The sequence below is a fragment of the Parabacteroides faecis genome (assembly GCF_014647375.1).
GTDB lineage: Bacteria > Bacteroidota > Bacteroidia > Bacteroidales > Tannerellaceae > Parabacteroides > Parabacteroides faecis.
The window spans coordinates 1-82,683 of sequence record NZ_BMPB01000019.1 but is presented as its reverse complement, the minus strand read 5'-3'; the positions used below and the strand labels follow the sequence as shown (position 1 = coordinate 82,683).

66 protein-coding genes are annotated in these 82,683 nt (G+C 44.1%); 33 read left to right on the top strand and 33 right to left on the bottom strand.

The window, feature by feature from the left end; all coding sequences use genetic code 11:
- From traN to IEY67_RS25395, 6 genes are all read left to right on the top strand, one after another.
- Positions 1-646: conjugative transposon protein TraN (gene traN / locus IEY67_RS23655; protein WP_229801187.1), on the top strand; the 646-nt coding region annotated here is incomplete at its 5' end.
- 2 nt (positions 647-648) lie between these two features.
- On the top strand, positions 649-1,224 hold the full coding sequence (locus tag IEY67_RS23650; RefSeq protein ID WP_004291523.1) for a conjugal transfer protein TraO: 576 nt from the start codon (positions 649-651) through the stop codon (positions 1,222-1,224).
- Between the two features lie 7 nt (positions 1,225-1,231).
- On the top strand, positions 1,232-2,134 hold the full coding sequence (locus IEY67_RS23645) for a DUF8464 domain-containing protein (RefSeq protein WP_004291524.1): 903 nt from the start codon (positions 1,232-1,234) through the stop codon (positions 2,132-2,134).
- On the top strand, positions 2,131-2,634 hold the full coding sequence (locus IEY67_RS23640) for a DUF3872 domain-containing protein (protein ID WP_004291525.1): 504 nt from the start codon (positions 2,131-2,133) through the stop codon (positions 2,632-2,634). Before IEY67_RS23645 ends, IEY67_RS23640 begins: the two co-directional genes overlap by 4 nt.
- A complete protein-coding gene (locus IEY67_RS23635; RefSeq protein WP_004291526.1) occupies positions 2,631-3,158 on the top strand; it encodes a glycoside hydrolase family protein in 528 nt (175 codons plus the stop codon). Before IEY67_RS23640 ends, IEY67_RS23635 begins: the two co-directional genes overlap by 4 nt.
- Positions 3,159-3,222: 64 nt before the next feature.
- The gene (locus tag IEY67_RS25395) at positions 3,223-3,612 is read left to right on the top strand and encodes a hypothetical protein (RefSeq protein WP_004291527.1); all 390 of its coding nucleotides are present in this window, start codon (positions 3,223-3,225) and stop codon (positions 3,610-3,612) included.
- Positions 3,613-3,645: 33 nt separating this feature from the next.
- Here the strand turns inward: IEY67_RS25395 and IEY67_RS23620 are convergent, their stop codons facing one another.
- The 9 genes from IEY67_RS23620 to IEY67_RS23580 all read right to left on the bottom strand — a co-directional run bounded on the left by IEY67_RS23620 (position 3,646) and on the right by IEY67_RS23580 (position 7,539).
- The gene (locus IEY67_RS23620; protein ID WP_004304290.1) at positions 3,646-3,954 is read right to left on the bottom strand and encodes a hypothetical protein; all 309 of its coding nucleotides are present in this window, start codon (positions 3,952-3,954) and stop codon (positions 3,646-3,648) included.
- A 53-nt stretch (positions 3,955-4,007) separates the two neighbouring features.
- Positions 4,008-4,253, bottom strand: coding sequence for a DUF6956 domain-containing protein (locus IEY67_RS23615; RefSeq protein WP_004291529.1), 246 nt, complete (start codon positions 4,251-4,253; stop codon positions 4,008-4,010).
- Positions 4,250-4,483, bottom strand: coding sequence for a DUF3873 domain-containing protein (locus IEY67_RS23610; RefSeq protein ID WP_004304291.1), 234 nt, complete (start codon positions 4,481-4,483; stop codon positions 4,250-4,252). Before IEY67_RS23610 ends, IEY67_RS23615 begins: the two co-directional genes overlap by 4 nt.
- Positions 4,484-4,502: 19 nt before the next feature.
- Entirely contained in the window at positions 4,503-4,760 is a 258-nt protein-coding gene (locus IEY67_RS23605) for a DUF8466 domain-containing protein (protein WP_004291531.1), read from the bottom strand.
- A gap of 24 nt (positions 4,761-4,784) precedes the next feature.
- The gene (locus IEY67_RS23600) at positions 4,785-6,116 is read right to left on the bottom strand and encodes a PcfJ domain-containing protein (RefSeq protein ID WP_004291532.1); all 1,332 of its coding nucleotides are present in this window, start codon (positions 6,114-6,116) and stop codon (positions 4,785-4,787) included.
- On the bottom strand, positions 6,113-6,529 hold the full coding sequence (locus IEY67_RS23595; RefSeq protein WP_004291533.1) for a PcfK-like family protein: 417 nt from the start codon (positions 6,527-6,529) through the stop codon (positions 6,113-6,115). The genes IEY67_RS23600 and IEY67_RS23595 overlap by 4 nt, the downstream gene beginning before the upstream one ends.
- A 13-nt stretch (positions 6,530-6,542) precedes the next feature.
- Positions 6,543-6,764 (bottom strand): hypothetical protein, encoded by a 222-nt coding sequence (locus tag IEY67_RS23590; RefSeq protein ID WP_004291534.1) that lies wholly within the window; start codon positions 6,762-6,764, stop codon positions 6,543-6,545.
- A gap of 11 nt (positions 6,765-6,775) precedes the next feature.
- Entirely contained in the window at positions 6,776-6,991 is a 216-nt protein-coding gene (locus IEY67_RS23585) for a hypothetical protein (RefSeq protein WP_004291535.1), read from the bottom strand.
- Between the two features lie 161 nt (positions 6,992-7,152).
- The gene (locus IEY67_RS23580) at positions 7,153-7,539 is read right to left on the bottom strand and encodes a hypothetical protein (protein WP_009126113.1); all 387 of its coding nucleotides are present in this window, start codon (positions 7,537-7,539) and stop codon (positions 7,153-7,155) included.
- 575 nt (positions 7,540-8,114) lie between these two features.
- Between IEY67_RS23580 and IEY67_RS23575 the strand changes: the two genes are divergently transcribed.
- From IEY67_RS23575 to IEY67_RS23535, 9 genes are all read left to right on the top strand, one after another.
- On the top strand, positions 8,115-9,488 hold the full coding sequence (locus tag IEY67_RS23575) for a sugar porter family MFS transporter (protein WP_122376263.1): 1,374 nt from the start codon (positions 8,115-8,117) through the stop codon (positions 9,486-9,488).
- Positions 9,489-9,498: 10 nt separating this feature from the next.
- On the top strand, positions 9,499-12,786 hold the full coding sequence (locus tag IEY67_RS23570) for a DUF5107 domain-containing protein (RefSeq protein ID WP_183672044.1): 3,288 nt from the start codon (positions 9,499-9,501) through the stop codon (positions 12,784-12,786).
- Positions 12,787-12,835: 49 nt separating this feature from the next.
- Positions 12,836-15,619 (top strand): glycoside hydrolase family 2 protein, encoded by a 2,784-nt coding sequence (locus tag IEY67_RS23565; RefSeq protein ID WP_183672043.1) that lies wholly within the window; start codon positions 12,836-12,838, stop codon positions 15,617-15,619.
- A gap of 387 nt (positions 15,620-16,006) precedes the next feature.
- Positions 16,007-19,276, top strand: a complete 3,270-nt coding sequence (locus IEY67_RS23560) for a SusC/RagA family TonB-linked outer membrane protein (RefSeq protein WP_122353541.1) — start codon at positions 16,007-16,009, stop codon at positions 19,274-19,276.
- A 10-nt stretch (positions 19,277-19,286) separates the two neighbouring features.
- Positions 19,287-21,299: a RagB/SusD family nutrient uptake outer membrane protein gene (locus IEY67_RS23555; RefSeq protein WP_183672042.1), complete on the top strand. Its 2,013-nt coding sequence runs from the start codon at positions 19,287-19,289 to the stop codon at positions 21,297-21,299.
- Between the two features lie 53 nt (positions 21,300-21,352).
- The gene (locus tag IEY67_RS23550; RefSeq protein ID WP_183672041.1) at positions 21,353-24,157 is read left to right on the top strand and encodes a DUF8487 domain-containing protein; all 2,805 of its coding nucleotides are present in this window, start codon (positions 21,353-21,355) and stop codon (positions 24,155-24,157) included.
- A 55-nt stretch (positions 24,158-24,212) separates the two neighbouring features.
- Entirely contained in the window at positions 24,213-27,029 is a 2,817-nt protein-coding gene (locus IEY67_RS23545; RefSeq protein ID WP_183672040.1) for a DUF8487 domain-containing protein, read from the top strand.
- 153 nt (positions 27,030-27,182) lie between these two features.
- Positions 27,183-29,327, top strand: coding sequence for an alpha-galactosidase (locus IEY67_RS23540; RefSeq protein ID WP_183672039.1), 2,145 nt, complete (start codon positions 27,183-27,185; stop codon positions 29,325-29,327).
- An 18-nt stretch (positions 29,328-29,345) separates the two neighbouring features.
- Positions 29,346-30,443, top strand: a complete 1,098-nt coding sequence (locus tag IEY67_RS23535; protein WP_183672038.1) for an aldose epimerase family protein — start codon at positions 29,346-29,348, stop codon at positions 30,441-30,443.
- 94 nt (positions 30,444-30,537) lie between these two features.
- Here IEY67_RS23535 and IEY67_RS23530 read toward each other — a convergent pair whose 3' ends face one another.
- Both IEY67_RS23530 and IEY67_RS23525 read right to left on the bottom strand, forming a co-directional pair.
- Positions 30,538-31,707: a C1 family peptidase gene (locus IEY67_RS23530; protein ID WP_122376276.1), complete on the bottom strand. Its 1,170-nt coding sequence runs from the start codon at positions 31,705-31,707 to the stop codon at positions 30,538-30,540.
- A gap of 34 nt (positions 31,708-31,741) precedes the next feature.
- Positions 31,742-33,352 (bottom strand): dipeptidase, encoded by a 1,611-nt coding sequence (locus tag IEY67_RS23525; protein ID WP_183672037.1) that lies wholly within the window; start codon positions 33,350-33,352, stop codon positions 31,742-31,744.
- Positions 33,353-33,458: 106 nt separating this feature from the next.
- On the opposite strand from IEY67_RS23525, the gene IEY67_RS23520 reads away from it, so the two are divergent.
- Positions 33,459-35,033 carry a beta-N-acetylhexosaminidase gene (locus IEY67_RS23520; protein ID WP_122353534.1) on the top strand — a complete coding sequence of 525 codons (1,575 nt, stop codon included), beginning with the start codon at positions 33,459-33,461 and terminating at the stop codon, positions 35,031-35,033.
- Between the two features lie 61 nt (positions 35,034-35,094).
- On the opposite strand, the gene IEY67_RS23515 is transcribed toward IEY67_RS23520, so the two are convergent.
- The 5 genes from IEY67_RS23515 to IEY67_RS23495 form a co-directional block, all read right to left on the bottom strand.
- Positions 35,095-36,882 carry a DEAD/DEAH box helicase gene (locus IEY67_RS23515; RefSeq protein WP_122353590.1) on the bottom strand — a complete coding sequence of 596 codons (1,788 nt, stop codon included), beginning with the start codon at positions 36,880-36,882 and terminating at the stop codon, positions 35,095-35,097.
- Between the two features lie 123 nt (positions 36,883-37,005).
- Positions 37,006-38,064 carry a tyrosine-protein phosphatase gene (locus IEY67_RS23510; RefSeq protein WP_122353533.1) on the bottom strand — a complete coding sequence of 353 codons (1,059 nt, stop codon included), beginning with the start codon at positions 38,062-38,064 and terminating at the stop codon, positions 37,006-37,008.
- A 76-nt stretch (positions 38,065-38,140) separates the two neighbouring features.
- A complete protein-coding gene (locus IEY67_RS23505; RefSeq protein ID WP_122376278.1) occupies positions 38,141-39,064 on the bottom strand; it encodes a carbohydrate kinase family protein in 924 nt (307 codons plus the stop codon).
- Between the two features lie 21 nt (positions 39,065-39,085).
- Positions 39,086-39,697: an SIS domain-containing protein gene (locus tag IEY67_RS23500; RefSeq protein ID WP_122353531.1), complete on the bottom strand. Its 612-nt coding sequence runs from the start codon at positions 39,695-39,697 to the stop codon at positions 39,086-39,088.
- Positions 39,698-39,756: 59 nt separating this feature from the next.
- Positions 39,757-40,551: a TerB family tellurite resistance protein gene (locus IEY67_RS23495; protein ID WP_122376279.1), complete on the bottom strand. Its 795-nt coding sequence runs from the start codon at positions 40,549-40,551 to the stop codon at positions 39,757-39,759.
- A 526-nt stretch (positions 40,552-41,077) separates the two neighbouring features.
- Here IEY67_RS23495 and IEY67_RS23490 point away from each other — a divergent pair.
- From IEY67_RS23490 to IEY67_RS23470, 5 genes are all read left to right on the top strand, one after another.
- The gene (locus IEY67_RS23490; protein WP_183672036.1) at positions 41,078-42,799 is read left to right on the top strand and encodes a transcriptional regulator; all 1,722 of its coding nucleotides are present in this window, start codon (positions 41,078-41,080) and stop codon (positions 42,797-42,799) included.
- Positions 42,800-43,010: 211 nt separating this feature from the next.
- Complete coding sequence (locus tag IEY67_RS23485; protein ID WP_183672035.1) at positions 43,011-43,382, top strand: DUF3244 domain-containing protein; 372 nt, start codon at positions 43,011-43,013, stop codon at positions 43,380-43,382.
- Positions 43,383-43,393: 11 nt separating this feature from the next.
- Positions 43,394-43,795, top strand: a complete 402-nt coding sequence (locus IEY67_RS23480) for a hypothetical protein (RefSeq protein ID WP_183672034.1) — start codon at positions 43,394-43,396, stop codon at positions 43,793-43,795.
- Positions 43,796-43,797: 2 nt separating this feature from the next.
- A complete protein-coding gene (locus IEY67_RS23475; protein ID WP_183672033.1) occupies positions 43,798-45,531 on the top strand; it encodes a BSAP5a family pore-forming toxin in 1,734 nt (577 codons plus the stop codon).
- Positions 45,532-45,755: 224 nt separating this feature from the next.
- On the top strand, positions 45,756-46,976 hold the full coding sequence (locus IEY67_RS23470; RefSeq protein WP_183672032.1) for a M16 family metallopeptidase: 1,221 nt from the start codon (positions 45,756-45,758) through the stop codon (positions 46,974-46,976).
- Between the two features lie 5 nt (positions 46,977-46,981).
- On the opposite strand, the gene IEY67_RS23465 is transcribed toward IEY67_RS23470, so the two are convergent.
- Positions 46,982-48,382 carry an alanine/glycine:cation symporter family protein gene (locus IEY67_RS23465; RefSeq protein WP_183672031.1) on the bottom strand — a complete coding sequence of 467 codons (1,401 nt, stop codon included), beginning with the start codon at positions 48,380-48,382 and terminating at the stop codon, positions 46,982-46,984.
- A 140-nt stretch (positions 48,383-48,522) separates the two neighbouring features.
- Here IEY67_RS23465 and IEY67_RS23460 point away from each other — a divergent pair, with 140 nt between their 5' ends.
- Positions 48,523-50,850 (top strand): TonB-dependent receptor, encoded by a 2,328-nt coding sequence (locus tag IEY67_RS23460; RefSeq protein WP_122376227.1) that lies wholly within the window; start codon positions 48,523-48,525, stop codon positions 50,848-50,850.
- Positions 50,851-50,890: 40 nt separating this feature from the next.
- Positions 50,891-51,397 (top strand): flavin reductase family protein, encoded by a 507-nt coding sequence (locus IEY67_RS23455; RefSeq protein ID WP_122376226.1) that lies wholly within the window; start codon positions 50,891-50,893, stop codon positions 51,395-51,397.
- Positions 51,398-51,399: 2 nt separating this feature from the next.
- On the opposite strand, the gene IEY67_RS23450 is transcribed toward IEY67_RS23455, so the two are convergent.
- The 6 genes from IEY67_RS23450 to IEY67_RS23425 form a co-directional block, all read right to left on the bottom strand.
- On the bottom strand, positions 51,400-52,167 hold the full coding sequence (locus IEY67_RS23450) for an AAA family ATPase (protein WP_183672030.1): 768 nt from the start codon (positions 52,165-52,167) through the stop codon (positions 51,400-51,402).
- A 37-nt stretch (positions 52,168-52,204) separates the two neighbouring features.
- Positions 52,205-52,930 carry a helix-hairpin-helix domain-containing protein gene (locus IEY67_RS23445; RefSeq protein ID WP_183672029.1) on the bottom strand — a complete coding sequence of 242 codons (726 nt, stop codon included), beginning with the start codon at positions 52,928-52,930 and terminating at the stop codon, positions 52,205-52,207.
- A gap of 89 nt (positions 52,931-53,019) precedes the next feature.
- Complete coding sequence (locus IEY67_RS23440) at positions 53,020-53,208, bottom strand: hypothetical protein (RefSeq protein WP_229801186.1); 189 nt, start codon at positions 53,206-53,208, stop codon at positions 53,020-53,022.
- 84 nt (positions 53,209-53,292) lie between these two features.
- The gene (locus tag IEY67_RS23435) at positions 53,293-54,663 is read right to left on the bottom strand and encodes a sodium-dependent transporter (protein ID WP_122353589.1); all 1,371 of its coding nucleotides are present in this window, start codon (positions 54,661-54,663) and stop codon (positions 53,293-53,295) included.
- Positions 54,664-54,685: 22 nt separating this feature from the next.
- Complete coding sequence (locus tag IEY67_RS23430) at positions 54,686-55,339, bottom strand: ABC transporter ATP-binding protein (RefSeq protein WP_122353519.1); 654 nt, start codon at positions 55,337-55,339, stop codon at positions 54,686-54,688.
- Between the two features lie 4 nt (positions 55,340-55,343).
- Entirely contained in the window at positions 55,344-56,057 is a 714-nt protein-coding gene (locus IEY67_RS23425; protein ID WP_122353518.1) for a tRNA threonylcarbamoyladenosine dehydratase, read from the bottom strand.
- Positions 56,058-56,195: 138 nt separating this feature from the next.
- On the opposite strand from IEY67_RS23425, the gene IEY67_RS23420 reads away from it, so the two are divergent.
- Positions 56,196-58,160, top strand: coding sequence for a beta-N-acetylhexosaminidase (locus IEY67_RS23420; protein WP_183672028.1), 1,965 nt, complete (start codon positions 56,196-56,198; stop codon positions 58,158-58,160).
- A 63-nt stretch (positions 58,161-58,223) separates the two neighbouring features.
- On the opposite strand, the gene IEY67_RS23415 is transcribed toward IEY67_RS23420, so the two are convergent.
- A complete protein-coding gene (locus IEY67_RS23415) occupies positions 58,224-59,354 on the bottom strand; it encodes an OprO/OprP family phosphate-selective porin (RefSeq protein ID WP_183672027.1) in 1,131 nt (376 codons plus the stop codon).
- A 659-nt stretch (positions 59,355-60,013) separates the two neighbouring features.
- Here IEY67_RS23415 and IEY67_RS23410 point away from each other — a divergent pair.
- Positions 60,014-62,269 carry an inorganic phosphate transporter gene (locus tag IEY67_RS23410; RefSeq protein WP_183672026.1) on the top strand — a complete coding sequence of 752 codons (2,256 nt, stop codon included), beginning with the start codon at positions 60,014-60,016 and terminating at the stop codon, positions 62,267-62,269.
- Between the two features lie 79 nt (positions 62,270-62,348).
- Here the strand turns inward: IEY67_RS23410 and IEY67_RS23405 are convergent, their stop codons facing one another.
- Complete coding sequence (locus IEY67_RS23405) at positions 62,349-63,227, bottom strand: hypothetical protein (RefSeq protein ID WP_183672055.1); 879 nt, start codon at positions 63,225-63,227, stop codon at positions 62,349-62,351.
- A 197-nt stretch (positions 63,228-63,424) separates the two neighbouring features.
- On the opposite strand from IEY67_RS23405, the gene IEY67_RS23400 reads away from it, so the two are divergent.
- The 3 genes from IEY67_RS23400 to phnW are packed head-to-tail and all read left to right on the top strand — an operon-like array spanning position 63,425 to position 66,712.
- Positions 63,425-64,765 carry a DUF5690 family protein gene (locus IEY67_RS23400; protein ID WP_183672025.1) on the top strand — a complete coding sequence of 447 codons (1,341 nt, stop codon included), beginning with the start codon at positions 63,425-63,427 and terminating at the stop codon, positions 64,763-64,765.
- A gap of 46 nt (positions 64,766-64,811) precedes the next feature.
- Positions 64,812-65,594 (top strand): phosphonoacetaldehyde hydrolase, encoded by a 783-nt coding sequence (phnX, locus tag IEY67_RS23395; protein ID WP_122376217.1) that lies wholly within the window; start codon positions 64,812-64,814, stop codon positions 65,592-65,594.
- Positions 65,595-65,620: 26 nt separating this feature from the next.
- On the top strand, positions 65,621-66,712 hold the full coding sequence (phnW, locus tag IEY67_RS23390; RefSeq protein ID WP_183672024.1) for a 2-aminoethylphosphonate--pyruvate transaminase: 1,092 nt from the start codon (positions 65,621-65,623) through the stop codon (positions 66,710-66,712).
- On the opposite strand, the gene IEY67_RS23385 is transcribed toward phnW, so the two are convergent.
- Entirely contained in the window at positions 66,705-68,807 is a 2,103-nt protein-coding gene (locus IEY67_RS23385; RefSeq protein ID WP_183672023.1) for a sensor histidine kinase, read from the bottom strand. The genes phnW and IEY67_RS23385 overlap by 8 nt on opposite strands.
- 11 nt (positions 68,808-68,818) lie before the next feature.
- A complete protein-coding gene (locus IEY67_RS23380; RefSeq protein WP_183672022.1) occupies positions 68,819-70,852 on the bottom strand; it encodes an ATP-binding protein in 2,034 nt (677 codons plus the stop codon).
- A 334-nt stretch (positions 70,853-71,186) separates the two neighbouring features.
- On the opposite strand from IEY67_RS23380, the gene IEY67_RS23375 reads away from it, so the two are divergent.
- Positions 71,187-71,462 (top strand): HU family DNA-binding protein, encoded by a 276-nt coding sequence (locus tag IEY67_RS23375; RefSeq protein ID WP_122353507.1) that lies wholly within the window; start codon positions 71,187-71,189, stop codon positions 71,460-71,462.
- 3 nt (positions 71,463-71,465) lie between these two features.
- Here the strand turns inward: IEY67_RS23375 and IEY67_RS23370 are convergent, their stop codons facing one another.
- From IEY67_RS23370 to dapB, 4 genes are read right to left on the bottom strand one after another with little or no spacing between them, the layout of a single operon-like run.
- The gene (locus IEY67_RS23370) at positions 71,466-72,092 is read right to left on the bottom strand and encodes a WbqC family protein (RefSeq protein WP_183672021.1); all 627 of its coding nucleotides are present in this window, start codon (positions 72,090-72,092) and stop codon (positions 71,466-71,468) included.
- 2 nt (positions 72,093-72,094) lie between these two features.
- Complete coding sequence (gene lepB, locus IEY67_RS23365) at positions 72,095-72,952, bottom strand: signal peptidase I (protein WP_183672020.1); 858 nt, start codon at positions 72,950-72,952, stop codon at positions 72,095-72,097.
- A 19-nt stretch (positions 72,953-72,971) separates the two neighbouring features.
- Positions 72,972-74,369: a S26 family signal peptidase gene (locus IEY67_RS23360; RefSeq protein WP_122353504.1), complete on the bottom strand. Its 1,398-nt coding sequence runs from the start codon at positions 74,367-74,369 to the stop codon at positions 72,972-72,974.
- Between the two features lie 20 nt (positions 74,370-74,389).
- Positions 74,390-75,106: a 4-hydroxy-tetrahydrodipicolinate reductase gene (gene dapB / locus IEY67_RS23355; protein WP_122353503.1), complete on the bottom strand. Its 717-nt coding sequence runs from the start codon at positions 75,104-75,106 to the stop codon at positions 74,390-74,392.
- A 110-nt stretch (positions 75,107-75,216) separates the two neighbouring features.
- Here dapB and IEY67_RS23350 point away from each other — a divergent pair, with 110 nt between their 5' ends.
- From IEY67_RS23350 to IEY67_RS23335, 4 genes are all read left to right on the top strand, one after another.
- Positions 75,217-76,494, top strand: coding sequence for a DUF2851 family protein (locus IEY67_RS23350; protein ID WP_183672019.1), 1,278 nt, complete (start codon positions 75,217-75,219; stop codon positions 76,492-76,494).
- Positions 76,495-77,042: 548 nt separating this feature from the next.
- Entirely contained in the window at positions 77,043-77,195 is a 153-nt protein-coding gene (locus IEY67_RS23345) for a metallophosphoesterase family protein (protein ID WP_189086835.1), read from the top strand.
- A 124-nt stretch (positions 77,196-77,319) separates the two neighbouring features.
- A complete protein-coding gene (locus IEY67_RS23340) occupies positions 77,320-79,233 on the top strand; it encodes an Ig-like domain-containing protein (protein WP_122353500.1) in 1,914 nt (637 codons plus the stop codon).
- Complete coding sequence (locus IEY67_RS23335) at positions 79,172-80,056, top strand: DUF3108 domain-containing protein (protein ID WP_221267824.1); 885 nt, start codon at positions 79,172-79,174, stop codon at positions 80,054-80,056. Before IEY67_RS23340 ends, IEY67_RS23335 begins: the two co-directional genes overlap by 62 nt.
- Here IEY67_RS23335 and IEY67_RS23330 read toward each other — a convergent pair.
- Entirely contained in the window at positions 80,030-81,097 is a 1,068-nt protein-coding gene (locus IEY67_RS23330; RefSeq protein WP_183672053.1) for a sensor histidine kinase, read from the bottom strand. The two genes, IEY67_RS23335 and IEY67_RS23330, sit on opposite strands and share 27 nt — an antisense overlap.
- Positions 81,098-81,102: 5 nt before the next feature.
- A complete protein-coding gene (locus IEY67_RS23325; protein WP_122376210.1) occupies positions 81,103-82,452 on the bottom strand; it encodes a sigma-54-dependent transcriptional regulator in 1,350 nt (449 codons plus the stop codon).
- Positions 82,453-82,683: the final 231 nt, after the last annotated feature.

Genomic DNA, 82,683 nt, shown 5'->3' with positions numbered 1-82,683 from the left:
TGGAGGCGAGTATTTGGAAACCTACTGTAGAAATACAGCAAGGCGCTGGGTGCTTAGCCTACACGTGAAGTACGCCGCCGAACCGCTGTTGCTCAACGTGGAGATGTGCGACTTCATCCATGACGGCAGCACGGTGAACCGCCCGAACAACGCGCAGGAAATCTATCTGAAAGAGCTGGGCAGCGAAAGCCCGATGCTGGTGCGCCTTATCATGAAGTCCATCCACAAACAGAACAAGCGCGAGGTGAAGCATATCGGCTGCAAGCGTTTCGGCATCCAATACCTGTTGAAAGGCATCTACACGCACAACGGCTTGCTTTATTTCCACACGGAGATAAAGAACCAGAGCAACGTGCCTTTCGATGTGGACTACATCACTTGGAAAATCGTGGACAAGAAGGTTGCGAAGCGTACTGCCGTGCAGGAGCAGATTATTCTGCCGCTCCGCGCGCAGAACTACGCCACCCTCGTGCCGGGCAAAAAGAGCGAGCGCACGGTCTTCACGATGGCGAAGTTCACCATCCCCGATGACAAGTGCCTCGTGGTGGAATTGAACGAGAAGAACGGCGGCCGTCACCAGTCCTTCGTGATTGAGAACGAGGATTTGGTACGCGCGGGTACCATCAACGAACTTCAAGTACGCTGACCATGAGAAAGTACATCGCAATAATCATCGCGTCGCTTGCCCTTTTTACAGGGCAGGCGCACGCCCAGCGGTGTCTGCCGAAGATGCAGGGCATCGAGGTGAGGGCGGACATGGCGGACGGCTTCAATCTCGGCGGCAAGGACGGCGGGTACAGCTTCGGGGCGGCTCTCTCCACCTACACGAAGAAGGGGAACAAGTGGGTGTTCGGTGGCGAATACCTGTTGAAGAACAATCCCTACAAGGACACCAAGATACCCGTGGCGCAGTTCACGGCGGAGGGCGGCTATTACTTCAAGATACTGTCGGACGCCCGAAAGATTGTTTTCGTCTATGCCGGGGCTTCGGCTCTCGCCGGATATGAGGCGGTAAATTGGGGGAAGAAGGTGCTGCATGACGGCTCCACGCTGCACGACCGGGACGCCTTCATCTACGGCGGTGCGCTGACGCTCGATGTGGAGTGTTACGTGGCAGACCGTATCGCCCTGCTTGCCAACCTGCGGGAGCGTTGCCTTTGGGGTGGCGACACACGGAAGTTCCACACGCAGTTCGGGGTCGGTATCAAGTTCATCATCAACTGACACGGGCATGGAAAGGACGGAAATAGATGCTGTCAGAAGGATGCCGCTTGCGGATTTTCTCGCACGGCTGGGGCATGAGCCTGTCAGAAGGAGCGGTAACGAGCTGTGGTATCTTGCCCCGTACAGGGGCGAGCGCACATCCTCTTTCCGTGTGAACGTGGCGAAACAGCTCTGGTACGACTTCGGTTTGGGCAAGGGCGGCGACATCTTCACGCTTGCCGGGGAGTTTCTGCAAAGCGATGACTTCATGAAGCAAGCGAAGTTCATAGCGGAAGCCGCCAATATGACGGTTGCCGGATGGGAAAAGCCCGTCTATCTCTCGAAGCCGACCGAATCCGTTTTTGAGGATGTGGAGGTCGCTCCGCTGCTCCGCTCACTGCTGACGGAGTATTTAGAGGAACGGGGCATCCCTTACGCCATCGCATCCCGTCACTGCTGCCGCTTGAACTACGGTGTGCGTGGGAAACGGTATTTTGCCGTTGGCTTTCCGAACATGGCAGGTGGCTATGAAGTCAGAAGCCGATATTTCAAGGGTTGCATACCTCCGAAGTCTGTATCACTGGTAAAGGCGAATGACATCCCGGCTGACGAGTGCCTCGTGTTCGAGGGCTTCATGGACTTTCTCTCTGCCGTGACGCTTGGTGTAACCGGTAACGCTGACTGTCTTGTGCTGAACTCAGTCGCCAACGTGGAGAAGGCGGCGGGATTGCTGGACGGATACGGGCGCATCGGCTGCTTCCTCGACCGTGACGAAGCCGGACGGCGGACGCTTGCCGCACTTACCATGCGATACGGGGAACGTGTCACCGACCGTTCCTCCCTCTATGACGGTTGCAAGGACTTGAACGAGTACCTGCAACTGACAACGAAAAAACAGAAAAACAACCATCTAAAAATCGAAGAACAATGAACATACTGAACAACAGAAACAAGAGAACATCAATATTCAAGGCAGTGGCGTTATGCCTGATAGCCGCCATGTCATTCACCCTCGTGTCATGTGACGATGACATGGACATCCAGCAGTCCTATCCCTTCACGGTGGAGGTCATGCCCGTGCCGAACAAGGTAGTAAAGGGGCAGACAGTGGAAATCCGCTGTGAACTGAAAAAGGAGGGCGACTTTTCGGGTACGCTCTATACCATCCGCTATTTCCAGTTCGAGGGGGAAGGCTCGCTCAAAATGGATAACGGCATCACCTTCCTGCCTAACGACCGCTACCTGCTGGAGAACGAAAAATTCCGCCTGTACTACACGGCGGCGGGTGATGAGGCGCATAATTTCATCGTGGTGGTGGAGGATAACTTTAGCAACTCCTACGAACTGGAATTTGACTTCAACAACAGGAATGTAAAGGACGACGATCTTACCATCGTTCCCATCGGCAACTTCAGCCCCTTGTTGAAATGATGCGTGTATTCATGACAATGCTCTGTTCACTTCTGACGGTCTGTTCTGTGTCCGCGCAGATCAGCCGCCAAGAGGGAACGGACGGGCAGGCGGCAATCTACCGACTGCCGCTTATGGAACGTGCTTTTTTATGCTGCCGCTACTTTGAAGGCTGGCACTCAGAAAAACACTACCCATACGTCGGTTGGGGTCACAAACTTTTGCCAAACGAGAAGTATTCGGCACGAACCATGACAAAACGGGATGCGGATGAACTTTTGCGGAAAGACCTGCGCAAATTTGTCGCCATGTTCCGTAAATTCGGGGTTGATTCGATTTTGCTTGGCACGTTAGCTTACAATGTGGGACCGGCGAAGCTGTTAGGCAGCAAAACAATCCCCAAAAGCACCTTAATCAAGAAGCTGGAAGCTGGTGACAGGAACATCTACCGTGAGTATATAGCCTTCTGCAACTACAAAGGAAAACGCCACGCCATGCTGCTCAAACGGAGAAAGGCGGAGTTTGCGCTGTTGTATATCCCATAAAAGGACTGACAAAACTGGCAAAAGACGTGCCATATTTAACTTGGCACGTCTTTTGCTCTATCACTTGATAGATTATCGTAGGATTTTCTCGTTAATTGACATCGTTGAGCCATTTTTGCCTATCGGTTTCCAAATAACACTTCAAGTTGTAAGTGTTGTGAGAGCAATACAAAACATAGTTATTAACCATAAAAAGTATAGCGAAATTATGAAGAAAGTATTTAGGAAAATTCAGAAAGGAACAACAAAAATGATTGAACGTATCAAATCGTTGGGGGAAATGGAGACGAAGCAGAAATGTGTAGTTCAACGGTTCGAGATTATCATTCCCCTCCACCAAAAAATAACGACCCAATATATAGCCTCCGCAAGTTTTACTTGCGGATTTTTTAGTTATCGCAGATTGGACAAAGGTTTCTTTGCTACTTTCTTTGTCCGCCATCATGCTCACTGAAAGAAAGTAGGGCGGCTCTCGCCGCCCCGCCACTCAAAAGCGTGTGTAAAGTCCCGTCACCATCGTGAACATTTCCTCCAGCATATCAAAATAGATACCCTCGTGTACGGCAATGTCCTTTGTCTTGCACTCAAAGGTCTTTTTGCTGAACGTCCTGCGGTAGAAGCGCATATTGTAGAGGTCTGCCCCTTCGTCATAGATGATGTCAAGGCGGTTGGCACTTGTTTTGTTCCTTGCAAGGCTCATCCGTAAGCCGTTGCCCATATCTATGAAATCACGGCTACCTGTCATGGCGGTGAAGCGTTTTCCGCCTATCTGCTGTAATATCGTCTTGGCTATCATATCTTTTGTTTTTAGGGTTTTAAGTATTGGCGGTGCGGACACCGCCATCCCGTTCAAAATTCTCGCATTTCGGAAATGGGGGTCTGCCGTTGTAGCCACTCTTTCACACATTCCATATTGTACTCGCTCGTGATGACTGCCGTATGGCTGTCGGTGGCGGTGAAACGTGTGCTTTCGTAATCATCTATCCACCCCTTGAGGGTGTCCGTTCCCCACGCTCCGGTATCGTCAAAGATACCGTCCAATGCCGTGATAGGTTCGCTGAACTTGACTATCAGCGTTTGATAGGTCGTGTTCATAGTCTGTCCTCCTTTCCCTTCTTTGCGTTCAGCCACTTGTCCCGTGCGGCTCGGCACTCGTCCAACGTGGGTTTGACACAAGAGAACAATTCTCTGTCTATGGGGTGGCGGTAGTCGTACTGCACAAGTGTCCGCCTGCGTCTTCCGATACCCGATTGGAAACGCTCGTATTTCTCCGTACCTGCTTCCGCGCAGGTGCTTACTCCGTTGATGGTCATTCGTGTTGTCATAATGTTGCTTTTTAGATGGTTAAAAATGTACTGACAGAACTCTGTTCTTCATCACCATTTCGGGGTTGCTTGTGTAGCGTTGGTGCAGGTAGAAATGGTGTGAGCCGAAGCCGTAAAGGAAAAACTTGTCAAGTTCGTGCTTCTCGGCAAACTCCTTTACGCTCTTTCTCAATTCCCCCTCACTCGTTGTGAGAGTGAGGAGGTTCACAAATTCAAGGAACATCGTGGGGATTGCATCATCCCACACACAAATCATACTTTCAATTCTTACTTCCATATCAATGTTGTTTTAGGGGTTATGCTATGCCGCTTTCATCCGCTCACGGATAAGGTTGGCGTTCTTGTTCACAAGGTCTATGATGCGCTCGTGATATTCGGTGTCCTGGTTGTGCTTGCCGTGGCACTGCACCACTTCGAGGGTTCGCAAGTCCACCTCTACGGTTTCAATAATCTCATCGCCAATCCTTGCCGATAGTATGAGGGTGTCGGCTTTCTTGTAGTATCCACTGCCAAACACGCAGATGCCCTGCGTCTTGCCCTCGTTGTAATACTCGTCTATGCTTTCAAGCACCTTGACGATTATTTCCTCGTCCGTGATTACCAAGCCGAAGAATTTGGATTTGTTGGCGATGAAATCCTCCGCATCTTTCTTTCGTTGGAGTTGTCGCTGTTGCTCACGCTCACGCCTTTCAATCTCCCAACGGCGTTGCTCTGCGGCTCTTTCCTTCTCGTGTATGGCTTCAATTTTTCGGGTTGCGTTGTCGTGTGCCGCCATGAAATCTTCGGGACAGATGTTCTTCGGGTTACGGAGGTCTTGACCGAGTTTTTTGAGCATACGCAGATAGTCGCACCACATTGAGAGGTTGTCTATCTGATACTTGTGACGCTTGGCAATCAGATATGATGCCCAACATTCATCGGCAGTACGGGTATTGAAAAGAAAGTGTTTCATGACCTCAATCTCACCGCCTTTCATAAGGGTTTCAATTCTTGGGTCTGAAAGCAAGGCTTTGAAAAGACGCACGGGGGAGATGCCGTGGAAATCGCCCTTGAAGCCGTTACGTCTGAGTTGGGGCAATATCCTCATCTTTGGATATGCACAGCTTCTTGCCACCACATCATCGTATAGGCTGTTGTGCGGTCTTACCTCCATATCGCTGCCTAATGCCCACACATCGCAATAGCAGAAAAGGAAGCCACGGAGCAACGCCATGTCCGTAACCTTGCCGTCGGGTGAAATCCAACGCTGCACGACCTCGTGGCAGTAGAAACGCATCGGTTCGCCTTTCCTGCTCTCGCATCTGACCTGCGCCACGCGGATTACCTGATACCCTTTGCAGGTGGTTATCACGCTGAAATTCTGCGTTTCCTTGTAGATGCGTCTGCGTGTGTCCTGCACTTTGAGTTCGGCATGGCATTTGGGGCAGGTGCAGCCTTCAAGGGTGTCGCATAGTCCGCTGTCGCTGTGCCACTCGTGACCGCAGTCGGAACAGGTGATGTTCCCTTTCTTGGTGCGGTAGCCGATATGCTCAACGCAGTGGCGGTATGCCCAATCTATTTGTGTCGCTGATATGGGGCGAAGGTTGGCGGAAAGTCTTGCCACCTCTTTCTGTATCTTGGTCTTCGGTTTCATAAGCCTAAATCAAATAATGAGGGTTGGGGTTGGTTTTCTTTTCTCGCTGACGGTCTGTGGCGGTTCTGCAACTTGCGGAGTTCCTCCTCTTGGTATTTGCGGACAGCGTTCTGACGTGCCTCCGCCTTTTCCTCTGCCGTGAGTTTCACAACGTGGTTCACAACCACTTGGCAGTCCATCGGTTTGCCCACCTCTATCTCGTTTTCCTCATAGTAGTGGATGGCTTGCCCGAATATCTCTCCGTCCGTGAAACCGTTGCAACCGCTTTTCTGCACATAGTTCAGAATGTGGGTCACGCACTCGTCCATGTTCTTGGCAGGGTTGCGGTACTTCTTTGCAAATAGCGCATCTTCCTCCGCACGCTGTTCCAAGTACATATATATCGTTCTCTTGAAATGGTCTGTTCCTTTCATATCGCTGTCATTTTTAGATTATCTGTTTCAGTATCTCTCTCCAATAGGTCGGCTCTACCTCGCTGAGAAGGAAGTCCATGAAATCCCTCCGTGCGTCCTTGTTCAGTTCGTGGTACAATCTTCGGAAAGTTTCAAAATTGCCGTTGATGTACGTTTCCACCATATACACGAAGATGTTGTCCACCTCGTAATATCTGCACTGCTGCGCTGCCGTCTTGCTGTTTCTTTTTGCCATGTCGGTAAGGGTTAAAGGGTGAATAACCAAAGGATGAAGCCAAAGAAGGCAATGGTGGAAAGGATAGCCACGATTACACCTATCGCCACTCGGAACACTCCGTTTACAATCTCTCTGATGATGCCCCAAAGGATGCCGAACACCCCGAAGGCGGTGCGCATCATCAAGCCGCATATCGCCAACCCGATGTGTTGCGCCATTTGTCTGAAATTTGCCGTTGCCGTCATATCTTCGCTGTTTTTGATTTTTTTGTTTTTAATGCGGATTCAAGAGCTGAGGGAGTTGAGTTTCAAACTATCTTATCTGCCTCTCGTTTATCCGACATTTTTTTTATGCGTCTTTCTGTCGCATCGGTCGTTTTCGTTTCGGGTGCTTGAAAAGGTAGGGATTAGGGAATGCAAGGTTTTTCGGTCAAAATACTACCCGCAGGGCTGGAGATTTTTACCGAAAACAGGAGGCTTGACCTTGCTTTCCCGTCCAATCCCGGAATTACCTTTGCGCCCAGAACGAAAATGACTGACTGATGCGGCTTACTGAAAGGCGCAAAATGGAGGTAAACGAAAACAGAGGCAGATTGTGTAGAAAAAAACTTCAGGGGAAAATCCGTAAAAAAAAGAATCACCAAAAGGAAAAAGACATCACCGGAAGCGTGAAAAGGGCAAACCACAACAAAGGAAGTATGATTGTTTCCGATCCGACGGAACTTGTTCAGCCGGGTGGCAACAATCATTCTTCCCGGTTTGTCCGGCTGTGTGTGGGCGCCTGTTTCATTCATGGGGCAGGCTGACACACTCTGCATTCACTTTCCGCTTCCGGCAAAAGAGACAGCGAAAAAAGAAAAATCATTTGAAAACCCGTAAAAGCACCTCTTGGCATAGGCGCAAAAGAAAGGGGCATTGCTTCATCTGTCTAAACATCGTTTAGGCGTGAGGCAATGCCCTTTTCTCCAGCTATGCGGTAGTCGGCACACGTTTGTTCCAAACTCGTTTTGGGCAATGGTGTGCCGACGGACAATACCGCTTTTACGGAAAATTCTTATGAATGAGGGGATAAAAAACGGGAGTTTATATCAAAATCTCGAATTAAATAGCTACTTTTGCATACGAAGAGTTCTTTGAAGGTTACGCAACGCGCAGAAGGATAATGCAGTAGATAACTAACTAAATCGTAACCTATTACTATCAAGAGCAATTAACCTACGCTCATTTCCAATAAATTACACTCTTTTCGTAACTTCAGAATGCAAAGATATAATTAAATCGTAAAATTGTCCATCTTTAAGTCTGTTTTATCTATTTCACTATTTACGGAAAGACTGTTTCTTTGCACCATAACTTTAATTCTATTGTCATGAAGCGAACAACTGCTTATTTATTACTTATCTGTCTTGTCTCAGCCATGGGAGGATTGCTGTTCGGTTACGACTGGGTGGTAATCGGTGGCGCAAAGATATTCTATGAACCGTTCTTTGGATTGGAAGGCTCTGCTGCTCTTCGTGGGTGGGCTATGAGCAGTGCTTTGATCGGTTGCCTGGTCGGTGCATTACTGTCCGGTGAATGGAGTGATAAGTATGGACGGAAAAAGATGTTGATCATCGCTTCTTTTCTTTTTGTATGGTCTGCTTATGGGACAGGAGCGGTCGATAGTTTTACCTGGTTTATCATTTACCGTATAATAGGCGGGTTCGGTATCGGGATTGCTTCGAATGTTTCGCCGGTATATATTGCAGAGGTCGCTCCGGCTTCTGTTCGGGGAAAATTCGTTTCCCTGAATCAGCTGACAATCGTTTTAGGTATCCTGATGGCGCAGTTGGCAAACTGGCAGATTGGTGAATATTTTACACAGGGCGGTGAAACGTTGACAGATAATAGTATCGAATGGGCATGGCGGTGGATGTTCTGGGCGGAACTGATTCCGGCAGGATTATTCTTTGTCCTTTCGTTTATTATTCCGGAGAGCCCGCGCTGGCTGGCTACCGTACAGAAGACGGCGCAGGCACGAACCATCCTGTCGCGTATCGGTGGTGAGCAATATGCTGATCAGACGCTGAATGAACTGGCTCAACTGACCGGTAAAAAAGAAGAAAAAGCGAACTGGGGTGCCCTGTTGCAACCGGGTGTCCGTAATGTGCTGGTGATCGGGATCGTTCTGGCGATCTTCCAGCAATGGTGTGGTATTAATGTGATCTTTAACTATGCACATGAGATCTTCTCGGAAGCCGGTTATGCCGTTTCCGATGTGCTGATGAATATTGTAGTGACAGGAGTGACCAATGTGATCTTTACTTTCGTAGCCATTTACACTGTGGATAAATGGGGTAGACGTACCCTGATGTTTGTCGGTTCGGCGGGGCTGGCTATCATCTATGCCATATTGGGAACCTGCTACTTCCTGGAAATGAGCGGTTGGCCGATGCTTCTGCTGGTAGTGATGGCGATAGCCTGCTATGCGATGTCGCTGGCGCCGGTTGTTTGGGTGGTTCTTTCCGAAATATTCCCGGTGAGGATACGCGGAATGGCCATGGCGATCTCTACTTTCTTCCTTTGGGTGGCCTGTTTCCTGCTGACATATACCTTCCCGATACTGAATGAGGTGGTGGGTGCTTCGGGTACTTTCTGGTTGTATGGCCTTATCTGTCTGGGCGGATTTCTGTTTATCCGTGCAAAACTTCCTGAAACGAAAGGAAAAACTCTGGAAGAACTGGAAAAAGAATTAACAAAATAAATATACTGAAATGACTGAAAATGTGAAAGTTTGGGAAGAAGATATCCTTCTTCCTACCTACGGTATTGGCAAAGCCGAAAAGAATCCGATGTTCCTGGAGAAGCGTGTCTACCAGGGAAGCAGCGGAGTGGTTTATCCTTATCCGGTAGTGGAAAAGATAGAAGATACCTGTGAGGAGAAAAGTTATCATGCGGTTTATCTGGAGAATGAATATATAAAGGTGATGATCCTGCCTGAGTTGGGAGGACGGGTACAAATGGCATACGACAAGATCAAAAACCGCCATTTCATCTATTATAACCATGTCATCAAACCGGCTTTGGTTGGACTGACCGGACCGTGGATCTCAGGCGGTATCGAGTTCAACTGGCCGCAGCATCACCGGCCGAGTACGTTCCTGCCGATCGACTATACAATTGAACGGTGTGCCGACGGCAGTGCTATTGTTTGGGTGAGCGAGCGTGAACGGATGTTCCATCAGAAAGGAATGGCAGGTTTTACCTTGCGTCCGGGACGTGCAGTGTTGGAAATTCAGGGAAAATTGTACAATCCGACACCCATCCCACAGACTTTTCTCTGGTGGGCGAATCCGGCTGTAGCTGTGAATGATGCCTATCAATCTGTGTTTCCTGCCGATGTGAATGCTGTATTCGATCATGGCAAACGGGATGTTTCCCGTTATCCGATTGCAACGGGCACTTATTATAAGATGGATTATTCCGCAGGTGTGGATATTTCCCGTTATAAGAATATACCTGTCCCGACTTCCTATATGGCGATCCGTTCCAAATATAACTTTGTTGGCGGTTATGAAAATGATACCCGTGCCGGTGTCCTGCATGTGGCAAACCATCACATTTCACCGGGAAAAAAGCAGTGGACCTGGGGTAACGGTGATTTCGGACAGGCGTGGGACCGTAACCTGACGGATGCTGACGGACCTTATATCGAATTGATGACAGGTGTTTATACCGACAACCAGCCTGATTTCACCTGGTTGCAACCTTATGAAGAGAAGACCTTTACCCAGTATTTCATGCCTTATCGTGAACTGGGTGTCGTAAAGAACGCTTCTTCCGATCTTTTGATGAACATAGAACCCGATGGAAAGGGCGCTTTATTAAAAGTTTTTGCCACATCAATACAGAAAAGTCTGCATATTACTGTCGAAAAAGCCGGGGAGATTTGTCTCGATATAACCCGCGATATAACCCCGGAAAACGTACTGGAGGAGTTTGTCCCTGTCGATAACTTATGTGATGTAAAGGTTTCTATCTGTAATGCGAAAGGAAAACAGGTACTGACGTGGGAACCGGAGCCGGACGTTATCAAAGAAGTCCCCGAACCTGCAAAAGCTGCGCTCGACCCGGAAGATGTACGGACAACCGAACAACTCTATCTGACCGGTTTGCATCTGGAGCAGTATCGTCATGCCACTTATTCGGCTACGGATTATTACCAGGAAGCCATCCGCCGCGATCCGACCGATGTGCGTAATAATAATGCGATGGGTCTGTGGCTGATCCGCAAAGGGCAGTTTGCCAAAGCAGAACCTTATCTGCGTCAGGCGGTAAAGACATTGACAGAACGGAATCCGAACCCGTACGACGGCGAACCGCTGTATAATCTGGGACTCTCTCTGAAATATCAGGGAAAGAATGAAGAGGCTTATGATTATTTCTATAAAGCCTGTTGGAATGCAGCCTGGCAGGATGCCGGTTATTATTCACTGGCTCAATTGTCGGCTGCCCGTGAAGATTGGGAAGAGGCGCTTTATGAAGTAGATAAATCCCTGCTCCGTAACTGGCATAACTTGCGGGGACGCCATCTGAAGGCGGCTATCCTTCGTCATCTGGGACGGAACGATGAGGCAATCGCTCTGATTGATGATTCGTTACGTATCGATCGTTTCAACTTTGGCTGTGGTTTTGAAAAGTATCTGATAACCGGAGAGGATTCCGATCTGAAAGCATTGATCTCTTTGATGCGTCCGGAAGGACATAATTATGAAGAACTGGCGCTCGATTATGCATCGGCGGGTTGTTGGGAAGAGGCGTTGAAGGTGGCTGATACGGCTATCGGACAAGCTGTTTCCGATCAGACGATGTTGCATTATTATAAGAGTTGGTTCCTGATCCGTCTGGACAGGAAAGAAGAGGCTTTGGCGGCAATACGTGAGGCGGAAAAACAACAGCCTGATTGTTGTTTCCCGAATACGCTGGAAGCTATTCAAGCTCTTCAGGCTGTTATCGATTTTGCAGCCGAGACTCCGAAGGCTCTTTATTACCTGGGTAATCTGTGGTATGACAAACGCCAGTATCCGGAAGCGATTGCTTGTTGGGAAGCTTCTAAAAAACAGGATGAAACTTTCCCGACCGTGTTGCGTAACCTTTCATTGGCTTATTTCAATAAACTGGGTAAACAAGAAGAGGCGGTTGTCTTGTTGGAGAAGGCTTTTGCTCTCGATACGACAGATGCGCGTGTCCTGATGGAGCTCGATCAATTGTATAAGCGTCTTAACCGTTCGCATGCCGACCGGCTTGCATTCCTCGACAAACATAAAGAGGTCGCTTTCCTGCGTGACGATCTATATCTGGAATATATAACCTTGCTCAACCAGTTGGGACGATATGAAGAAGCGATCCGTATGATCGATGCCCGCCAGTTCCATCCCTGGGAAGGGGGGGAAGGAAAGGTTCCTGCACAGTATCAGCTTGCCCGTGTAGAGTTGGTAAAGATGTTGCTGTCTGAAGGGAAATATCCGGAAGCCTTGAACCTGATCGAAGAATGTTTCACTTATCCGCATAATATGGGTGAAGGAAAGTTGTACGGTGCACAGGAGAACGATTTCAATTATTATAAGGCATGTGCTTTGCAAGGTTTGGGTAAAGATCAGGAAGCGGAAACTTTGTTCCTTCAGGCAAGTGTCGGGAACAGCCAGCCTGCAGCTGCTATGTATTACAACGACCAAAAGCCGGATAAGATCTTTTATCAGGGACTGGCATTGCGTAAGTTGGGGCGCGAAGATGAAGCACGGGGGCGTTTCAATAACCTGATCTCTTACGGAGAAAAGCATGTTTACGATGTTTTCAAGATGGATTATTTCGCCGTTTCCCTACCTGACTTGCAGATTTGGGAAGACGATATGAATAAAAAGAACCGTATTCATTGCAATTACCTGATGGCATTAGGCCACCTGGGATTAGGAAATAACGAAAAGGCAATGAAGTATTTCGATATTGCCGCTGAAATGGATAATAATCATCAGGGAGTACAGATACATCGGGAGATGATTTGATTTTTCCGATGATCTGAACAGCTAATTTGCACATCAATAATTAATAGATATGTTGAAGAATTTTTTATCTATATGTTTTGTATTGATGATGTTTACCTCTTGCAAGGAGGCATCGTCGGTGATCTCTTTGGCCGGAGAATGGCAATTTGCGATGGATAGTACCGATGTCGGTGTATCGGAGAAATGGTTCGACCGTTCGTTTGCCGATAAAATCCGATTGCCGGGAACGACCGACGAAGCAGGATATGGTGTTCCGAACACTTTGCCGCCTTCTATCAGTAAACCACAGATATTTCATCTTACCCGTAAAAACAGTTATGTCGGTCCGGCCTGGTATTCTCGTGAAGTAACGATTCCATCGGACTGGAAAGAGAAATCTATCGAACTAAAGCTGGAGCGTGTTATCTGGCAGACAAGGGTATGGGTAGATGGGAAGCCGGTATCAGGTCGTTGTGAGAGCCTGATCAGTCCGCATATTTTTGATCTGACGGAATACCTGACACCGGGGAAACATAAGTTGACAGTCCGTGTCGATAACCGGAAACAACATGATATTTCTATCGATGATAAGGCGCATGCCTATACGAATGAAACACAGATCATGTGGAACGGTATTATCGGTGAAATATCTCTTACGGCTAAAAATGCCCTTTCCATCGAAGATTTGCAAGTGTATCCGGACGTTTCCGGCCGACAAGTGCATGTGAAAGGTAGGATCAATAATCGTGGTGAGGCCACAAAAGGTTCTTTGCAGGCTGTAGTACAAAAACAGAAGAATACCCCGATTACAACCGTGACGCGTGATATGGAATTTCCATCGGGAGAATCGTTGCTGGACATCACCTGCCCGATGGGTGACTCGATGCAGGTATGGAATGAATTTACTCCGACATTGTATCAATTGGATCTGAAGGTCGAAGCCGGTTCGGTGAAAGCCGGGCGGAGTACGAAGTTCGGTATGCGCGAATTCCGGCATAATCAATCGGACCTGCTGTTGAATGGAAATAAAGCTTTCTTGCGGGGAACGCTCGAATGTTGTGTTTTCCCGCTCACCGGGCGTCCTCCAATGGAACCCGAGGGATGGAAGAAAGTCTTTCTGACTGCCCGTGAATGGGGATTGAACCATTTGCGTTTCCACTCCTGGTGTCCGCCGGAAGCAGCTTTTCAGGTTGCTGACTCTTTAGGTTTTTATCTACAGGTAGAGCTTCCTCTCTGGTCGTTAAGCGTGGGACAAGATCAGAAAACAAACGAATATTTGTATGCTGAAGCTGACCGTATCCTGTCTGAATACGGTAATCATCCCTCTTTTTGTTTCCTGAGTCTGGGGAATGAGTTGCAACCGGACTTTAATTTCCTTTCCCGGTTACTGAGTTATGTGAAGGCTAAAGATCCGCGTCATCTGTATACAACCACTTCTTTCACTTTCGAAGGTGGACATGGCGACTGGCCTGAACCGGACGATGATTTCTTTATTACGCAATGGACTAAAAAAGGTTGGGTACGCGGTCAGGGAGTCTTCGATACCCAGTCTCCTTCGTTCGATAAAGATTATACAGCTTCTGTGGAGGGAATGACAGTTCCGTTGATCACGCATGAGGTCGGACAATATTCGGTATACCCGAACCTGAAAGAGATCGAAAAATATACCGGTGTACTCGACCCTCTGAACTTTAAAGGAGTAAAACAGGAACTGGAAAAGAAAGGTTTGTTGGATAAAGCCGACGATTACCTGAAAGCTTCCGGTTATCTGGCTGCCCTTTTATATAAAGAAGAGATTGAACGTGCGATGAAAACGGCCGGATGTAGCGGTTTCCAGCTTCTCGACTTGCATGATTTTCCGGGGCAAAGCACTGCTTTGGTAGGTCTGTTGGACGCATTTTGGGACAGTAAAGGCGTAACCGATGCTGCGATTTTCCGTCAGGCTAGTTCTCCGGTATCTCCTTTGGTACGTTTTCCGAAAGCCGTTTATACCAATGACGAGCCTTTTGCTGCTACGGTTGAGATTGCCAATTTTACAGATAAAGAATTGAAAAATCAATCTGTCTCCTGGTCTTTGAAAGATGACAAGGGTAAAGTGGTGAATGAAGGGACAATGACTTGTCCGTCACTTGCCATCGGATTGAATAAGTTGCCTGAAACGATTACCAGCCCGTTAAATCAACCAGAGGCTGCCCGGTTAACCCTGTCCGTTGTATTGGATAACACTCCTTATAAAAATGAATGGAGTATTTGGGTATATCCGGCTCAACCGGATTTAGATAAAGGAGAGATCATCGTTACGCGTGATCTGAATGAAGCCGTAAGAGCTTTGGCAGGAGGGAAGAAAGTCTTGTATAATCCGGATTATAGGCAAACGGTAGGACTGGAAGGCAAATTTGTTCCGGTTTTCTGGAGTCCGGTTCATTTTCCGAAACAGGCGGGTTCAATGGGTATCTTATGTGATGCGGCACATCCGGCATTCGGCCATTTCCCGACAGGTAATTATACCGACTGGCAATGGTGGCCGTTGTTGAAACAGTCTAAAACGATCGTGACAGATAGTCTGCCTGCCGTGACCCCCTTGGTAGAAGTGATCGATAATTTTGCGAATAACCGCCGTTTATCGAATCTGTTCGAGGTGAAAGTCGGACCGGGTAAATTGCTTTTCTGCTCTATGGACCTGTTGTCTGACTGGAAACAGCGTCCGGAAGCACGGCAATTATATTTCAGCCTGCTTGAATATATGAAAAGCGACTCTTTTAGTCCGTCGAACACGATGGAATCGGATGTTTTGGCTCGGTTACATACGGGGAAAGTTTCTTCGAATGAGGCAAAGCCGGAAGATATTTACTGATTAAAACAGGATAACAGGCAATGTTTCAGAATCTATAGTAGGTAATATGGTAATAGTGACGTTTTTAAGCGGATAGTCCATTTATGAAATATTGGAATTAAATGGAATAGTTTAAAAGGTGTTGTTAAAAACTCTGTTTGTATATTGAATATTAAATATGTTGTGCATATTTGTGCAATACGGGACTTTATTGTGTGAGTTTCGGTATATGAGATGTGTGTTAATTTATATCATAATATAGTCCATTATATAATTATTTTATCTATTTGTTACTTAAAGCTAACCATGTTACTTTACAGTATCCTTAAGTCCGGATTTAATTAGAATTTTAGGTGAAAGAATGTTTAGATTATCATAGACTAGTATTAATTAAATCGTTTTAGTATTATGAAAATTAGTGAGAATAATGAGAAGAGGAAATATTTCTATTTCCTGTTTGGACATAAAACTGTCCGGCTGTTACTGGCAGTCTCTCTACAATGTGGTGCATTTATCCCTTGTGCTTTTGGGGATAACAATCTGAAGATTAGTGTAATGAATCAAGATGAAAATGTGAGTGGTGTGGTTCATGATGCGACAGGAATGCCTTTAATAGGGGTTTCTGTAGTGGTAAAAGGAACAACACAGGGAGTTGTTACCGATTTGGATGGCAAATTTAGCCTGGAAGTTCCACGAGGCAGCGTTTTGGTTTTCTCTTATATAGGAATGCAAACAGTTGAAATAAATGTTGCAAACCAAAAAGAAATAAACGTAGTCATGCAGGAAAATACGGAGTCGATTGACGAAGTTGTTGTAATAGGTTTTGGTACCCAGAAAAAAGTGAACTTGACAGGTTCTGTGGGTATTGCTGACGCAAAAGCTTTGGAATCACGTCCTGTAATGACAGCAGCCCAAGCTTTGCAAGGTTTGGTACCGGGGTTGCAGATATCTCAGAATATGGGAGGATTGGAAAAACGTGCAAGTATGAATATTCGCGGTACCGCGACAATCGGTAAAGGATCGAGTGGTAGTCCTCTTATTCTGATAGATGGAATGGAGGGGGATATTGATGCTATAAATCCTCAGGATATAGAAAATATTTCAGTATTGAAAGATGCGGCGGCATCTTCGATTTATGGTTCCCGTGCACCTTTTGGGGTAATTTTAGTAACGACTAAGAAGGGGAGAAGTGGGAAGCCTACAGTAAATTATAATAATAGTTTCCGATGGAGTGATCCGGTCTTATTGCCTCAGATGGCCGATTCCTACACTTTCGCAACATATTTTAATGATGCTTGTATCAATGGTGGAGCTGCTCCACAGTTTGGAGATGACCAGATGCAACGGATTAAAGATTATCAGAGTGGCAAACTCACTGCTTCTGTACCTGTAAATCCGAGTAATCCTAAGATGTGGGGAGATGGCTATCTTTATGGAAATGATAATGTAGATTGGTACGATGTTGTTTATCGTAACTGGGTATTTTCTCAGGAACATAATTTGAGTTTGAGTGGCGGAAATGAGTCTGTTAATTATTATGTGTCTATGAACTATCTGGATCAGAACGGAATGATGAAGTTGAGCCAGGATACTTATGACAGATATACGGGAACAGCTAAGATTAATGTAAAAATAACCGATTGGGCACAGTTGAATTATAGCAATCGTTTTATCAGGGAAGATTTGAAGCGTCCTTCTTTTCTCCGGGATGATCTCTTTCATGATTTAGGACGTCAGGGATGGCCAACTCTTCCGTTGTATGACCCCAATGGTAATTTGTATGCGTCTCCGTCTCCTGCTTTGAATTTACGGGACGGCGGCTCTGGTATATACCAGACAGACTACTTGTACCAGCAGGCCCAAGTAGTCTTGGAACCTATTAAAGGTTGGAAAACTTTTGTGGATTTTAATTATAGGATCAAAAATGCGAACACCCATTGGGAAATCCAAAAGACTTATAATCATGATGTGGAAGGTAAGCCTTACCCATACAATAATAACTCGCATGTACATGAAGACCATGCAAAAGAAAACTATACAAATTTTAGTGCATATACGGAATATACGAAGTCGTTGGAATCCGGACATAATTTTAAAGGAATGATTGGATTTCAGTCGGAATTAATGAAGAAGAAGGTGTTTGGACTTCAACGAGAAGGCATAATTATTCCTTCTTTGCCGGAGGTTGATTTAACGACTGGCCTGGATGTTTATGGAGCAGAAGTTACTCCATCTGTGAACGGAGCTTCTGATCATTGGGCGACAGCAGGCTTTTTTGGACGTATTAACTATGATTATCAACAAAAATATTTACTGGAAGTCAATTTGCGTTACGATGGAACTTCTCGTTTTAGGGCAGACAACCGTTGGAGTTGGTTCCCTTCTTTTTCTGTCGGATGGAATGTTGCCAGAGAAGCGTTTTGGTCTAACCTGGAGGAATATATAAGTACGTTTAAATTTAGGGGGTCATATGGTGAATTAGGCAACCAAAATACGGATAGTTGGTATCCGACTTATCAGGCAATGACGGTTAAGGCATCCAATGGCGATTGGTTGATGAATGGAATAAAACCAAACACATCAGCTGCTCCGGGGTTGGTTAGCTCTACTATGACGTGGGAGCGTGTAAAAACATGGAATGTCGGTCTGGATTTTGCTGCGATAAACAATCGCTTGAATGGTTCGTTGGATGTTTATTCGAGAAAAACAATCGACATGGTGGGACCGGCGCCGGAATTACCTGTTACTTTGGGAACCGCGGTTCCTCAAACAAATAATACAGACTTAAGAACATACGGATGGGAATTATCCGTTGGCTGGAATGACCAGCTTAAATGCGGCCTTGGCTATGGTGTTAAATTCTTATTGTCCGATTCTCAAACAGAAATTACACGTTACCCGAATGAGACAGGATCTTTGGATAAAGATACATACAGAGCAGGTATGATGCTGGGTGAAATATGGGGATATGAAACGATAGGAATTGCAAAAACTCAGGAAGAGATGGATGCCCATTTGGCTTCATTACCTAACGGAGGACAGGATGCGATCGGTAATCGCTGGGGAGCTGGTGATATTATGTATGCTGACTTGAATGGAGATGGAAAAATCGATAACGGAGCTAATACGGAAGGGAACCATGGAGATATGAAAGTTATAGGTAATAATACTCCCCGGTATTTATTCGGTTTGGATTTGAATTTAGATTATAAAGGATTTGATTTTCGTGCATTTTTCCAGGGAGTGATGAAAAGAGACTATTTTCAGAGTAGTTATTATTTCTGGGGTGCTGCATCTTCTGTTTGGGAATCGACCTGTATGCTTCCTCATCTGGATTATTTTAGAGAAAATCCTGATCATATATTGGGACAGAATCTGGATTCTTATTTTCCACGACCTGATTTCAGTACTTCAAAGAATCAACAAACCCAATCCCGCTACTTGCAGAATGCTGCTTACATTCGCCTGAAAAATATACAATTAGGATATACTTTACCGGAATTGATCACAAAAAAATTCCTTGTGTCTAAGTTAAGAGTATATGTTTCCGGTGAAAATTTATGGACTGGCACTAAAATGTTTGGGACATTTGATCCCGAAACTATTGATGGAGGATGGAATGGCAGTGTTTATCCCCTTTCTAAAACATTATCAGTTGGGTTAAGTCTTACTTTTTAAATAGAATAGCATGAAAACGACAAGTATATTGAAAAAGATAGCGGGTGTGTTGATGGTTGGTACATTCTTTGCGTGTAATGATTATCTTGACAGAGAACCTTTGACCATGGTGACGCCCGAAAATTATTTAACAGAAGAGTCACAATTAGCTTCATACGCTAATAATCTGTATTCCACGATTTTGATCTCTCATTCCAACTCCGGCTCAGGATATGGAACTTACGGTATGGATATGCATACGGATAAGATGGCGCATAAGAACTATGATAACAGATATGTTCCGGGACAATGGAAAGTAGCTCAATCCGGAGGCAGCTGGAGTTTTGATATGATTTATAGCTGTAACTATTTTATCCAGAATGTGGTTCCCCGGTGGGAAGCAGGCGGATTGGAAGGTGATGAGACCAATATTAAGCAATATATAGGGGAAATGTATTTTCTGAGAGCCTTTGAATATTTTAAAAAGCTTCAGGAGTTCGGAGATTTTCCTATTATTAAAACGACTTTGCCTGATGAAAAAGAAGCGTTGACTGAGGCAAGTAAACGTTCTCCCAGAAATGAAGTGGCACGGGCTATTATTTCAGATTTGGATTCTGCGATTTTTCTATTGAAAGATAAACCGGATGATAAGAAAAATCGTATTTCTAAAAATTGTGCATTATTGGTGAAATCGAGGGTTGCTTTGTTTGAAGGTACCTGGTTGAAATATTTTAAAAATACAGCCTTTGTTCCTAATGGAGAAGGATGGCCCGGGAAAAATAAAGATTATAATACTGGGTATCTGTATCCGCTGGGAGATATAGATAAAGAAATTGATTATTTTCTTTCATTGGCTATGGAATCTGCAAAACAGGTTGCCGATGCTATTCCGTTGGTTGATAATAATGGTGTTTTGCAGCAAACGCTGGCGGATCCTACGAATCCTTATTTCGATATGTTCGGTGCGGAAGATATGTCCGGCTTTAGCGAAGTGCTGTTATGGCGGCAATATAGTAAAGGCTTAGGTGTAACACATGGGGTTGTACAAATGGCTCAGAGAGGAAATGATGGTGTTGGACCTACACGAGGAATGGTAAATACATTTTTGATGAAAAATGGTTTACCTATCTATAATGCATCTTCAACGTATGCCGGTGATGAGGAAATTTCACAGGTCAGAGAGAATAGAGACGGTAGATTGTGGTTGTTTTTGAAGGAACCCGGACAAACAAATATACTTTATGATTCACCGGAAAATACGCATGGTACAATAAAAGAGCCTGTTCCGGATATTACAAACGGAAGCGCGGGTTGGTCATACTCAACAGGGTATGCATTGAGGAAAGGTCTGAATTATGATGGAAAACATTGCGGTAACTTTTTAGGATATACCGGCAGTATCATTTTCCGGGCAGCGGAGGCTTATTTGAATTATATGGAGGCATGCTATGAGAAAACAGGAACGGTCGATAATGTGGCTAGTGGCTATTGGAAACAACTTAGAAACCGTGCATTTGTAGATGAAGACTATAATAAAACTATAGCAGCTACCAATATGAGTGAAGAGGCGAAATTTGATTGGGGAGCCTATTCTGCTGGTCAGTTGATAGATCCGGTTTTATATAATATTCGCAGGGAGCGTTGTAGTGAATTGATGGCCGAAGGTTTCCGCTATATGGATTTGAAGCGTTGGAGATCTATGGATCAGCTGGTAACGACACCCTATCATATTGAAGGTTTTAGACTGTGGGGACCCATGCAGGCATGGTATGACAAACCGGAAGGTGGAACATTGTTGGTTTACGGATTGGACGATCCGACTGCAAATGTGTCGGCACCTTCTATAAGTTCTTATCTCCGTCCTTACGAAATTAATTCAAAATCATTAGCTTTGAATGGTTATAAGTGGAGCATGGCTCATTATCTCGCGCCGATTGCCATACAACATTTTATGATCACTTCTCCTGGTGATGATATTTCAAATTCGCCTATTTATCAGAACCCGGGTTGGCCGTTAGTTCCTAACCAGGGTCCGACAATGTAAGGTTTGAAGTAGTTGGAATGATGTTATATTGATTCGAATCTTAAATAAGTAATATGAAAAAGAAGAATATAAAATCTATATTTTATCTGCTGGTATCTACATTATTAGCTTTAGTTTCTTGTAATAACTCTCCTTCAGAGCTTTCTCTGGCAGGAGAGTGGAAGTTCGCACTTGACCCCGATGATATCGGGGTCAGTGAACAATGGCAGATGAAAGAACTTTCGGACAAAGTTCAGTTGCCGGGATCTTTACAGGAACAAGGAAAAGGTGATGATGTCAGTATTCATACTCAATGGACTGGTTCTGTAGTGGATAAATCCTGGTATACAGCCGATGAGTATGCAAAATACCGTGAACCAGGCAATATAAAAGTTCCGTTCTGGTTGAATCCTGATAAATATTATGTAGGCGTTGCATGGTATCAAAAAGAGATTGAGATACCGGAATCATGGAGCGACAAACGTATTTTATTGGAATTTGAGCGTACCCACTGGGAAACTTCCTTATATATCGACGGGAATAAAATAAGCCATCAAGATGCACTTCAGGTACCTCATAGGTATTTGATAAATTCTTTGGCTCCCGGCAAGCATTTATTGTCTTTGAGAGTGGATAATCGTGTACATATAGATGTCGGTTCCAATGCTCACAGTGTCTCTGACCACACTCAGACAAACTGGAACGGAGTTATAGGTGAGATAAAAATGCAGGCTCTACCTGCTTTAGCCATCGATCATATACAAGTGTATCCGGATGCAAAGGCAAAGAAGGCTACCGTCAAGGTTTACATGGATGGAAAACCCGCAGGTTCCCGTTTGGCATTGAATGTTCTTTTCGAAGGCCAATCTATATTGGAAAAAGAAATAGATATCGAGGCCAATGCCGGAAATTGTGTGGAAACAACCATTGAATGGAAAGATAATGTCAAATTATGGTCAGAATTTACGCCGAATGTGTACCGTTTACAGGCTGTTTTGTCTTCCCGGGATGGGGTTAACAGAAAAGATGTAAATTTCGGTTTTCGCGAACTCAAAGCGAATGGTACCCATTTTGATATTAATGGTCGTCCTATCTTCCTTCGCGGAACATTGGAATGTTGCGTTTTCCCCAAAACTGGTTATCCGGCGATGGATAATGAGTATTGGGCAAAGATTTATGCAACCTGCAAGAGTTACGGTCTAAATCACGTTCGTTTCCATTCGTGGTGCCCGCCTGCTGCTGCATTTCATGTTGCAGATAGTATGGGGGTATATCTTCAGGTCGAGTGCGGCGGATGGACTTCTGTAGGCGATGGGAACAAGCAAGATCAGTGGATTAAAGAAGAAAGTATCCGTATCCTGAATGAATATGGTAACCATCCTTCTTTCTGTCTGCTTGCCTATGGTAATGAACCGTCGGGTAATAATCAAGTCAATTATTTGAATGATTTGGTTGTTTACTGGAAACAACACGATGGCAGAAGACTATATACAAGTGCCGGTGGCTGGCCTTTGGTTCCGGATGCAGATTATTATAATACAGATAAACCCCGTATAGGAGGAATTGGACGTATAGATAATATCCTGAATGTTTATACTCCCCGTACCGACTATGATTTCAGAGAACGTATTCTTGAGGATATGCCGGTGGTAAGCCATGAGGTCGGCCAGTGGTGTGTATATCCTGACTTTAAAGAGATAGATAAATATACAGGTGTACTGAAAGCCAAGAACTTTGAGATATTTAAAGAAACCTTGAATGAAAAAGGTCTGGGAGACATGGCGGATAAGTTTCTGTATGCTTCCGGTCGTTTGCAGACGTTGTGTTATAAAATGGATATAGAAGCCGCTTTGCGTACTCCGGGTTTTGCCGGATTTCAACTCTTGGATTTACATGATTTCCCTGGTCAGGGAACGGCATTGGTGGGAGTGCTGAATCCTTTCTGGGAAAGTAAAGGATATGTAGACGGTAAAGAATACAGCGAATTTTGTAATCAAACAGTGCCTTTGGCAAGGATGCCTAAGCTCATATGGAACAATAACGAGCAATTTAAGGCGAATATAGAATTTGCTCATTTTGGAGAAAAACCTTTACTGGATGCCTCTATCTTGTGGAATGTAGAGACAAAAGAGGGTAATGTAGTAAAATCCGGCTCTTTCAGACATGATCTTCCTATTGGAAATCTGATAGAGGCAGGTAGCATTGAATTTACTCTGAATACTTTTACCGACCCAACCCAATTGACCTTAAAGGTGAATGTAGAAAATACAGAGATTGCTAATAGTTGGAATATATGGGTATATCCTGCCAGGAAGAAAGAAATACAAAAAATGCCTTATATCACTTATAAACTGGATAAAACGGCGATTGATAAGTTGAATCAGGGAGAAAATGTTTTGTTTCTTTCTTATGGAAAGATAGCTCCGAAAAAAGGGGGTGATATACGGGTTGCATTTACTCCTATTTTCTGGAATACAGCATGGACTTACAATGTTCCCCCACAGACTTTAGGCTTCCTGTGTGATCCTGCTCATGCAGCTTTTGCGGCATTCCCTAACGACGGGTATTCGGATTTTCAGTGGAAAGATCTGGCTGTAAGCTGTAATGCTATGGTAATGGATGATTTTCCTCATGATTTCAGACCTTTGGTCTATGTCATCGACGACTGGTTTAAAAACAGGAAACTCGGTGTACTTTTTGAGGGTAAAGTAGGCAAAGGTAATTTGATGGTTTGCAGCATCGATCTGGATACCGATTTGGATAACAGATTATCAGCAGCTCAATTTAAACAAAGCATCCTGGAATATATGGCATCTTCTCATTTTAATCCGCAGAAGGAGATTACTCCTGAACAGATAGAGAATTTACTTGTAAAGTGAATTTCTGAAGATTATATATTCATAGGATAATATCGATGTAAAATTATAATGTACAATGAAGAATAGACTATTTTTATTTATATTACTGTCGTTCAGCCTGTCTACCCTGTTGGCTCAGAATGAAAGTCTGTCGCTAAGTGGAACCTGGCAGTTTAAAGAAGATCCTGGCGACAGAGGAATATCAGAGATGTGGTACAACAGTGATCTGAAAGATAAGATAACTCTTCCAGGCTCTATGAATACTAATGGTAAAGGAAATCCTGTCACTGTTAATACTCCCTGGGTCGGTTCGATGTGGAACCGTACCTGGTATGAGAGTCCGTCGTATGCTAAATATCGTCATCCTGAAGATACGAAAGTTGTGTTTTGGTTATCGCCGGATAAATATTATTCCGGGGCTGCATGGTATCAAAAGAAAGTAGTGATTCCGGCTGACTGGAAGCATAAAGAAATTCTGTTTACGATGGAACGTTGTCATTGGGAGACTACTTTGTGGGTAGATGGCAAACAAATCGGCTCGGAAAACTCATTATCGACTCCACATCGGTATGTTCTTTCCTTTTTGACACCTGGTGAACATACCTTTACGCTCCGGGTAGATAACCGGATCAAAGATATTAATCCCGGACCTGATGCTCATAGTGTATCCGACAATACGCAGAGTAACTGGAATGGGGTGGTTGGAGAAATTATGCTGGAAGCCAGACCGAAAGCCTATATTTCTTCTGTACGTATCGTTCCTGTGGTAAAGGAAAAGAAAATACTGGCAGAAATACAGATCGAGAATGCGGATAAGAAGGTTCTTAAAGGAGCAGTTAATTTGCGGGCCTGTCTTAGATCAGACGCTTCTCAAACCCTTCCTGTTATTAGTCAGAACTGTGAACTGGGAAAAGGAAAGAATATAATTCAAGTCTCTTATGCAATGGGGGATAACCCACGTTTGTGGGATGAGTTTGCTCCTTATCTGTATACACTCCATGTTCAGTTGGATACAAAATCTGGCAAGGACGAAATGGAGGAGCAATTTGGAATGCGTGAACTGTCAACCAAAGGAACTCAGATTGCTATCAATGGTCGCCCTGTCTTTTTCAGGGGTACATTAGAGTGCTGTATTTTCCCGGAAACCGGATTCCCTCCGACAGACGAGGCTGAATGGGAACGGATTATGAAAACTTGTCGGGCGCATGGATTAAACCATTTGCGTTTCCATTCCTGGTGCCCGCCTGAAGCCGCTTTTAATGTTGCGGATCGGCTAGGTTTCTATTTCTATGTAGAATGTGGTGCCTGGGCTCAAGTAGGTAGTGGTAAACCTATAGACCGGTTTGTAATGGATGAGAGTGAACGTATTGTACAGGAATATGCAAATCATCCTTCTTTTTGCCTTTTCTCTTACGGGAATGAACCATCGGGAGATGGACATGAGAAATATCTGACGGATTTTGTTAAACATTGGAAAGCGAAAGATAGACGTTTTCTCTGTACGACAGCTGCCGGTTGGCCGGCTATACCGGAAAATGACTGGCATTGTTATTATTCTAGTCCAGCTCCACGTATTCAGGCATGGGGAGAAGGGATCGGAAGTATTATAAATGCAACAAAGCCGGGAAGTAATTATGATTGGACTTCCAGAATATCCGCGACACATCCGGTTATTAGTCATGAAATAGGTCAATGGTGTGTATATCCGGATCTTAAAGAGCGGAGTCAGTATACAGGAGTTCTGAAAGCGAAAAACTTTGATATATTTGAAGATCGTTTACGTGAAAATGGTTTGCTGCCATTGGCGGATAGCTTCTTATTTGCTTCCGGTAAATTGCAGGCGCTTTGTTACAAGGCGGATATTGAAGCAGCTTTGCGGACAAAGGGCTTTGGCGGTTTCCAGTTACTTGATTTGCACGATTTTCCAGGACAAGGAACGGCTCTGGTTGGGGTACTTAATCCTTTTTGGCGTTCGAAAGGTTATGTGACTTCTCTGGAATTCAGTGAATTTTGCAATGAAGTTGTACCTTTGGCACGTATGGATCGTTTCATATTGAATAGTGGCGAGACATTGGAAGCCTCAATCGAAATTGCTCAATATTCGGCAGATGATTTGTCGAATGCTAAAACGACCTGGAAGCTGACTTCTATGGATGGAGGTCTCGTTGATTCCGGCTCTTTCTTTACTGCTACAATTCCGACCGGAACATTGACAAAAGTGGGTGAGCTTCATAAAAAGTTGGAAACGCAGGTTCCCGTTCAGTATCTGTTGGAAGTTTTGGTTGGAAACTATAAAAATCACTGGCATGTTTGGGTGTACCCGGAAACCAGAGAGGAGTCAGCAGAGGTGAAAATAGCCACGGTATTGGATAAAGAGGCTTTAGATGTACTGGATAAAGGAGGCAAAGTTTTGTTGACTCCCCAATTCGGTAACCTGAGAAATGAAGGAAAAGACTCTGTAGTTGTCGGTTTCTCTTCCATCTTCTGGAATACGTTGTGGACGAACGGGCAAGCTCCTCATACATTGGGTATTTTATGTGATCCGTCACATCCGGCTTTGTCTTTGTTCCCGACTGCTTACCATAGCGATTACCAGTGGCAGGATGCTATGTCGCACTGTCAGGCTATTCCGTTGAAAAAACTTGGCGATGATATCAAACCGATCGTTCGTATCATTGATGATTGGTTTACTGCCCGTTCTTTTGGTATGGTCGTAGAAATGAAAGTAGGAAAAGGAAAGTTGTTGATGTGTAGTGCCGACCTGACAACAGAGATGGAGAAACGGCCTGAAGCCCGGCAGCTGGCAAATAGTCTGCTTCATTATATGAAGAGCAATGCTTTCAATCCTTCACAAGTGGTGACGGTTGAAGCAATAAAGGGTTTGTATAAATAACATTTTTAGCTTGTTACTTCGTGTATAAATTATAATTGGAACCGGTTCTGCCTTTGATATGTATGAACCGCATGATCAGGGAGCCGGTTCCTTTGCTTTGTGAGTAAAAACAGATATATTAACCCATTTTATTAAATGATTAGAATGAAGCTTATGAAAAAGTCTTTTATTGTGTTGTTTCTTTTTGTAGCCGGAGTTATACAGGCTCAAACAAACCCTGTCAGTATCGGGAATGATGGTAAATCATGGACGTTGGAAACGGAATCGTCTATCTATAGGATAGCGGTTTCGGAAGGAGGCGTGGTAGGAATGTTTTATTTCGGAGATAAAAGTCAGGATCCGGAAATGCTTCGTTATCCGTTAGGGGAAGAAGTGACGGTGCGAGGTGGTTATTCGGCAACCACTCCGATGCTGGAAGCAGTCTTCAAAGACCGGGTGAGGAATATTGAACTGACTTATACCGGAGCGGAACTCCTGACGCAGGATGGATATACCACTTTGGCTATTCATCAGAAAGATAAATATTATCCGCTGGCAGTAACGGAATATATCCGTGTTCTCCCGGAGTATGACCTGCTGGAAAAATGGATAGAGGTAAAGAACACGGGAAAGAAAGGGAGTATCGACATTGAAAATGTTCAATCCGGTACCTTTTTCCTACCGAAAAATGCTTATGAACTGACACACTTGTCCGGCAGATGGGGATATGAGTATCAGATGAATGTAACGAAACTGACCCAGGGACTGAAGACGATTCAGACGAAAGACCTGCGTTCATACGGTTCTTCTTTCTTTGCGATAAGACCGGAAGGCGAGCAGGAGGAGACTTGTGGAGAAGTTTGGTTTGGCTCCTTGCAGTATAGTGGGAACTGGCGGATGGATTTCGAGAAATATGCTCCCGGCGAGGTTCAGGTGACCGGAGGTATTAATTTCTGGGACCAACTCCTGGTCCTTCAGCCGGGAAAAAGTTATACAACCCCTAAACTGATGGTCGGATATACCAACCGTGGAATGGAGGGTGTTTCACAAAATCTGGCTTCTTTTACCCGCGAAAAGGTCTTATATCCTTCCCATCGCGATCAGGTTCGTCCTGTTTTGTATAATAGCTGGTATGCGACGACTTTTGATGTAAATGAAGAACATCAGCTGGCTTTGGCTAAAATTGCAAAAGAACTGGGTGTAGAGGTCTTTGTAATCGACGATGGCTGGTTTAAAGGTCGTGTGAACGATAAAGGCGGTTTAGGTGACTGGACTGTCGATAAGAATAAATTCCCTAACGGTTTGCAACCGATGATCGACAAGATCAATGCTATGGGATTGGATTTCGGTATTTGGATAGAACCGGAGATGGTAAACCCGAACAGCGACCTCTACCGCCAACATCCTGACTGGGTATTCCATTACCCGAACCGGACCCGGCATGAAACACGTAACCAGTTGATGCTTAATCTGGCACGCGAAGATGTCTATCAATATTTATATACCTGTTTCTCTACCTTGCTGCGTGAAAACAATATCAAATTCATAAAATGGGATATGAACCGCGGACTGACTGAGCCGGGTTTTCTGTCTGCACCGACCGACGAGCAGCGGGCGGTCCGTATTAAATATATCGAGAACCTGTACCGTCTGTTAGAAACGCTGCGTGCCGAATTTCCGGAAGTATGGTTTGAGAACTGTGCCGGTGGTGGTGGAAGAGTGGACCTGGGTATGATGGCACGTACCGATTTCTGCTGGGCAAGTGATAATACCGATCCGGTGGAACGTACATTCATACAGTATTCTTTCCTGAATGCGTTCCCTTCCAATTCAATGATCAGTTGGGTGACACAAGAGGACTGGCACGGTCAGAAGCATCCGCTGGAATTTAAGTTTGACGTATCTATGTGCGGGGTGTTGGGAGTCGGCTACGATATAACGAAATGGACCGATAAAGAGAAGGAAACAGCCCGTGAAAAGATAGCTCTTTATAAAGAGATACGGGAAACGGTGCATAAAGGAGATCATTATCGTTTGGTTTCCCCTTATGAAAATAACCGGAGTGTTCTACAGTTTGTCAATAAGCCGAAGACAGAATCTGTCCTGTTCGTTTATAATCTGGCTGAGTATCCTGATAATGTAATCCCGGAGATGAAACGCCCTAAAAAGGTAAAATTACGCGGTTTGGAACCGGAAGCATCCTATCGGATTGACGGGATGGAAGGACTTTATAAAGGTCGCCACTTGATGAATATAGGAGTCGAGTTCCCATTGTACGGAGCTTTCAAAAGCCGTATCTTCAAAATTGTGAAACAATAATAAAGCTAGCTTCTTAATATGAAAATTCTATCTGTATCAGCGTTCAGCGGTGGGGGATCGACTCTTGCCGCTGAATTGATTACATTAAGGAATCGTAACGGACTGGTTGCCCAGTTCACGAATTACGGTGCCCGTTGGGTAAGTATGTGGGCACCTGACCGTAACGGTTGCATGGGGGATATTGTACTTGGTTTCGATACCCTCGATGGTTACCGGATGGCAGGTGAACAGTATCATGGAGCGATTGTCGGCCGTGTTTGCGGAAGAATCAGCAATGCTTGTTTCCGGTTGGGGGATCAGGAGTATTTGTTGGCTTCCAACGATGCCTATGGCAAGCCTGTCCGTAATCATTTGCACGGTGGAATCGATGCTTTTCACAATCGTTTCTGGAAATCCCGTTCATTTCTTACTCCTGCCGGCGAGGAAGCTGTCGAGTTCTCCATTTATTCACAAAGCGGGGAAGAGGGTTATCCGGGTAACCTGCAAGTAAAGGTTACTTACCTATTGCAAAATAATAACTGTTTGCGTATGGAATGCGAAGCAACGACCGATCGTCTGACTCCTGTTAACCTGACAAATCATGCTTTTTTCAACCTGCAATCATCCTCCGGTCCTGCAGTGAAGAAGAATGTCTTATCCCATAATTTAACCCTGAATGCATCTGCCATCATCGCTTGTGACGGGGAATTGATTCCTACGGGAAGCTTGCTGCCTGTAGACGGCACTCTGCTCGATTTCCGTTCGCCTCGAACCATTGCCTCGTCTTTGGCAGAGGAACATTCGCAGATACAAAAGGGGAAAGGTTTCTCTCTGGCATATGCTTTGGATAGGAAGGAAGGGGAGGAATTGAACTTCGCCGCCGGTTTGTCTGATGAAACCTCCGGTCGAATTCTTGAAATATACACTGATCAACCCTCGGTACAGGTGTATAACGGCTATTTTATGGATGGAACGGATATAGGGAAAGATGGAATCCCCTATTATGCAAGTGCAGGGATTGCTATCGAAACACAAGGGTATCCGGATGCTCCGAATCAACCCGCTTTTCCTTCTGTTTTGATAGATAGTTCAAATAAATATAGCCATATAACAGAATATAGGTTTAAAACGATGTAATCCTTTAAAAAGACAGGTGAATGCATATCTGATAAATGCATCCACCTGTCTTTTTTTGAAAGATAAGGAATATAAACCCTATGAATGTATCTCCTTATAAACTTAATTTTGCTTTGATCGCTTTCGGGATTGCGTCCTTGTGCAACATGATATAAATGGTTTTGGCACGGACGAAGCTTTCAGACATATTCAGATAGCCGCCGAATTTATTACGGTCTGTACCCCAGGAATTCTTTGTGATGTAATATTTGGTTCCGTTCTGGTCTTTGGTAATACCGGTCAGGTGCATCAGATGGTCATCAGTTGTAACGAATGCTTCGAAACCCTGCTGACGGACTTCGGGAGTTACTTTGACTTCCGGATATGGCTGTTCGAATTTATACACTTCTTCCAGACGTTCCTTTTCATCCATCTTCTCGAAACGGGCACGGTCGGTATTGGAGAAGTCTTCTACCTTCTTCACTTCCGGGTTGATAGCTACGCCATTTTTGAAAGAGAAGCCTTTTTCACTGACATCACCGTCCCAACATACGGTGAAACCGTTGTTTAAAGCATAATCGACTGTCTCGATCATTTCGTCGAGAGGCAGGTTGTACATGAGTTGATGTTCCCAGTTGTCAGGTACTTCCACATCGAATTTTACGTAATACGGATGATGTGTGAAACTGGTTAGTTCGATGTAGTCATCCATATTTAATCCCAGAGATTCGGCGAACGATTTGGGAGTATATTCTTTCCCTTTGTAAGTGAATTTGGCAGGCAGTTCTCCCAGATAGGTGTCGAACAGGTTCCGGATCAGTTTGTCGTATTCCGGGCTGCGTTTCTTATTCTTGACTGCAACATTAGCAATAGCCTCCATGTACTGAACCATTTCACTGTGGTTATGACGTTCGGAGTCGTAGTTGATCCCTTTGTAAACCTCTTCGGGAACGATTCCTACCTGGCGGTATGCATTCTTGAAGGTATGGGACAGGCTGCCTTGCCCGATATTTCCCTCTCCGCGGCGCAGATAGTTATCTTGTAACTGGTTCATATATTTCTGACGCACGATAAACATTTCGGAAAGGTCGTATTCGCCTTTTCCCATGCGTAATAGTTCGGATTCCATAAAAGAGGTGGTTGCAAAACACCAGCAAGTACCGGTGGCAGCCTGGTTTTTTACCGGGGTAGCCGGAACGGTTACCACTTCGGTAAACTGATAACCTTGTGCAAACGTGCTGAATGCGGAAAGCAGCAAGGCACAGGAGATAAATAATGCTTTCATATGATATGTTGTTTATGTTATAATAATTCAGTTCTTAAAACCCTCTTGCGAACATCTTCCAGAATTCGTCTGCCATTTCCTGCCAGCGCTGCATGGTTGCCCCGGCGAAATCTGAGGTGTATCCTGTCAGAAAGGCGTTAGCTGCTTCGTTACCTTTCGCCTGCTGTATCTCTTTATACTGGCTTTCGACAAAAGGCAGTTCCCGCTGTCCTTTCTCTTCAAAATGAGTGATGGCAGTTTGTATTTTCTCTTTGGTCAGTCCCCAACGTACGGTAGCTAATTTGTTTGCTTCGCGGAACGACCAGATGGCTGCATCTTTCCGGTGACGGTGCTGCCCGCAGATACCGAAGCTGGGCGGAAGTGCGGTGGAACCGGAGAAAATAGGGATACGCGGACTTTGTCCCGGATTATCGAAAGATAACCAGGCAACACCGCCGACTGCATCGGGTAGCCAGTTGCGTAACTGGATCACATGCGAATAAGAACATTGAGGAACGGCTACCAGGCGGTTGCGGTCCACTGTGCCGCCTTTGATAGCATTCAGCATATTGATCATATCCGTCGTCATCCAGGGATTAGCTGCCGGACTCGTCACGGAATCTTTTTCAACACTGTCCTTCTTCTTGGCGAGGATTTTCAGATTCTTTGTCGTATCCCAGTCCGTACCTTCGTAAGTTGCACGTAAAAGCGCCATTACATCGGTAGCAGCAATCGGTTTATCCGGCTTGACGCTCAACGGAAGTTCTTCTGAATCGTAAGCCAGTTTCAGGGAAGGAGCGAGGCTGTTCAGGATAAAAAACTCGCGTAGGCTGAAAGATTTCAGTTCGCCGAAATAATTTCCGCCGCTGTAAGCCTTCCAGAAGCGGAACGGCTCTTTTCCATCCCATAACTTCATCTTCTTAGCTACATCGAACACATTATCCGAGGCCATATAATTATCTTTATCCTTCAAATCGAGTGTAGAGATACGGGAGATATTTGCTGAAACACTGACATGGTCATCCGGAATACGTACTGCCGCCCATACACCGCCGATCTTATCCGGGCCTTCTCCGAATATTTCGAATATCCATACCTCATTCGGATCGGCGATAGTCAGACATTCGCCGGAATCACCGTAACCGAATTCTTTTACCAGCTTTCCGATCAGGCGGATAGCATCACGGGCGGTCGAGCAGCGTTGCAGGGCGATCTTTTCCAGCTCTTCGATCATGAACATGCCGTTCTTGTTCTCCAGTTCTTTCCGTCCGGAGATCGTAGTTTCCCCGATCCCCAGTTGTTTTTCGTTCAGGCAAGGGTAGGAGGTGTTCAGGAACTGATACGTGGAATGTGCCTGGGGAATAGTTCCTTTCAGTTCCACATTCGTCTGGTCGTTCGGATATTCGGTGTGCATCCGTCCGTTGTAGATGGCAACTGTCGTGTCGCGGTCGTAGGTGGCAGCCGGAACGATATCCATCCAGGTGCGGTAGTTACCGTCGCATGTGTGGCTGGTCATTACCGAGCCGTCTGTCGAGGCCTTTTTACCGACCATAATACTAGTGCAGCTCTCCGGTGTGTTGACAGGTCGAGCGTATTCTATCTCCTGCGCAGTCGTAATGAAACAGTGGCAGATAAGTGTAAGAGTAAGGATAAACAATCTGTTCATGTGTTTGTCATTTGATTTAGTGGTTAAAGATACAAACTGTATCGGAATAAATCTATATATTTGCCCAAATCTAAAGTGTGTACGATAACATAACAATTATAGTCCCATGAGAAAACTATTTTCTATTGCTGTATTGCTGGTATTTCTGACCTTGCCGGCATTGGCTCAACTCACTTTGTTTCCCACTCCAGCCAAGGTGTCGGGTGGGAAAGGTTCTTTTACGATCGGTACGGCATCCCAGATCACCGGAAATGGCGGATATGCCGATCAACTGGCTAAAAAACTACCGTCCGAACTGAAAGGATCCGAACTGTCGGGCACTCCTTCGCAGGGAACCATCCGGTTGGTTCTGGACGAAAAACTACGTATGGCAGACGAGGCTTATACACTGACTGTCACCCCCGAATCTGTTTTATTGGAAGCCTCTTCCGAATCCGGTTTGTTTTATGCAAAAGAAGCATTGAAACAACTGGCCCGTTTCGGCAAAGGAACGGTGAGATCCTGTAAGATCGTCGATCAGCCGCGTTATGGCTGGAGAGGCTTTATGCTGGATGAAAGCCGTCATTTCTTCGGGAAGGAAAAGGTTAAACAGTATCTGGATATTATGGCTTCCCTCCGTATGAATGTCTTCCACTGGCACCTGACCGACGAGCCGGGTTGGCGTATCGAGATCAAGAAATATCCAAAACTGACTTCTGTCGGTGCTATCGGTAACTGGCATGACCCGAATGCACCCGCGAAATTCTATACGCAGGAAGAGATCAGGGAGATCGTTGCCTATGCGGCAGAACGTCATATTATGGTGGTTCCTGAATTCGATATGCCCGGACATGCGACAGCTGTCAGCCGTTCATATCCTGAATTATCCGGTGGCGGAGAAGGCAAATGGGATGGTTTCACATTCCATCCCTGTAAGGAAACAACTTACCAGTTCATCAGTGATGTGCTCGATGAAATCGTCTCTTTATTCCCTTCTCCTTATATCCATATCGGTGGAGATGAGGTTCATTATGGAAATCAAAGTTGGTTTACCGATCCGGAAATCCAGCAATTCATCAAAGATAAAAAGTTACAGAATGAAACAGGTCTGGAACATTATTTCGTGAACCGTGCCGCTGATATCGTAGCCTCCAAAGGAAAGACAATGATCGGTTGGGACGAAATTATCGATGCCGGCGTTTCTCCGGGTAAAGCAGTAGTTATGTGGTGGCGTCATGACCGTAAACACCAGTTGGTAAAGGCTCTGGAGAATGGCTACCAGGTGATAATGACTCCGCGCCGTCCTTTCTATGCGGATTTCGTTCAATACGGAGAACACAATGTCGGCCGTTTGTGGAACGGTTATAATACGATCGAGGATATTTACCGTTTCCCCGAACCTATTATCCATCTGACAAAAGATTATGAGGATCAGGTAATGGGGTTGCAGTTCTCTTTATGGACAGAACGTGTAGCAGATCCGAAACGTCTTGACTTTATGACTTTCCCGCGTTTGGTCGCTGTGGCAGAAGACGGATGGACTCCTGCCAAAGAAAAGGAATGCAGTTTGTTCATGAAGAAGTTGCCGTATTTCCTGGAATATCTGAATACATTGGGTATTTACTACTTCAATCCGTTCAATCCGTCATCTACCCCGGAACCGGATGCTCCGGCAAAGGAAGACGTGTTACAGAATGGTTGATCTGAAATAAAAAAGGGCGGAATCGATAACGGTTCCGCCCTTTTGCTTTTATGTATGAAGGTTAATATCTTTTCTTCCGTGCATTACGGTCTGAAGTATCGCGTCTCCAGGGTTTTTCACTGTTACGTCTGTCGCTCGTACTACCGCTGAAACCGCCTTCGCGTTTACCTTTGTAGCCTCCGCCACCTTTATAACCGCCTCTGGAACCACCATTGCCGCCACCGCGCGAATTGCCTCCGCCACGGCCGAAACCGCCGCGACTGCTTCTGCTGCCTTCGCCTTTACCCTGGGCCGGTTCTACGGAGATTCGTTTGCCGTCTATCTCAAAACCGTTCATGTTGTCCATGACACGCTGTGATTCGCCTTCCTCTACTTCGAAGAATGAGAAGCTGTCGCGCAGGTCGATCTTTCCGATTCTCACCTTGCCTGGAACACATTTATTGACCAGTTCGATCAACTGGTTCGGATAAAGACCGTCAGTTTTACCGAAGTTGAGGAAGAAGCGGGAGAATCCTTCTTCTGCCGTATGACTACGGCGTTCTCCGCGTTCTGTACGTTCGCTGCGGGCTGAGCGTTCGTCTACTTCCTGAATTTCGTCAGCATCTTTGTAGTAGTCGATCATACGGTTGAATTCCAGAGAAACAACACGTTTGATAATATCTTCTTTGTCCAGCCATTCCAGTTTACGGTAAATCTGCGGCATCAGTGTGGCAATCTCTTCTTCGTCTACCTTCACTTTTTCGATCTGGTCTACGAGGTTGAAAAGCTGCTTTTCACAGATATCGTGCCCGCTGGGCATTACACCTTTCTCAAATTTCTTCTTGATGATATTTTCGATCAGGCGGATTTTTCCTTTTTCCTTTACGTGGCAGATAGAAATAGAAATGCCTGTCTTACCGGCACGTCCCGTACGTCCGCGGCGGTGTGTATACGATTCTACTTCATCAGGCAAACCGTAGTTGATTACGTGTGTCAGATCGTCCACGTCCAGTCCGCGGGCAGCTACGTCGGTAGCAACTAACAGCTGGATATTTTTAACACGGAATTTCTGCATCACGTAGTCGCGCTGCGCCTGGCTCAGTTCGCCGTGCAGCGAGTCTGCGTTGTAGCCGTCTTGTATCAGCTTGTCGGCAATCTCCTGTGTTTCCTTACGGGTACGGCAGAAGACGATACCGTAGATGTTCGGATAATAGTCGGCAATACGTTTCAGTGCCAGGTATTTATCCTGTGCACGAACCATATAATAAATATCCTTGATATTCTTGTTTCCTTCGTTCTTGTTCCCGATAACGATTTCTTTCGGGTTCTTCATGTACTTCTTCATGATGCTGGCGATGCCCTGCGGCATGGTAGCGGAGAAAAGTAACATGTTACGTGCAGGCGGGACTTCAGCCAGAATCGCGTTGATACTGTCGGTGAATCCCATGTTCAGCATTTCGTCTGCTTCGTCCATAATGACGTTTTTGATCGTACCCAGATCGACAGTCTTACGGTTCATCAGGTCGAGCAGACGGCCCGGTGTAGCCACAACTACGTGTACACCGCGTTTCAGTGTCTTGATCTGACTTTCAATGCTTGAGCCTCCATATACCGGCAGTACCTTCAGGTTGTCGATGTATTTGGAGTAATCATTCAGGTCGTCGGCAATTTGCAGACAAAGTTCCCTGGTGGGACAAAGTATGAGTGCTTGAGGCTGATATCTTGTCACATCGATCTTCTGCAGGATGGGCAGACCGAAAGCGGCTGTTTTTCCTGTTCCTGTTTGTGCCAATGCAATTACGTCGTTGTCTTCTCCCAGCAAGAAAGGAATCACTTCTTCCTGTACCGGCATGGGCGATTCGTAACCCATTTCCTGGATTGCCTTCAATATGGGGGCGGCAACTCCTAATTCTTCAAATGTTTTCAAAATGTGATATATGTATATATAATAAATTCAGAGGGTACAAAGGTAGATAAATAATTCGGATTCACATTAATATAACAAAATATCTTTTAACGTGTCCCGTTTCTTTTCTGTCAGTCCTAACCCTTTTGACAGATATTTGTCTACCGAACCGTAATCTTTCCTGATCCGTTTCAGGACCAGATCGATCAACCCTTCATTGACAGTGACCAGCGTGGTGATCGTTTCCTGTGCATTCGTGCTCAGATCGCGCGCCATATAGGCCAGGTGTCCGATATTGATATTTTCGTTGGAAGCCATGTAATCTCTTACAACAGTCTCTTCCGGTATGCCGAGGGCGAAAAGTAACATGGCTGTCAGGTAGCCTGTACGATCCTTTCCCATCGAACAGTTCACCAGGATCGGATAATTATCCTCTTCCAGGAAAACATCGAGCGCTTTGGCAAATTGATCGCTGTAATCGGTTACGTATTGCAGATAAGTGTCCTGCATGAACAGCAGGCCGTCACCTTTACGCATCCGGTCTTCCTGTATCCGGGCGGTAACATTGTCCATATTCTTGATAGGAATAGGGATATGTATTATGTTTGCCTTTGAATAACGTAGCGGACTGGCAGCCAGCTCATCATTCCCGCGCAGGTCTATAACCGTTTTGATATGCAAATTGTTCAGGCGGATCGAATCCCATTCGCTCAGCGAACTGAGTTGTCCGGAACGGAAAACCTTCCCCCAACGGGTCGTTTTATGGTTATGGCTCGTCCCATAGCCTCCTATCTCGCGTACGTTCTGTATGCTGTCCATCGCAACGGAACGGGCACCGATCGTTTTAAAATATTTATCATTGAAAGACAGCAGGAAATATTTACGCGACATGTTGTCGTTCGTGATATAGGTAGTAACCCCGTCTTTTATGTTGGCGTATCCTGCAGGGAGAGATCTGTTGAATGTTTCGGGATTGTCGGAGACATACATCTTGAGTATACCTTCTATTTGCGGTTCCGTTTCCCATTTCAGTATATAATTCCCTATATCATCGCGCAGGCATATCGCCCGTATTTCAGGATTGTTGGAGGAACAACCCATAAATAGAGTGACACAAGCAAACAGAGAAAAAATCTTTACTAACATTGTTTTTCTAGCATACATACATCACAAAGATAATAAATCCTGATCTTTATCGTACGGGAGTTAATGATATTTAAGACTACTTGCGGTATGAAGCCGCGAATTCTTTAGAAATGTAATTATCATAGCTTTGGCATACTTCAGACGCGAGATCCATGCCGCAGCGGATAATCTTTTCCCATGTTTCTTTGCTTAAGCTAGGAAGATCATGATATCCGATATTATATTTCAGTAATCCGTAGATGATGCCGGCATTGAAATTGTCGCCTGCTCCGATGGTGCTGACCGGATTGATCGCATCCGTATCGAAATGTTCGGATAATTTGCCTGTGTAGAGGTTGACGCCGTTCGCTCCGTGCGTGGAGATAAACCGTTCACAATAGAATTTGATATGATCGGAATAGACCCGGTCAACATCTGTCTTTCCGAAGATGTTGAAGAAATCCTCGTCCGATCCTCGTACGATATCTGCATATTCCAGGTTCTCGAGGATGGTGGGAGTGAGGTATATCGCTTCGTGCGCATGTGCTTTCCGGAAATTCGGATCATAGTAAATGATCGCTTTCCGTTCTTTGGCGTATTCCAGAAATTCGATCGTTCGTTCCCGCAGGGCCGGATTCAAAGAATAATAGGATCCGAATATAAGGATATCATCCTGATTGATGACCGGCATCGGCACTTCCAACCGTTGTTTGGGGTAATCTTTGTAAAAGGTGTAATTGGCATTGTTATCTTCGTCGAGGAAAGCCAGCGATATAGGACTTTTCCCATCGGGGAAACGGTCTACCAGTTCCGTTGAGATATGATTTTCTTCCATAAATTTACGGATGATATCGCCTACGCGGTCGTTACCTACCTCGCTGATGAAAGAAACCGGAACGTCCAGCCGTCCCAGCGACACCAATCCGTTGAAGACCGAACCGCCCGGTACGGCTGTATGAGGCTGGTCGTTCTTAAAGATAATGTCGAGAATGGTTTCTCCGATGCCAATAACTTTTCTCATATAGAATGGTTTGTTTATAGTCTATTCGTTTTTGCTCTGTTCACGGCTTTTCGATCCGAGATAGCCGCCGTGATGCCGTTTGGCATAGTCTTTATTGTTGAAATTGATCCTTTTCATCGTACCTACGACCAGGATATCACCGATAACGGTCATTACTGTTGTCGATGTGGTCGGTGTAAGGCCCAGCGGACAAACTTCGCTCGGTGCTCCGGTAAGCAGGCATACGTCGGCATCCTTAGCAAGTGAGCTTTCCGGGTTACTGGTAATAACGATAAATTTCATATCGGGCACTAATCCGCGGGTCAGGTCGACGAGTTCCAGCAATTCGCGGGTTTTTCCGGAATTGGAGATCAGAAGCATGATATCGTTGTCGCGTACGATACCCAGATCGCCATGTTGTGCTTCGCTGGGATGCAGGAAGAAGGCTGGCGTACCGGTTGAACTGAATGTGGTAGCAATATTCATCGCGATCTGGCCGGCTTTCCCCATTCCGCTGGTGATCAGTTTCCCCCCAAGATCATGGACATATTTAACAATAAGAGTTACTGCATCTTCATAGCCGGCGGTTACCGGGATATTCAGGACTGCTTCAGCTTCCTGTTGCAGGATGCTCGCGATTGCTTCGTGTGACATAGCTACTTTATTATTTATACAATTATCTCTAACAGTTTGCAAAAATACGATTAAAAAAATCAATTCATCCCCCGTGTTTTATAAATTTTCGCTTTGGCGTCGTTGATACGTTGGAATTTCTCGTTAGCTGCTCTGTAGATATCTTCTCCTAAGGCAGCCACTTTGTCCGGATGGTGTTTTAAAGCAAGTCGGCGGTAAGCGGCACGTACCTCTTCATTGGTTGCCTCCGGAGTTATTTCAAGAACCTTATAGGCGTCTTCCAGTGTATTTGTTTCCAGGTTTAGTATCGATTCGACCTCTTTGTCTGACAAACCCATGGATAAGGCCACTTCTTTGAGGGCCTCTATCTCATTTGTGCATACATGTCCGTCGCTTTGAGCGATCTGGACTAGAAAAGCCAGGAGTTGAAGGCGTTCTTCGTAGCTCATGCTATATGCAATCTGTGTCCCGCATTCCCGGATGGTGTTTTTGAAAGCCATCGGGTTTTCATGGTCCATACGTTTTTGTTGTTCAAAAAGTTTCAGCAAAATATCTTCTCCTTGGGATACGGCCGTTTCTCCGAAATTTCTTCTGAGAAACTGGCGTACGAACTCCATTTCACTGTGCATGATCCGCCCGTCAGCTTTGATGACGTACGATGCCATAACGAGCATGGAGAAAAGGAAACTGTTCCGCTGACCCATATATCTGTCTTCCGGTGAGGGTTCATTTTCATAACCCCTTCCACCGTATGCCTGTCCCGCCTGATCGATTCCTTCATCAAACAAAGAACCGAATACGATGCCAGCCAAAGCCCCCAGAGGACCTAAAGCCATAAATCCGATAATACCGCCAATCCATTTACCTATTCCCATACGACTTGTTTTGTAAACTTTTCCGGCAAAGATATGAATTATTTTATTGGAATGATGTATGGTGTGTATAGGGAGGGTTAAGAAACCGTTTGGTTGTTCCCGAACAAATATAAAATACTACCCGATGTTTTTAAATTTACTATACGTACTAAATCAAATTACTACGGCGACTAATCAATGGTTGATAACCATCAACCGATTGGCCGACAATTGTCAACCGATCGGCTCATAATTATCGACCGATTGGCTGATAATTATCGGCCGCTGAAATGATACGATTGTTTCAAAGAATAGAATGGGCTAAACGGTTGGTAATGAGGTAATAACTTTGAAAGGCGAAGATAAGGATAAAACTACTGTGTTGCAAGAAAATTTTGCTTTCTTCAAAACTATTATGCGTTTATTTTAATAGCTGAGAGAGAAGCCTTGAAATTCCGCGAAAGAAATTGATTTTATCCACATATAATGTAATATAAAATCTTATATTTGCCACATAACGAGAATAGTTGATCTAAATGCTCTGAATATGAAACCGTTTAAGCAAGTTAACCTTATTATTATTGTGATTGGCCTTTTGTCTTGTCATTCAGGGCAACTCGATAAAGTATTACAACAGGCAGATTCTTTGATGACGAATGACCCGGATGGTGCATTGGCTCTTTTATCATCTTTCCCTCATCCGGAAACATTGAACCAGGCAGACTTTGCCGCTTATCAGTTGATGTATACGAAGGCGAAGGATAAATGTTATATGGATTTATCCTGTGATACCACTCTTATTTTGAAATCATTGGTATACTACAAAAAACACGGTAATGCTTCTCAAAAAGGCTGGTCGAATTATTATGCGGGCCGTGTCTATGAAGAGGCCGGAAAGCTATTTGAAGCTGGATTATACTTTCTGAAAGCGGCGGAATATGCGGGGGAGATACCAGACCCTCTGTTAGGAATGATGGCAAATTATTATTTGGGAGAGTTACACGATAAGCAGTATGCTTTTGATAAATCGCTGGAGGCTTATAAAAAGTCGTATGCTATTTACGATCAAACTTCCGGCGAGAAATATACTGGAACCTTATTGCATTCGATAGGCTCTGAATATGGGATAAACGGAAATCGGGACAGTGCTTATTTTTATTTAGAGAAGGCATTAGATATTGCCCGCGAACAGAAAGATACGATAGAAATGGCGGCTATATATAATGATATAGGGGTTTATTTGAAAGAAGATAGCCTGTATTTGAAATCGAAATGTTATTTGCAACAATCTTTATCTTTAGATAGTGATAGCAGCTGGATGATAACTCGAAAGATTACTTTGGCTGAAATTCATGCATATTTGAATGAGACTGATTCTGCATTCTTTTTATTGGATGGAATGAAATCTGTTGTGGAAGAATTGGATGATATAGAATTGCGGGCTATTTATTATTCAGCTTTAGCTAAAACAGAAGCTGCAAGTAAAAACTATGAATCGGCATCTTTTTACCAGAATCGATATGTAGCTTGTGTCGATTCTGTTTATCAGCTTCAACGTAAAGGTTCGTTAGCGGAGATTGAACAAATCTATAATTATTTAAAGTATCAGGAAGAGAATGAAAAATTGCATACGGTACAAGATGGCGCTATTGTAGTTGGCTGGATTATTTTGAGCCTATTGTTAGTTGTTTTTCTTCTTATTGGCGGGATGAAATGGAAGAAAAAACAAGATTTATCGAAGGCGGAAGATACGGTAGATGTTTTGCGAAAGATGGAAAAGGTAAATAAAAGCAACTGCAATAATGATGCTGGTAAAAAAGTTGCATTATCCGGTTATTCTGATGATGAAAAGGGTATGATGGTAAAAAAAGCGTTGCTTATGCAATTAAATATAACGAAAGTTTTGTCCCAACTGGATGAAAAATCGGAGAAAGAGCAATCTTTTCTTAAAAAATTTAATAGTTTGTTTTATGGAGAGCAGCATACTCTTGAGATTGATTGGAGTGAACTTTATTTGCTTATTGATTTATTATATAATGATTTTGCTAGTAAACTGAGAAAACATTATGGCAAAATTTTGTTAGAGAAAGAGATTCAGCTTTGCTGTTTGTTAAAAACGAATATGGATACTACGGAAATTGCTTGTGTAATGAAGCAAAGTATCAATACGGTTCGTACTCGGAAAACCTGTATACGAAAAAAATTGAAAGCTCCGGATGGAGCTGATATCATTATTATTTTGGAAGAAGGGGTAAATAATAAGGGTTAAAATTATTAATATATCATCGTGTGTCTGTCAAATATTAACTGTGGAAAATAGTATATTGATTTTTTATAAACGAGTGCATGTATAATCATTGATTATTAAGGTGTAATAAAATTTGAATATTAATAGTCCAGGATAAATATACCCTCAAAAAGGATTTATATAGGTTTGCTGTGGATAGCTTTGCTGTATCGAATCAAACAGATAGCAAGTTATGAAAAGAAAAATGATTAGTGTATTGTTAACGATTGTAATGATTTGTAGTACGACTTTTTTTGTGAAAGCAGATCAGGTGGAGATAAGAAGAACAAAAAGTCAGGGTGGGGTTCGCTCTATTTTGTTGGATCCTTCTCATCTCATGGTTAATCTGAACAATAATGTAATCCATGTTGATTTTCTCTTTTTACTGCGAGATGTCAATGTCTCTGTAGTCAGTTCGGATGGCAGACAGGTTCATCAACAAGTTATTTCTCCTCAAACTTCTTCGGTTGATATTGACTTAAGCGGAGAAGAGTCGGGAGTATACATGGTTTATTTTACTGATGCGACTGGTGTTTGTTTGTATGGTAAGTTTGTTATATTATAAATTTTTTATTTATGAAAAATATTTATTATCTTTTCTTTTTGTGTCTGTCATTAGTCTCTTGTGCAGAAGATGATAAAGAGTCGTTCAACCTAATCTTGAATCAAACATCTTGGTCAGGAGAGTTAACATTAAGTAATCCAGAGGAGATAGTATATAATATAAACATAGTTTTTGAAACAGAAAATTCAGGAGAATATTATATAGATAAGTTTATTCCGGAGCTTCCATTTTCCTATAAAACAACATTAAAATATAAAATTGATTCTAAAATAATACTTATTGAAGGTGGATATAATAATATTTTAACAGGTTATTGGTGGGTTGTTAGTAACGATGAAAACAGACTAATACTGAAAAGAAATATTAATACTGAACAGGATTGTGATACATTAGATTTAATTAAATTGATATAGTTATGAAAAGAACAGTTATTTTTTTTATTTTAAGTGCCTTGATTTTTTCTTGTACAATGGAAGATGAGGCAGATAATGATCTCTCTTTGAAATCAGAAAGTGTTAATGCTTGTAAAACAGTAGTTTTGAAAGAAAGGGATCCTAAATTTCCATTAGAATTTCCTTTACGTAATAAAACAAAAAATTCTACAACTTCATTTGCCATGTCTTCCAATGAAGACTTTTTAGGATGTACATATAAACTACAATATTTTCCGCTAGGAACTGCTCAGAACGTAGGGGTCCCTATAGTTAATATAAAGAAGCTAAAGGAAGAGTATGAGGATTTTTATGTTAAAGAAAGGAACATTGGGATTCAAAAATCAGACGTTTTTTCATATGCAAGTTTTGAGAGATATTCGCACAAATCAAAGGATTCTGAAAAAGTAACTCATGGTGTAAATCTTAATTTTAAATTGTTTTCTATAGGAAATAAAGGTACTATCGAAAATATATATGGAAAAGATGTTGCTAATGAAACCAACAGGGTATATGGTGAATTTAATGCAGAGGTTCTCGGTAAAAGATATATTTTAGAGACAAGTACTAATGCTTTGAATATGATTAAATTGGGATATTTGAACCCTTCATTTAGAAGTGAATTGTATTCAATAACTATGGCAGAATTTGTAAGAGAATATGGGACTTTAGTTTTAAGAGACTTTTATACGGGAGGACGAGTTTCTGCTATTTATTCTGGAATATATACGTCAAATGATTTGGTAGAAACTAAAGAGAAAAATATTGATAATGATATAAATGCCTCATATGGGCCAAAGAAAGATGTAAGTGGTAGTGGAAATTTAGGGATTGGACTTCATTATTATGATGAAACTAAAATGTCTAAAAAAATAACAAATATGACTTTATCTGTCAAAGCAGTAGGTGGTAATTTATCTTTCTCTTCTTTTTCTTCTCCACAGGGTTTGACACAAGTTAATATAGATTTGAGTAGTTGGATGTCTTCTATGGCTTCACCGGATTCATATAGAATGATAGATATAGAGTCTGAAGGTCTAATGCCAATATCTAATTTTGTATTGGAAAAAAATATAGTACAACATATTAATGATTATCTTTATGGACAATCTATTGGGCAGCCAATGGAAGTACAAGAGCCTTATATTGAAGTATTACGTCGAAATATACAGGGGATTACAATGTTAATAACTTCGTTAGTAACGAAAAATGATGATAGAGTATTGATTGATCTTAAAAATATAACTCCTGTTTCTGAATCAAAAAAACAGGAGTATATACGACAAATTGCTAATGAAAAAAGTAAAGTTTATGGTTTGAAAATTATTAATACAACAATCTCAAATGATACACTTCCAATACCTCCTAAAAATTGTTTCCAACTAGGATTTTATAAAGAAGAACTATTTTCTAAATTTATTGATAAGGAAAATAATACAATCTATTTGTTATACAATGGAACTAAAACAAAAGAATCTAACGAATTAATAATAAAGAGAGATTTTATTAAAGAAATGTTTTCTAATGCAAGACAGTCATCAGATATTGATGAAAATGGGGTTTCTATTTCTCTTCCTAAAGCGGTAAAATGTGGTCTGTCTATATACAATTATGATAGAACTCTTAATTTATACGGCTTGAAGGATTTTGTTAATAAATTGCCAACAATAAATATTGACAAAGGAGATTTATTAAATTATGAGCTAATTTCTTTGTAATTAGCTTTAAATATTAGATTATCTACCTTTATTATGATAGTGGAATACATTTCCATCATTCTTTATACGCAGGATATGAATATTACGTGTACATAAGACTATGATGGTTTGTATTTACTATCAGCTGAAATTTATAAGGATATTATTGTAGAATTTTTTCTTCATTCTTCCCCTATCTCTTTATTTGTTGTATTTTTGCAGGTCAATAAAGCAAAAAGAAAACAATGCATTACTTCTCACATATTTTATCCAATGGTCTTCGTATGGTACACTTGCCGATGGAATCGCCGGTTTCGTACTGTGGATTTGCCGTGAATGCCGGAACTCGCGATGAAGAAGCGAATGAGTTCGGTCTGGCTCATTTCGTGGAACATATGATGTTTAAAGGTACTGAAAAACGTAAAGCATGGCATATCCTGAACCGGATGGAAAATGTTGGTGGCGAGTTGAATGCCTATACGACGAAAGAAGAGACATTCGTTTATTCCATCTTCATGGAAGAACATTATCAGCGGGCATTTGAATTGTTGACAGACCTGATCTTTCATTCCCAGTTTCCGCAGCAAGAGATTGAAAAAGAGGTCGATGTGATCCTGGATGAAATAAACTCCTATGAGGATAGCCCATCGGAACTTATCTTCGATGAATTTGAAAACCTGCTTTATGACGGACACGCTTTAGGACATAATATATTGGGCGACGAGGCCTCTCTGTTGACATTTGACTCTGAATCCGGACGCTCCTTCATGCGCCGTTTCTATGCGCCGGAAAATATGGTATTCTTTTCGATGGGACGGGTTGATTTCAATAAAATCGTGAAGATGGCCGAAGGACTTTTGTCGGATATTGCCTTTCCGGTAGCTCCGCGTAACCGGATCGCCCCTGATGCCATAACGCCTTGTGTGAAGAAAATCAGTAAGGATACGCATCAGGCACATGTGCTGATCGGCAGCCGTGCCTATAGCCTGCATGACGAAAAGCGGATCCCGTTGTTCCTCCTGAACAATATGCTGGGTGGACCGGGTATGAATAACCGTCTGAATGTATCGCTTCGGGAAAAACACGGACTGGTTTATAACGTCGAATCGAATGTCACATCTTATACGGATACAGGATTAGCCAGTATTTATTTCGGAACGGACCCGAAGAATATGGAAAAGGCTTTACGTCTGGTCCATAAAGAACTGGAAAAAATACGGGACAACAAATTGTCTGCGACACAACTGGCAGCAGCTAAGAAGCAGGTGATCGGCCAGTTGGGCGTTTCCGGAGATAATAAGGAAGGGCTTTTCCTGGGATTGGGGAAAAGCTTCCTGCATTACAACCGGTATGATACGTTGCCGGAGGTCTTTGCCCGGGTCGAAAGCCTTACGGTTGGAAACATTCAGGAAGTCGCAAATGAAGTCTTTGCGCCGGAACGTTTATTCAGTTTGATCTATCAATGATCCTGTTACCAGCATTCCGCTTTGTCTTTTAATTCCGGGATACTGTTTTTATCGAATACCGGACTTTTTATTCCTTTCCGTTTTTGTACGACATAATCTTTCAGCAGAAGGAATGCCTGGCGACTGAGTAAGGATATGGCAATCAGGTTGCAGATAGTCATCGTTCCCATCGTGATATCTGCCAGGCTCCATGCCAGATCGAGACTGGCTAAAGCTCCGAACATGACCATTCCACCGACCAGGAGGCGGTAGATAAGCAAGATGCTGCGTTTCCGGGTAATGAACCGTATGTTTGCCTCTCCATAGTAATAATTGCCGATGATGCTGCTGAAGGCAAAAAGCAGGATGGCAACAGCTACAAAGATACTTCCTATACTCCCTATCTCATTGGTCAGAGCTTGCTGGGTGAGTTGCACGCCGTTGACGCTCCCGTCGAGCGGTGCCCCGCTGAAAAGAATAATAAATGCCGTACAGGTACAGATGATCAATGTGTCGGTGAAAACACCCAGTGTTTGTATTAGTCCTTGTTTTACGGGGTGAGAGACCTGGGCGGTGGCAGCCACGTTCGGTGCAGAACCCATACCTGCTTCATTACTGAATAGTCCCCGTTTAATTCCCTGCATCAGAGCTGCCCCGACAGTTCCGCCGATAGCCTGTTCCCATCCGAATGCACTGCTGACAATTAGTTTGATGACGGCCGGTAGTTCTGTTATATTGAAGACTACGATACCTAAAGCCAAAGCCACGTAACCGAGTGCCATTACCGGAACGATAACGCTGCTAACCTTGGCGATCCGTTGAATACCACCGAAGATAATCAGGATGGTAAGTACGGTTAATATACCGCCAAGAATCCGGTGGTCGAATCCGAATGCTCCTTCCCAGGCGGCGCAGATCGTATTGCTTTGCACGGAATTAAATGCAAATCCGAAAGTAATGGAGATCAGTACGGCAAAAAGTACGCCCATCCAGCGTAATCCAAGTCCGCGTTCCATATAATAAGCAGGTCCGCCGATGAATGAGTCTTTCCCTTTTCTTTTATATAACTGTGCCAGTGTCGATTCGACAAAGGCACTGGATGCACCCAGTAAAGCGATGATCCACATCCAGAAAACTGCCCCCGGACCTCCTACGGCGATAGCTGTTGCTACTCCTGCCAGATTACCGGTCCCTACACGGCTGGCTAACGATACGGCAAATGCCTGGAAAGAGGAGATGTGTTTTTCACCGTTTTTAGATTTTCCGGCGGAGTCTCCAAGTAATTTTATCATCTCCTTTATCATGCGGAACTGTACGAAACGTGTTTTGAACGTGAACCATACAGCGCAACCTAAGAGCATGATTATTAATATATACGACCATAAAATGTCGTTGATGCTATTTATCCAGGTATTTAATATATCCATTGATTTTATTCGTTTTGCTTCAAATATACGTCTTTTTCTTTTTTATTCTGTAACCTTTTTTCGATTTGCATCGTCTTATGAATAGAAACAAACGAAAGGCAGGAAAGGCCACCCTGCAATAGATAAAAAATAATAAACTTATGAGACGGATTATATTCGGGATCATGCTGCTGGGCTGCATGGTACAGGGAGCTTTTGCTCAAAATTTAGGAATAAAAGGTTTGGTCAGGGATAGTCAGAACAAAGAACCATTAGAGTTTGCCAATGTTGTACTGCAAACAATGGATTCAATGTTTATTACCGGAACAACTACCGATGAAAAAGGTAATTTTGTTTTGGATAAGATGAAATCAGGCGATTATTTGCTGGCTGTTTCCAGTCTGGGATATGAGACACAGTATGTCTCTTTGAAAGGATTTAATAAAAGTGTGACATTGGGCGATATACCGATGGAGAATGCATCGGTTTCGTTAGACGGTGTTACGGTCAGTGCTTCGAATACGAGTAGTCGTTCCGACCGGAAACTGGTGTTCCCGTCCGATCGGCAGGTTAAGGCTTCTACCAACGGGATGGATCTGTTGCAACAATTGATGCTGCCGAAGATACAGGTGAATCCGCTGTCGAATGAAATCAAGATACCGGGAAATGGGGAAGTTCAACTTCGTATTAATGGTGTAAAAGTGGAGCTCGATGAAGTCAAGGCATTGCTCCCTTCCGATATTATCCGTCTTGAATATCACGACAATCCCGGATTGCGTTATGGCAATGCGGAAGTTGTGCTCGATTATATCGTTCGCCGTCCGGAGACAGGGGGAAGTTTTAGTGTGGATATGAGCCAGGGTGTGAATGCATTATGGGGAGAACATCGGGTTTCAGGAAAGATCAATCATAAGAAATCGGAATTCGGTGCTTCTTACCGGATCGGTCCGCGTGACTTTTACGGTCTTTCCAGAGATAATGAGGAGATATTCCATTTGGGCGACGGAACGGTTTTACACCGGAAAGAAGAAGGTGAACCGGCTCATGGGCGTATGTTCATGCATAATCTGAATCTGAATTATAGTGTACAGGATCAGGAGAAGTATTTGTTCAATGCCACCTTCCGCTACTGGAGTAATCATCAACCGCATTGGGATTACCGTGGTATTTTATCCAATCAGGAAAATCTATCAGACTATGTGGATATGGTCGATCTGAATAGTTCAGATAATCAGGTTCCTGCGTTAGATTTATATTATCAGCGTAATCTGAAAAACGATCAGACATTGGTCTTTAATGTGGTCGGAACTTATAATCGTACCTCCTCTCATCGCTTTTATCAGGAAAGCCGTGGTGAAGATTTGCTGACGGATATTAATAACCGGGTTTCAGGTAATAAATATTCAGTGATCGGTGAAGGTATTTATGAGAAAAAGTTGGGGAATGGGAACCGTTTGAGTACCGGAATTCGTCATACGCAGTCATTTTCTAATAATGAGTATCGTAACGGACATGATTATAATACCCGTATGAATCAGTCGGAAAGTTTTCTTTATGGCGAGTTCAAAGGAAAGGCCCGGAAACTGGATTATACTCTGGGGGTTGGTGTGTCACGTTCCTATTACAAACAGGATGGAACAGATGATTCTTATCAATATTATACCTTCAATCCGCGATTTACATTGCAATATGCTTTGCCCGGACAATCTTTTATCCGTTTGAGAGGTTATGTCGGTAATTCTTCTCCTTCTTTAGGAAATCTGAGTGCTATTGAGCAGGTGATCGATTCTTTGCAATTGCAACGCGGTAACCCGCAACTGGAAGCTTATATGCGTTATCGCTTAGCTCTTACTTATGAGTATCAGAAAGGAATCTTTTATACTAATTTAGACGGTGCCTATGAATATCTTCCTAATCCTATTATGGATGAAAAATACCAGGAAGGGAACAAGATCATTCAAACCTGGGATAATCAAAAGAACTGGCAGCGTTTGACAGGTTCGGCTATGTTCCGTATCGGACCGATCAAGGATATCCTGCAGTTTTCATTTACCGGCGGTGTGAATCATTATATCAGTAACGGGAATACTTATTCTCATCGGTATACGAACTGGTATTGTGAAGCACAAGCCTCTCTGACCTGGAAGAAGTTCATGCTGATGTATCAGATGAATACGAACTGGAACTGGTTCTGGGGTGAGACATTGGAGGGCGGCGAAAATATTCAGATGTTTATGGCGCGCTACAATCATAAGAATCTGTCGTTGGGAGTAGGGGCAATTAACCCGTTCTCTGATAACTATAAAGTAAAGACGGAAAACTGGAACCAGTATGCATCTTATAAGAAAGCGATGTATATCAAGGAAAGCTCACGTTTGTTCGTTGTCTCTTTAACCTATAATTTCTCATTCGGTCGTACCTATAAAGCTGGTCAGAAACGTTTGAACAATGCCGATAACGACTCCGGTGTGATGAGTACGGGTAAATGATATTCTTTGTATCTTTGAAAAAAATTAAAGATAAGAAAGTATGAAAGCAATTGAACCCGCTTTGATAAAGGATAATTTTATTGAGATTATCGGTAAAGAGTGGATGCTGGTGAGTGCCGGTGACAAAGACAAGTTTAACATGATGACGGCCAGTTGGGGCGGCGTAGGTTTCCTTTGGAATAAACCGGTTGTATTCGTATTCATTCGTCCGGAGCGTTATACCCGTGAATTTGTCGATGAAAAGGGATGTTTTACACTCTCTTTTCTGGGTGAAGAGCATAAAGCTGCGCATAAAATATGTGGTTCAAAATCCGGACGCGATATAAACAAGGTCGCTGCGACAGGTTTGACTCCTTATTTTACAGAATTGGGAAATCCTTGTTTTGAAGAATCCCGCCTGACGTTGGAATGCAAAACGCTTTATGTAACAAAGATGGATAAGAATAGCTTTGTCGATCCGGCTTTGTATGAAAAATGGTACAGCGCGATGGCTGGCAATTTGCATAATGTATATGTGGCAGAAATATTGAATGCCTGGGAAAAGTGATTTTACCGTAATCCGAGTTCCCTGAGCATTTGCTCCGTATGGGTCAGAAAATACTTCGTTAACTGATAATGTTGTGTTTCCTCATACGGAGTGATATGTGCTCCATCCTCTTCTATGGAATAAATATCTGCATCCGGATAAGCCATGATGATCGGCGAATGGGTGGAGATGATCAATTGGCAACCTTGTGCCACCAGTTCATGGATCCTGACCAATAAGGCCAGCTGTCGTTGAGGCGAAAGGGCTGCCTCCGGTTCATCGAGGATAAAGAGGGTGTTTCTTCCTGCATAGTTCAGGAATGTACTGAGAAAGCTTTCCCCGTGCGATTGTTCCAGTAAGCGCCGTCCTCCGTAGGCTCCTAAAGAATAATCACGCCCATAATCTAATATGTCTTTCATCGATTTGGCATCGATTTCTGCGGCATGATCAAAAAAAGACTCGGCACGGAAGAAGAAATGGTCGAAAGGTTTCCGTTCTTCAATCAGCCGGATGCATTGCGGCAAAACGTTTGAATAGGATTTCCAAGCTTCTTTCCCGTCGTACAACATGCCTTGTTTGCTTTCATCCCGTTCTTCATATTTGAACATGATGCCTTCCAGCAGGGTCGATTTGCCTGCACCGTTTTCACCGACCAGAAAAGTAACCGGTTGCCGGAAAACAATCGATTCGATATAGCGTACGGCTGCCGCACGGAAGGGGTATTTCAAATCTTCTACCGGTCCTTCTACTTCTGCCGGATTGGTCAGTTTTACTTGTTTGAGGTAAATCATAGTTTTCTTTTTTACAAATGTATATAAACTTCTTTGTTTATTCAAACGACAGGTATGGTGTCAGCCTTTCCCGGTCGGCATCGGTGAACTCTTCGAGGAGCTGAAAGTTCTCCCAACCGGTCAGTTTACCTTTTTGCTTTCGTAATTGTCCGATGATGCGGGCCTGCCGGTAGTTGATGTAAGGATGTTTTTGCAAATCATTCATGGATACTTTATTGACAATTAATCGACAGATTAAAGACAGATCTGCCGAAAACCACGATTTCATCGTATTGTATCGTTCTTCGTCGATACCATATACTTCGTGAAGCTGGGAGACAGAGTAGAAGCCACCTAACAACTCTCTGTATTTAACAATCCGACGGGCGAATGTACTTCCGATTCCGGGCACTTTTTTTAGAATTGTAGTATCGGCTGTATTTAGCTCGACTATGGTTCCGGCAGGATATTTTTCAGTTTTAGGAAAAGGTTTCCTTCCGAGTGTATTTTTAGTTTCTTTCGGATGAAATTCTTTTTTCTTCCGCGAGGAATTGTTTTTACTACCGGATGAGGGTATTTGCCGTTTTCCCGTATCAGCGCCTTTTGTAATTGTATTTAAAGTTGTTTTAACCGGTTCTGTAACCTTTTTATTTTCATCGGCAAAATAGTCCGGTTTATTGTCTGTCACAAATAAGATGATCCAGGATATAGAGATCAGACAGAGTAGGAGAGTCAGGGCCCTACGTTCCCCTTTGGAAAAATAAAGTAAATCTCGCCAGTTCATAGTTTATAAGATATTATGGTTTGATATTTCGTCTGTTTCTGATGTGTGAGATGTATTTTTAAGAGAAATATAGAACTCATCGGAAATATCTATAGGCCGTATTTCTGTGCCTTCCATTCCCGCATTTTTTGTTTGATTTCATCCAATGTATAAAAAGGCCCTTCTTCGGCTTTGCGGACACGAGCAATTAGTTCTTCTTGGGTCATATTTAATCCGGGAAGTAGTTTTCTTTCCTTTGAAAGGGTTTTAATTTCAAGGGGGACGGTTTTGATTTCCATATTGTTATTTATTAAATGATGAATACTCTGTTACAAAGATATAAGTTACTTGCCAATAAACAAGTAACTTATAGCGTTTATTTTTCAAAACAGAGCGGTAATCTTCTTGATCAGGCCTAATTCGTTCAGGAAAATAAGTCCGATAGCTGCCGGGGCGATGTATTTGATAAAGAAAGCGTATGTATTGAAGAAATAGAAAGTAATTGTTCCCTTGTTTGTCAATTCTTCTTTCAGTACTTTCTTCTCGATCCGGAGTCCTACAAAAATGCAGATCATCATACCTCCGATAGGCATCATTATTTTGGCTGTCAGATAATCTAACGCGTCGAAAAGGATCAGGCCGCCGATCGTGTATTCTTTAAGCAGACCGAAAGATAATGAGCTAAGAGCACCGATGATAGCGACACCTATAGATACGATCCAGGCCGCTTTTTTTCTTGTCATGTGATATTCTTCGTGGACGTAAGCTGTAGCGACTTCATGCAAAGAGATGGTTGAGGTCAATGCAGCCAGAGCCAGCAGAATGAAAAAGATGAATGACCAGATATTTCCAAACGGGAGTTGCTCGAAAATATTAGGAAGAGTAATAAATACTAACTCCGGACCTGCTGTCGGTTCAATGCCGAAGCTGAATACAGCCGGAAAAACCATGATACCGGCCAGTAATGCTACGAATGTATTCAGAACAGTTACCTGTATGGCCGTCAGCTGCAGGTTGGTATCTTTCCCGAAATAAGAAGAATAAGTGATCAGGCAGCCCATACCTATACTTAGTGAAAAGAAAGTCTGTCCCATCGCACTTAAAACGACGGAAGAGGTAATCTTTTCAAAATCGGGTTTGAACAGGAATGCCAACCCTTCGTCCACACCCGGCAGAGTAACCGAACGGATACAGAGTATGAGTAATATAAGAAATAAAGCGGGCATCATTATTTTGGAAGCCCTTTCAATCCCTTTCTCTACGCCGGAGACAATAATGAAATGGGTCAACGCGATAAAAACGATGGTCCATCCGATAGGACGGAGTGCACTGGATGAAAATGTTTCAAAGTCTGTAGTGAATTCTGCCGTTGTTTTCCCGGACAACGAGCCGGTCATCGCCTGCCATATATATTCCAATGTCCAGCCGGAAACAACCGCATAGAAGCCCAATATCAGGAAAGCAGCTAAAACCCCGTTGTAACCGATCAGCGACCATTGTGTTCCGGGAGCCAATTCTTTGAAAGCCCCTGCTGCATTTCTACGCGAATGACGGCCGATAAAAAATTCGGTGATCATGATAGGAAGTCCGAGTAAAACAGTACATATCATAAAAACAAGCAGGAAGGCGCCACCGCCATTCGATCCTACCATATAGGGAAAACGCCAGATGCTGCCCAAGCCTACAGCGCACCCGACGGTTGCTAATATTACTCCGATTTTACTGCCGAAAGTTACTCTCTCTTTATTTGCCATAAATAATTTATACTCTTTCTGTTTATTGTAAAACAACCCCGTCTTTGATATGTATTACGCGGTCGGTATTTGCAGCCAGTTGTTCATCATGGGTTACGATAACGAATGTCTGGTGCATCTGGTCACGCAACTCAAAGAAAAGGCTGTGTAATTCTTCTTTATTTTTGGTATCCAGGCTCCCGGATGGTTCGTCTGCCAGGATCACAGACGGATTGTTGATCAGTGCCCGTGCTACGGCGACCCGTTGCTTTTCTCCTCCGGATAATTCTGCCGGTTTGTGGGTCATACGGTCTGATAGTTTCATGAAATCAAGAATCTCTTTGGCCTTTTTCTCGGCATTGGCTGCCTTTTCCTGCGCAATCAGGGCTGGGATCATGACATTTTCCAGTGCGGTAAACTCAGGTAATAGCTGATGGAATTGAAAAACAAAGCCGATATTCTTGTTACGGAAGGATGCCAGTTCTTTTTCGGATAACTTGCCGGTTTCGGTCCCGTTAATGAACAATTGTCCATTATCCGGTGTATCCAATGTACCGATGATCTGAAGCAGCGTTGTTTTTCCCGCGCCGCTTGGACCGACAATAGCTACTATCTCGCTTTTATTAATCGTGAGATCGATGCCTTTCAGCACTTGTAAATTCCCGAAACTTTTGGTAATGCCCTGCGTCTGTATCATTTGATTATATATTTCTTATTACATAGGAAGCCAGATAACAGCCGAAAATAGCCGGCATATACGAAACCGTTCCGGTAGTTGTCCGCTTACATTGTTCATTTTCCACTTCTACCACTGCTTCCGGGTTGGCTATCTCGGTCGAAAAAACAACCGGGATTCCTTTGTTCAGTCCCATTCCCCGAAGACGTTTGCGTACGGCTTTAGCCAATGCACAGTTGCAGGTCTTTGAAATATCGGCTATTTTTACCTGCGACGGATCGAGTTTGGCACCGGCTCCCATTGAGGAGACAATTGGGATCTCATGCCTGTGAGCATAATATAATAAGTACACTTTCGGACTGAGTGAATCGATGGCATCCACGATGAAATCGTACTTTGTGGCAGAAAGAACTTCTTCTGTCCGCTCGTCACGCAGGAATTCATTGAGTACCGTCAGTTTTAACCGGGGGTTGATATCGAGTAAACGTTGGCCGACAACTTCTGCTTTCTGCATCCCTTGTGTGGAATGTAAAGCGGGCAATTGTCTGTTGATATTACTCTCATTCACCGTATCGGCATCGACAATGGTCATGCGTCCGATACCGGCCCGGCAGATCTGTTCGGCGGCATAAGCTCCGACGCCTCCTAATCCTACAACCAGCACATGACAATGCGATAAGTACTCCATCCGTTCGGCACCCAGCAAAAGTTCCGTCCGTGTGTTCCAATTGTAACTCATTAATATGTTTTTGAGCACAAAAGTAATAAATCAATCAGAAACCGCCTTTTTATTAGTCATCTTTTAACTATTCCTTTATTCTGGGCTTGTCCGGGTGATTAAAAAGCTGTAATATTGTGCGCTTAAATTTAAAATACGATGAAGATAAGACGCTATTTGATGCTGGTTGCAGCATGTACTTTCTTTTTAGGAAAAAGTTTTGCTGCCAATAATGAGAAACCGTTCGTGATACCTGAATTGCAGGAATGGAGAGGTGCCCAGGGAATGTTTACACCCTCTGCCACTTCCCGTATCGTTTGGTTGGGAAAAGATTCGGCTGTTGCCCGTGTCGCTAATCAGTTCGCTGAAGATTACGAAACTATGTTCGGGCGTAAACTGACTGTTGTACAGGGGAGAGCCTCTGCCGGTGACTTTGTTTTTTCATTGTCCGGCGACAGACAGTTAGGTGAGGAAGGTTATGCTGTAAGAATTGCAGACCGTGTAAGCATATCTGCTCCTAAAGCAAAGGGCTTATACTGGGCAACCCGTACGATCCTTCAGATGACGGAACAAAACAGTGATCAGGCATTGCCGAAAGGTGCTGTGCGTGATTATCCGGATTATGCGATCCGTGGTTTTATGATGGATTGCGGACGAAAGTTCATTCCGATGGATTTTCTGCGTGACTACGTGAAGATGATGGCGTACTATAAAATGAATACATTCCAGATTCACCTGAATGATAATGCCTTCAAACAATATTATGAACATGACTGGAATAAGACCTATTCCGCTTTCCGTCTGGAGTGTGAAACGTATCCCGGCCTGACTGCCCGTGACGGTTATTATACGAAAAAGGAATTTATTGCTTTACAGGAGCTGGCGGATAGCCAGGGTGTCGAGATCATCCCGGAAATAGATGTCCCGGCACATTCTTTAGCTTTGACGCAATACCGTCCGGAAATTGGTAGCGAAGAATATGGAATGGATCATCTGGATTTGTTTAAACCGGAAACTTATCAGTTTGTCGACAGCTTGTTCCGTGAATATCTGGAAGGACGGAATCCTGTGTTCAGGGGCAAAAGAGTTCATATCGGGACAGACGAATATTCCAATAAAAAGAAAGATGTTGTAGAGAAATTCCGCGAATTCACCGATCATTATATCCGTTTTGTTGAAGGTTTCGGCAAGCAGGCCTGTGTTTGGGGTGCCTTGACTCATGCCAACGGCGATACTCCTGTTAAGTCTAAAAACGTATTGATGAATGCCTGGTATAACGGCTATGCAGATCCGAAGGAAATGATCAAACAGGGATACGATCTGGTCAGCGTTCCCGACGGTTATTTGTATATCGTTCCGGCTGCCGGTTATTATTATGACTACCTGAATACGGAGAAGTTATATAAAGACTGGACACCGGCACATATCGGAAAAGAGGTTTTCCCAGAAAAGCATAAACAGATCAAAGGCGGTATGTTTGCCGTTTGGAATGACCATGCAGGTAACGGAATCAGTACGAAAGATATTCATTACCGTGTCTTTCCGGCTATGCAGACACTGGCTGTCAAGATGTGGACCGGCAAAGACTGCAAGGTGCCTTATGAAACGTTCAATACTTCACGTGTCGCATTAAGCGAAGCACCGGGGGTGAATGTGGCCGGGCGGATCGGGAACAAACCGCGTACAGTTTATACTCAGGATGCTTTGCAGCCCGGAATGAAAACCGGTTTGAAAGAGATCGGCTATCAATATACTGTTTCTTTCGATATTAAGTCTGTTCCCGAAGCAAAAGGGACCGAGTTGTTTCGTTCGCCGGATGCTGTTTTTTATCTTTCCGATCCTGTTTCAGGAAAGCTTGGATTTGTCCGTGACGGCTACCTGAATACGTTCAATTATCAGTTTTACCCCGATGAAATGGCTTCAATTGCTATCAGCGGTGACGAAAAATCGACTCGTTTGTATGTGAACGGACAGTTGAAGGAAGATCTGACAATTCAGAAACGTTTCTTTAACGGAGGTAAGGATTCTATGAGTTATGTCCGTACATTGGTTTTCCCGTTGGAGAAGGCCGGCGATTTCAAGAGTACGATCACGAATGTGGAAGTATTGAATTATTGCAAGTGATAAATGAAAGAAGTAATGTTTTAGTGTAAAAGCTCTTTTTACACTAAAACATTGCATGGATAGCTAAAATCGTACCTGCAACCGTACCTGCATCATATTGATTCCGCATTTGCCTAATAATGAATACTTATCCATCCAGAGATGGGCGTAGTTCAGGCGGGAGGAAATATATGTATTGAAATAATAATTGATGCCGATAGATAGATCGTGCTGGCTTCCTCCTGTAATATGACTACTGAAATCATTCAGGTTCGTATAATTATAACGACAGGCTACAAGTATCGAATGTGGTTCCTGTGGCATAACCGGTACGGCATCCAGTGCATCATAAGCATATTTGTTTCCCTTCAGCAGAAATCCTCCCAATATATATCCTCCATGAGCAGAGTAAGAAGGGCGGATATCCTTCTGATGGATTTTTGTATAGAGGAACTCTGTTTGCAGAAGCCACTTTTTCCGGAACAGGAGACATTCGATATTCGATTGGATCTGATCTTTTACGTGGTCGAACGCCAGGTCCAATGGTCGTGGGGAAGGAATGTAGGTGACTCCCTTACTCTTTAACCGGATTTGTTGCAGGCCTGTTTCCGTATCTTTGTCGGGAACTTTGAATAAGGCTCCCGCTCCTATATGAAGCAAAACTTCCGATGTGTTTAGCGGACGCCAGACCGCGCGCCCTGAGAAATTATAACCGGGCCTGGTCGTTTCGGAAAAACTGAGTCCGTCACCGCAAAATGCACCTGCAGATAAATAATAGGAAGGAAGGGAGCGGGTATAGGATACACCGATCCGGCGGTCCGGATAGAATGTTTCTGCCACATTGGAGGCTGTGTTGAAAACGAGATCGTTCGTACTGGTCGATTGGTCTATACTATAATAACCAAGCATATAACCGGCACGAAAATAATTCCCGTCTTTTCCATATTCGGTAAAGGCATCTTTCAGTGTTACCTTATTGTTTGCGAAGCCGACATCTATTTTGGTATACCAGTATGAATAGATACGGACTTTTGCCGCTAATCGTACATCGGAAATATGCGCACCGGCATGTAACGTTTTCGGGGAATGAATATATGCACCACCATCCAGGAGTAAACGTCCGGAAACTTTCCAGTCAATGGGAGAAGAGTCCGGCACAGCGAAAACCGGAATAGTAATAAGTAGAATAAGAAATAAGGTTGTTATTTGTTTCATGAAAAAAGTGTTCCTTTACAGTATGAAACTGTAAAGGAACGAAAAAAATGGAAAAAATTGAAGTGATATTGTAAAGATATTGGTTATAGACCGAGTTTGCATCTTTACTAATAAGACAAAAATTCAGATAATACCCCTATTGATAAACAAAAAATATTCTGGTTACGATAAATATAAAAACAATGAAAGGGAAAGTCCGGATTTGACTCCAGTTCTTTCCCTCTCTTACTTAACCGACCCCCTTATTTCCCAATAAGTTTTATATAACAAATGTATGTCATTTGTCAGAATGATTTGTTTCATAAATCAAGCAAATTCTGTTGAAGGGCAGGCAAATTTCATCCTTTTTCTTTATCTTTGGTTTCATGTCGGATACAGATTGCGTTTTCCTTTGCCGGTAGTTTTGGGAAAAACACCAGGTTGTGGTAATAGTTTCGATTTTGGAGTATTTCCGAATGAGTCGTGGCTTGCCTATTTTTCCTGTTTGAGCGATTCGCGTAATTTTTTTACTGCGGTAGCGATATGAGCTTCGAGTGTTTTCTCTGTGTTGTTCTAATAATAAGGGCGTTTTTAACAATTGTAACATGTTTGTAATATCCGTGTAACACATGTGAAATATTTGTTTCAGACCTTTGTCGTCGAATATGTAACACTCATTTATGGAAACATTTTATCTGTTCCTCGTAATTTTCCTCTTTGTGCTGGCGGTGTTCGACCTGTCGGTCGGAGTTAGCAATGACGCAGTAAACTTCCTGAATTCTGCAATCGGTTCGAGGGCCGCATCGTTTAAAGTTATTATGGTAATTGCCGCAATCGGTATTTTTGTCGGCGCTTCTTTGTCAAACGGTATGATGGATATTGCCCGGCACGGGATCTATCAGCCGCAACACTTCTTTTTCTCCGAGATCATGTGTATCCTGCTGGCTGTTATGCTCACGGATGTCGTGTTGCTCGATATCTTTAATTCGCTGGGGATGCCTACTTCGACGACGGTTTCGCTGGTTTTCGAATTACTCGGCGGTACGGTAGCCATTGCTCTGGTTAAAATAGCCCATTCGGACGGGGCTCTGCAACTCGGGGATCTGCTGAATACCGACAAAGCGTTTACTGTGATTCTTGCCATCTTCCTTTCCGTGGCGATCGCCTTCTTCTTCGGAACCGTGGTACAGTATCTCTCGCGTCTTATCTTTACATTTAACTACAAGAAACATACGAAATATTTCATAGCCTTATTCGGCGGTCTGGCAGCTACTTCCATTCTTTATTTTATGCTGATAAAAGGATTGAAGGAAAGTTCGTTCATGAACGGAGATTTGAAAGATCTTGTTTATAGCAATACGAGTCTGGTCGTATGGGGAGCTTTTATCCTGTTCACCATTTTGATGCAGATCCTTCACTGGTTGAAAGTGAATGTGTTCAAAGTCATTGTCATGCTGGGTACTTTTGCTTTGGCACTGGCTTTTGCAGGGAATGACCTGGTGAACTTTATCGGTGTTCCTTTGGTCGGTTACTCTTCTTATATAGATTTGATGGCACAGGGAGGAACGACTACAACAGATACCTTCCTGATGGGATCGTTGCTTGCTCCGGCACAGACACCCTGGTATTTCCTGGTAGGATCGGGGCTGGTCATGGTGATTGCCCTGGCAACTTCCAAGAAAGCACACAATGTGGTTAAAACCTCACTCGATCTGTCCCGTCAGTCGGAAGGGAATGAAAGTTTCGGTACATCTCCGGTGGCACGTATGCTGGTCCGTACCTGTAATAATGCATCCAGCACTATCCTGAGCGTGGTTCCTCCACGAGTGAAAGACTGGATCGACAGCCGGTTCAATAACGATGAGATTATTCTTGAAGATAGAGCCAGCTTTGACCTTGTGCGTGCTTCTGTCAATGTCGTACTTTCGGGTCTGCTGATAGCGTTGGGTACTTCTTTGAAATTGCCGCTTTCAACTACTTATGTGGCATTTATGGTGGCAATGGGTAGTTCGTTGGCTGACCGCGCCTGGGGACGTGAAAGTGCGGTTTACCGTATCACCGGCGTGTTATCCGTTATCGGCGGATGGTTTATTACAGCGGGTGCGGCATTTACTATCTGCTTCCTGGTTGCCATAGTGATCTATTTCGGTGGTATTGCTGCCATGGCTGCGATGGTCGGTCTGGCTGTTTATATGCTGATCCGTAGTCAGATTGCCTATAAGAAAAAGTTAAAGAAAGAAGCCTTGAAAGAAGAAGTCAATACGACTGTTGCTAAATTGCGTGATACGACGGATAGTCACGAAGCTCTTTCTTTGTTCCGCGAACATAGCCGTGAAGAGTTACAATCAGTCTTGTTGTTTACGGCAGATGCTCTCGACCGTTCAGTCCATGGCTTTATGAATGAGAACCTCCGTGAGTTGCGTAAAGTGCTGAATGAGGTGGAAGAGAAAAAAATTCATCTGAAACAGGTGAAACGCGTCGGAACGTTAGGCGTTACACATCTGGAACATGATATAGCAGTTGAAAAAGGATTGTATTATTATCAGGGAAATGACTTCGCCAGTGAGATCATCTTCAGTGTCCGCCGTTTGACGGAACCGAGTAAGGAACATGTAGACAATAATTTCAGTCCGCTGAGTGAAATACAGAAAACAGATTTCGGAAAGATGACGGAAAGCATTGTAGTTTATCTGAAACGTTGCGCCTCGATGATCGAAAAGAACGATTATCACCGCCTTGATGATGTGATTGCAGAATCTGTAGCTTTGACTAACCAGCTTACTGCTCTGAAAAAAGGTGAGTTGAAACGTATCCAGGGACAGAGCGGCAGTACTAAGGTAAGCATGGTTTACCTGAATATGGTGCAGGAAGCACAAAATGTCGTATCATTTACTGCAAACCTGATCAAGGTTAGCCGTAAATTCCAGAAAGAATAAGGAGTAAAAACAGCACTTGGTCAAAATGACTTATGGTGCTGTTTTCTAATTGAAATTATAACGGAAGAAGATGCCGGCTTTATAAGGCCAGCATCTTCTTCTCTTTTATCAGGTCGCTCTCATCCATGCGGAGAGAAGGGACGGTACACATTTTGATATAATCGCCGGTCTGGCAGGTATAATCGTAATAAGCCTGCTGTTCCGGGGTGAAATCTTCTTTAGCGATCAGGCCGCTTTTCATTGCCAGGAATTCTTCCGTATCTGTGTTTTCCGATTCTTTTATGAGAACGATCCGGCGGGCAACCGGATTCCGGTTGTAATCCAGTCCAAGGTACAATCCCCGTAACTGTCCGGGGTTTTTGAACATGGGAATTTGCAGGTAAAGTGTAACCAGGATAAGGGGCGGAACCGGGCTTTCGCTGAACAGGCAATAGAGATTCTGGGGATTCCCGTTTACACCGATGCCCCATTGTACTTCTCCGTAAGCATTCAGGCGTCCGATACGGATATGATCTTTATTGTCGGATAACGCGATCAGATAAGGTTCGCATTTCAGACAATCGGAAGAGGAAGAAAGGCTGTAACTGGTATATACTCCGCAGATATCAGGCAACTGGCGTGCGGAAAGAGACATTTCCTCGATAAGTGATTCGACAAAGGGGATTCCTTTTTGTGTATGCCGTTCTGCCGGTTCCAGTTCATCCAGCCGCTGCAAGGTCTCTTCCAGTCCTGAAAGCAGCCGCCGTTTGGATACGTTATTGACCAGCGACAGCGCCTGATCGAGTGCCTCTTCCTGCGGCATCGTTTTACTTCCTTCAAAATAGGCAGGCAGAACTGTTGTGTAGAGCGATGACAACACACTGGGAGCCATTCCCACCCAGTCTGCTATCTCTTTCATTTTTATACCGCTGTTCCTTAAATATTCGATTCTTTTGTAGAGTTCCAGAAAATCGTTCATCATGTAATATCTTCTTAAATATGGTACAAAATAACGGCCGGGTTGTTGCATTTCCGTTACATGAATGTTACATAAATATTTCTTTATAATTTATTGATATATCGTTATATATTAATAATATAGATTCATGCGTTCAGTAATATTCCTGTAATATCACCGGGGTAATTTTGCTGCCGAAAACAAAATGACAGCATGATATGAATCACTTTTTGCAGATAAATGAAACAACCCGGAAACGCTTTTCCGATTTCCTTTTTATCCTTTGGGCGGGAGGTGCAGCTTTATTATCTTATTCATTGGTGTATGCACTTCGCAAGCCGTTCACCGCTGCTTCTTTCGAGAATGCGGAATTTTTTGATCTGGATTATAAGGTGGTAGTGACGATCTCACAGATATTGGGATATGTGATCTCTAAGTTTATCGGTATCAAACTGATCTCTGAACTAAGGGCGGAAGAGCGGTTCAGGTTTATCCTGACATCTGTATTGCTGGCGGAAGCGTCGCTGATCCTGTTCGGATTGCTTTCCACTCCGTTCAACGTGGCTGCTATGTTCCTCAACGGCCTTTCACTGGGATGTATGTGGGGAGTTATTTTCAGTTTTATAGAAGGACGCCGGGTAACGGATATTCTGGCGAGCCTGTTGGGAGTCAGCATGGTTGTCAGTTCGGGAACGGCCAAGTCGGTCGGATTGTATGTCATGAATCATTTACATGTCAGCGAGTTCTGGATGCCTGCATTGATCGGTGCGGTGGCACTTCCTCTGTTGCTTTTACTGGGGTGGGCGCTTAACAGACTTCCCAAGCCGACGAAAGAAGATATTGCCATGAAGTCTGAACGCGAAACACTGAACGGGAGACAACGCAAGGAACTTTTCAAAAGTTATATGCCTTTTTTGAGTATGCTTTTCGTGGCAAATATCGCTATCGTCGTTCTGCGTGATATTAAGGAAGACTTTCTGGTGAATATCATAGATGTTTCTGCCTATTCACCTTGGCTTTTCGCACAGGTCGACAGTATCGTTACATTGATTATCCTGGGGATATTCGGTCTGATGGTTTTTGTGAAGGATAATTTGAAGGCACTGTCTGTCTTGTTTGGCCTGATCATGATAGGGATGGTTACGATGTCGGTCGTCTCTTTTGGCCAGCAGCAGTTCCGGCTTTCACCTATCGTATGGTTGTTCATCCAGAGTTTGTGCCTGTATATAACCTATCTGACATTCCAGACTATCTTTTTCGACCGCTTTATCGCTTGTTTCAAGATCCGTGGGAATGTAGGTTTCTTTATCGTAACGACAGACTTCCTGGGATATACCGGAACTGTTGTGGTACTTGTCCTGAAAGAATTTTTCAATCCCAATATCGATTGGGCACTGTTTTATAACCAACTTGCAGGTTATGTAGGCATCTTTTGCTGTATCACTTTCGCCTGTTCTTTTGTATATTTGCACCAGCGTTTCCGTAAGGAGACAGGTGTGACAGCCGCCAGGGAAGAGACACTTGAAGCCGTTCCGCAGAATGCCATCACCGTAGCCTGAATTTGATATGCCGGAATAAAAGAATAATTAGTATAAATAATAAGTTATGAAGAAGATTTCATGTGTAATTATGGACTGGGCCGGAACGGCCGTCGATTTTGGTTGTTTTGCCCCTCTGAACGCTTTCCTGAAAGTTTTCTCGGAAGAAAAAGGGATCGATATTACTTACCGTCAGGCACGTGAGCCGATGGGACTCCTCAAGATTGATCATATCAAAGCAATTCTGAACATGCCGGACGTCAGTGATAAGTTCCGTGCCCGTTATGGCCGCGACTGGAATATGACCGATGTAAATGAGATGTACCAGAGTTTCGAGAAACATCTGTTTGCTTCTCTGAAGAATTTTACCACGCCGATACCGGGCGTACTCGACACGATCAAATTGTTGCGCGAAGACGGTATAAAGATCGGCTCTACAACCGGTTATACACAGGCTATGATGGATGTGGTCCGTCCTGATGCCGCAGCCAAAGGCTACGAAGTCGATAACCTGGTTACCCCGGATGATGTTCCCGCCGGACGTCCTGCACCTTATATGATCTATAAGAATATGATCGATCTGGCTATCCCGTCTGTGGATAACGTCGTTAAGGTGGGCGATACGATTGCCGACATCAAAGAGGGCCTGAATGCGAAGGTGTGGAGCATCGGTATCGTAACAGGAAGTAACGAGATGGGAATTACGGAGGAAGAATACAACCATCGCTCTGCCGACGAGCTGGCGGAACTGAAACGGGAAGTGCGTGAACGAATGCTGGCAGCAGGTGCCCATTTTGTACTGGATAATATTACTGAACTACCTGCTTGCATTGAGAAAATTAATAGATAAAATAACGACATAACATATCCATTGAAATGAGAAATTATCTTTTACTCACTCCCGGCCCGTTGAGTACGTCACAGACTGTACGCGAAGCCATGCTCCAGGATTGGTGTACCTGGGATAAAGATTATAATGAAGGAATTGTAACTCCGATCCGTAAAGGCTTACTGGCCATTGCGGGACTGGACGAGAACGAATATACCGATGTGCTTTTACAGGGAAGCGGCACTTACTGCGTAGAAGCAACGATCGGAGCTGCCGTAAAACCGGCCGACAAGCTGCTGATCCTTGCGAATGGCGCATACGGAAAACGTATGGCACAGATTGCGGAATATTACCATATCGACCATGTATTGGTTTCTCTGCACGAAACGGAGCTGATCACAGGAGAAGTTGCCCGCCGTGCTTTGGAAGAAAATCCGGGTATCACCCATCTGTCTATGGTGCACAGTGAAACAACGACCGGTTTGCTGAATCCGATCGAAGAGGTAGCGGAAGTGATCCGTGGCAAGGGGATCACGTTTATCGTGGATGCGATGAGTAGTTTCGGAGGCGTGCCTATCGATATGAAGAAATTAGATATCGATTTTCTGGTGAGCAGTGCCAATAAATGCATCCAGGGAGTTCCCGGTTTTGGTTTTGTCATTGCAAAGAAAGAAAAACTGATGGCTTGTAAAGGGGTGGCCCGTTCACTGTCACTGGATATCTATGCACAATGGGAAACGATGGAAAAAGGAGGAGGCAAATGGCGTTTTACGTCTCCTACCCATGTAGTCCGTGCCTTTTACCAGGCAATGAAAGAACTGAATGAAGAAGGAGGCATCGCTGCCCGTTACGAACGTTATAAAAAGAGTCACCGCACCTTGGTGGATGGTATGCGTGCATTGGGATTCAAGACGTTATTGCCGGATGCTTCACAAGGGCCTATCATTACCTCTTTCTTATATCCTCATGCAGATTTTGACTTTCCGGCTTTTTATGAAGCCCTAAAACAGAAAGGTTTTGTTATTTATCCCGGAAAGATTTCGGATGCCGACACCTTCCGTATCGGTAATATCGGAGATGTCTTCCCACAGGATATGGAAAGATTATTGGAAGCGATAAAACTGACGCCTGTTAAATGACGGGAACGTCTGTTTCACAAGGATGAATAAACACAAAGCGGGCTCCGGCGGTATAGGAAGTATCCAGAAATATCTTGCCCGGCCCGCTTAAATGTTCAGCGATATAATAGCATATAGGAAGTCCCAGTCCTGTCCCGGCCTTGCTGTCATCCTGTTTTTTAAAACGTTTGAATATCTCTTCCTGTATTTCCGGAGGGATGCCTGTCCCGGTGTCGGTTACCGTTATGCGCACTTGTTTTCTGTCGGCTTCCAGGCTATAAGCAAGGTTGATTTCGCCTTTTTCTGTAAACTTGATCGCATTGTCCAGAAGGTTTGTAAATAATTGTTGCAGGCGCATGACATCCGTTTTTATTATGACCTGTTCCGGAGCCGGATTAAATGTCAGTGCCACTCCTTCGTGGACACTCTGCCGGATGCTGTCGAGAGCCTTCTGGCAACATTCAGCCAGGGGAACTTTCTGTAAATTGAAACTCATATCGCCTGTCTTCATTTTCGACAGGTCGAGTACGTCATTTACCAATGTCAACATCAAGTCCGTGTTATTTTGGATAATAGCGGAATATTCTTTTTTTTCTTTTGACTCGGTTGCTTCATCTATCAGTAATTCGGAGAAACCGGCAATTGCGTTTAAAGGTGTACGTATCTCATGGCTCATATCTGCGATGAAAGAACTTTTCATATAACTGGCTTCATCGGCTCGCATCGTTTCAAGTATCAGTTTCTCTTTTGACTCCAGCAAAGTGTGCTTTTCCTGCAATAAATCGTTTTTCAAACGTTGTGTCCGGCGAATGTAAATGTATAGAATGTATAGAATTATTATTAATATGATGATCAGTGAGATAAAAAAGATCAGCTGATAACGTTCCTGTCTGATCTGTTTCTGGTTGTTCTTTATTTTTTCTTTTAACGCAATTTCGAAATTTATATCGTGCAAGGTGCGTAATTGATTGACCTGGCGCAGAAACATTTCATCGTTTCTTTTCGTGTTATATGTATCTATTTCGTCATAGAGTGCCAATACTTCATCCTGTTTACCTTGTTTTTTCAACATATCGACTTTCAGTAGCAATGCTTCCGGCAAACGCTTTTCTTCCAATAGTTTGTCAATGTAATATAAGGCAGTAGAGAGATTGCCGGTTTGGGCATAATAACGGGACTTTACGCTCAGATAGACTCTGCAGGCATAATCGCCTTCTACAAATTCGCTACCTTCGAAACGAGTTGCCATATCGAGCGCTTCCTTGGCTTTATCTAATTTATTCTCTTGTAGATACAGGTCGGTATAAAAAGAATAAAAAAGCCAGTATTCGCGGTTAACCACATACAGGCCGTTGTGGGTGGCATTCAATTCATTTAGTTTGTCGATCAACTTTTTATAAGCAGCGAGCATTCCGGCTGTCTTTTCATACGCATCGGTTCGCAGGTTCGATTCTATCTGATAGGAGATTAAACGCAGTTCGGTCTCTTCATCTCCTCCCAGTTGTTCCAATCGGTCGAGTCCATCCTGGAAAGCGACGACAGCATCACTGTCCCGGCGGATGGCCTGGTAGATCTGACCGAGGCATTCCGAGCAACGCATAAGTCCGTAATTTTGCTTTTTCTCTACTGCCAGTTGATATAGATCGGTTATGCGGTTCATGGATTCTTCATAATTGCCACTCCATAATAAATCCTGGCAATACAATGATTTAGCCCTGAACAATACGTCGGGGTACTCGTTGCGTTTATGGGTGATCGAGTCGATCTGTTGTACCCAGTAAGTTAAACTGTCGCTTCCGTTTTTCATGTTATAATAATAAACGGAAATTTCGGATAGAGCAGCATAGACGGCCTGGATGGAATCGATCTTTTCTGCTTCCTTTATTTGTTCTTTCAGATATACGACTTGTTCAGGTTTCTGTTCATGAAGCTTTGCGAGCCGGGATAACACGGGAATTGACCGGCAGGGAGAGGGATGCTCCGATAAAATGCGGTTAAGACTATCTATCTCTGTCTTGTGTTCTTTGATCGCTGAAGCAGGTAGGACGAAAAGTAACAATAAGAATCCTGTTACTTTCCATATAGAAGGATGATATTTGAAAAAAGTATGCTGCATCTTCCTGGTTGTTATTGGTTTGTAAGTCCGATTGGATGGATAAAGACAAAGCGGGCACCAGACGTATAGGTGGAGTCTATGTATAAACTGCCTTTTAGTAGTTGGGCGATTAGCAGACTGATTGCTAATCCTAAGCCAGCCCCCTGGACAAATTCGTTTACTTTTTCGAATCGGTCGAATATGTGCGGATGCTTCTCAATAGGAATGCCACATCCTGTGTCTGTTACCGACAACCGGATCTGGTGGAGATTCGGCTCTATTTCGAATGTGAGTCTAATTTCTCCGTCGCGGGTGAATTTGGCGGCATTTCCCAGTAGGTTTATCAGGATTTGTTTGAAACGCTGTTTGTCTGTGTTTAACATATACTGTTCGACAGGTGGGATAAATGTCAGTCTTACTCTGGGGAGTATGAGATGCTTTATTTCTTCTATGACTTCCCGGCAACAGGCTATGGCATCGTAAGCGTCTATGGCTGGTTTTACTCTACCGGCTTCCAGCAGCGAGAGGTCGAGTATGTTGTTTACTATAGCCATCAGCAGTTCGAAGTTGCTTTTGATTAATCCGGCAAATTCGAGCTTTTCCTCTTCTGAGTAGAAATCGTCCTCTTCGCCTAATAGTTTGGAGAACCCGACGATCGCATTCAAAGGGGTGCGTATTTCATGGCTGACTTTCGCAATGAAAGCAGTCTTTTGCCGGTCTGTTTCTTCTGCTTTTTCTTTGGCGATCTGTAATTGTTTTTCCAGTTCCACCAATGAGTCTTTTTCCCTTTGCAACGCATTTTTCAGTTTATTGGAATGCAGAAAATAACAAACCAGTAGGGATAAAAGGACCAGCAATAACAGTGAAATCCACATACCCATTCTTACCAATTGTCGCTGCATTGCCAGTTCATCGTTTTGCCGTTGTAATTCGAACGTTTGCTGTTCCTGGTCGTTCAGGTCGTTTAATAGGCGGAGTTGGGAAATCTGGCGGTCGAATGCCTCTGTTTTTATCTGTGCATCCAAAGCGAACAGGTCTTCATAAGTTGCTATTGCGTTGGCTTTTTGCCCGTCGGCACGCAGAATCTCGATCTTTAGTTTCAGGTAATTGGGCTGTACTTCGATATCCAATCCCTTGTCGATCTCTTCAAGTGCCTTTTGGTAATCTTTTGTCTTGAGATGGTACAGAGCTTTTATGCGGTAATATGGGTATTTCATGTTTTCTTCGGTCGAGTTGGCCGTATATTTGCTTGCTTCTTTTATATATTTTCCTGCTTTGTCAAGCTGTCCCATTTTCATATATAATTCAGCGTAATAGCTATTGAACAGCCAGCGATGCCATATAGATCGGTAGGGGATTCCTTTAGTTTCAAATATTTTACTTGCGATCTGATACAGTTCGTTGTATCTGTCCAGTATTTGCCTGGATTCAGCCAATAGGTTTTCATCCAGAAACGATGGGAGCATTTCTGATAGATATTGTATTTCATAAATCGGGTTGTCCTTTAACTTATGTAAGTATTCCAGTCCTTTACGGTATGCAACAACGGCTTCTTTATTTCGGCCCATAGCTTGATAAGCAAATCCTATACTTTGGTTTGCCAGCATCAATGCATAATCGTTTTGTGCTTTTTTAGCATCGTTCAATAGTTTAAAAGCCTCACTGATAGCCAGCTCATAGTTTAATTCTCCCTGATAATATTTGCATAATAGATTTCTGACCTGAAAAAATACTGGGGGTGTCACCGAATGTTGTCGACAGATTGAGTCCAATCGATTTTTCATGATGATCAGGCTGTCTAACTGAGAATCGTTGAAATAGTAACGGCATAATTTTGAATATCCATCGTAAACGTAGTTCAGAGAATCGAGCTCAGTGGACAGGTCGACTAGTTCTTTCAGATAAGAAGCTTCTTCTGGTTTTTGCCAGTACAGTTGGGATAAATAAAGTAATACAGGCAATTTTTGAGCCGGGTCTTTCGTGTTTTTCAAGACATTGCATAAGCTGTCAGTCAGGGCCCGGTCTATCTCTGCCCGCAACTGTGTGCAAGAGAATAATCCTGTCATTATAATTAGCAATATCGTTGAAATCTTTTTTGTCATAGGTTACTGTTGAAGACAAATCTTTATTCGTCTTGAAAAACAATGTTACAAAGGTAATATTTTTGAAGTAAAAGGCCTGTAGATAGAGTTAAAAGCTTTATTTTATGTTGTCTTTGGATATTTTCCAGTATATATTGCCGAATAGTATTATTTTTATACCGTAATTAAAAATAAATCAGCAAAAAGAGTAGATACTTAATATTTTTGATTACGTTTGTATCCATTAATATTCAACTAATCTGAGATTTTACCAAGAGAATTTTTTTAACAAAGGTTGTACTTTAATTAATAAAAGCAAATGAAACGGTCAGATTTAATTGCAGCTATAGCTGCTGAAAGTGGTTGTAGTAAAAAAGATGTAGATGCAATGCTCGAAGCATTTTGTTCTGTTGCGACTGATGCACTTCGTCAGAGAGACCCGATAGTACTGAAAGGTTTTGGTACTCTTTCTCCAAGAGAGCAGAATAGTCGTCCGGCCCGCAACCCCAAAACAGGTGAGGTTGTTGTCATCCCGAAACGTCTGAGTGTGAAATTCAGCGTTGGTAAATATCTTTTTGAAGATTTGAACAAGTAACTGCTATGAATGGCGGACGGAATCGCGCAAAATAAGTATTCCTTCCGGTCCCATATTAAATAGTAAGTCTACGATACTTAAGTTGGGGAGGAATCCGAATTTATCCCGGAATACCTGGTAATAGGGTTGCGGGATGAAGTCTGGATCTTCCCCTTCGTGTTTCGGGCGGATGATCTCCCGGAAATCATTCACTACTTCCGGCATATATGTTTCCGTATAGACAATGTTCGGCTGTAAATCCAGTAAACGGCAAACCAACCTGCGTAACTCTTCATTGAAGTCGAACAGGAAATCGAACTTCTTTTCATAAAACGGGGCGAACTCTTCTTCATAATATTCAAAGAAAGGACTCATATTATAAGCAGATATTAACGCATTCCAGTGTAGATGGCGCCAGTTTCCATGATCGGATATGCGGATATCCTTTGTCGGGCACTTCGGAGTGTCGGGCTTGATAATGGGGACGGAGAGCGATAGCGGACCGTTGGCGGCTGCTATTGTACAGCGGTTGCGATAGGTTTGTTTCAGGTAGTTTTCGGCTGTTTCGATCCGTACTTCTTCAAATTGGAAAAGTTTACAGTATTGTTGTACCGGGCCCAGGTAGGCCGATGAAATATATACAGGTTGCATGATCAGTTTACGGGTTTAAATATTCGTTGCCTGTCTTTGCTATACCAGCAGAACCAGGCGTTTCCTATGATATGATCGCGGGGGATGAATCCCAGATGGCGGGAGTCTATCGCTTCGTTGGTATTGTCCGAAAGCATCCAGTAATAATCCTGATCGAAGAAGAAGAAATCTGTTTCCCGGCCGTCGAGGAATAATTTCCCGTTGCGGAATACCGCTTTGTCGCCGGCTTCAGTCTGAATTGCTTCACGGCAGGCAGTCAATGCGGCTGCATCGAGTCGGTAAGCTCTACCTTTCCGGGGAACGATCAGTTCATAACTATCCGTATGGTCTTTTATAAAATGGATATTGGTGTCTTCCGATAACTCCTCCCTGATCTGATATTCTTCGAAAGAGGTAAGGTAGAGGGAGAAGCCGAATGCCTCTTCTTTCCATTCCCTGATGGGTATATTCAGTTTCTTCTGTACGGCTGATAACTCGTTCTGCCCGGCCTTCGTCACCATATAACGGTTGAGCGATTGGGGGGAATGAGGGATCAGTTTGCCGTTGACCCGATAGCCATCGTTGCCGACACGGATCGTATCGCCGGGCATACCGATACAACGACTCAGGAATAAAGGGTTTGAAACGGTATCTTTCAGCAACGGGCTGGTGAATAAAACCACCCTGTTACGTCCGGGATTATCTTTCAACGGCAACTTGTTGACCAGGATATAATCGCCTTTATGTAATGCAGCCTCCATAGAATCGGTCGATACACGGAATGACTCCATACAATAGTAACGGACTGCCATAACGCCTCCAGCCAGCAACGCGATCGTAGCCAGCCATTTTACAGCAGATATGAAGGTCTGTTTTGCCATAGAATCAATATGTCAACTGTCAATCCGGGTGCACCATGCGGAACAGACGGTTCCAGCGGATACCACCGTCGAACAGGCTACGGTCTTTATCCAGTGACAGCCAGATCAGGATCGGTTTTCCTACGATATGATCTTCCGGAACGAATCCCCACGAACGGCTGTCGGCACTGTTATGGCGGTTATCACCCATCATCCAGTAATAATCATATTTGAATGTATAGTCTGTCTCCGGTTTGCCATTGATATAATAGGTGCCGTCTTTTACTTCCAGTGTATTGTTTTCGTAATTCTTGATGCAACGGCCGTACAGGGCGATGTTACGTTCGTTCAGCGGAATTGTCGCTCCTTTTTTCGGTATCCATAGCGGACCGAAGTTGTCACGTGACCAACCGGTTTTATACCAGGCCGGATAAGTCGATCCTGACCAGGCATCCGGCTCGATAACGATCTTTTTCACAGAAGGTAGTTTCTCTGCAATGGCCAGCGCCTTCTTGGTGAGCGGCAAATGATAAACCGGGTTGAACTGTCCGGGTGCGATCGGCTCGAAACCGAGGAATGACATCAGATCCTGGAAATACCCGTTGTTGGAGGCCAGTATCCGGTCGCTTTTGCTTACCTCCATCAGGCGGAATTGTTCCTCCGTAAGAGGCGAACCGTCTGTTTCAACAAAGTAGTTAAACTGCATGTTCTCCGGATTCTTGGCGGGTTTTCCATCGATATATACCTGATTGTTACGTAGCTCGATCGTGTCGCCCGGTAGACCGATACAACGTTTTACATAATTCTCACGTTTATCTACGGGGCGATAAATGACATCTCCGAATGTCTTTTTATCCAGCCGGATGGCTTCACGTCCGTACTGGGCAACCAGTTCGTCGTAGCTCGGATTCTGTACATTCAGGGCAACTGTGTCACCAGCCGGGAAGTTAAACACTACGATATCGTTACGTTTTACATGTCCAAAACCCTTTACACGTTTATACCCCCATTCCGGCCAGTCCAGATACGACTTGCAGTTGAAGAACGGCAGTGTGTTTTGTACCAACGGAAATGATAACGGCGTGTTCGGTACGCGCGGACCGTAGCTCAACTTGCTCACGAACAGATAATCGCCCACAAGCAACGATTTCTCCAGCGAAGAACTCGGGATCTGGTAGTTCTGGAAGATGAACAGATTGATGAAATAAACGGCGATCAGTGCGAACAGGATATCGTCCACCCATTCCAATGCATTCCGTACACTCGGGTTCTTCGACCGTTTCCAGGCGCCCCAGGGAATGTATTTTGTCAGGAAGATATCCACCAGCACGATCAATCCCAGCAACAACCAGAGGTTCTGCATCCAGATCGAAAAGAGTATATACAATACGGCTGAGATGCCGAACTTGATCCATTGTTTCTTGGAAAACTTTTTCATTTGTAGATTAATCTGTGGAATTAAAATTTAAGCATATCATCCATACCGAGGAAGCCTTTTTTCCCGGCAGTAAACTCGGCTGCAACGACAGCGCCGAGAGCGAAACCGGCACGGCTCTTGGCATCATGCTTGATGCTGATATAGTCGACGTCCGATTCATAGGTCACTTCATGGATACCCGGCACTTCCCCTTCACGGATAGCATGGATCGGCAGGTCAGTCGGTTGTTCGGCTGTTTCCAGCGTCCAGCGTTCTTTCCGGTCTACGTTCTCAAGGATACCTTCTGCCAACGTGATAGCTGTTCCGCTCGGAGCATCCAACTTGTGGATATGATGCGTTTCCGTCATGCTGATATTGTAAGAAGGGAAATTATTCATGATTTTCGCCAGATATTTGTTGAGGGCGAAAAAGATGTTTACCCCGATACTGAAATTGGAAGCATAGAAGAATGTCTTGCCTTCCTTTTCACATTTCTCTTTTATTTCACTGATACGGTCCAACCAGCCTGTCGTCCCGGAAACCACGGGAACGCCGGCAGCGAAACTTTTCATATAATTATCGAAAGCCGTGGCGGGAGTCGTGAACTCGATGGCAACGTCTGCGCTCTTGAAATTAACAGACTGAAATTCTTCCGGGTTGTTTATATCTACGATAGAGACGATCTGGTGTCCTCTGCTGAGTGCGATTTGCTCGATGGTTTTCCCCATCTTTCCGTAACCGATAAGTGCAATCTTCATATCTTTTCAGAATAAAATGAATTAATATGGCTAATAACTTAGCCTTCAGGGGTGCAAATATAAAGAAAATGAATTAGATTTGTGGCATAAATCTTAACTCTGAAAAGAATATGGAACGTTTATTACATTATGTTTGGAAATACAAACTGTATCCGGCAATGCCGCTTCTTACCACCGATGGTCGTCCCGTCTCTGTTATCGATCCCGGAACACTCAATTCCGATGCCGGACCGGACTTCTTCAATGCAAAGATAAAAATAGCTGATACCCTATGGGGCGGCAGTGTGGAGATTCATACCCGGGCATCCGATTGGCTGGTCCATCGTCATGATAAAGACAAAGCTTATGATGCCGTTATCCTGCATGTTGTGGAGTGTGTCGATTGTGAGGTGAGGCGAACGGACGGTGAGCCGATCCCCCAACTAAAACTGATTGTTCCGGAAGCTATCGTTAAAAATATAGACTGGTTGTTGTACCGCGAAGTGGCCATGCCGTGCCTGGGATATATTCCGGAAATAGAACCGTTGTATATATCTTCCTGGCTGGATGCTTTGCTGGGGGAGCGGCTGGAGCGTAAGACTGCTGATATTTTCCGTTTGCTGGACCTGTACGGTGGTGATTGGAATGAAGTCTTTTATATTACTTTAACCCGTAACTTCGGTTTCGGAGTGAATAACGATATTTTCGAACGCCTGGCAAAAAGTCTGCCGCTACGCTGTATTCAAAAACAACGCGGTAGTCATTCGCAGGTAGAGGCGATGTTGTTCGGACAGGCGGGGATGCTGGATGAAACGCTCGATTGTCCTTATTACCGTTTGTTACAACGCGAATACCGGTTTCTTCGGCATAAATTCGGGTTGACGCCGCTCGATCCTTCCCAGTTCAGAAGCCTGCGTATCCGTCCGGTTAATTTCCCATGCCTGAAACTGGCACAGTTGGCTGCTGTCTGGACGCAGTACGATACCCTGTTTTCTGTTATACTGGCCGTGGGTAGTATCGGCCGGATCAAACAATGCTTTCGTGTCTCTCCTTCTGTTTATTGGGAAACGCATTATAACTTCCGTTCTGTTTCTGCCCGGAAGGAAAAGCAGGTGGGGGAAAATTCTTTGTGTATCCTGTTGATAAATACGGTAGTACCGGTGCTTTTTGCCTATGGGGTCAGGAGTAAACAGCCGGAATATTGCGACCGCGCCATCCATATCCTTGAAAGTCTTCCGCCGGAGAAGAATGCGATCGTTTCCGGTTTTACTCAGGCAGGGATAAAAACAGGTCATGCCGGAGACAGCCAGGCGCTTGTCCAGTTGAAACGGGAGTATTGCGAGAAGAAAAAATGTTTGTATTGCCGGATCGGGTTCAGGTATCTGAAACAGATCTCCCAATCAACTTAAAAAATAAAATTGTCAAAATGCTATTTTAAGTAGTTCCTGAAGAGCTTCTATGGGGCCCAGGACGGTAGTGGCTATTTTTATGCAAACGTAGCCGGTTTTCGTATTGTCATATTGAACGTAATAGCCCGATTAACCGTTTCGAATCATACAAAAAAATAGATAAAACGAAACTTTTTCTTTGATAAAAGATCTCATCGAGAATTATGTCACTACTGTTATGGTTCGTATCCGACAGCTTCCAGATCAAGAAACTGCTACAAAACATAAAATTCAAGAATAAAAAAGGGACTAAACAGAGCTGTTTTAACATATATTCACGCGGCTTTTTGTTTAAAATAAACCCTCATTCCGTTTAAAACAAAAAAAAATTCGTTTTAAACGAAGTGGGAATTTCTTTAAAACGAACTGAAAGCTGGAAGTAAGAGATATGAATTGTTAATTATTGTGATAAAAAGATTCCCGGAAGTTACCTTTCGGGAAATTATCGAGTTGTCAGATCAATATATTGTTTTATATATTAACACCTAAATGTCGTAATTAGAATCATTATGTCATCAAAGAATCATCGCGGAATGATGAAAAACTGTTTTGATTTATTGCTTAATTCATTCCAGGGAAAAGTAATCCATATTCATGTTCATATTTACCGGATGCAGACGAGCGGTAGAGTTACGCTGATAAATGCGTATGGATACTGTTAGGTACGTCGGCTGCAACTTGCTTATTTCTGATTTGTTAGGGTGTACTTACGTTAATTTAGCGTATATATCACTGTTTGTCATCGGATTTTTCCCTATTTTTGCCATTTGAATAAAAAGAGATTGAATGGGTAACAGATATATAAACAATTTATTACTGGCAGTATGTGGCCTTTTTCTGTTGGTAACCATGTATTCATGTGCCAATATGGCTTCTCCGAACGGAGGGCCTTACGATGAAGCGCCTCCTAAATTTGTCAGCAGCCTTCCGGCCCCGAACCAGACAAACTATAAGGGGAAGAAGGTGGAAATCCTGTTTGATGAACTGGTGCAGCTGGACAAGCCGTCGGAGAATGTGATCATTACGCCGCCGCAGATGCAGTTGCCGGTAATCCGTGCCGCGGGGAAAAAAGTTGTGGTCGAGCTGAAAGATACCTTGAAAGAGAATACGACCTATACGATCGACTTCACCAACTCGATCTCCGATAATAATGAGAAGAATGTGTTCGAGAATTTCTCTTTTGCATTCTCTACCGGTGATGTGATTGATACGCTGGAGGTGTCAGGTGTCTTGCTGAACGCGGAAAACCTGGAACCGATGCCCGGCATTACGGTCGGTCTGCATAAGAACCTGGAAGATTCGGCTTTTGTAAAATTGCCTTTCGACCGTACTTCACGAACAAACGATAAAGGGGAGTTCACTATCCGTAATATCTCTCCGGGCAGTTACCGCATATTCGGTCTGAACGATGTCAACCGCGACTATAAGTTCGACCAGCCGGGCGAAGAGATCGCATTCAACGACTCCATCATTATCCCCTCGCTGGAACTTACCAGCCGCCAGGATACGCTGTGGAAAGACAGCCTGACCATCGATACGATCCGGACGGTAGCCTATACCCGCTATTTCCCGGACGATATTCAACTGCGTCTGTTCAAAGAAAACTTCATGCGGCAATATCTCCTGAAACCGGAACGCCAGCAGGAAAATCTGTTGACCATCCGTTTTAACGCGCCGTTGGATACGATACCGTTGCCGAAGCCGATCAACTTTACTCCAGCCGATTCAGCCTGGTTCTTTACACAGGAAACGGAAGGAGGTACGGGAGTCAATTTCTGGCTGACCGATTCGATGGTATGGAAACAGGATACTTTGCTGGTAGAACTTTCCTATCCGAAAAGCGACTCGTTGAATATTCTCCGGCCGCAAACCGATACGCTTCAGTTCCTGATGCGCCATCGTCCGGAAAAGAAGAAAAAGAAGAAAGATGATGAGCCTGAACCGATCGTCTTCCTCGGTATGCAGATCGATGCACCGACTTCGATGGACTTGTTCGATACCGTGTCCGTGACGTTCAATGAACCGGTTCTCGACCTGCCGAAAGAGGTCTTTTATTTGGATCAGAAGGTCGATACGGTCTGGACACCGGTCGATTTCGACTTTTTCAGGGATTCTGTCAACACCCTGAACTACTTTATCCGTCGTCCGTGGAAATATGGCGAAGAGTATCGGTTGTCTGTGGATTCGGCAACGGTATTCAGCCTCTATGACAAATGGAACGAACCGTATTCGAGTGAGTTCAAGATCAAGAAAGAAGATGAATACGGCCATCTGTATCTGAATATAGAAGGAATAGATACGACAGCTTATGTCGAATTGCTGAACGGTAGTGATGTCGCGATAAGGAAAACGAAGGTAAAGAACGGAGGTGCCCTGTTCATGGACCTGAAGCCGGATAAATATTATGTCCGTCTGGTGGTCGACCTGAATGACAACGGAAAATGGGATACCGGCAATTATGCCGAAAAGCGGCAGCCGGAAGAAGTCTTCTACTCACCAGTGAAGTATAATGTGATGCAGAACTGGCAGGTAGAAGAGACCTGGAATGTCAAAGCGACCCCGTGGGCAAAACAGAAACCTATCGAGATTACAAAGAATAAGCCTAAAGAGGCAACCAAGAAGAAAAGAAATTATAAAGATGAAGGACAACAGAAGTCTTCTTCGCGCAGTAGCAGTGGTAGTATGGGAATGCCGTTCTAAGGCGATCGGTTTCTTCCTGCTTGGCTGGTTGTTGCTTCTTCCGGAAGTGACCGGTGCGCAAACTATTCCGGTGAAAGAGCGTTTCAGTGCCGGTGAGGAGGTGCAGTACGAGCTTTACTTCAAATGGGGCATTCTGATGCCGCGTGCGGGGCAGGCCACTTTGTCTGTCAAGAATGCCCGTTATAAAGGAGAGACGGCCTATCATTATCGCCTGTTGTTCCGGACTTCCGGCATGTTCGAGAAGGTCTACTCCATGCGCGATACGATCGATTGTTATTTCTCGCCTGAGATGTTGTTGCTGCGAAGTGAGAAACGGGTCAATGAGAATGATTACTATCTGATCGATGATCTGAAATTCTCTTATCAGGATGGAAAGACATCCGCACATTCCCATCGGTATACACCTTCACGGACAAAGATCGATACGATGATCGTTTCGGAACAGTATATGTTCGATATGCTGGGGGCTACCATGTATCTCCGGTCGCTGGATTGGGATAAGATGCAATATGGGGATGAGTTCCCTTTCCATGTGGCGATCGGGCGTGAGCGTATCAATATCAGTTTCCGTTATACCGGACAGCAGATTGTGGAACGTAACGAGGCACTGAAATATCGTACCCGTCATTTCTTCATTGATATTTATGACGATGCATTCACCCAAAGTAAGGCGGCAGCCGAGATATGGATCGGAGATGATGAAAACCATATTCCGGTCAAGATACGTGCCAAGTTGAAGATCGGGGCTGCGGAGGTCTATTACAAATCATCCCGAGGATTGCGTTATCCGCTCTCTTCACGTGTGGAAATTCCCCGCCGTTGAGGGCAGCGAGATCGTAAAACGTGTTTCGGCATAGGGTTGCGAATATACCTGAAGTTCGCCCCCGTGCATACGTATGATCTGGCGTGAGAGGCTAAGGCCGATGCCGCTTCCTTGGCTTTTGGTGGTGAAAAAGGGTACGAATATATCTTCCTGCAGATCATAAGGAATGCCCGGTCCGTTATCCGTGATCTCGATCAGGGTGGTGTTGCCGGATTGTTTTACGGCGAGTGTTATCTCTCCGTTATCCTGTTCATCCAATGCTTCTATCGCATTTTTCAATAAATTGATCAGTACCTGCGAAAGTAATTCTTCGTCTGCATCCACCGTTATTTCTTCCTGGTATAGATAGACATTCAGGCCGATCTGTAACCGTTGCAGGTCTGACTGGAACAATAGTTCGATGTTACGGACCTGGTGGGAGAGGGAGAAAGGTTTGGGATTAGGAGCTTGTAAGCGGGCAAGTTGCCGGTATGAATTGGTAAAGTTCATGAGGCTCTGCCCCTGGCTCTTGATCGTATCCAGTCCGCGTACCGTTTTGCGTATCGTGGCATCGGTGATCTCGTCGCTGCTTTTGGTCGTCTCGTTATTCCGGTAATAGGAGAGAAGTGTCCCTGAAAGGGATACGATCGGGGCGATCGAATTCATGATCTCGTGGGTCAGGACATGCATCAGTTTATCGTAGGATTCGTATTCTTTCCGTAACAGTTCACGTTCAAACTCTTTCTGTTTGCTTTCCGTCATCAGGCCGTGGATGCGGTTGAATGCTGTATGGAGGCGTTGTTGTTCTTTCGGTCCGGTGTTTTCGGGAAAGTAAAGCATCGATTCATTATCTTCGATGGCATCCAGGAATAATTGGATACGGCGGTTCGATGCGTTCAGGAAATAAACGAGGACGCCGATCAGCCATAAGGCGATCAGCAGGGTGACACATCCCAGGATGATGGCCTTGCCACTGACAATACCGGTTAATCCCAGGCCGGCGACGATGACGATGATCACCACCTGGAAGACTATCTTCAGATAGATGCGTGTGCTGAACATCCGTTTCACAGGTTGAATCGTTTTAGTTTGTTATATAAGGTTTGCCGGCTTACGCCCAGTTGTTCGGCAGCAGCAGTCAGGTTCCCGTCGTTTTGGGTGATGGCTGCTTCGATGGTCTTCCGTTCCACTTCCCCCAGGTTGGGAGCTTCGGTGAACGAGACGGTTTTCCCGGGACGGATAAAGAGGTCGGTGGCACGGATCACATTTTTCTCGGCGAGGATCACGGCCTTTTCGATGGTATGTTGCAGTTCGCGTATATTACCCGGCCAGTCGTACCGTTCCAGCTTGTTCATGGCCTGCGGGTGGATCGTCATACCTGTTTGTTTGTACTGGGTGGTATATTTTTTCAGGAAATAATCGATGAAAAGGGGAATGTCTTCCCGTCGGTTCCGTAACGGCGGGATCTCTATCTGGATAGTGTTGATACGGTAGAACAGATCTTCACGGAAAAGCGATTGTCCGACCATTTCCGGCAGGTTCCGGTTGGTGGCGGCGATCAGGCGTATATCAACCGGGATTTTCCTGTTACTTCCCAGGCGGGTCACTTCACGATTCTGGAGGGCAGCGAGCAGTTTGGCCTGTAACCCGACCGGGAGGTTGCCGATCTCATCCAGGAACAAGGTACTTCCACTGGCAGCCTCAAATTTACCCGGACGGCTTTCACGGGCATCGGTAAAGGCTCCTTTTTCGTGTCCGAACAGTTCGCTTTCAAACAGAGATTCGCTGACGGCTCCCATATCGACATTGATCATCTCCCGGCGGCTGCGGAGGGACAGCCGGTGAATTTCGCGGGCGAGCATCTCTTTACCCGTCCCGTTTTCCCCGGTGATCAGTACGTTCGCATCCGTTTTGGCAACTTTGGTTACAATCTTGATCAGCTTCATCATAACAGGTGAGTGCCCGATGATCATTGCCGGTTCAGAGGGAGGGGTGATCCCGCCCTTTCCGGCATTCTGTTTCATTCGTTCTTCCTCGGCAGCCTGTAAAGCGGTATGTATCTTTTCCAGCAGGACATCATTGTCCCAGGGTTTGAGCACAAAGTCTACCGCTCCGCTTTTCAGTGCCTTGACAGCCAGTTCCACGTCTCCATAGGCGGTAAGCATGATAACAGGCAGTCCGGGGGCTATCTCCTGGATACGTCGTAGCCAGAATAAGCCTTCGTTCCCGGTATTGACTCCGGCGGAGAAATTCATATCGAGAATGACAAGGTCGACCGGCATTGTATCCAGAACGGACAGGATACGGTTCGGATTCGAAGTTGTTTCAATTCGTTCGAATTCGTCTTCCAGTAATAATTCGAGTGAGGTCAGTACACTTTTATTATCGTCTACTATAAGAACTGTTCCGGTTTGCATACGTCAATTTTTTTGTAAAGGTATCGGCTTCCGTGATACTTTGCAAATGAGCGTCCAAATATTTGACACTTTAAGGAGAGTTATTTTATAGAGTGCTGTTCTATCGGTTTTCTGCGGAAACAATGCTATTTATTAGTTCAATAATTATCAATAATGAGCTATCCCTTAATCAAAGTGACTTAGCCATTACAGGTTTATTTGCCGTCAGTTTTAACTGACGGTTTACAAGTT

Excerpts from the sequence above, each read along its gene's own strand:
- lepB (WP_183672020.1), bottom strand. The coding sequence starts at position 72,952 with ATGGCAAAACAGACCTTCATATCTGCTGTAAAATGGCTGGCTACGATC.
- IEY67_RS23570 (WP_183672044.1), top strand. The coding sequence starts at position 9,499 with ATGACTGAAAATGTGAAAGTTTGGGAAGAAGATATCCTTCTTCCTACC.
- IEY67_RS23595 (WP_004291533.1), bottom strand. The coding sequence starts at position 6,529 with ATGAAAGGAACAGACCATTTCAAGAGAACGATATATATGTACTTGGAA.
- IEY67_RS23435 (WP_122353589.1), bottom strand. The coding sequence starts at position 54,663 with ATGGCAAATAAAGAGAGAGTAACTTTCGGCAGTAAAATCGGAGTAATA.
- IEY67_RS23530 (WP_122376276.1), bottom strand. The coding sequence starts at position 31,707 with ATGAAAGCATTATTTATCTCCTGTGCCTTGCTGCTTTCCGCATTCAGC.
- IEY67_RS23440 (WP_229801186.1), bottom strand. The coding sequence starts at position 53,208 with ATGGAAATCAAAACCGTCCCCCTTGAAATTAAAACCCTTTCAAAGGAA.
- dapB (WP_122353503.1), bottom strand. The coding sequence starts at position 75,106 with ATGAAGATTGCACTTATCGGTTACGGAAAGATGGGGAAAACCATCGAG.
- IEY67_RS23425 (WP_122353518.1), bottom strand. The coding sequence starts at position 56,057 with ATGAGTTACAATTGGAACACACGGACGGAACTTTTGCTGGGTGCCGAA.
- IEY67_RS23405 (WP_183672055.1), bottom strand. The coding sequence starts at position 63,227 with ATGAACGATTTTCTGGAACTCTACAAAAGAATCGAATATTTAAGGAAC.
- IEY67_RS23335 (WP_221267824.1), top strand. The coding sequence starts at position 79,172 with ATGAAGGACAACAGAAGTCTTCTTCGCGCAGTAGCAGTGGTAGTATGG.
- IEY67_RS23590 (WP_004291534.1), bottom strand. The coding sequence starts at position 6,764 with ATGGCAAAAAGAAACAGCAAGACGGCAGCGCAGCAGTGCAGATATTAC.
- IEY67_RS23415 (WP_183672027.1), bottom strand. The coding sequence starts at position 59,354 with ATGAAACAAATAACAACCTTATTTCTTATTCTACTTATTACTATTCCG.
- IEY67_RS23455 (WP_122376226.1), top strand. The coding sequence starts at position 50,891 with ATGAAAGCAATTGAACCCGCTTTGATAAAGGATAATTTTATTGAGATT.
- IEY67_RS23585 (WP_004291535.1), bottom strand. The coding sequence starts at position 6,991 with ATGACGGCAACGGCAAATTTCAGACAAATGGCGCAACACATCGGGTTG.
- IEY67_RS23385 (WP_183672023.1), bottom strand. The coding sequence starts at position 68,807 with ATGCAGCATACTTTTTTCAAATATCATCCTTCTATATGGAAAGTAACA.
- IEY67_RS23350 (WP_183672019.1), top strand. The coding sequence starts at position 75,217 with ATGGAACGTTTATTACATTATGTTTGGAAATACAAACTGTATCCGGCA.
- IEY67_RS23345 (WP_189086835.1), top strand. The coding sequence starts at position 77,043 with ATGTCATCAAAGAATCATCGCGGAATGATGAAAAACTGTTTTGATTTA.
- IEY67_RS23610 (WP_004304291.1), bottom strand. The coding sequence starts at position 4,483 with ATGACAACACGAATGACCATCAACGGAGTAAGCACCTGCGCGGAAGCA.
- IEY67_RS23615 (WP_004291529.1), bottom strand. The coding sequence starts at position 4,253 with ATGAACACGACCTATCAAACGCTGATAGTCAAGTTCAGCGAACCTATC.
- IEY67_RS23535 (WP_183672038.1), top strand. The coding sequence starts at position 29,346 with ATGAAAATTCTATCTGTATCAGCGTTCAGCGGTGGGGGATCGACTCTT.
- IEY67_RS23495 (WP_122376279.1), bottom strand. The coding sequence starts at position 40,551 with ATGGGAATAGGTAAATGGATTGGCGGTATTATCGGATTTATGGCTTTA.
- IEY67_RS23620 (WP_004304290.1), bottom strand. The coding sequence starts at position 3,954 with ATGATAGCCAAGACGATATTACAGCAGATAGGCGGAAAACGCTTCACC.
- IEY67_RS23520 (WP_122353534.1), top strand. The coding sequence starts at position 33,459 with ATGAGAAAACTATTTTCTATTGCTGTATTGCTGGTATTTCTGACCTTG.
- IEY67_RS23360 (WP_122353504.1), bottom strand. The coding sequence starts at position 74,369 with ATGAAAAAGTTTTCCAAGAAACAATGGATCAAGTTCGGCATCTCAGCC.
- IEY67_RS23460 (WP_122376227.1), top strand. The coding sequence starts at position 48,523 with ATGAGACGGATTATATTCGGGATCATGCTGCTGGGCTGCATGGTACAG.
- IEY67_RS23540 (WP_183672039.1), top strand. The coding sequence starts at position 27,183 with ATGAAAAAGTCTTTTATTGTGTTGTTTCTTTTTGTAGCCGGAGTTATA.
- IEY67_RS23515 (WP_122353590.1), bottom strand. The coding sequence starts at position 36,882 with ATGGGTTACGAATCGCCCATGCCGGTACAGGAAGAAGTGATTCCTTTC.
- IEY67_RS23420 (WP_183672028.1), top strand. The coding sequence starts at position 56,196 with ATGAAGATAAGACGCTATTTGATGCTGGTTGCAGCATGTACTTTCTTT.
- IEY67_RS23375 (WP_122353507.1), top strand. The coding sequence starts at position 71,187 with ATGAAACGGTCAGATTTAATTGCAGCTATAGCTGCTGAAAGTGGTTGT.
- IEY67_RS23605 (WP_004291531.1), bottom strand. The coding sequence starts at position 4,760 with ATGGAAGTAAGAATTGAAAGTATGATTTGTGTGTGGGATGATGCAATC.
- IEY67_RS23370 (WP_183672021.1), bottom strand. The coding sequence starts at position 72,092 with ATGCAACCTGTATATATTTCATCGGCCTACCTGGGCCCGGTACAACAA.
- IEY67_RS23510 (WP_122353533.1), bottom strand. The coding sequence starts at position 38,064 with ATGTTAGTAAAGATTTTTTCTCTGTTTGCTTGTGTCACTCTATTTATG.
- IEY67_RS23465 (WP_183672031.1), bottom strand. The coding sequence starts at position 48,382 with ATGGATATATTAAATACCTGGATAAATAGCATCAACGACATTTTATGG.
- IEY67_RS23550 (WP_183672041.1), top strand. The coding sequence starts at position 21,353 with ATGAAAAAGAAGAATATAAAATCTATATTTTATCTGCTGGTATCTACA.
- IEY67_RS23545 (WP_183672040.1), top strand. The coding sequence starts at position 24,213 with ATGAAGAATAGACTATTTTTATTTATATTACTGTCGTTCAGCCTGTCT.
- IEY67_RS23450 (WP_183672030.1), bottom strand. The coding sequence starts at position 52,167 with ATGATTTACCTCAAACAAGTAAAACTGACCAATCCGGCAGAAGTAGAA.
- IEY67_RS23525 (WP_183672037.1), bottom strand. The coding sequence starts at position 33,352 with ATGAACAGATTGTTTATCCTTACTCTTACACTTATCTGCCACTGTTTC.
- IEY67_RS23555 (WP_183672042.1), top strand. The coding sequence starts at position 19,287 with ATGAAAACGACAAGTATATTGAAAAAGATAGCGGGTGTGTTGATGGTT.
- IEY67_RS23560 (WP_122353541.1), top strand. The coding sequence starts at position 16,007 with ATGAAAATTAGTGAGAATAATGAGAAGAGGAAATATTTCTATTTCCTG.
- IEY67_RS23470 (WP_183672032.1), top strand. The coding sequence starts at position 45,756 with ATGCATTACTTCTCACATATTTTATCCAATGGTCTTCGTATGGTACAC.
- IEY67_RS23475 (WP_183672033.1), top strand. The coding sequence starts at position 43,798 with ATGAAAAGAACAGTTATTTTTTTTATTTTAAGTGCCTTGATTTTTTCT.
- IEY67_RS23565 (WP_183672043.1), top strand. The coding sequence starts at position 12,836 with ATGTTGAAGAATTTTTTATCTATATGTTTTGTATTGATGATGTTTACC.
- phnW (WP_183672024.1), top strand. The coding sequence starts at position 65,621 with ATGAGAAATTATCTTTTACTCACTCCCGGCCCGTTGAGTACGTCACAG.
- IEY67_RS23445 (WP_183672029.1), bottom strand. The coding sequence starts at position 52,930 with ATGAACTGGCGAGATTTACTTTATTTTTCCAAAGGGGAACGTAGGGCC.
- IEY67_RS23635 (WP_004291526.1), top strand. The coding sequence starts at position 2,631 with ATGATGCGTGTATTCATGACAATGCTCTGTTCACTTCTGACGGTCTGT.
- IEY67_RS23485 (WP_183672035.1), top strand. The coding sequence starts at position 43,011 with ATGAAAAGAAAAATGATTAGTGTATTGTTAACGATTGTAATGATTTGT.
- phnX (WP_122376217.1), top strand. The coding sequence starts at position 64,812 with ATGAAGAAGATTTCATGTGTAATTATGGACTGGGCCGGAACGGCCGTC.
- IEY67_RS23410 (WP_183672026.1), top strand. The coding sequence starts at position 60,014 with ATGGAAACATTTTATCTGTTCCTCGTAATTTTCCTCTTTGTGCTGGCG.
- IEY67_RS23340 (WP_122353500.1), top strand. The coding sequence starts at position 77,320 with ATGGGTAACAGATATATAAACAATTTATTACTGGCAGTATGTGGCCTT.
- IEY67_RS23580 (WP_009126113.1), bottom strand. The coding sequence starts at position 7,539 with ATGAATGAAACAGGCGCCCACACACAGCCGGACAAACCGGGAAGAATG.
- IEY67_RS23330 (WP_183672053.1), bottom strand. The coding sequence starts at position 81,097 with ATGTTCAGCACACGCATCTATCTGAAGATAGTCTTCCAGGTGGTGATC.
- IEY67_RS23490 (WP_183672036.1), top strand. The coding sequence starts at position 41,078 with ATGAAACCGTTTAAGCAAGTTAACCTTATTATTATTGTGATTGGCCTT.
- IEY67_RS23645 (WP_004291524.1), top strand. The coding sequence starts at position 1,232 with ATGGAAAGGACGGAAATAGATGCTGTCAGAAGGATGCCGCTTGCGGAT.
- IEY67_RS23600 (WP_004291532.1), bottom strand. The coding sequence starts at position 6,116 with ATGAAACCGAAGACCAAGATACAGAAAGAGGTGGCAAGACTTTCCGCC.
- IEY67_RS23575 (WP_122376263.1), top strand. The coding sequence starts at position 8,115 with ATGAAGCGAACAACTGCTTATTTATTACTTATCTGTCTTGTCTCAGCC.
- IEY67_RS23640 (WP_004291525.1), top strand. The coding sequence starts at position 2,131 with ATGAACATACTGAACAACAGAAACAAGAGAACATCAATATTCAAGGCA.
- IEY67_RS23430 (WP_122353519.1), bottom strand. The coding sequence starts at position 55,339 with ATGATACAGACGCAGGGCATTACCAAAAGTTTCGGGAATTTACAAGTG.
- IEY67_RS23400 (WP_183672025.1), top strand. The coding sequence starts at position 63,425 with ATGAATCACTTTTTGCAGATAAATGAAACAACCCGGAAACGCTTTTCC.
- IEY67_RS23500 (WP_122353531.1), bottom strand. The coding sequence starts at position 39,697 with ATGTCACACGAAGCAATCGCGAGCATCCTGCAACAGGAAGCTGAAGCA.
- IEY67_RS23325 (WP_122376210.1), bottom strand. The coding sequence starts at position 82,452 with ATGCAAACCGGAACAGTTCTTATAGTAGACGATAATAAAAGTGTACTG.
- IEY67_RS23480 (WP_183672034.1), top strand. The coding sequence starts at position 43,394 with ATGAAAAATATTTATTATCTTTTCTTTTTGTGTCTGTCATTAGTCTCT.
- IEY67_RS23380 (WP_183672022.1), bottom strand. The coding sequence starts at position 70,852 with ATGACAGGATTATTCTCTTGCACACAGTTGCGGGCAGAGATAGACCGG.
- IEY67_RS23650 (WP_004291523.1), top strand. The coding sequence starts at position 649 with ATGAGAAAGTACATCGCAATAATCATCGCGTCGCTTGCCCTTTTTACA.
- IEY67_RS23505 (WP_122376278.1), bottom strand. The coding sequence starts at position 39,064 with ATGAGAAAAGTTATTGGCATCGGAGAAACCATTCTCGACATTATCTTT.